The sequence below is a fragment of the Nocardia citri genome (assembly GCF_054065835.1).
In genome coordinates, this window is record NZ_JBSUQM010000003.1 from 1 (window position 1) to 115,343 (window position 115,343).

General features: G+C 65.8%; 108 protein-coding genes, 4 tRNA genes and 2 pseudogenes (1 of these 114 running past the window's edge). 81 read left to right on the top strand and 33 right to left on the bottom strand.

From position 1 onward, the window contains the following. The 3 genes from ACW2Q0_RS05875 to hemQ all read left to right on the top strand — a co-directional run. Positions 1-470, top strand: a 470-nt coding sequence (locus ACW2Q0_RS05875) for an RrF2 family transcriptional regulator (RefSeq protein WP_457186961.1), incomplete at its 5' end; no start/stop codon positions are given. Then, complete coding sequence (locus ACW2Q0_RS05880) at positions 467-1,705, top strand: globin domain-containing protein (protein WP_457186963.1); 1,239 nt, start codon at positions 467-469, stop codon at positions 1,703-1,705. The genes ACW2Q0_RS05875 and ACW2Q0_RS05880, both read left to right, overlap by 4 nt. A 97-nt stretch (positions 1,706-1,802) precedes the next feature. Next, on the top strand, positions 1,803-2,498 hold the full coding sequence (gene hemQ, locus ACW2Q0_RS05885; protein WP_457186965.1) for a hydrogen peroxide-dependent heme synthase: 696 nt from the start codon (positions 1,803-1,805) through the stop codon (positions 2,496-2,498). Between the two features lie 80 nt (positions 2,499-2,578). Here the strand turns inward: hemQ and msrB are convergent, their stop codons facing one another. The 4 genes from msrB to ACW2Q0_RS05905 all read right to left on the bottom strand — a co-directional run bounded on the left by msrB (position 2,579) and on the right by ACW2Q0_RS05905 (position 6,958). Then, positions 2,579-3,022: a peptide-methionine (R)-S-oxide reductase MsrB gene (gene msrB, locus ACW2Q0_RS05890; RefSeq protein ID WP_457186967.1), complete on the bottom strand. Its 444-nt coding sequence runs from the start codon at positions 3,020-3,022 to the stop codon at positions 2,579-2,581. A gap of 47 nt (positions 3,023-3,069) precedes the next feature. Continuing rightward, on the bottom strand, positions 3,070-4,416 hold the full coding sequence (locus ACW2Q0_RS05895) for a glycosyltransferase family 87 protein (protein ID WP_457186969.1): 1,347 nt from the start codon (positions 4,414-4,416) through the stop codon (positions 3,070-3,072). A 191-nt stretch (positions 4,417-4,607) separates the two neighbouring features. Next, entirely contained in the window at positions 4,608-6,164 is a 1,557-nt protein-coding gene (locus tag ACW2Q0_RS05900) for an alpha/beta hydrolase (RefSeq protein WP_457186971.1), read from the bottom strand. Positions 6,165-6,196: 32 nt separating this feature from the next. Then, positions 6,197-6,958, bottom strand: a complete 762-nt coding sequence (locus ACW2Q0_RS05905) for a pyrimidine reductase family protein (RefSeq protein WP_457186972.1) — start codon at positions 6,956-6,958, stop codon at positions 6,197-6,199. A gap of 35 nt (positions 6,959-6,993) precedes the next feature. On the opposite strand from ACW2Q0_RS05905, the gene zapE reads away from it, so the two are divergent. Continuing rightward, complete coding sequence (gene zapE / locus ACW2Q0_RS05910; protein WP_457186974.1) at positions 6,994-8,010, top strand: cell division protein ZapE; 1,017 nt, start codon at positions 6,994-6,996, stop codon at positions 8,008-8,010. Positions 8,011-8,076: 66 nt separating this feature from the next. Here zapE and ACW2Q0_RS05915 read toward each other — a convergent pair whose 3' ends face one another. Both ACW2Q0_RS05915 and ACW2Q0_RS05920 read right to left on the bottom strand, forming a co-directional pair. Further along, on the bottom strand, positions 8,077-8,616 hold the full coding sequence (locus ACW2Q0_RS05915; protein WP_457186976.1) for a GNAT family N-acetyltransferase: 540 nt from the start codon (positions 8,614-8,616) through the stop codon (positions 8,077-8,079). Then, complete coding sequence (locus ACW2Q0_RS05920; RefSeq protein ID WP_457186978.1) at positions 8,613-9,839, bottom strand: MFS transporter; 1,227 nt, start codon at positions 9,837-9,839, stop codon at positions 8,613-8,615. The genes ACW2Q0_RS05915 and ACW2Q0_RS05920 overlap by 4 nt, the downstream gene beginning before the upstream one ends. 198 nt (positions 9,840-10,037) lie before the next feature. On the opposite strand from ACW2Q0_RS05920, the gene ACW2Q0_RS05925 reads away from it, so the two are divergent. The 3 genes from ACW2Q0_RS05925 (at position 10,038) to ACW2Q0_RS05935 (ending at position 14,238) form a co-directional block, all read left to right on the top strand. Then, positions 10,038-11,267 (top strand): cytochrome P450 family protein, encoded by a 1,230-nt coding sequence (locus tag ACW2Q0_RS05925; protein WP_457186980.1) that lies wholly within the window; start codon positions 10,038-10,040, stop codon positions 11,265-11,267. 418 nt (positions 11,268-11,685) lie between these two features. Then, positions 11,686-13,215: a flavin-containing monooxygenase gene (locus ACW2Q0_RS05930; protein WP_457186982.1), complete on the top strand. Its 1,530-nt coding sequence runs from the start codon at positions 11,686-11,688 to the stop codon at positions 13,213-13,215. A 78-nt stretch (positions 13,216-13,293) separates the two neighbouring features. Beyond that, on the top strand, positions 13,294-14,238 hold the full coding sequence (locus tag ACW2Q0_RS05935; RefSeq protein ID WP_457186984.1) for a LysR family transcriptional regulator: 945 nt from the start codon (positions 13,294-13,296) through the stop codon (positions 14,236-14,238). 5 nt (positions 14,239-14,243) lie between these two features. Here ACW2Q0_RS05935 and ACW2Q0_RS05940 read toward each other — a convergent pair whose 3' ends face one another. Then, the gene (locus ACW2Q0_RS05940; protein WP_457186986.1) at positions 14,244-15,416 is read right to left on the bottom strand and encodes a hypothetical protein; all 1,173 of its coding nucleotides are present in this window, start codon (positions 15,414-15,416) and stop codon (positions 14,244-14,246) included. A gap of 414 nt (positions 15,417-15,830) precedes the next feature. On the opposite strand from ACW2Q0_RS05940, the gene ACW2Q0_RS05945 reads away from it, so the two are divergent. Continuing rightward, positions 15,831-16,814, top strand: a complete 984-nt coding sequence (locus tag ACW2Q0_RS05945) for a hypothetical protein (RefSeq protein ID WP_457186988.1) — start codon at positions 15,831-15,833, stop codon at positions 16,812-16,814. Positions 16,815-16,821: 7 nt separating this feature from the next. Here ACW2Q0_RS05945 and ACW2Q0_RS05950 read toward each other — a convergent pair whose 3' ends face one another. Beyond that, entirely contained in the window at positions 16,822-18,063 is a 1,242-nt protein-coding gene (locus ACW2Q0_RS05950; protein ID WP_457186990.1) for a sigma factor-like helix-turn-helix DNA-binding protein, read from the bottom strand. 468 nt (positions 18,064-18,531) lie between these two features. On the opposite strand from ACW2Q0_RS05950, the gene ACW2Q0_RS05955 reads away from it, so the two are divergent. Next, positions 18,532-19,221 (top strand): hypothetical protein, encoded by a 690-nt coding sequence (locus ACW2Q0_RS05955; protein WP_457186992.1) that lies wholly within the window; start codon positions 18,532-18,534, stop codon positions 19,219-19,221. A gap of 222 nt (positions 19,222-19,443) precedes the next feature. Then, positions 19,444-19,785, top strand: coding sequence for a hypothetical protein (locus tag ACW2Q0_RS05960; RefSeq protein ID WP_457186994.1), 342 nt, complete (start codon positions 19,444-19,446; stop codon positions 19,783-19,785). A 70-nt stretch (positions 19,786-19,855) separates the two neighbouring features. On the opposite strand, the gene ACW2Q0_RS05965 is transcribed toward ACW2Q0_RS05960, so the two are convergent. From ACW2Q0_RS05965 to ACW2Q0_RS05980, 4 genes are all read right to left on the bottom strand, one after another. Beyond that, positions 19,856-20,161, bottom strand: coding sequence for a hypothetical protein (locus ACW2Q0_RS05965; RefSeq protein WP_457186995.1), 306 nt, complete (start codon positions 20,159-20,161; stop codon positions 19,856-19,858). A gap of 138 nt (positions 20,162-20,299) precedes the next feature. Beyond that, positions 20,300-20,374, bottom strand: a tRNA-Val gene (locus ACW2Q0_RS05970). A 1-nt stretch (position 20,375) separates the two neighbouring features. Continuing rightward, positions 20,376-20,446: transfer RNA gene (locus tag ACW2Q0_RS05975), tRNA-Cys, on the bottom strand. A gap of 44 nt (positions 20,447-20,490) precedes the next feature. Further along, positions 20,491-20,563: transfer RNA gene (locus tag ACW2Q0_RS05980), tRNA-Gly, on the bottom strand. Positions 20,564-21,076: 513 nt separating this feature from the next. Between ACW2Q0_RS05980 and ACW2Q0_RS05985 the strand changes: the two genes are divergently transcribed. Together ACW2Q0_RS05985 and ACW2Q0_RS05990 are read left to right on the top strand one after the other, a co-directional pair. Then, a tRNA-Val gene (locus ACW2Q0_RS05985) sits at positions 21,077-21,148 on the top strand. A 493-nt stretch (positions 21,149-21,641) separates the two neighbouring features. Next, entirely contained in the window at positions 21,642-22,448 is an 807-nt protein-coding gene (locus ACW2Q0_RS05990) for a hypothetical protein (protein WP_457186997.1), read from the top strand. 656 nt (positions 22,449-23,104) lie between these two features. On the opposite strand, the gene ACW2Q0_RS05995 is transcribed toward ACW2Q0_RS05990, so the two are convergent. The 3 genes and pseudogenes from ACW2Q0_RS05995 to ACW2Q0_RS06005 form a co-directional block, all read right to left on the bottom strand. Further along, complete coding sequence (locus ACW2Q0_RS05995) at positions 23,105-23,875, bottom strand: glycosyltransferase family 2 protein (protein ID WP_457186999.1); 771 nt, start codon at positions 23,873-23,875, stop codon at positions 23,105-23,107. Beyond that, the gene (locus ACW2Q0_RS06000) at positions 23,872-24,312 is read right to left on the bottom strand and encodes a UTRA domain-containing protein (RefSeq protein ID WP_457187722.1); all 441 of its coding nucleotides are present in this window, start codon (positions 24,310-24,312) and stop codon (positions 23,872-23,874) included. Before ACW2Q0_RS06000 ends, ACW2Q0_RS05995 begins: the two co-directional genes overlap by 4 nt. A gap of 168 nt (positions 24,313-24,480) precedes the next feature. Continuing rightward, positions 24,481-24,702: pseudogene (locus ACW2Q0_RS06005) on the bottom strand (GntR family transcriptional regulator); the annotation flags it as partial. 130 nt (positions 24,703-24,832) lie between these two features. Here ACW2Q0_RS06005 and ACW2Q0_RS06010 point away from each other — a divergent pair. From ACW2Q0_RS06010 to ACW2Q0_RS06130, 25 genes are all read left to right on the top strand, one after another. Continuing rightward, entirely contained in the window at positions 24,833-25,291 is a 459-nt protein-coding gene (locus tag ACW2Q0_RS06010) for a hypothetical protein (protein WP_457187001.1), read from the top strand. A gap of 2 nt (positions 25,292-25,293) precedes the next feature. Next, positions 25,294-25,530, top strand: a complete 237-nt coding sequence (locus ACW2Q0_RS06015) for a hypothetical protein (RefSeq protein ID WP_457187003.1) — start codon at positions 25,294-25,296, stop codon at positions 25,528-25,530. 2 nt (positions 25,531-25,532) lie between these two features. Further along, positions 25,533-26,174 (top strand): DUF2637 domain-containing protein, encoded by a 642-nt coding sequence (locus tag ACW2Q0_RS06020; RefSeq protein WP_457187005.1) that lies wholly within the window; start codon positions 25,533-25,535, stop codon positions 26,172-26,174. Position 26,175: 1 nt separating this feature from the next. Next, positions 26,176-26,490, top strand: coding sequence for a hypothetical protein (locus tag ACW2Q0_RS06025; protein WP_457187006.1), 315 nt, complete (start codon positions 26,176-26,178; stop codon positions 26,488-26,490). Then, the gene (locus tag ACW2Q0_RS06030; protein ID WP_457187008.1) at positions 26,487-27,809 is read left to right on the top strand and encodes an FtsK/SpoIIIE domain-containing protein; all 1,323 of its coding nucleotides are present in this window, start codon (positions 26,487-26,489) and stop codon (positions 27,807-27,809) included. The genes ACW2Q0_RS06025 and ACW2Q0_RS06030 overlap by 4 nt, the downstream gene beginning before the upstream one ends. An 11-nt stretch (positions 27,810-27,820) precedes the next feature. Further along, on the top strand, positions 27,821-28,063 hold the full coding sequence (locus ACW2Q0_RS06035; RefSeq protein ID WP_457187010.1) for a hypothetical protein: 243 nt from the start codon (positions 27,821-27,823) through the stop codon (positions 28,061-28,063). A gap of 3 nt (positions 28,064-28,066) precedes the next feature. Continuing rightward, positions 28,067-28,264, top strand: a complete 198-nt coding sequence (locus tag ACW2Q0_RS06040; protein WP_457187012.1) for a hypothetical protein — start codon at positions 28,067-28,069, stop codon at positions 28,262-28,264. Continuing rightward, positions 28,261-28,434: a hypothetical protein gene (locus ACW2Q0_RS06045; RefSeq protein ID WP_457187014.1), complete on the top strand. Its 174-nt coding sequence runs from the start codon at positions 28,261-28,263 to the stop codon at positions 28,432-28,434. Before ACW2Q0_RS06040 ends, ACW2Q0_RS06045 begins: the two co-directional genes overlap by 4 nt. Then, the gene (locus tag ACW2Q0_RS06050) at positions 28,431-29,072 is read left to right on the top strand and encodes a hypothetical protein (RefSeq protein ID WP_457187016.1); all 642 of its coding nucleotides are present in this window, start codon (positions 28,431-28,433) and stop codon (positions 29,070-29,072) included. The genes ACW2Q0_RS06045 and ACW2Q0_RS06050 overlap by 4 nt, the downstream gene beginning before the upstream one ends. Positions 29,073-29,074: 2 nt before the next feature. Continuing rightward, positions 29,075-30,715, top strand: coding sequence for a replication initiator (locus ACW2Q0_RS06055; RefSeq protein ID WP_457187018.1), 1,641 nt, complete (start codon positions 29,075-29,077; stop codon positions 30,713-30,715). A gap of 14 nt (positions 30,716-30,729) precedes the next feature. Beyond that, positions 30,730-30,948 (top strand): excisionase family DNA-binding protein, encoded by a 219-nt coding sequence (locus tag ACW2Q0_RS06060; protein WP_457187020.1) that lies wholly within the window; start codon positions 30,730-30,732, stop codon positions 30,946-30,948. Then, positions 30,948-32,069: a site-specific integrase gene (locus ACW2Q0_RS06065; protein ID WP_457187022.1), complete on the top strand. Its 1,122-nt coding sequence runs from the start codon at positions 30,948-30,950 to the stop codon at positions 32,067-32,069. The genes ACW2Q0_RS06060 and ACW2Q0_RS06065 overlap by 1 nt, the downstream gene beginning before the upstream one ends. Positions 32,070-32,536: 467 nt before the next feature. Next, entirely contained in the window at positions 32,537-34,801 is a 2,265-nt protein-coding gene (locus ACW2Q0_RS06070; RefSeq protein WP_457187024.1) for a SulP family inorganic anion transporter, read from the top strand. 279 nt (positions 34,802-35,080) lie between these two features. Then, positions 35,081-37,336 carry a solute carrier family 23 protein gene (locus ACW2Q0_RS06075; RefSeq protein ID WP_457187026.1) on the top strand — a complete coding sequence of 752 codons (2,256 nt, stop codon included), beginning with the start codon at positions 35,081-35,083 and terminating at the stop codon, positions 37,334-37,336. 71 nt (positions 37,337-37,407) lie between these two features. Next, entirely contained in the window at positions 37,408-37,830 is a 423-nt protein-coding gene (locus ACW2Q0_RS06080) for a TIGR02611 family protein (protein ID WP_457187028.1), read from the top strand. Next, the gene (locus ACW2Q0_RS06085; RefSeq protein WP_457187030.1) at positions 37,800-38,486 is read left to right on the top strand and encodes a (2Fe-2S)-binding protein; all 687 of its coding nucleotides are present in this window, start codon (positions 37,800-37,802) and stop codon (positions 38,484-38,486) included. Before ACW2Q0_RS06080 ends, ACW2Q0_RS06085 begins: the two co-directional genes overlap by 31 nt. Positions 38,487-38,831: 345 nt before the next feature. Beyond that, complete coding sequence (gene thrS / locus ACW2Q0_RS06090; RefSeq protein WP_457187032.1) at positions 38,832-40,883, top strand: threonine--tRNA ligase; 2,052 nt, start codon at positions 38,832-38,834, stop codon at positions 40,881-40,883. Continuing rightward, entirely contained in the window at positions 40,880-41,476 is a 597-nt protein-coding gene (locus ACW2Q0_RS06095; RefSeq protein ID WP_457187034.1) for an HIT family protein, read from the top strand. Before thrS ends, ACW2Q0_RS06095 begins: the two co-directional genes overlap by 4 nt. Before the next feature lies 1 nt (position 41,477). Continuing rightward, positions 41,478-42,161 (top strand): phosphatidylinositol phosphate synthase, encoded by a 684-nt coding sequence (gene pgsA / locus ACW2Q0_RS06100; RefSeq protein WP_457187036.1) that lies wholly within the window; start codon positions 41,478-41,480, stop codon positions 42,159-42,161. Further along, complete coding sequence (locus tag ACW2Q0_RS06105; protein WP_457187038.1) at positions 42,158-43,156, top strand: phosphatidylinositol mannoside acyltransferase; 999 nt, start codon at positions 42,158-42,160, stop codon at positions 43,154-43,156. Before pgsA ends, ACW2Q0_RS06105 begins: the two co-directional genes overlap by 4 nt. Beyond that, positions 43,153-44,277: a glycosyltransferase family 4 protein gene (locus tag ACW2Q0_RS06110; RefSeq protein ID WP_457187040.1), complete on the top strand. Its 1,125-nt coding sequence runs from the start codon at positions 43,153-43,155 to the stop codon at positions 44,275-44,277. The genes ACW2Q0_RS06105 and ACW2Q0_RS06110 overlap by 4 nt, the downstream gene beginning before the upstream one ends. Positions 44,278-44,332: 55 nt before the next feature. Beyond that, positions 44,333-45,376 (top strand): NUDIX hydrolase, encoded by a 1,044-nt coding sequence (locus ACW2Q0_RS06115; RefSeq protein ID WP_457187724.1) that lies wholly within the window; start codon positions 44,333-44,335, stop codon positions 45,374-45,376. A 210-nt stretch (positions 45,377-45,586) separates the two neighbouring features. Continuing rightward, positions 45,587-45,715: a hypothetical protein gene (locus ACW2Q0_RS06120; protein ID WP_457187042.1), complete on the top strand. Its 129-nt coding sequence runs from the start codon at positions 45,587-45,589 to the stop codon at positions 45,713-45,715. 253 nt (positions 45,716-45,968) lie between these two features. Continuing rightward, positions 45,969-46,871: a pyridoxal 5'-phosphate synthase lyase subunit PdxS gene (gene pdxS / locus ACW2Q0_RS06125; RefSeq protein ID WP_457187044.1), complete on the top strand. Its 903-nt coding sequence runs from the start codon at positions 45,969-45,971 to the stop codon at positions 46,869-46,871. A 236-nt stretch (positions 46,872-47,107) separates the two neighbouring features. After that, positions 47,108-47,602 carry a hypothetical protein gene (locus tag ACW2Q0_RS06130; protein WP_457187046.1) on the top strand — a complete coding sequence of 165 codons (495 nt, stop codon included), beginning with the start codon at positions 47,108-47,110 and terminating at the stop codon, positions 47,600-47,602. 306 nt (positions 47,603-47,908) lie between these two features. On the opposite strand, the gene ACW2Q0_RS06135 is transcribed toward ACW2Q0_RS06130, so the two are convergent. Next, on the bottom strand, positions 47,909-48,535 hold the full coding sequence (locus ACW2Q0_RS06135) for a hypothetical protein (protein ID WP_457187047.1): 627 nt from the start codon (positions 48,533-48,535) through the stop codon (positions 47,909-47,911). A gap of 110 nt (positions 48,536-48,645) precedes the next feature. Here ACW2Q0_RS06135 and ACW2Q0_RS06140 point away from each other — a divergent pair, with 110 nt between their 5' ends. Then, positions 48,646-49,467: an acyl-CoA thioesterase gene (locus tag ACW2Q0_RS06140; protein ID WP_457187049.1), complete on the top strand. Its 822-nt coding sequence runs from the start codon at positions 48,646-48,648 to the stop codon at positions 49,465-49,467. Between the two features lie 94 nt (positions 49,468-49,561). Here the strand turns inward: ACW2Q0_RS06140 and ACW2Q0_RS06145 are convergent, their stop codons facing one another. Then, positions 49,562-51,295 carry an APC family permease gene (locus tag ACW2Q0_RS06145; protein ID WP_457187051.1) on the bottom strand — a complete coding sequence of 578 codons (1,734 nt, stop codon included), beginning with the start codon at positions 51,293-51,295 and terminating at the stop codon, positions 49,562-49,564. Positions 51,296-51,471: 176 nt separating this feature from the next. Between ACW2Q0_RS06145 and pdxT the strand changes: the two genes are divergently transcribed. Together pdxT and ACW2Q0_RS06155 are read left to right on the top strand one after the other, a co-directional pair. After that, entirely contained in the window at positions 51,472-52,122 is a 651-nt protein-coding gene (gene pdxT / locus ACW2Q0_RS06150) for a pyridoxal 5'-phosphate synthase glutaminase subunit PdxT (RefSeq protein ID WP_457187053.1), read from the top strand. A 113-nt stretch (positions 52,123-52,235) separates the two neighbouring features. Then, entirely contained in the window at positions 52,236-52,991 is a 756-nt protein-coding gene (locus ACW2Q0_RS06155; protein WP_457187055.1) for a YebC/PmpR family DNA-binding transcriptional regulator, read from the top strand. Between the two features lie 391 nt (positions 52,992-53,382). Here ACW2Q0_RS06155 and ACW2Q0_RS06160 read toward each other — a convergent pair whose 3' ends face one another. Then, positions 53,383-53,589 (bottom strand): DUF5988 family protein, encoded by a 207-nt coding sequence (locus tag ACW2Q0_RS06160; protein ID WP_354950689.1) that lies wholly within the window; start codon positions 53,587-53,589, stop codon positions 53,383-53,385. Positions 53,590-53,895: 306 nt separating this feature from the next. Here ACW2Q0_RS06160 and ACW2Q0_RS06165 point away from each other — a divergent pair, with 306 nt between their 5' ends. Beyond that, entirely contained in the window at positions 53,896-54,147 is a 252-nt protein-coding gene (locus ACW2Q0_RS06165) for a hypothetical protein (protein WP_457187058.1), read from the top strand. A 334-nt stretch (positions 54,148-54,481) separates the two neighbouring features. Here the strand turns inward: ACW2Q0_RS06165 and ACW2Q0_RS06170 are convergent, their stop codons facing one another. Then, on the bottom strand, positions 54,482-55,954 hold the full coding sequence (locus ACW2Q0_RS06170) for an alpha/beta hydrolase (protein ID WP_457187060.1): 1,473 nt from the start codon (positions 55,952-55,954) through the stop codon (positions 54,482-54,484). Between the two features lie 222 nt (positions 55,955-56,176). Here ACW2Q0_RS06170 and ruvC point away from each other — a divergent pair, with 222 nt between their 5' ends. Genes ruvC through ruvB form a run of 3 tightly spaced genes read left to right on the top strand, consistent with a single transcriptional unit; the run spans position 56,177 to position 58,440 of the window. Continuing rightward, positions 56,177-56,746: a crossover junction endodeoxyribonuclease RuvC gene (gene ruvC, locus ACW2Q0_RS06175; RefSeq protein WP_457187062.1), complete on the top strand. Its 570-nt coding sequence runs from the start codon at positions 56,177-56,179 to the stop codon at positions 56,744-56,746. Continuing rightward, entirely contained in the window at positions 56,743-57,348 is a 606-nt protein-coding gene (gene ruvA / locus ACW2Q0_RS06180) for a Holliday junction branch migration protein RuvA (RefSeq protein WP_457187064.1), read from the top strand. Before ruvC ends, ruvA begins: the two co-directional genes overlap by 4 nt. A gap of 6 nt (positions 57,349-57,354) precedes the next feature. Beyond that, the gene (ruvB, locus tag ACW2Q0_RS06185; RefSeq protein ID WP_457187066.1) at positions 57,355-58,440 is read left to right on the top strand and encodes a Holliday junction branch migration DNA helicase RuvB; all 1,086 of its coding nucleotides are present in this window, start codon (positions 57,355-57,357) and stop codon (positions 58,438-58,440) included. Positions 58,441-58,547: 107 nt separating this feature from the next. On the opposite strand, the gene ACW2Q0_RS06190 is transcribed toward ruvB, so the two are convergent. After that, on the bottom strand, positions 58,548-59,120 hold the full coding sequence (locus tag ACW2Q0_RS06190; RefSeq protein ID WP_457187068.1) for a DivIVA domain-containing protein: 573 nt from the start codon (positions 59,118-59,120) through the stop codon (positions 58,548-58,550). A gap of 312 nt (positions 59,121-59,432) precedes the next feature. Here ACW2Q0_RS06190 and yajC point away from each other — a divergent pair, with 312 nt between their 5' ends. From yajC to ACW2Q0_RS06235, 9 genes are all read left to right on the top strand, one after another. Then, positions 59,433-59,780 carry a preprotein translocase subunit YajC gene (gene yajC, locus ACW2Q0_RS06195; protein WP_457187070.1) on the top strand — a complete coding sequence of 116 codons (348 nt, stop codon included), beginning with the start codon at positions 59,433-59,435 and terminating at the stop codon, positions 59,778-59,780. Between the two features lie 150 nt (positions 59,781-59,930). After that, the gene (gene secD, locus ACW2Q0_RS06200) at positions 59,931-61,682 is read left to right on the top strand and encodes a protein translocase subunit SecD (protein WP_457187072.1); all 1,752 of its coding nucleotides are present in this window, start codon (positions 59,931-59,933) and stop codon (positions 61,680-61,682) included. Continuing rightward, positions 61,679-62,929, top strand: a complete 1,251-nt coding sequence (gene secF, locus ACW2Q0_RS06205) for a protein translocase subunit SecF (protein WP_457187074.1) — start codon at positions 61,679-61,681, stop codon at positions 62,927-62,929. Before secD ends, secF begins: the two co-directional genes overlap by 4 nt. Positions 62,930-62,954: 25 nt before the next feature. After that, positions 62,955-64,658: an ABC transporter substrate-binding protein gene (locus tag ACW2Q0_RS06210; protein ID WP_457187076.1), complete on the top strand. Its 1,704-nt coding sequence runs from the start codon at positions 62,955-62,957 to the stop codon at positions 64,656-64,658. A gap of 37 nt (positions 64,659-64,695) precedes the next feature. Further along, on the top strand, positions 64,696-65,268 hold the full coding sequence (locus tag ACW2Q0_RS06215) for an adenine phosphoribosyltransferase (RefSeq protein WP_457187078.1): 573 nt from the start codon (positions 64,696-64,698) through the stop codon (positions 65,266-65,268). Positions 65,269-65,671: 403 nt separating this feature from the next. Next, a complete protein-coding gene (locus tag ACW2Q0_RS06220; protein WP_457187080.1) occupies positions 65,672-67,255 on the top strand; it encodes an ABC-F family ATP-binding cassette domain-containing protein in 1,584 nt (527 codons plus the stop codon). 83 nt (positions 67,256-67,338) lie between these two features. Next, positions 67,339-68,814, top strand: coding sequence for a hypothetical protein (locus ACW2Q0_RS06225; protein WP_457187082.1), 1,476 nt, complete (start codon positions 67,339-67,341; stop codon positions 68,812-68,814). Between the two features lie 151 nt (positions 68,815-68,965). Next, complete coding sequence (locus ACW2Q0_RS06230) at positions 68,966-70,240, top strand: hypothetical protein (protein WP_457187084.1); 1,275 nt, start codon at positions 68,966-68,968, stop codon at positions 70,238-70,240. A gap of 71 nt (positions 70,241-70,311) precedes the next feature. Next, complete coding sequence (locus tag ACW2Q0_RS06235) at positions 70,312-70,677, top strand: DUF4345 domain-containing protein (RefSeq protein ID WP_457187086.1); 366 nt, start codon at positions 70,312-70,314, stop codon at positions 70,675-70,677. A 276-nt stretch (positions 70,678-70,953) separates the two neighbouring features. On the opposite strand, the gene ACW2Q0_RS06240 is transcribed toward ACW2Q0_RS06235, so the two are convergent. Then, positions 70,954-71,286 (bottom strand): YnfA family protein, encoded by a 333-nt coding sequence (locus ACW2Q0_RS06240; protein WP_457187088.1) that lies wholly within the window; start codon positions 71,284-71,286, stop codon positions 70,954-70,956. 227 nt (positions 71,287-71,513) lie between these two features. Between ACW2Q0_RS06240 and ACW2Q0_RS06245 the strand changes: the two genes are divergently transcribed. The 19 genes from ACW2Q0_RS06245 (at position 71,514) to ACW2Q0_RS06335 (ending at position 92,864) form a co-directional block, all read left to right on the top strand. Then, positions 71,514-72,347, top strand: a complete 834-nt coding sequence (locus ACW2Q0_RS06245; RefSeq protein ID WP_457187726.1) for an alkaline phosphatase family protein — start codon at positions 71,514-71,516, stop codon at positions 72,345-72,347. Between the two features lie 194 nt (positions 72,348-72,541). After that, positions 72,542-74,947: a RelA/SpoT family protein gene (locus tag ACW2Q0_RS06250; RefSeq protein WP_457187090.1), complete on the top strand. Its 2,406-nt coding sequence runs from the start codon at positions 72,542-72,544 to the stop codon at positions 74,945-74,947. Between the two features lie 424 nt (positions 74,948-75,371). Further along, positions 75,372-76,925, top strand: a complete 1,554-nt coding sequence (locus tag ACW2Q0_RS06255; protein WP_457187092.1) for a cutinase family protein — start codon at positions 75,372-75,374, stop codon at positions 76,923-76,925. A 51-nt stretch (positions 76,926-76,976) separates the two neighbouring features. Next, positions 76,977-77,909 carry a hypothetical protein gene (locus ACW2Q0_RS06260; RefSeq protein ID WP_457187094.1) on the top strand — a complete coding sequence of 311 codons (933 nt, stop codon included), beginning with the start codon at positions 76,977-76,979 and terminating at the stop codon, positions 77,907-77,909. A 19-nt stretch (positions 77,910-77,928) separates the two neighbouring features. Next, positions 77,929-78,804: a MinD/ParA family ATP-binding protein gene (locus ACW2Q0_RS06265; RefSeq protein ID WP_457187096.1), complete on the top strand. Its 876-nt coding sequence runs from the start codon at positions 77,929-77,931 to the stop codon at positions 78,802-78,804. Further along, positions 78,801-79,442 (top strand): DUF6668 family protein, encoded by a 642-nt coding sequence (locus ACW2Q0_RS06270; RefSeq protein ID WP_457187098.1) that lies wholly within the window; start codon positions 78,801-78,803, stop codon positions 79,440-79,442. Before ACW2Q0_RS06265 ends, ACW2Q0_RS06270 begins: the two co-directional genes overlap by 4 nt. Before the next feature lie 25 nt (positions 79,443-79,467). Then, on the top strand, positions 79,468-79,764 hold the full coding sequence (locus ACW2Q0_RS06275) for a hypothetical protein (protein ID WP_040692318.1): 297 nt from the start codon (positions 79,468-79,470) through the stop codon (positions 79,762-79,764). Positions 79,765-79,772: 8 nt separating this feature from the next. Next, positions 79,773-80,048: a hypothetical protein gene (locus tag ACW2Q0_RS06280; RefSeq protein WP_245567243.1), complete on the top strand. Its 276-nt coding sequence runs from the start codon at positions 79,773-79,775 to the stop codon at positions 80,046-80,048. A gap of 92 nt (positions 80,049-80,140) precedes the next feature. After that, positions 80,141-80,758 (top strand): hypothetical protein, encoded by a 618-nt coding sequence (locus ACW2Q0_RS06285; protein WP_457187101.1) that lies wholly within the window; start codon positions 80,141-80,143, stop codon positions 80,756-80,758. Next, positions 80,755-81,570, top strand: a complete 816-nt coding sequence (locus tag ACW2Q0_RS06290) for a hypothetical protein (RefSeq protein WP_457187103.1) — start codon at positions 80,755-80,757, stop codon at positions 81,568-81,570. The genes ACW2Q0_RS06285 and ACW2Q0_RS06290 overlap by 4 nt, the downstream gene beginning before the upstream one ends. Further along, positions 81,564-82,424 (top strand): hypothetical protein, encoded by an 861-nt coding sequence (locus tag ACW2Q0_RS06295; protein WP_457187105.1) that lies wholly within the window; start codon positions 81,564-81,566, stop codon positions 82,422-82,424. Before ACW2Q0_RS06290 ends, ACW2Q0_RS06295 begins: the two co-directional genes overlap by 7 nt. Further along, entirely contained in the window at positions 82,418-83,899 is a 1,482-nt protein-coding gene (locus ACW2Q0_RS06300; protein ID WP_457187107.1) for a hypothetical protein, read from the top strand. The genes ACW2Q0_RS06295 and ACW2Q0_RS06300 overlap by 7 nt, the downstream gene beginning before the upstream one ends. A 2-nt stretch (positions 83,900-83,901) precedes the next feature. Beyond that, positions 83,902-85,392, top strand: a complete 1,491-nt coding sequence (locus tag ACW2Q0_RS06305) for an SCO6880 family protein (RefSeq protein ID WP_457187728.1) — start codon at positions 83,902-83,904, stop codon at positions 85,390-85,392. 7 nt (positions 85,393-85,399) lie between these two features. Continuing rightward, entirely contained in the window at positions 85,400-87,703 is a 2,304-nt protein-coding gene (locus ACW2Q0_RS06310; protein WP_457187109.1) for a hypothetical protein, read from the top strand. A gap of 88 nt (positions 87,704-87,791) precedes the next feature. Then, positions 87,792-88,100, top strand: a complete 309-nt coding sequence (locus tag ACW2Q0_RS06315) for a transposase (RefSeq protein WP_457187111.1) — start codon at positions 87,792-87,794, stop codon at positions 88,098-88,100. Positions 88,101-88,211: 111 nt separating this feature from the next. Further along, positions 88,212-89,894, top strand: a complete 1,683-nt coding sequence (locus ACW2Q0_RS06320; RefSeq protein WP_457187113.1) for a peptidoglycan DD-metalloendopeptidase family protein — start codon at positions 88,212-88,214, stop codon at positions 89,892-89,894. Next, positions 89,891-90,535: a hypothetical protein gene (locus ACW2Q0_RS06325; protein WP_457187115.1), complete on the top strand. Its 645-nt coding sequence runs from the start codon at positions 89,891-89,893 to the stop codon at positions 90,533-90,535. The genes ACW2Q0_RS06320 and ACW2Q0_RS06325 overlap by 4 nt, the downstream gene beginning before the upstream one ends. Positions 90,536-90,583: 48 nt before the next feature. Beyond that, entirely contained in the window at positions 90,584-92,407 is a 1,824-nt protein-coding gene (locus ACW2Q0_RS06330) for a type IV secretory system conjugative DNA transfer family protein (RefSeq protein WP_457187117.1), read from the top strand. Between the two features lie 73 nt (positions 92,408-92,480). Next, a complete protein-coding gene (locus tag ACW2Q0_RS06335; protein ID WP_457187119.1) occupies positions 92,481-92,864 on the top strand; it encodes a DUF4913 domain-containing protein in 384 nt (127 codons plus the stop codon). Between the two features lie 68 nt (positions 92,865-92,932). Here the strand turns inward: ACW2Q0_RS06335 and ACW2Q0_RS06340 are convergent, their stop codons facing one another. After that, positions 92,933-93,487, bottom strand: a complete 555-nt coding sequence (locus ACW2Q0_RS06340) for a hypothetical protein (RefSeq protein ID WP_457187121.1) — start codon at positions 93,485-93,487, stop codon at positions 92,933-92,935. A gap of 463 nt (positions 93,488-93,950) precedes the next feature. Further along, a complete protein-coding gene (locus ACW2Q0_RS06345) occupies positions 93,951-94,766 on the bottom strand; it encodes a peptidylprolyl isomerase (RefSeq protein ID WP_457187123.1) in 816 nt (271 codons plus the stop codon). 194 nt (positions 94,767-94,960) lie between these two features. Between ACW2Q0_RS06345 and hisS the strand changes: the two genes are divergently transcribed. The 3 genes from hisS to ACW2Q0_RS06360 are packed head-to-tail and all read left to right on the top strand — an operon-like array spanning position 94,961 to position 97,134. Beyond that, positions 94,961-96,238 carry a histidine--tRNA ligase gene (gene hisS, locus ACW2Q0_RS06350; protein WP_457187125.1) on the top strand — a complete coding sequence of 426 codons (1,278 nt, stop codon included), beginning with the start codon at positions 94,961-94,963 and terminating at the stop codon, positions 96,236-96,238. 42 nt (positions 96,239-96,280) lie between these two features. Then, positions 96,281-96,937 carry a hypothetical protein gene (locus ACW2Q0_RS06355; protein WP_457187127.1) on the top strand — a complete coding sequence of 219 codons (657 nt, stop codon included), beginning with the start codon at positions 96,281-96,283 and terminating at the stop codon, positions 96,935-96,937. Further along, positions 96,931-97,134 (top strand): hypothetical protein, encoded by a 204-nt coding sequence (locus ACW2Q0_RS06360; protein WP_457187757.1) that lies wholly within the window; start codon positions 96,931-96,933, stop codon positions 97,132-97,134. Before ACW2Q0_RS06355 ends, ACW2Q0_RS06360 begins: the two co-directional genes overlap by 7 nt. 19 nt (positions 97,135-97,153) lie before the next feature. Here ACW2Q0_RS06360 and ACW2Q0_RS06365 read toward each other — a convergent pair whose 3' ends face one another. From ACW2Q0_RS06365 to ACW2Q0_RS06385, 5 genes and pseudogenes are all read right to left on the bottom strand, one after another. Beyond that, entirely contained in the window at positions 97,154-97,399 is a 246-nt protein-coding gene (locus ACW2Q0_RS06365) for a hypothetical protein (protein WP_457187129.1), read from the bottom strand. Between the two features lie 194 nt (positions 97,400-97,593). Then, entirely contained in the window at positions 97,594-98,673 is a 1,080-nt protein-coding gene (locus ACW2Q0_RS06370) for a 2-oxoacid:ferredoxin oxidoreductase subunit beta (RefSeq protein WP_457187131.1), read from the bottom strand. After that, on the bottom strand, positions 98,673-100,598 hold the full coding sequence (locus ACW2Q0_RS06375) for a 2-oxoacid:acceptor oxidoreductase subunit alpha (protein WP_457187133.1): 1,926 nt from the start codon (positions 100,596-100,598) through the stop codon (positions 98,673-98,675). Before ACW2Q0_RS06375 ends, ACW2Q0_RS06370 begins: the two co-directional genes overlap by 1 nt. A gap of 83 nt (positions 100,599-100,681) precedes the next feature. Then, positions 100,682-101,698 (bottom strand): Rv2578c family radical SAM protein, encoded by a 1,017-nt coding sequence (locus ACW2Q0_RS06380; RefSeq protein ID WP_457187135.1) that lies wholly within the window; start codon positions 101,696-101,698, stop codon positions 100,682-100,684. A gap of 43 nt (positions 101,699-101,741) precedes the next feature. Then, positions 101,742-101,843, bottom strand: a pseudogene (locus tag ACW2Q0_RS06385) (NAD-dependent epimerase/dehydratase family protein); the annotation flags it as partial. A gap of 229 nt (positions 101,844-102,072) precedes the next feature. On the opposite strand from ACW2Q0_RS06385, the gene ACW2Q0_RS06390 reads away from it, so the two are divergent. Together ACW2Q0_RS06390 and ACW2Q0_RS06395 are read left to right on the top strand one after the other, a co-directional pair. Then, on the top strand, positions 102,073-102,402 hold the full coding sequence (locus ACW2Q0_RS06390; protein WP_457187137.1) for a type VII secretion target: 330 nt from the start codon (positions 102,073-102,075) through the stop codon (positions 102,400-102,402). Beyond that, positions 102,399-103,997, top strand: a complete 1,599-nt coding sequence (locus tag ACW2Q0_RS06395) for a hypothetical protein (protein WP_457187139.1) — start codon at positions 102,399-102,401, stop codon at positions 103,995-103,997. Before ACW2Q0_RS06390 ends, ACW2Q0_RS06395 begins: the two co-directional genes overlap by 4 nt. Positions 103,998-104,193: 196 nt before the next feature. On the opposite strand, the gene ACW2Q0_RS06400 is transcribed toward ACW2Q0_RS06395, so the two are convergent. Next, a complete protein-coding gene (locus ACW2Q0_RS06400; RefSeq protein ID WP_457187141.1) occupies positions 104,194-104,712 on the bottom strand; it encodes a hypothetical protein in 519 nt (172 codons plus the stop codon). 144 nt (positions 104,713-104,856) lie between these two features. Beyond that, entirely contained in the window at positions 104,857-105,780 is a 924-nt protein-coding gene (ypfJ, locus tag ACW2Q0_RS06405; RefSeq protein WP_457187143.1) for a KPN_02809 family neutral zinc metallopeptidase, read from the bottom strand. Positions 105,781-105,941: 161 nt separating this feature from the next. On the opposite strand from ypfJ, the gene aspS reads away from it, so the two are divergent. Further along, positions 105,942-107,744 (top strand): aspartate--tRNA ligase, encoded by a 1,803-nt coding sequence (gene aspS / locus ACW2Q0_RS06410; protein WP_457187145.1) that lies wholly within the window; start codon positions 105,942-105,944, stop codon positions 107,742-107,744. A 106-nt stretch (positions 107,745-107,850) separates the two neighbouring features. Here aspS and ACW2Q0_RS06415 read toward each other — a convergent pair whose 3' ends face one another. Beyond that, complete coding sequence (locus ACW2Q0_RS06415; protein WP_457187147.1) at positions 107,851-109,011, bottom strand: hypothetical protein; 1,161 nt, start codon at positions 109,009-109,011, stop codon at positions 107,851-107,853. A 193-nt stretch (positions 109,012-109,204) separates the two neighbouring features. Here ACW2Q0_RS06415 and ACW2Q0_RS06420 point away from each other — a divergent pair, with 193 nt between their 5' ends. After that, complete coding sequence (locus tag ACW2Q0_RS06420) at positions 109,205-110,374, top strand: phosphotransferase family protein (protein WP_457187149.1); 1,170 nt, start codon at positions 109,205-109,207, stop codon at positions 110,372-110,374. A 47-nt stretch (positions 110,375-110,421) separates the two neighbouring features. Here the strand turns inward: ACW2Q0_RS06420 and ACW2Q0_RS06425 are convergent, their stop codons facing one another. Next, entirely contained in the window at positions 110,422-111,675 is a 1,254-nt protein-coding gene (locus ACW2Q0_RS06425; protein ID WP_457187151.1) for an RNA polymerase sigma factor, read from the bottom strand. A gap of 4 nt (positions 111,676-111,679) precedes the next feature. Continuing rightward, the gene (locus ACW2Q0_RS06430) at positions 111,680-112,027 is read right to left on the bottom strand and encodes a YciI family protein (RefSeq protein ID WP_457187153.1); all 348 of its coding nucleotides are present in this window, start codon (positions 112,025-112,027) and stop codon (positions 111,680-111,682) included. Positions 112,028-112,207: 180 nt separating this feature from the next. On the opposite strand from ACW2Q0_RS06430, the gene ACW2Q0_RS06435 reads away from it, so the two are divergent. Both ACW2Q0_RS06435 and alaS read left to right on the top strand, forming a co-directional pair. Beyond that, a complete protein-coding gene (locus tag ACW2Q0_RS06435) occupies positions 112,208-113,554 on the top strand; it encodes a replication-associated recombination protein A (protein ID WP_457187155.1) in 1,347 nt (448 codons plus the stop codon). A 346-nt stretch (positions 113,555-113,900) separates the two neighbouring features. Then, positions 113,901-115,343 carry the 5' portion of an alanine--tRNA ligase gene (alaS, locus tag ACW2Q0_RS06440; RefSeq protein WP_457187157.1) on the top strand. 1,224 nt of this gene lie beyond the right edge of the window, so 1,443 of the gene's 2,667 nt are visible here — the first part of the coding sequence; it begins with the start codon at positions 113,901-113,903; the stop codon falls past the right edge of the window.

Genomic DNA, 115,343 nt, shown 5'->3' on the forward strand with positions numbered 1-115,343 from the left:
TGCAGCTCTCACGGTTCACCGATATCGGCTTGCGGGCCATCATGCGGTTGGCGGTGAGTGAGGAGGCCGACGGCCGGGTGACGACACGGCTCATCGCGCGACAAGTGAATGCTTCCGAACACCATGTGGCCAAGGCGGTTTCTCGACTGATCGAACTCGGCCTGGTGCAGGCACAGCGCGGTCGCTCGGGAGGACTGTTTCTCACCGAGGCCGGGCGCTCGGTCTCGATCGGGTGGTTGATCCGCGAACTGGAGGGTGATCGGGAGGTGGTCGTCTGCGAAGGCGACCATCCGTGTCCGCTGGTGGGCGGTTGCCGGTTACGTCGGGCGCTGGCTGAGGCTAAGGAGGCGTTCTACCGGGAATTGGATCGGTACACCCTCGACGAACTCGTCGACGCGCCGACGGCCGGATTGCTGCGTCTGCTCGCCACATCTGCGGCGGGCGGTTCTATGAATAAGGAGTTGTCATGAACAGCACGGTCCGTAGCGAACCGGAACTCGAAGCACATCACGCCGAAATCATCCGCGCCACATTGCCTTTGGTCGGCGCACAGGTGGATGCGATCACCACGGTGTTCTATCGAACGCTGTTCGGCAACCATCCGGAACTGATCCGCGACCTGTTCAATCGCGGCAACCAGGCGCAAGGCGCCCAGCCTCGGGCCTTGGCCGCGTCCATCGCGACCTTCGCGACGTACCTGGTCGAACCACAACTCCCACATCCGGCCGCTATGCTCGCGCGTATCGGCCATAAGCACGCCTCGCTGGGCGTCACCGCCGAGCAGTACCACATCGTGCACGACAACCTGTTCGCCGCGATCGTGGAGGTGCTCGGCGCGGATGTCGTCACCGCACCGGTAGCGGCGGCCTGGGATCGCGTCTATTGGCTGATGGCCGACACATTGATCGACCTGGAGAAGCAGCTGTACGTGGCGGCCGGGGTCGGGCCGGGCGATGTGTTCCGGGAGGTCACCGTTGTCGATCGCGCAGATGAATCGTCGTCCGGTGTCGCGGTCTTCACTGTCGAATCCGCTGATCCGTCTGCTCTGTTGCCGAGTTTTCTCCCGGGCCAATACATTTCGGTCGGCGTGCGGCTACCTGACGGCGCCAGGCAGTTGCGTCAGTACAGCTTGGTGAATGCGCCGGGCGAGGGCATGCTGTCATTCGCAGTGAAACGGATCGATGCCGGGGATGGCTGCCCGGCGGGCGAGGTCTCGTCATGGTTGCATCAGACCGTGCGGCCCGGCGACGCACTGGAGGTGGGTCTCCCGTTCGGCGATATCGTCGTCGACACTGCGGCTACCACCCCGCTGGTGCTGATCTCGGGCGGTATCGGCGCGACACCGATGATCGGAATTCTCGAACACCTCGCCGTCAACAGCCCGGACCGACGCACCGTTGTGCTGCACGCCGACCGTTCCCCGCAGACGCATCCGTTGCGGGCGCGCCTGCGCGAGCTCGGCACCCGGCTGCGCGACACCACGGTGGAGCTGTGGTATGAGCAGGACGCCGAGGGCGCCCATCACGGGCTGCTCGACCTGTCACTGGTGGACCTGCCGACTGACGCCGATATCTACATTTGCGGCGGCCCCGGATTCCTGGAGTCGGTGCGCACCCAGGTGCTCGACGTCGGTGTGCCCGAGGAACGCATCCACATCGAGCAGTTCACCCCGACCGACTGGCGGCTCGACCTCTGCCCGATGTAACACGCAATCGGCTCGCGCCGGAAACCGCGGCGCGAGCACCCGCGTCGGGACGGCCCGCGCGGAGCTCCCGATCAACCGCAGTGGCAGGATAGGAATCATGGCGCGACTCGACTATCAAGCACTCAATTCCACCATCCGCTACCTGATGTTCTCGGTGTTCCAGGTGCAGCCGGGGGTGCTGGGGGACGACCGCGAGGCCGCCATCAAGGAGGCGCGGGCGTTCTTCGATGGGCTCGGCGAGCGTGATGTCGTGGTACGCGGCATCTACGACGTCGCGGGGATGCGCGCCGATGCCGACTTCATGATCTGGTCGCATGCCGAGCGGGTCGAGGATCTGCAGTCGGCGTACGCGGATTTCCGGCGCACCACCGAATTGGGCCGGGCCAGCGCGCCGGTCTGGAGCAATGTGGCCCTGCATCGGCCCGCCGAATTCAACAAGAGCCACATTCCGGCGTTTCTGGCCGGTGAGGATCCGGGCAACTACATCTGCGTCTACCCGTTCGTGCGCTCCTACGAGTGGTATCTGCTCCCCGACGACGAGCGCCGCAAGATGCTCGCCGACCACGGCAAGGCCGCGCGCGGCTACCCGGATGTGCGCGCCAACACCGTCAGCGCCTTCGCTCTCGGCGACTACGAATGGATCCTCGCCTTCGAGGCCCCGGAACTGCATCGGATCGTTGATCTCATGCGCGACCTACGCGCCACCGAGGCCCGACTGCACGTCCGCGAAGAGGTCCCCTTCTTCACCGGCCCCCGCGTCGAGATCGAGAAACTCATCGCCACGCTGCCCTGATCACGGACCGCCGGCGCATGCCCCGGTTTTTCGGGGCATGCGCAACAAGTCCGTATCTTTCCTTCGGTGGCGCTGTTGTTCTACTCCGGTGCGCTGCCCAAGGGGTGCAGTTGCAGGGCGATCGAGTTGATGCAGTAGCGCTTATCGGTGGGCGTGTTGTATCCCTCGCCCTCGAAGACGTGGCCTAGGTGGCTGTGGCAGTTCGCGCACAGCACTTCGACCCGATGCATGCCGAGGGTGTCGTCGGAGCGCAGAATGACCGCCTCCGACTTCGCCGGGTCGAAGAAAGACGGCCAACCGCAATGCGAATCGAATTTCTCGGTGCTGCGGAACAATTCGGCCCCACACGCCCGGCAGACGTAGACACCTTCGGTCTTGGTGTCGGTGTATTCGCCGGTGAACGGACGTTCGGTCGCGGCCTGTCGTAGCACCGCGTATTCCTCCGGATTCAGCTTGGCCTTCCACTCCTGTGGGGTCAGCTGAATCCGGGGCGCGGGTAGAGACGTGTCGGCGTCAGAACTCATTGCTCCACGCTAATAGGTTTTCGACGTCCGCGTCGAATGTGCCGTCGCTACTTGATCGCACTCGCCGTCGGTTCGTCCCGCAATTCGTTGCCGTTCGTCGCGTCGTCGTGAATGCTTTCGTAGGCCGTCTTCGGCTCGACCACCCGCGGTGCGTCCGCTGCGGCATCGCGCGGATCCGGCGCCGAGCGCATCCACTCCGGATCGATACCGAGCTGCAGCCGGCCTTCCCGTCGCGCCGCCAGATACCGATCGCCGAGCACGCAGGCGATAACGATCAGCAGCAGACCCCAACCGAAGGTGATCCGCAGATACTCCAGATTGCGCCCGAGGCCCTGCCACCGGTCCGAGAGCCACTTATCGTAGGACATGAATCCGAAGACTGCCAGCCACGCGGGCCAGTTCCGCATCACCGAATTGCGCAGCACCACCGTCATCAGCAGCGGGAACAGCATCATCGAGTAGTACATCTGCCCGAGCGAGTTGAGCAGAAACTCCGCGGTCATCAGCACACCGGAGGCGGTGGCCACGAAGAACAGCTCATCGTCGCGGTAGAAGCGGTACAGCAGCCACAGCGAGATCAGCACCACAACACCCATCAGAATGCGGATGCCCCAGGTCAGCCACAGCGGCAACCCGTAGTACGCGGCATTGCCGACGATCGCGCTGTTGAAGTAGTCGCGTGGGTCGGCGAGGTAGCGTGCGGTCCTGGTGAAGAATTTGTCCGGATCGGCCGATAGCGGCCAGGCGATCGCGGTCAGCGCTAGTGGCACGCCGATGGCGGTGTAGAAGACCTTCCACTGCCCACGGGCCGCGGCGATCAAGACCAGGGGTGCGAGCGTCGGTTTCACCGCGATGCTCAAGCCCAATATCGCACCGGCCCACAGATCCCGCCGCGCGAGCAGCAGCATTATGAAGACCACCTCGGCCAGCAGCACGCAGCCGTTCACATTGGTGAAAACCAGTGTGTTGATGACGGTTTCGGAGCTGAACATGGCCAGCAGCAGGATCGGCGCCGCCATCGAGGACAGGGTGAACTTGAACAGCTTGAGCAGCAGATACCAGGCCAAGATGATGGCGCCGGCGTTCAACAGGATGAAGCACCAGCGCGATTTCTCCGGGTCGATCAACGCCAGCGGCGCGATCAGCAGGGTGCCACTCGGCGGATACAGGTAGTGCGGATCCACCAGATCGTAGTTCGCGGTGTAGACCGGCCGGTGGTTGAGGAAGGCCAGCGAGGCGTTGTAGACAGGTTTGAAGTCATCGGTGATGAACCCGTTGACTGCCTTGATGAAGACCCGATTGAGCACAGTCATGACCGCGAGGGGCCACAGTGCGAACTTGATCACCTCGGCGGTGGTGCGAGCGGTGCGAGGCTCGAGCTGTCGAAGTAACACTGGGGCACGGTACACCGGATCCGCATGCGACGTTTGCCGGGACCTCCTCGGCACGCCGAAGTCGGGGGAATGACTGCGCCCGAAGGGGCGGTGCCTTGTGATGCGCGCGCTTCGCTCGCCCACGTGACTGCGTCCCGCCAGCGCTCGGCTCCGTCACTCCCCTGAAGGGGCTACACGTTCGATCCGCTCGCTCATGCCGGGCACGCCGTCCCATCAGCAGGCAGCTTGGCGTCCTTCAGGTAGTCGGTGAGAGCCCGTTGCGCACAACCGGAATGAGCGAAAACCGGGTGCCCCCAACCCTGCCAGGCGATAGCTGCCTTGCGCGCGCCGGCGGCGCCGAGCGCACCCGTCACCGAGGCTTGACCGCCATCGCCGACCAGCGGATCCGCGACCCCACCGAGGACGAGAACCGGCAGGTCCAGCTTCTCCGGCAGCGGCGGTGCGGCACTGACCGGCCAGGCGACACACGCCATCATCCCGATCGCGGCCGACCTGCCGAAGACCGGATATTTGGTGCCCCAGGTGTCGGTGAGCTCCTTGGCCTTGCCGGGGCTCGGCGGCAGCTGGTTATCGGTGCAGCGGTTGACGAACTGTCCGTCGGTCGCGGTGGCGGCGGATTCCCGCTGGATCAGCGCCCCGAGCGGGCCGCGATCGCCGCGTCCGGCGGCGGAGAGCGCGTCGGCGAGTTCGGCGATATGCCCGGATTGATCTCGCGGACCGGCGAGGAAGCCCGACAACCCGGTCAACAGCGCATTCGCGGAGATATCACCGAGTCCGCCGCTACTCGCCTTGCGCACCAGATCGATGATCGCAGCACGCGGATCGGCACCGAGTGAGCAGCCGATTCCCGTACAGCGCTGGGCGAACGCGGTGACCGCCGCCTCCGCGCCCTGGACGCGCTGTTCGGTGCGGGTGACGGCATCGGCGCCGACGGCCTCCGGTGAGTCCAGCACCAGTCGCGCGAGGTGGTCGCCGAACTTTCGCGCATAGCTGAGCGCGACCTTCGCACCATTGCCCGAACCGAGTAGATCGATCCGATCGACCTGCCACTGCCTGCGCAACTGTTCGATGTCATCGGCGGCGTGCGGTGCGTCGAAGGTGCCCTCATACGGCTGCAGGAAGTCGCGGCAGGCGATGGTGGCGTCCTGACTGTATCCGGTCACCGCTTCGACGGGATTGCTTGCGCTCGGCCCGAATTGCCCGTTATCGGCCAGGCCGCGGCGGGCCTCGACTGTCATGCAGTCGATCGGTTGCGAGGTACCGAGGCCGCGCCGGTCCACGGCGACGATCGGGCGGCCGGTCAGCAGCCCATTGCCCGCGCCGACGGCGAGTCCGGCCAGTGTCGCGGTCGAGGAGCGGTCCGAGCCGGAGGTGATGACCAGCGGCGCGACATTGGTCGGGGTCTGCGGCATCCGTGCTCGCATGGCGCCGGTACGGAAGTTGCCGAGCACACCGCCGGTCGAATCGATCGGTGTGGTGTACTCGGCGCAGTCCAGGACCAGGCCCGACGGCGTGGGGCCGAGGCCGAGCGAATCCAGCGTCGATGCGGTGCAATCGCGCCAGGCCAGATCGGTTTTGGGGACATCGGCATCCGGCGGCGGCGCGACGACTGTGGTCGGGTGCGGAGCCGCCCCGCCCTGCGGCGCGCGCTCGACGGCGACGCCGGGGCGATCGGAAGGTCCCGCACCGCATCCGGCGATCATGATCGAGAGTGTCGATGCCAGCACGACGGCCCGAGTCCAGCGCATGCGCTACAGCCTGCCAGGTTCGCGCGGTGTGTTCATGAACGGGTCCAACGGGTCAGTACGGTTCCGTCCTCGTCGAGCAGGATATGCCTGCGCACCATCGGCACCCGGAACTCGTGTGCGGACAGCGAGATTCGGCGGGCGGTACCGCCGATCAGGAACGGCGCCGTGGTGAGGCACAGTTCGTCGACCGCATTCGCCTCGAGCAGTTCACCGAACAGATGCGGACCGCCCTCGCACAAGACGCGCCGCAGTCCGAGTTCGGTGAGTGTGTTGAGCAGGCCCTGCGGGGTGATCGCGATCCCGCCCGCCTCGATCACGTGCGCCCCGGCGTCGGCGAGTTGCCGTTTGCGATCCTCCGGCGCGGTGCTGGTCGTGATGATCAGCGTCGGCACCTTGGTTTCGGTGAACAGCCGCGCGCCCGGCTCCAGCGCAGCGCTCGCGGTGACCACGGCGATCGGTGGCGGTGCGCCGTCGCGATGTCCACCGATGCCGCGGTCGTACAGGGCGCGTCGGAAGACCGGGTCCGTCCCGGCGCCACCGTAGTTCTCTGCTCGCGCGGTGCCCGCGCCGACCACGATCACATCGGCCAATTCGCGCAACAGCATGAAGACGGTTTTATCGGCCGGGGTGCCGAGGCCTTCGGAGGCAGTGCCGCTGGTGGCGGAGCCGTCGATACTGGAGACGAAATTGGCGCGGATCCAAGGACGCTGGAGTTCGACGGGGTAGGCGTACAGGTCGGCGAGCTCGTCTCGGCTCAGCCCTGTGAGCTGGATCGCATTGTGGATACGCTGCATGAAGAAAGATCACACCACGTCATTAGGCTTCCAGCATGCACGAACGCCTTGTCGATCGCCATCCGGACGTTCCGGCGGACCAGTTGGTCGCCCAGATGGTGCCACCGCCCATGTTCGACGAGGTCAGTTTCGCCTCCTACATTCCCGACCCCAAGGAGCCGACCCAATCGGCCGCGGTCCACAACACCGAGGATTTCGCCGGTCAGGTCGCCAAGATCCGTCAGGCGGTGAACAAGAAGAGCCTGTTCGGTAAGAAGAAACCGGTCAGTGGCGCCGGGCTCTACCTCGACGGCGGCTTCGGTGTCGGCAAGACCCACCTGCTGGCCTCCATCTTCCACAGCGCGCCCACGCCGAAATCCTTCGGCACCTTCGGTGAACTCACCAATCTCGTTGGCGCACTCGGCTTCAACAAGGCCCTCGACCGGCTCGCGGCGAACAGCGTGCTGTGCATCGACGAGTTCGAACTCGACGATCCCGGCGACACCATGCTGGTCTCGCGGCTGCTGACCGAGCTGTCGGCGCGCGGCGTCTGCATCGCCGCGACCTCCAACACCCTGCCCGGCCAGCTGGGCGAGGGGCGCTTCGCCGCCCAGGACTTCCTGCGCGAGATCAAGAAGCTCGGTTCGATCTTCGATGCCGTGCGGGTCGACGGCCCGGACTACCGCCATCGTGATCTGCCGCCCGCGCCGGAACCCACCTCGCCGGAGCTGCTCGCCGAACGGGCCGCTGCCACACCGGGTTCCACGCTCGACGAATTCGACGCGCTGCTGATGCATCTGAGCACACTGCACCCGTCGAAGTACGGCGCGCTGATCTCCGGGGTGTCGGCGGTATTCGTTTCGAATGTGCATCCGGTCACCGATCAGGCGGTCGCGCTGCGGATCGTCGTACTGGCCGACCGGCTGTACGACGCGAGTGTTCCGGTGACGGTTTCGGGTGCGAAGCTGGACGAGATCTTCACCAAGGAAATGCTCGACGGTGGGTACCGCAAGAAGTACCTGCGCGCGATTTCGCGTCTGCTGGCGCTGTCGCGTTTCGAGGTGGCGGCGTAGTGGATCGCCGTCGCTGAGTTCGGATCAATCGCTCACGTCGATGATCAAAGCAGTGGCCTGATCCGGTCACAGCAACCGCCGCATCACGAAATCGTGATGCAACTGGCTGCCGACGGTGAAGGTCTTCGTGCCGACCCGCTCGAACCCATGCTTGAGATAGAACCGCTGGGCGCGCTCATTCTCCTGGTTGACCCCGAGCCACAGCCCGGCAACGGCCTCCTCGCGGGCCTGTTCCAGTGACGCGTTCATCAGCGCCTTCGATACGCCTGCGCCATGGTGGCCGGGCAGCACGTACATCTTGCTGATCTCGACGGTCGGCCGCAGGTCGACGGCCTGGGCGACCTCGGGATCGGCGGGATCCCCGAAGTGCAACATCGCGTAGCCGACGATATCGCCGTTCGTCACCGCCTTGAGCACGATTCGGGCGGGGTCGGTCAGATACTCGCCGAAGCGTTCACCGGAGAGCACCTCGGCAAGGAAGATCTCGATATCGTCGGCAGTGGCGTGCGGCGGACACGCGAGCGGAAAGGTCACGGCCGCAACGGCACTGAGGGCCTCGGCGTCCCATAATCCGGCTCGGCCGACGGTGACTGGGATGTCGCTCATGTGTCCAGTACAGCATGGCCTTCGATCGAACCGGAAAGTTCATCCGGTTCGGATCGGGAATGGAATGCACGTGCGAGTCCGATAACGACTGCCATGAACAGGACCGGGATCACGAAGCCGATTCGATGACCGAAGCCGGCGGCGATCGCGCCGACCAGCCCGCCGCCGACGAGGGTGCCCGCGTAGTTGAACAGATTCAGGCGCGCGATGAGTGCGTCGAGTTGTCGTGCGCTGGTCAGCTGTCCGGCCTCGCTGAAGCACAGCGGTGCGACAACGCCGGTGCCGAAACCGCCGATCAGGAAGCCGACGATCGCGACCGCAGGTCCGGGCGCGATCACTGCGACGGCCAGTCCGAGCACACCGATCGCTCCCGCGATGCGCACCACCCGCCGTCCGCCGAGCCGGCGCACCCATAGATCGCCGCTCAGCCGCGCGGCCAGCGACGCGCACTGATAGACCGCCAACGCCAATGCCGCGGTGGACGAACTGGCGAGCAGATCCTCCTTCAGATACAGCGCCGACCAGTTGCTCACGGCGAGATCGATGGCGAAAACGAGTGAGGCCGCGATACCGAAGGCGAGGTACATGCGCAGCGGAACCATTCCGGATACTCCGGAATCGCTGTCGGGCACCTCCGCAGGGCCGGATTCGGCCGCCGCGGTGCCGAGCAGGCGTGGGCCGAGCACCAACCCGACGACGAGAACCGTCCCCGCCGCCGTCAACAGCGATTCGCGCAGTGTGATATCGACTGCCTCGCAGGCGGATACGAACACTGCACCGAGGATTGATCCGGCACTCCACGCCGCGTAGAACGAGGACAGGATGAATGTTCGGTACCCGCGCTGAATGAATACGCCCTGCATATTCGTGCTCGCATCGACGATGCCGACCGCTACTCCGTAGCACCCGACGGCGATCAACAGCACCGGGATATCGGGGGCCAGCGCGATGGCGCATCCGGTGATCGTGATGCCCAGTAGCCCGATCCGTACCGTGACCCGGCTCGACCGGCGCGTGGCCACCCACTCGGCAGCCACGCTGCCGACGCTGGCGAGGATCGAAACCAGCACCACCGAACCCGCGATCAGGCCGTCGGACAAGCCGAAGCGATCCTTCTGCTGGGGCAGTTGGGTGAGCACCGCCGCGAAGAAAAAGCCCTGCAACCCGAAGGCGAACGAATTCGCGATCCGAGCTCCGCGCAGGACGGGAGAAATCGGTCCCATCTGGGGAGAGTATCGCCGCGGTCGGTGCCGTGCCCGGCGAAACGGCCGCGGTCATCCTTTCGTCGGACGCGGTGCGCACGACCGTCGTCTGTTGCTCGGATTCGAGTCCGACGGTCGGCGCGCGGGTGGTCGACGCGAGTGATGCGTGCCACTATCGAAGGGGCGCAAAACAACTCGCGAACGGGGAAGGGTCGTCGAATGAGAAAGCTGCCGCAGGACTTCTTTCACGCACCGTATGCCTTCTACGAACAGCTACGCGCCGACGGCCCGGTCCACCCGGTCGAGTTGAGTACCGGCGTCCGTGCCTGGCTGGTCGTGGACCTGGATGTCGCGCGCGAGGTGCTGCGCCATCCGGCCATCCGCAAGGACCCGCGCACCGACGCCAGCCGCAAGGCCCGTGGCCTGGTCACCGATGACACCGGCGTCGGCGCGGTGAATACCCGCATCAGCTACCACCTGTTGAATACCGATCCGCCCGGGCACGCTCGCTTGCGTCGTCTGGTGACGCCCGCTTTCGCGCCCGCTCGGATCGAGGCGCTGGCCCCACGTGTGCTGGCGATCGCGGACGAACTCCTCGACCGGATCGCCGCGGCGGGTGCGGATCGCGTGGATCTGTTGTCGGAGTACGCATTTCCGCTGCCCATCACCGTTATCTGTGAACTGCTCGGGGTGCCGGTGTCCGATCGCGCGGATTTCCGTGAGTGGTCGCGCATCGTCGTCGAGCTGTCGACCTCGACGGTCGAGGAGATCCGGCACGCGACCGATGCCATCGCCGACTACTTCGAGCAGTTGATCAACCGACGGCGGGCCGAGGGGCTGGGGGCGGATCTCGTCTCGGACTTGATCGCCGCCAATGCCGACGGCGATCGGCTCACCGATGACGAGCTGATCTCGATGGTGTTCCTCATCCTCGTCGCCGGTCACGAGACCACGGTCAATCTGATCGGCAATACCGTGCTCACACTGCTCTCGGATCCGGCGCGCTACCGTGCGCTGCACGGCAAAACGGAGGATGTGCCCGCCCTGATCGAGGAGATGCTGCGCTACGACGGCCCGGTGAACGTCGCGACCCTGCGCTACACCGCCGAACCGATCGCCCTCGGCGGCGTCGAGATTCCCGCGGGTGAACTGGTGCTCGTCGCACTGGGTTCGGCCAACCACGACGAACGGCACTTCGGTGACGCGGCGGAATTCGACCCGCAGCGCTGCACCGCCGGCCACTTGGCCTTCGGTCACGGCATCCACTACTGCCTCGGCGCGGGACTGGCCCGGCTGGAGGCGCGCATCGCGATCACGAGGTTGGTCGCGCAGTATCCGGATCTGCGCTTGGCGGTCGACGGTGGGGAATTGCGTTGGCGGGAGAGCATGCTCATCCGGGGGTTGCACGATCTGCCGGTCGAATTGGCCGGGGCGCCCGCGCTGCGTTGAGTTCCCGCGTGCGCCGCGCTTGGGCCGGGCCCCTGATCAGGCGTTGTGTCGCATGGCCTGCCGCCGCGCCGGGAACCCATGCAACAGTGTAGAGAACCAGGCGTAACGCTGAACCTTCCGTCCGTCGCGCTGGCTCGACGGCGAGGTCGAACCGAATACGGGGCTGTCCTTCGACGGCAGGGTTGACGCCGGTATCGGCGCCGGATTCTCGCTGATGGAGGTCACGGCCGTGCTGCGCGAGATCGTGTCCCGCTAAACCCTCGCCCCGCCTGAGGGCAGGAAACTCGAACGTGGACGAGTGCGCAATATCACCATGGTGCCGCAGGACAAGGCCAGGATTGTAGTCTTCCCCCGGTCAACCTCGTGAAGTCGCACCGAGGCTTTGCCGCATCCGTGCGAGCGACGTAATCTCCGTGCCATGACGAGCGGGAACCGCGTCGCGATCGTAGGTGCGGGCATCGCAGGCCTCGCCTGCGCGAAGGTGTTGCGTCAAGAGGGATTTCCGGTCGAGGTATTCGATCGGACCCCGGACGTCGGCGGAGTGTGGAGTGCGACGCGCCGGTATCCTGGCCTGCGCGCACAAAACAGCAAGTACACGTATCACTTTTCCGACTTCCCGATGCCCGACGACTACCCGCGCGTGCCCGACGGACAGCAGATACAGCAGTACCTCGACGGATACGTGCGGCACTTCGGCTTCGGCGAGAGCCTGCGCCTCGACACCGAGGTGGTCGCGGCCGATCCGGTGGACAGCGGCTGGTTGCTGGAGATCCGCGACCACGCCGGCATCCATCGCACCTCCTGCGACCATCTCGTCATCGCCAACGGAATATTCAATGAGCCCGCGGTGCCCGACTTTCGCGGCGTCGACCGGTACCGGCAGTCGGGGGGGCAGATCGGGCACGCCTCGGAGTTCCTGGATGTCGAATGGGCGCGCGGTAAATCGGTCGTGGTGGTCGGCTACGGCAGGTCGGCCTGCGATATCGCCGAGGCGGTCAGTCATGTCGCGGCCTCGACCAGTGTGGTTGCCCGCAGATTGCTGTGGAAGATGCCGCGCAAGTTGGCACGCGGGCTGGTCGACTACGAGCGGCTGATGCTGACCAGGCTGGGGGAGTCGCACTTCCGCTATCAGGAGCTCGGGCGGATCGAGCGGTTCCTGCATGGTTCCGGACGCAGCTTCCGTGACAGCAACCTCGATGTAATCCAAGAACTCGCCATCAAGAAGTCGTATCTGCGCGAGCTGGGTCTCGTGCCGCAGGGGCGCTTCGAGGACATCGCGCAGAGCACGGTCAGCCTGGTCACCGAGGATTTCTTCGAGCGCGTGGGGATGGGACTGATCGCGGTGCATCGCGACAGCACCATCACCGAGCTGGCCGAGAACCAGGTGCGATTGTCCAACGGTACGGTCCTGCAGGCCGACATAATCATCTGCGCTACCGGATTCCATCAGCGGGTCCCGTTCCTGACCCCGTATGTACAGCGTCAGCTCACCGACGACGACGGTAACTTCCGCCTGTACCGGCAGATCCTGCCGATCGGCGTGCCGAATCTGAGCTTCGCCGGGTACAACTCCTCGGTCATCAGCACGCTCAGCGCGGAGATCGGCGCGCATTGGACAGCCGCACTGCTGCGCGGCCATCTCGCTCTGCCTACGGAGGAGGAGATGACTACGCACGTCGATGAGCGGCTGCGCTGGATGGCCGAACGTACGGGCGGCCATCACGCGCACGGCGGGGCCATCACCCCGTTCTCGATCCACAATATCGATGAGATGCTGGCCGACCTGAAATTCCGGCTGCCGCGCAGAACCCGTGCGGCGCAATGGTTCCGGACGGTCAAGCCGTCTTCGTATCGTGGGCTCGCGGAGCGGTCGAACGGGCCGGTGGTGACGGCGCCGCCGAAGACAGTAGCGCCCCCGCCGGTCTCCGCCGAACAGCGCACGCCGTAGGTCGATTGCCCGCAATGCACCCCGGGTTGGCTGGGGGCGTTGCGGAAGCTCGCGCGGATTATCGCCAATGCAATGTTGGTGACCAGTTATTTCATTCTGGATAATCCAGATGTGGATGCACTGGATATGAATCTGCTGGTTGCTCTGGATGCGCTGCTGGAGACCAACAGCGTCACCCAGGCCGCCGACCGGCTGCACACCTCGGCACCCGCGATGAGCCGGACACTGGCCCGGCTGCGTCTGCTGCTCGGCGATCCATTACTGGTGCGCGCAGGCCGCAATCTGGTGCCGACGCCGCGCGCGCTCGAATTGCGTTACGAGGTACGCGTTCTGGTGGAGCGCGGCCGGGCACTGCTCACCCCGCACGGCGCACTCGACCCGACCACACTGAAGCGCGATTTCGCGGTGCAGGTCGGCGATACGGTCCTCGGCGAATTGGCGACGCCGCTGCTGGCCGCCGTCCGCGTGCAGGCGCCCGGTGTGACATTGCACCTGCTTGCGGACCGCGACGAGAGCACCGCAGCGCTGCGCGACGGCCGCGTCGATATCGAGGTCGGCATCATCGAGCACACCGATCCCGAGACCACTGTGCAACGTGTACTGCGCGACCGCGTAATCGGCGCTGCCGCACCCGGACATCCGCTGCTCACCGATCGTGTGACGGTGGCGCGGTTCGCCGCGGCCGCCCACCTCGGCATCTCCCGCCGCGGCCGCGCGCGCGGCCCCATTGATGACCGCCTTGCCCTGCACGGCCGCACTCGCCGCGTTGTGGCCACCGTCCCCGACCTCACCAGCGCCCTGCTGGCTGTCCGCCACGGTGACCTGATCTGCCCTGTCCCCGCCGCGCTCACCGCGACAACTCGCACCGCACTCGGCTTGTGCGCCTTCGAAATCCCCCTGCCCCTTCCCGAAGTCGCCATCGCCATGGCCTGGCACCCCCGCAACACCGCCGACAACGGCCACCGATGGCTTCGTGGATTGATCCGCGACACCCTGACCGGGCTGGACTCGCCGGTCCGGTGAGTTGCTCAGCCCTCGGTGCGGATCGCGAAGGTCGGGTCTACGCCGGGCAGTTCATTGGCCGAGGAACTCGGTTCGGGGCGGCCGAAAGGGCCGTTGGGGTTGCGCTTGAGTTCGTCGAGCATGGCCTGCAGCTTGTCGACGTGGGAGGTGTCCTCGCCGGTGCCCGCACGGTGCGCGCCAGGAGTCGATGCACTGTTGTCCTCGGCGCGCGGCGCGGTCATACCGGTGTCGGGACGGGTTGTCGGCGTCGCGGATTCGGAGCCATTGCGAGGTGAGGAGGTGATTGGCTCCAGGCGGCCGTTGCCGGCGCCGATCGAGCCATATTCGAGCCGGTCGCCGGTTGTCGCGGATTGTGAGTTGGTATAGGTCGGCGTGGCAGATTCGGTGGGGGTGGCCGAGTCGAGCCGTTCGGGGCGTGTGGCGGGCGTCGCGAGCGGATCGCGGTAGGTCGGTGGAACCACAGCCTGCGGCGTCCGTGAGGGGAGGGGCGGGGCGTCGTTGGGTGTTGCGGGGCCGAAGGGTTCGAGGTGTTCGGTGCGGATGATCGGCGTGCTGAATTCGGTCCGTGCCGGGCGGGGCGCGGTGTCTTCGGGCGTTTCGAGCCGCTCGTTGTGCCCGGTCGGGGAGTCCGGACGTCCCGACGTGGTCGCTAGGTGCCCGTTGGTGCTGGTCGTCGGAGTGACGCGCTCGTTGCTACCGATCGTCGGTTCGAGGCGGTTGTTGGTTGCGGTGGTGTCGGGGCGGTTGTTGCGAGCGATCGGCGTTTCGCTCCGCGGAGTCGTGATATCCGGGAGACCGTTGCGCGCCGTCGCGGTGTGCGCGCCTGTGATGTAGGCCCGCCCGTTGACGGCATCGAGGCGGTCCCGACGCGATGGAATCGGTTCGCGCCGTTCCCTGGTCGCGGGAGCGGGTGCTGAACGGATCCGCGGCGCGAGTTCGGCTGGTTCGTCACCCGGCTCGACGGTGACGACCTGTTCCAGCCGCGACCCGATCTTGGAAACATCCTCCCCGGTACGGAAAGCCCACGCCTCCAACTTGGCCAAGCGGTCGGCGAGATTACGGTCGTCGTCCACATGCGCGGCGACCGCGTCGAGCTTATCGCTGACCTCGCGCAGAGTCGTCGCGAGACTCGACAAGATTGCGCCGATCGATTCGCCACTCCGCTCGTTGTGGTCCATCAAATACCTTCTTCCCCGTATTGCCCGAAACTCCGCTCGTGGCCGGCCGATTCTAGCTGTCGATCGGTGTCAACGCGGTTTCGAGTACCTGCCGCGTCCACGCTGCGCATGTTTCGTCTGGTTGCCCGGCGGCCTTCGTCCCCCTGGCTCGCCGGCATCGGTCCGGGTCCGGCCGTGTCCCCGGAATGGCGGCAACTATCAATCATCGGAATAACTGTGGCAATGCTCTCGCGTGTCGCAATGAAATCGCTTGTGAGACACCACACATCGGCTGGTCGAGGTGTGTTTGTGGGGTGTGGGCGCACCCGAGCGCGGGGTAAAGGGGGCTGGCGGGCGGGCGAAAGCTGACGCACTCTTGATTCATGGCGTAGGTCGTACCTGACCTGCGGTGGTTTTGGGCAGGGGTGAGGTCGTGTGAGAACGAAGCAGCGCGTCGAGCGGGCGTGCGGGCGTCGGGCGATGCTCGCCGAATTGGGGTTGTCGGACGGTCGCATCGCGGACACCCGACTGCCGGATGGCCGCACACCCGTCGGCGGCACGCTGGAGGCCGGGGGATACGGCTGCACATGTCCGGAATGTGCCGCCGCACAATGGGATATCCAGCGGCTGAAATATTGGCTGTGTGGTCGGCTCGCGTCCTATGGTGCGGACGTAGCCGAGGTGGACCGACGGGTGGGCGACGTCCCGGTGGACGTGCTCTGGGTCAGCGGCGAGCGGCGCTACGCCATCGAGGTCCGCACCGGCCCGCTGGATCGGGAATCGGCACAGCACCACACGATGCGGCTGCGTACCTCCGGATGTGACGGCGTGCTGTGGCTGTGCCCGCCGGGCTATTGGGTCGGACATCTGCCCGCGCTCGGCATCGCCGACTTCGCGCCGCCCGCCTGCGATTACCGGGCCGAGGACGGCATGTTGGACGCCTCGGCCAGCGCGGTCGTGGTGCCGCGCCGGGAACCCTATGAACTGCGCGAGTTCCTGTGCGGCTGGGTGCGTGGCGAAATCGCGTGGGGCTACCGCGATGTAACGACAGGAGGATGGGCCACCGTGACCGACTGGGAACACCACACGAGGACGCAGGCCGGCGTCATCGCTCGGCAGCGCCAGGAGTTGGTCAACCAACGCACCACCCTGGCCCTGTCCCGAAAATCCCTGCGGGACAAGCAGAAACAGATCCTGAAGCTCACCACCCGGCTGGAACGCGCCGAGGAGTCCGCAGAGGAACGCGCGGACTCGCTGGCCGAGGTCAGGCGCAGGCTCGACGATCAGCACCGTGTCGACGCCAGCCTGCGCGCCACCATCGTCAGCATGCAGAAGACGATCGGTCACTGGCAGCTGATCACCTACTGCGTGATGATGCTGATCGTGACATTCATCGCAGGGGCGATGTTCGTCCGCTGAGGCGCGTTCAGTTCCCGGTCAAGCGGAACGGCGCACGGTCCCAACGCCATTCGTTGCGCAGTACCAGCGCGATCAGGTCGAGCAGATCCAGCTCGACCTCCGTGCGCAGTTGCCGTAGCGCCGACCAATACACCGGTCCGCGCTCGAGCAACTCGTCGATTCGACTCCCGGTGTCCGCAGCTACCTTACGCCGCAACAGATCTGGGATACCGATCTTGCTGCCGGTCCACACCAGCCAGCCCCAGCCGTTGGCATGCGCATGGGCGCGAGCGGCCGCCGACTTGATCCTGTTGATGTGGAAGCCGACATGTCCCAGCGGTTCGACATCGATCAGTACCACGCGGCCATCGGCCAACCGCGCGGCGATGGTTGGGTAGCAGATCCGCTCCGTACCGTCTATTGCGAAGGTGACCGCACACGGTTGCTCCTGGAACGTCTCGACCAGATCGCTCGCATTCACCGCCTGCAGCAGTCGAGCCTCCAGACCGGAATCGAATCCGATATCGCGTCCGACCTTGTCGAGATAGAAGCGCCCGCGGCCTTCGTCATCGCTGTCGACTGTGCGCGCCGAGGCGATCGGCAGGGGAGCGGGGCCGGGCGCGGCGGGCCAATCGACCTGATCCAGCCAGGAATTCAGCTCACGAGTCGCCACCGGCTCGTGCAGTTTCGCCAACCGCCGGTTCGTCTTTTTCTGCCACGCCATGATCCGCTGCATGACATATCCGGCGACTCGCTTCGCATCCGCACCCGCGTGTCCCGCGATCCGCAGCTTCAGATAAGCCAATTCATTGGCGGCCAGGTCGGTATCCGTCGCATAGGTCTCCACCAGCAGCGCCCGTACCAACTGCCGATCCCGTGCCCCTACCGGATACCGCGCGCCGAACACCTCGGCCGCTCGATGGCCGGTCAATTGCGCTTCCCGGAGAATCTGGGCTACCGCCCGGGTGTGCAACTGTCGAACCCGATCCCGCGACAGATCGAATCGAGCGCCGATCCGCGCCAACGTCTCAGGCGCCTCCCCGCTGACTCCGAGCCGAAACCCCACAATTTCGGCATCGCGCCGCTGACGATCCCCCCGCATCTCGATCAATTCCCCCAGCAGTTCGTTGATCTCCTCCAGATCGAACGACACATCCCCGGCGATATCGTCCACCACCTCGGGATCGGCGTCGGCAGCGACCCGATCCCGCCCATCGGCCTCGCTTGCCGTCACCTGCACCCCTGACCACGACTCGGCTCCACTCGACATGTGCGCCAAAGCCTAATGCCGACCACCGACAACCCGTCTCGCACCGCCGAATCGTGCCCACCCGCCCCGCCGGACTCGACGTCGCTGTGGCTCGAACGCCGAACGCATCGCGGAATGCGTTTTATCCACCGAGCCAGCGCGATCGTGGACGGGTGCCATCGCGACGGGCCGACCTTGCTCACGCCGAACGCATCGCGCCTTAATCGTCGACCGACTCGCCGAAGCACCGCACCGAGCGATATCGCGCGACACTGGCACACCGGCGCCTCGACCCGCAGGCCGCGGTCGGACTGATCGGCAGCTCGATGCGGCACATGGATTCCGGCGGATTCGCAGATTTCGCCATTGTGTATATGACTGTTCGACGATTCGAGATTACCGACGCTCCTCGCAATTCCGCGTCGGATCCCGTTGGTCGTAGGTGCTGAAATGCCGGGCATCGGCATCTGATTCTGACACGATGATGTCATGTCGATGTCGCCGCAGCACAAAAAGCCTGCGCCAGCTCTGCGTCAGTTGTCTACGCCGCGAGCCGCCGCACTTGCTGGAGTGGTCTTCGCGGTGCTGTTCGCCACCGTGCTGATTCTGATTCGCATCCGAATGCCGGAGGGCGGTCAAGATTCGGCCGATTGGGTGGCGGGCCAACGGAGCGCGATCACCACGGCGACAGTGCTGATGCCCTTTGTCGGTATCACCTTCCTGTGGTTTGTCGGAGTCGTGCGCGACGGATTCGGCCGTTATGAAGACCGGTTCTTCTTATCGGTATTCCTGGGCAGCGCGCTGCTGTTCCTGGCGATGATGTTCGTCGCGACCGCCGTGGCCGCCGGTCTGGCGGCAACCAATCCCGGTGCCACCGATCCGGCCGCTCACGCCGAACTGATGAACTTCGGCAAGCGGGTCGTGCTCTCGGCGACCAAGACCTATGCGCTGCGCATGGCCGCAGTATTCATGATCTCGCTTGCGACGATCTGGCTGAAGACCAGGCTGATGCCCCGCTGGCTCGCTGTCATGAGCTACCTGCTGGCTGTGGCGCTCCTGATCGCGGGCGATACGAGCATGTGGCTGGCCCTGGTGTTTCCGGCCTGGGTGCTCGTCGTCAGCGGCCTCATCCTGGCCCGCTCCGGACTGTTCGATCAATCGCAGACTCAGCGCGATTGATCGCGCGTATAGCCGACAGGAACATTCGGAAGTGAAATACTCCACCGAGTCCGCACGGCTGTGCCACAGTACGTTCTTGTGGACGAGCCATCTTCCCGGCGGTCGCCCGAACTGAGGTTGCTCTACCAGAGTGTGGCCGACCGACATCTGCAATACGAAAATCTGCTCTGGCAGGTGCCGGCTATCAGTCTGACCGCCCAGGCCTTCTTGTTCAGTATCTCCATGGCGGCCGCCAACGACGCCGTCGCGCGGATCGCATCGTCGCTTCTTGCGCTGATCGTCTCGCTCATCTCGATCATGCTGATGGCGAGTCACCGCCTCTCCGGCCGCAAAGATGCGCTGTGGCTGGAGCGTTTCGAGCAGCAGGAACTCGGTGCGGGCGCCTGGGGCGCCCACGGCACGGCATTCGAGGCACAACAGGACATCGCGGACCTGGACGCCGGTTGGATCGGCAACCTGATCCCGCTGCGGCAGATGTTCACGGTATGGGTCGTCGGACTGGCCTGCTTCGGCATAGCCGCCATCTTCATGATCATCCGTACCCTGCTCGACGTCGCGGGCTGAGCCCATTCGTCGGGACTGCGGCGGCGCGGATGAGTTCACCGAGATCCGCGTACTCGCGCGGGCGCCGCGCCTACACGCTGACCGCGCTCATGTCCGGGTCGACGCGGCGTAGTGCGGATGCCAGCCATTCGGTTCGGCGGTGCTCTACAGGCATCTCCGCCAGGCCGTCCGTGGCTTCCTCGATCGCACGGACCGTGTCCCCCAATAGGGACAGAACACCACCGCGTTGCACGGAACCGAATCCGGGAGTCCACCAGTACATTGCTTCCGGCGGTGCGACGCCGTGCGTCGCTTCGGTCGCAGAGTCCGCGTCGGCCAGGGCTCGCCGGGCTGCCTGCGTCTCGCCGCGCGCGGCCAGCAGCTCGGCCCGCCGCATCTGTACATAGGCTCGGAGTTGTTCCCGGCGGCCCGGAATTACCCAACCGTGCGTGTGCTGAGTGTGTGTTCGGCGGCTGAAAGCAGAAGAGGCACCTTCCGAGTTTCCTCGAAAAGTGCCTCTGACCTGGCGTTACGATGGTGCGCGATACTGGGATTGAACCAGTGACCTCTTCCGTGTCAGGGAAGCGCTCTCCCGCTGAGCTAATCGCGCGAGGTGGAGACGGGAATCGAACCCGTGTGCACGGCTTTGCAGGCCGTTGCCTCACCACTCGGCCACTCCACCGTGCGAAGGGGGAAGGCTTTACTATTGCCTGGCCCTACTCCTCGAGCGGATGACGGGATTCGAACCCGCGACCCTCACCTTGGCAAGGTGATGCGCTACCAGCTGCGCTACATCCGCATTTGCATCTCCGGGGGCTTGCTGCCCTCCGTGGTGCGAGACAGAACATTAGCCGACGTTCGGCGCAACCTACAAATCCGCTGGTAGAACGGCCTGAAGTTGAATTACGTGGGTGTTGTTCACGAGGTTCGGTCGGTGTATCCCGGGCCGAAGTTCCCGGGATCGGCCGGAGTGCGCCACATCCGAACCTGGCCATCGGATCGGAATGTTTGCGAGCGGTACGGGTCGGGGTAACCGGCCAGGCGGAATCGAAGTCGATCCCGGTGCGCGCACGGCAAACCCCGCGTGGTCCGTACCGCCCTCGAAGGGGTGGTCCCGCGGACGGGCATTCGATGTAGATGGCCCGCCTCGAGAGCTACTGCACCACTTCGCAATTCACGAGCCGCCACCAACGATGGTCGCGACGCTCGACGGCCGATCATCGCTGTCGGGGTGGCGATTTGGTGAGACGCCGGTAGTGCGTGCTATGGTTCCATCTCGTTCGAATGGCGCCGCTGCTCGAACGCCAAGTAAGGTCCCATAGCTCAGCGGGAGAGCGTCCGCCTCACACGCGGAAGGTCGCTGGTTCGAAACCAGCTGGGACCACCGAATCCCCTCGACATATCGCCTGGTCGGGGGTATTTTTCATGTCATACCCCAGGGGGGCATGTGACCGTGATTGACCGCCTTTGCTCGTCGGAATCCGGAGGTAGGGGCACGCGGGGGGCACGGCGAGAACTGCGTGTCTTTTGGCTCTTGGATCGCGCATAGATCGCCGATCTGCCTGTCCGGCACCTACTTTCCCCGCTTCCTCATACTGGCCGTCCTGTGCTGAGGGAGGGTTAGTCAAGGGGGCCGTAGGCATCGCGTAGCGACGCGATAGCGCCCTTTACTCACCCGGTGCGAAGTCAGATCATGGGGCCATGAGGAGGCGGGAACCCAAGCCGGGATGTGGTTCTCTAGGCGTGAGATTCGTCGCCTGCCGTTGCACTGCCGTGAGTTGCCGTGCTGCTTGTGGGACTCGAACTCACACGTCCTTTCGGACAACGTGTCGGCGATTCCTTGTATCGGAACAGACTGGTTCGCCGATCTACAGCCTGTGCCGGTCAAAAAGCTAACTGTCGCAGCTGTTGTTATGATCATTCTGGGGTTGGGGTTCAGCCTCGCGGCCCTGAACCGCCAGCTGCAATGGGGGATCCAGTGGGGGCCAGCCGGGACATGGGCAAGCGCCATGCTGTCGACTATCGCGGTGAGTATCGCTGCCTGGGTAGCCGTTGACAATGTGAAGCAGCGGACCCGTGAGGAGCTGGAGGAAAGCAGAAAGGCGGAAGCACGCGCCCTCCGGCGGGCCAAGCGAGTCCGAGTGAGGGTTACGTGGGATGCATCGCTACCCGGTGGCGGCGGAGGCTGGATGGTGAATGTGGACAACGGCGACGACAGGGCCGTGTACGACCTCCAGTGGCTGGGCGGGTTGGCGGTCGCGCACGATTTGGAGTCGTACCGGTCAGAGTTTGCGGTGACCTTTCCCCATCCGACGGGGCTACTTCAGCCGGGAGAGTCGTACGCGACGATGATCCGTGCTAGCAGGATGGGAAGCACGGACGCAGTGGATATCAGAGAAGGAGCTTTCGCACTTCTGCCAGCCGTCACCTTTGAAGACGACGACGGTTATGTCTTCTGCTGGGTGAACGACCCACCTGCGCAGATCGTCCGAATCGGCGGTCGAGCTACTGGTAAGTGGCAGCTGATGGACGACAGCCGTAAGAACTACCCAGTTGATGATTCGGAAATGGCTGGGTTGTACGAGTTTTCGAAGCTGCCGGCAATCGAGCAGGCGGCCATAGCGAAGAAGGCGCGCGAACGCCAACTTGTGGAGGCTGGCGAGCGCGAGACCACTGCGGAATGAGGCTATGGCCTCTGGCAAAGGTGACACGAGCCGGTTGACCGGTCACGATGGGTGCGGATTGAGCGGTTCAGGAACTGGGCGTGTGCGCTCGGGGTGCCGCCGACGCACCGACGCGCCCGCCTGACCGCAGCCTGTCGGAGGTCCGGCGGCTGCGCGGCGACGTGCGGCGGCGGCGCGCCGTGCGCGCCGCCCTTGATCCTGTATGGCGAAATTCGGCAACAACTCGCACAACGCGAGGCGCGCTCGATAGTGATACGCGGATCGTGCGGATGCCTGTGCGACCGTCATACGCTCCGGCTCACATCCTGGACTGACCGGCGAAGTGTCGGAACATGTTGAGGTTCAACGGTTCTGGTCGCTTCGGTCGCGTAGGGTGGGTGCACCTCCTACCGAGGGGCGGTGGACTTGGTCCACACACCGCGCCCAGGAAGGAGGTGGTGGGGATGGCGAAACATCGCCGGAGAAAGAGCAAGGCCCCGGTCGATTACGGCATCGTGCTTGCAACAGCTGCCGTGATCGCCGGGGCGCTCATCCTGGTCCGCCGAGTATGGCGGGCTAGCTAATCCCACCCGCTGGGGGCGGCGTTGCCTCGTCGCCCCCAGCTTCGGCATCACTCGCGTGATGGCGCAAGTGTAGTTGACTATTCATACCGGCCGTCAAGCTTGGTCGGTCAACTCGGCCGCGAGGTCGAACGATGTCGTGCGGTGCATAGAGTCCGCTCGTTCCTCGATGAGGCGCATTCGCGCTGTGCGTTCGGTCGGGTCGATGTGGGTCGGATGGGCGGTCATCTGGCCGTCCCATTTGCGGTAGAGCAAGCCTGGCTCGGCTGTGAACCATCCATCGGTGAGGGCGTCCGCGGCGAGCAGGAGTCCGATGTCCTCGGACGCTGGTAGTGCCATCCATCCGCCTGCGGCGAGCAGCAAGTCTCGGCGAATGCACAGTGACGCCGGATGGACGGGTGCCCGGAAGTCGTTCCGGCGCCAGTGCTCGAGGACGGCCCCGCTCGGAACCCGGCCGTTGTCGGGGTCCTGGTCGAACCCGACCGTCGACCCGTCCGGCAACAGGTCGAGTACCCGCGACGTGGTCCACCCGACTCCGGGCTGACCGAGTGCGTCGATGTCCCGTGCGAGAGTTCCTGGTGTGAGCTGGTCATCGGAATCGAGCACTTTGACGTACGTGCCGATCGATCGAGCGAGGGCCAAAGACCGGCACACCCCGGGTCCGCCGTGCCGCCCCATCCCCGGCCGGATACGTGAATCGTCAGGAAGCATGGGAATAGCGGCGCCTGTCGTTCCGTCCTCCTGGACGATCCATTCCCAAGCCCAGCCGTCTGGGAGTTCTTGCGCCACAAGTGACTTGAACGCGGCATCCAGGTACTCGGCGATCGGCCGGTAGGTCGCCGTAATGATGGAAATCGTGTGGTTCATGATGCTTCCCAGCGGGCGAGTTCGGTTGAAAAGATCAGTTCCGTCCGGTCGCCGGGAAGGATGACGTCGGAGAATTCCACGACGCGACCGGTGGTGTCGATGGTCCGCTTCTGTACGACGAATACGGACACCCCGGTCGAGAGGTCGAGTTCTGTGGTCTCGTCGGTGGTCGGGGGTCGGGTGCTGATCGTTTCGTCTACTCGATCGACCTCGATGCCGACGGTGAACAGCTGGTGCTGTGTGCCGCCCGGCCACGGCTCGTTGCCGTCTTCGAGCAGGCGGGGGTTTGCTGCAGCGAGATCGTAGGCGATGTAGGAGGTGCTGAGGTTGAGCGGTACACCCTCGTGGTCGAGCATCGTTCGGTAGTCGCGCCGAAGCACCCGATCGCCTACCGATATGCCGAGCACTTCGGCGATGCGTTCGTCCGCGTCGATCACCGCATAGTGTGCTGAGAACCGAAGGTCGTCGACCGTGACGCCGGTGTCCCGCTCCGTTGCGCCAGTTTCTCGGCGCTGAGACTCCGACAGGTGGACCCGGTCCTTCTCCCACTGATAGCGAGCTGCGTCCCGGCGAACCTTCTGCCGAGGCGCCCGGACGAACGTCCCGATCCCGTGCCGCGCGTCCAACAGCCCTTCGGATCGCAAGACCAGTAGTGCCTGCCGGAGGGTGGGCGGACTGACCTTGTATCGCTCGACTAGCGCGGATTCACCTGGGATTCGTTCGCCGGGGATTAGCTCCCCAGCGTCGATCTGCCGACGAATATCGTCCGCGATTAGCTCGTACTTCGCTGGCACGGCGCTACCTCTCAGTGTCGAAGACGGCTTCATCTTATGTCCTCTTTAGGTCTTGACTTCTTTGGGTGTCCCATGGTCCTCTATAGGAGGTACTTCTATAGAAGACCATAGAAGTTGCCACCATATTCGAGTATCCACACAGCTCTGACAAGGAGATTGAGCAATGGCTTTGAAGGATGTTTGGTTCACGGTCGCGTTCGAAGAAGCGTTCCCGATGGGTCTCGTGTTGATGGGTGAGATCGAGCCGATGACGGAGTTCAGTTCGGATCGCAATGCGGTGAAGCGGCAGCGAGTGGATCTGGACAAGGACGGCAACGGCACGGGTAAGCGGTTGTGGAGGGGCACGGTCACCGATCCGGCGGGTTCGGGCGCGAAGGGTACGTCGTTCGATCTGACGTTCGTGGCGGATGTGCAGCCTGTTCCTTCGGCTGCTGCGCTGATTCCGGGGATGACTCCGATCGTGTTGGAGGGGTTGCAGATCAAGCCGAAGGTGCAGGGTTCGGGGGAGTTCAAGTCGATCGGCTGGAACATCCGCGCGACCGGCATCAAGGGCGATAACTCGGGTGCGCGGCAGGCCCCGGCTGATCCGGGTGCGGCTCGTCCGGCCGGTAAGGCGGCGTGATCATGTCGTTTTTCAATGCCACTGTTTCCGGTTACGACGGGATCGCCGTCGAGTACAAGGCCGGGGGCCGGGATGAGTACCGGTCGCGTCCCGCGTGGGTGTACGTGACGTTGTCCGGGTCGGATGCGTATCTGTGCCTGAGCATCGCTGATGCCCGCACGCTGGCCGAAGCCCTGCCGGGGATTCTGGCTGAGCACGACGCTGGCGTGGGGTCCGTTTCGTCGGATAAGGCGGCCTGAGGATGGGTGCGGCGGATCAGTCGGCGGGGATGCGTCTTGCGCGCTGGTCCGCCGTGGTCATCATCATCGCGGTCGGGGCGGCAGCGTTCCGGTTGTCGTTCGCCACGCTCAAGGACCTTGCGGTCCTGGCACACATCCCGGCGCGTGATGCGTGGCTGTTCCCGTTGATCGTGGACGGCACGATCCTGCTGGCCACCTTCGGGGTGCTGGTACTCGCGCACGCTCCAGAACGCCGGTTCTTCGTCACGGTCCTGATCGTCGGCTCGGTGGTGTCGGTGGCGGGGAACTCGCTGCACGCGGTCGCGGCCGGTCGGGAACTGCCGTGGTGGGCCTCAGCGCTGGTGGCTGCAATCGCCCCGATTTCCCTGCTGGCCGACACGCACGGGTTGGCGCTTCTGATCCGTGCGGCACAACGTGATTCGGCATCCGAACCGGCACCGGTCATCGAGCCTGCCGCAGAGCAGGCCACATCTGAGCCTGAGCCGGAAGCGGTGTCGGTCTCTGAGCTCGAGCCTGACCCGCTGCCGGAGCCGGTGCGGGTGGCTGGGCTTCGTCCGGTGCCTGCTGCGCCGGTGCACATTCCTGTTCGTTCTTCGCGACCGCAGCAAACCATGCTGCCGATCGCTGTCCCTGTTGGGGGTTGAGATGACTGCTTCTGTTCCTGCTGTGGCGATGGGTGTTTCGTCGCTGGTGACCCTGTTGGCCGGTGTGGGAGTGCTGGGCACCTCCTCGGTGACTCCGGCCGCGACTGTCCCGGCCGCTGCGTCGTCCTCGGCGGTGGCCACTACAACCGATGGCCCGGCTCCGGCGCCGCGTGGGTGCGTGATGTTCTGCGAGGACGCCGGTCTCGGTCGGCCGGATGTCGACAAGGCTCCCGTTCCACCCCCCGCCCAGAGCGGGTGCCGCCTGTTCTGCGAGTTGGAGCGCGGACCGGCACGAATGGAGGGGGATTGGGAATGAGTATCGCTGGGACGGTCATGCTCGCCGGTGGCCTGTGCACGGGGGCGTCGGCGGTGTGGTGGCTGCGGTCACTCGCCGCGCGCGGTGCGGATACAGCACCGGCTGGCGATGCCCGTGAGATGGTCGCGGCTGCTCCGGTCGAGCTGCGCACGGCGGTGTTCGTGGTGACCGACTCGGCGCAACTGGCCCTGATGTGGCCAGCGTTGGGGTTAGGTTCGATGCAGTCGGGGTTCCCAAACGTCGTTGCTGCGGCCTACACCGATTTCGGGATGTCGGTGGATGTGCAGATGCTCGGCGGGCAGTCGCTCAAGGACTGGAACAACGACAACACCCGCGCGGCGCTGGCTGCCTACTTCGGTGTCCCGGCCGTGACGGTCACCTCCACCGATCCCGGCTTCGTCCGCCTGGATCTGCGGGTCTACGACACCTTGGCCGACACCGCATCCCTGCCGGGCTTGACCGCCGGGGTGGGTGTGGACCTGGAAGCGGTCCCGGTCGGGGTGACCGAGGACTTCGACACCTGGCGGGTGCGGGTGCTCTACGGGCACATCCTGCTCGCGGGCGCCACCGGGTCGGGTAAGGGCTCGGTGCTGTGGTCGATCATCGCCGCACTCGGCCCGGCCATCCGCGACGGCCTGATGGATGTGTGGATGGCCGACCCGAAGGGCGGTGCGGAGTTCGGTAAGGGCGAGGACCGGTTGTTCGTGCGTTTCGCTACCGACAACGAAACCATCCTCACGATGCTGCGCGAAGCCGAGCAGATCATGCGCGAACGGCTGATCCGGATGCGTCGCGCCGGTCTACGCAAGCTCGTTCCGACCACCGATGAGCCGCTGATTCTGATCATCATCGATGAGGCCGCGTCGCTGTCGTCCTATGCCAGCCGCGAGGAACAGAACGAATTCCGCAGGCTCACAGGGCTCTTGCTGTCGCAGGGGCGTGCGGCGGCGGTGTCGGTGATCGCGGCGTTGCAGGACCCGTCGAAGGAGACGATGCCCAACCGGCAACTGTTCCCGATCCGCATCGGGCTGCGCCTGGACGAGCCGACCCAGAACGCGATGGTCCACGGCCAGGGTGCGCGGGACCGTGGCGCACGCTGCGACGAGATTTCCGATCTGACACCGGGTGTCGGCTACGTCGGTGAGGACGGCACGAGCGAGTTCGTGCGGGTGCGCGCGTTCTACGTCTCCGACGCCGATATCGACGCGATCGTGGATGCCTACTCCCCGGCACCGCCGATCACCGGTCCCGCTGAGGACTACAGCGACTTCGATCCGGATGACCTCGGCGACGGCGAGAACGGGCCGGTGGCGGCATGAAACGAGGACTCGTGACCGAAACCCATATCCGCATCTACTGCGACTGCTGTGGCGAGGTCTACGCCGAAGAAGGCTCCCACGGGCACGTCGCCAACGGCATCTGCTTCACCTCGCGCGCCCAGGCCGTGGACTGTCTCAATTCCCACACCACCGAGTGGGACTGGTTCTACGACGGTGACCGCGTCCTGTGCCCCGACTGCCGCGTCATCGAACGCGCTGACGCCGAGATCGACGAACTCTACTCGAAGGACTGAATCATGAAGCGCACCAACACCACCCACGGTTTCTACGCCGAGAACGTGATCGACTTCGCTGCCCGTCGCCGGGGCCTGCTCGAGCGCCGTGGCGCCGATCCGGTCGCGGTTGCGTTCGGCCTGGCCGCCGAGACCGGCATCGTCCCTGCGTGGGACATCGACGGTGACAGCGACTCCGATGATGGTGGGTGGGCGGCATGACCGAGGCGAAACCGGCTGCGGCACCGGTCAATCCGATCGTGGCAACGGCCGCCGACGGCATCCGCAAACGGCGCACCCGGACCGTTCCGGTTCCGGCGAAGCTCTACGACCCGACACCGGGACAGCTCGATCTGTTCCACCTGTCCGAGCAGCAGGAGACCCAGCCGTGAAGACCGTCACCTCGACCACGACCACCATCACCGACCCCGCCGAGTTGGTCTTGACCGGTGTCGGTCACGTCCTGATCGCCGCTGTCACCGGGGCCGCTGTCGCGGTGAAATGGGCGCTGTTGTTCCCGATGCTGTCGGCACCGGCCGCGGCTGCGGTCACGGCTGGGTTCGTGGTGGGCTGGCCGGTCGGGGTCGCTGCCGCTGCCGTGTCCGTCGCGCCGCTGGTGGTGTGGCGGTGGCTGCGCCCGGATTCGTTCCGGCGGTGGATCACCCACCGTGCCCGTACCCGTGCACAAGCCTGGTGGCGTTACCGCCGCCGCTGGGTCCGGCTCACGACCGCGTGCGGGCTGGCGGTGCGTGAGGGTGAGGTGACGCGCTACCCGCGGATTCTGTCGGTGACGATCGGGGAGGCCGTGGACCGGGTGCGGGTGCGGATGCTGCCTGGTCAGTGCCCGGACACCTACACCGGTGCCGCGGTCGCGCTCGGCCATGCGTTCGGGGTGTTGGAGTGCCGCGCCGCGATCGTCGCTGCCTCGACCGTCGAACTCGGCTTCCGCCGCCGTGATGCCCTCGCCGAACCCGTTGTCTTACCCACCACGACCGTCGAATGGCTGTGGGACGAGAAGGAGGCCGCGTAACCATGGTGGACACCCCCGCCACCGATGTCCGGCGGACTGCGGCGCAGCGTCGTAACCTGCCGGATTTCCGGTCTGTCGCCGCGTCGTTGGCCGATGAGCACAAGGTGTGCCGTCGCCCGATCCCGATGCGCGCCGAGGACCGCACCACCCTGGCCGTGTCCTATGTCGGGTCGCCGTGCAAGGCCACCATCGCGTCCACCTGCCCGGCCTGTGCGGAGAAGAACCGGCACCTGCGCCAGACCCAGTGCCGGGAGGGCTGGCACCTCGACCACGAACCCGTCAGAACCCCCAACGAGCCCACCGAGGAACAGAAGGGCCTGCTGCGGGCACGCTCGGACCTGTTCGCCCAGTACCAGAACGCCCGAGCCGACGACGACACCGAACTCGCCCTCGCTATCCGGGAGATCGCGACGAGTTTGGATGTTCAGTTGCGCGAGTCCGGGTTCCGGGGACGGCTCCCGGCCTTCGACGCGAAACCCAAAACACGGCGCACTCGTTCGACGAAGCGGCGTGACGATGTGCCGGATCTGCCGCGCCGCAAGGTCGCCAAGACCACGATCGGTCAGCAGTATGCCGGCCGGTTCCGGCCCTCGATGTTCGTCACCCTCACTCTCGACAGCTACGGCCGTGTCCGCGCCGACGGCGCACCCGCCGATCCGGACACCTACGACTACACCCGCGCGGCCCGTGACATCGTGCACTTCGCGGCCCTGTTCGACCGCTGGGTGCAGAACCTGCGCCGGGCGGTGGGCTGGAACGTGCAGTACTGGGGCACCGTGGAACCCCAACGCCGCGGCGCCCCTCACATCCACCTCGCGATCCGCGGCGCGGTGTCGCACGAGATGATCCGCGCGGTCACCGCCGCCACCTACAAACAGATCTGGTGGCCCCACCACGACCGGGAGGTTTACAGCGGGGACCGGATGCCGGTCTGGAACCCGCAAGTGGGCGCGTTCACCGACCCCGACACCGGGCAGCCGTTGACCACCTGGACGCAAGCCCTCGACGTCATGGACACCGTCGACGAACTCGAACCCGCCCACGTCGTGCGGTTCGGCGCCCAGGTCGACTCGAAAGGCATCCTCGGCGGCAGCGAGGAAGCCCACCGCCACATCGGCTACCTGACCAAATACCTCACCAAATCCATCGGTGAGGTGATCGAGCCGAAGACCACCGCCGCTGCGGTCCACTACGACCGGTTGCACACCGAGCTGCAGCACACTCCGTGCTCGAAAAGCTGCCCGGTCTGGTTCCGCTACGGCATCGTCCCCCACGGCGCGACCGAGAAGACCGTGCCCGGCCGCTGCAAGGGCAAAGCCCACCGCCGAGACACCCTCGGCCTACCCGGGCGCCGGGTGCTGGACTCCCGGAAATGGTCGAACAAGGACCTGCCCGACCACAAACACGAACGCGCCGAATTCGTCCGCCAAACCCTCGCCGAGGTCGGCATCGTCAAACCCGACCGCTCCCGCTGGATCATCACCCCCGTCGAGAACGGCGACAAGAACGTGCCACCCCGCGACCACCTGATCATGACCGCGATCTCGCAGCGCATCACCTGGCACGCGGAATACACGCGGGCGCTACTCGCAGCCAAACCACCGGGCACACAAGAAAATTCGGCAATTCTGCAAGCGGCATAGGGGAGGGCGAAGCAGTGGATATCAGACCTGGATACGTGGACGTGGATGGCGCGGCGGTCTACCTCGGCACCGGCGTTCGGTTCATTCGTCGGCTGGTCGCGGAACGGCGAGTGGTGTTCTACAAGGTCGGCGGGCACGTGCGGTTCAAGGTGTCGGACCTGGAGGCGTACGCCCAAGCGGGCAAGGTCGAACCGATCGAGGTCCGCTGGAGCGGCGGCAGGGCGGTGGCCTGATGGGTCGTCGGCGGTTCGGCAAAGTTCGCAAGCTGCCTTCGGGCAAGTATCAAGCGTCGTTCATCGGCCCGAATGGCAAGCGACAGAACGCGCCACAGACGTTCCGCACGAAGACTGACGCTGACCGGTGGTTGGTCAACGTGGAGTCCGACATAAGCCGTGGCGCATGGCTCGATGAACGGATCGGGCGGGAGCAGTTCGGGGACTACGCCTCGGCCTACCTGCGCGACAACCCCGACGTTGGCCCGCGGTGGGAGGAGACGTGCAGACGGAACATGCGCCTGCACATGACGGAGCTCCTTGATAAGCCACTCATCGCGATCACGCCTCCAGTGGTGCGCAGCTGGCACGCCAAGGCGCTTGCGGGTACCGGTGGTAGGACCTCTATTGCTCAGTCCTACCGGTTCCTGCGGACGGTGATGAACCAGGCCAAGCGGGACGGTGCGATTTCTGCAAACCCCTGCGCGATCAAGGGCGCTGGTTCGGACCGGGCGAAGGAACGTACCGTCGCGACTCCGGCTGAGGTCGCCGAACTGGTGGAGAAGATCACTCCGCGGTACCGGGCGGCGGTCCTGCTGGCGGCATGGTGCGGCTTGCGGCGCGGCGAGATTATCGGCCTGGCGGTCGTAGACCTGGACCTGGTGGCCGATGAGGTCTGGGTCCGGCGCAATCGGGTCGAGCTCCTGGAATCCGGCGAGGCGTTCGACAAGGACCCGAAGACCGACGCAGGTAAGCGGCCGGTATCCATCCCGCCGCACCTGCGGCCTTTCCTCGTAGAACACCTGGAGAGCTGGTCGGGGAAAACATGGCTGTTCGTCGGCCAGGACGGCCAGCGCATGCGGGGCAACGCGATCTATCAGGCGTTCGTCCGGGCTCGGAATCGGGTCGGAGTAAAGGTCAGCTTCCATGACCTGAGGCACACCGGTCAGACCTTGGCTGCGGCAACCGGGGCCACGCTCGCTGATCTCAAAAAGCGGCTCGGGCATGCCTCGACGGCCGCTGCGCTGCGGTACCTGCACGCTGTCGACGGGCGCGACAAGGAGGTCGCAGCTCAGCTGAGCAAGCTAGCGGCCAGGGGGAATGCAGTCGAGCTGCCGCGAACGATCATCGTGAAGCACTGAAGGATTCAGGGGCACGTGTGGGACACGTCGGCTCGTGCTCGTGTCCTCACCTGCAACGATGCGCCTGACTCACACGCGGAAGGTCGCTGGTTCGAAACCAGCTGGGACCACCCATTCGAACAAGGTCGGTGCACCACGAGTGCCCGGCCTTATTTGTTCTGGGCGCAGAGTCCGCCGAATCTCCGTCCCACTCCCGCTGGAATCCGCTGTGTCGAGCTGTGGCTTGGGTCACATTTTGATAGCAGTTGGCCACAATCGCACCATAAAACTTTCCATGCACTTTGCTTACTCTTTACTATTGCGTCCGACTTCCACGCCATGGGAGTCGGGCTCCACGAAGCCGCTTCACGCGGGGCACGGTTAGCACCGCGTTCTCCGCAGAGCTTCGCCCGCCGCTCGCTTTCGATGCCAGTACTTGTTCGACCGATGAACCGATCGGCTCCCCGCCGTTTCGGCGAAGGAGAATAATGTCCAACGACACCGATCTCGCACCACGGACGTCGCCGCTTCGCACCAGTCTGCCAGCAAGCCTCGCCGCCGTCGGCCGCCACGACCTACCCGCCTCCGTCGTGGTTTTCCTTGTCGCACTACCACTTTCGCTCGGCATCGCGGTCGCCTCCGGCGCCCCGGTGGCCGCCGGCCTCATCGCCGCTGTCGTCGGCGGTGTCGTAGCCGGGCTACTGGGTGGCTCGGCCGTGCAGGTCAGTGGGCCGACGGCCAGTCTCACCGTCGTCGTCGCCGAGAGCGTGCACCAATTTGGTTGGGCTGCTACCTGTTTCATCACCGTCGGGGCAGGTGCATTGCAAATTCTGTTCGGGCTCAGTCGCGTTGCGCGCGGCGCGCTCGCCATCGCACCGGTGGTGGTCCATGCCATGCTCGCCGGTATCGGCGTCATCATCGCGCTACAGCAGGTCCATATTCTGCTCGGCGGCAACTCGCTGAGTTCATCGTTCGCCAGCCTTACCCAGCTGCCGCATCAGTTGATGTCGGTGCATCGCGGCGATCTATTCGTGGGACTGGTGGTGATCGTCATCCTGACCGGCTGGAAGTCCTTGCCGCGCTCGATCCGCGTCGTCCCGGGACCACTGGTCGCGGTGGTGGTCGCCACGATGCTGTCGCTGGTACTGCCGACCCACGTCGAGCGGGTCGTGTTGAACGGGTCGCTGCTCGATTCCATCGGTTTGCCCGCGATCCCGTCCGGCAGCTGGTTCGCCGTCGCGCTGGCGATGGTGACGATCGCGTTGATCGCCAGTGTGGAGAGCCTGCTCTCGGCTGTCGCGGTGGACAAGTCGCGGCCCGGCAATCGAACCAATTTCGATCGCGAGCTGATCGGGCAGGGTTCGGCCAATGTGGTGTCGGGTCTGCTCGGTGGATTGCCGATCGCGGCGGTGATCGTCCGCAGCATCACCAACGCTCATGCGGGGGCGCGGACCAGGGCCGCGACGGTACTGCACGGTGTGTGGATCCTGCTGTTCGCGGTCGCGCTGGCCGGGCTGGTGCAACAGATTCCCAAGGCGGCCCTCGCGGGGCTGCTGATCCTCATCGGCGTGCAATTGGTGAAGCTGGCCCATATCCGGTTGGCCCGGCGTAACGGCGACCTGTTCGTCTACGTGGCCACGGTGTTGGGCGTGGTGTTCCTGAACCTGTTGCAAGGCATGGTGATCGGGCTCGGACTCGCCTTCGGCCTGCTGCTGTGGCGGGTGGTCCGGGTGACGATCCACGCCGAACCGGTGGTCGGCGCCCGCCGCTGGCTGGTCACCATCGACGGCAGCTGCACCTTCCTTGCGCTGCCCAGGCTGACCGCGGAACTGGCGAAGGTTCCCGCCGATGTAGATGTGACCATAGAGATGACGGTCGACTTCCTCGACCACGCCTCTTGCGAGCTGATCACCGACTGGGCAGCTCTGCGTGCGGCCGCGGGCGGCACGGTTGATTTCGTCGAGATCGGCAGCGTGCGGATTGCTACCGCGGTGGCCGGCCCGCCGGAGCGTGGGCGCTCGCGTCAAATCATCGATGAGGCCATCGGGCCGTGGCGGCGCACGGGGAATCGAGCGGATCCGATCGCGGCGGGTATCGCGGCCTATCACCGCGGCCACGCCCATCTGATGCGTCCGCATCTGCATGGCTTGCGTAACCGGCCCGATGCCGACACGTTCTTCCTTACTTGTGCCGATGCTCGCATCGTGCCGAATGTCATCACCAACAGCGGGCCGGGGGATCTGTTCACCGTTCGCAATGTGGGCAATCTGGTTCCGGTCGGCGGTAGCGACGTCTCGGTGGAGGCCGCGCTGGTCTACGCGCTGGAGAAGCTGGATGTCCGGGCGGTCGTGGTTTGCGGGCATTCCGGTTGCGGGGCGATGGAGGAACTGCATCGGGAAGTGCGCACAGGACCCGGGCTCGGCGACTGGCTCGCCTACGCGCGGCCCAGCCTGGACCGATTCCGGCTCGGGCATCCGGTGGCCGATGCCGCGGCATTCGCCGGCTTCGGCCCGGTCGACCAGCTCGGCATGGTCAATGTGGCACTGCAACTGGAACGGCTGCATGCCCATCCTGCGGTCCGGCGCGGGATGCGGGAGCGCGCAGTGGCGGTGTCGGGACTGTTCTTCGATCTCGCGACCGCCCGGGTCATCGAGGTGACCATGGACGGCATTGCCGAGTTCGACGACGAGCTGACGGTCGAAGCATTCGACGAGTTGGCCGACGTGCGCGGCGTGGCTGCCGAGCCCGTTTGATCATGGCCTATCGAGCCGAATGATTCAGCCCGACAGGCGAACTCGGCATGGATGTGCCGCATTTCACATCGACTCGGAGGTACGGATTCGGGCACTCCTCGGCAACTTCTCAGGCTTTGCTAAGTCTTTACTAATAGCATCGAAACGATTTACATCTCGACCCATCGCCGTGTCGGGAGCTGCTCCACCGCGAGATGCCGGTCGCGGTCTATGCCCAGCTGGACATTTCGATCGTCAACCGACCTCGGCGTTCGCGTCGAGTCGGCGAAGGAGAGGTCAATGGCTATTGATAGCGCTGTAGTCGCACCACCGTTACCGCCCGCTGAACAGGGCAAGGGCCATCGCCGTTCCGAACCTCTGTTGGATCGTCTGACATCGGTCCTGCGCCACGATCTGCCGTCCTCTATCGTGGTTTTCCTGGTCGCGTTGCCGCTGTCCCTCGGCATCGCCGTCGCCTCCGGCGCACCCGTCGCCGCCGGACTGATCGCCGCTGTCATCGGCGGTCTCGTCGTGGGCACGCTCGGCGGTTCGCCCCTGCAGGTCAGCGGGCCCGCGGCGGGCCTGACCGTGGTCGTCGCCGAATCCATCAATCAATTCGGTTGGCGGACAACCACGTTCATTGTCGTCGCGGCCGGTGTGCTGCAAATTCTATTCGGACTCAGTCGGATCGCGCGGGCGGCGTTGGCCGTGGCACCGGTGGTGGTGCACGCGATGCTCGCCGGTATCGGCATAACCATCGCGCTACAACAGATTCACGTCCTACTAGGTGGGGCATCGCGCAGTTCCGCCTGGAACAACCTCACCCAGTTGCCGTCGCAGCTGTTGTCGCTGCACGGCGATGACGCGATCGTCGGCGTAGTTGTCATCGCGATCATGCTCGGCTGGCGCCGGATGCCCGCCAAGGTGCGGGTCGTGCCGGGACCGCTGGTCGCGGTTTTGGTGGGCACTGTATTGTCGCTTGCGCTGCCGTTCGAGGCCGAGCGAATCGTGTTGAACGGCTCGCTGTTCGACGCGATCGGATTGCCGCAGATCCCCAGCGGTAACTGGTCCGCCGTGGCGCTGATGATCCTCACCATCGCGCTCATCGCCAGCGTCGAGAGCCTGCTGTCGGCGGTGGCCGTGGACAAGATGCACACCGGTAAGCGCACCAATTTCGACCGTGAGCTGATCGGTCAGGGTTCGGCCAATGTGCTCTCCGGTCTACTGGGCGGTCTGCCGGTCACCGGTGTGATCGTGCGCAGTGCCACCAATGTGCAGGCGGGCGCGCGCAGCCGCGCCTCGGCGATTCTGCACGGCTGCTGGATTCTGGTGTTCTCGGTCGCGCTGGTCGCGGTGGTGCAGCAGATTCCGAAGTCCGCGCTGGCGGGTCTGCTGATCGTCATCGGTATCCAGTTGGTCAAGCTGGCCCACATCAAAATGGCCAGACGCACCGGTGACCTGATCATCTACGCCGTCACCGTAGTCGGCGTGGTCTTCCTGAATCTGCTGGAAGGCGTAATCATCGGCCTGGCACTGGCTTTCGGGCTGCTGCTGTGGCGCGTTGTGCGAGTTGCCGTGGCGGCCGAGCCGATTCCCGGTTCGCAGCGCTGGCTGCTGACCATCGACGGCTCGTGCACCTTTCTCGCGCTGCCGAAGCTATCCACCGAATTCGCGAAAGTGCCGGCGGGCGTGGACGTTACTGTCGAGATGACCGTCGACTTCCTCGACCACGCCGCCTTCGAAGCCATCGAGGACTGGGTCCGCCAGCAGGAAAGTGGCGGCAGTGCAGTAGATTTCGTGGAAATCGGCAGCGCCCGGATGGCGCACGCGACCGCGGGTCCGCCCGCCCGTGGGTTCGGGCGCGCGGTGCTCGACGAAATTCTCGGCCCGTGGCGCGGCGACGACGCGAATGCCGACCGGGTGACCTCGGGTGTCGCCGCCTACCACCGCAGCCACGCCCACGTCGTGCGGCCGCATCTGGACGAACTGCGTGACCGTCAGGATCCCGATACCTTCTTCCTGACCTGCGCGGACTCCCGGGTGGTTCCGAACGTCATCACCAACAGCGGTCCCGGTGACATGTTCACGGTGCGCAATGTGGGCAATCTGGTGCCCGACAGCGGTGACCCGTCGGTGGAGGCCGCGCTGGTCTTCGCGCTCAACGAGTTGAATGTGCGCTCCATCGTGGTGTGCGGGCACTCGTCCTGCGGCGCGATGAAGGCACTGCACTCCGGCACCGATGGTGGACCCGGAATCGGGCCGTGGCTCGCGCATGCGCATCCGAGCCTGGAGCGGTTCCGGCTCGGGCATCCGGTGGCGCAGGCGGCCGCGGCCGCCGGATTCGGTGCGGTCGACCAGTTGAGCATGGTCAATGTGGCCGTGCAGTTGGAGACGCTGCATCGGCATCCCGCGGTGCGTGCGGCGGTGGCCGAGCGCGGGGCGACGGTATCGGGCTTGTTCTTCGATATCGCCAGCGCGCGCGTGATCGAGGTGACCGTGGACGGGCTCGCCCATATCGACGACACCGGCGCGCGCATTGCGCCGGAACTCGTCTGAGTCGAATGACAGCCGGACCCGCTCGACCTCGCTCGGGCGGGTCCGTTCCGGTCGCTCGTAGGCTGGTGGAGATGAGTGTCGAGTTGGAATCCGAACCCACACCCACGGGTTGGCGAGCCTTCCGTGCCCGCCTGGCCGTCCGGCCTACGCTGAATCTCGCCTACCGGATCGGGGTCATGGTCGTCGGCATCGCGGTGCTGGTCATCGGAATCCTGGCGATTCCCTATCCCGGACCCGGCTGGGCGATCGTATTCGCCGGACTTGGCATTCTCGCCACCGAATTCGCCTGGGCGCGCCGTGCACTGGGCTGGCTGCGTGACAGGTACCGGCAGGGTATGGCGTGGTATTCCGCACGCGGCCCGGCGATGCGGGTATTCGGGGCGGTGGCTACCTTCGCGGTGGTCCTCGCGACACTGTGGGTATTGGGAACATACGAGTTGGTCGGCGGCTGGATCGGAGTCGAATGGCAGTGGTTACACAGTCCCCGCAAATAGTGAATACCGTCCCGGGCCGCACCCTGACCGAGCCGGACTGGCTGTCGGCGCGCATCGCCGAGATGGGCCGCTCCTGGGGCACCACCGAACCGCGCGTCTGCGGCACGCTGTGGTGGTGCATGGTCGCATCGGCACTGGTCGAACAGTTGGCGTGCGCCTACGCGAACGAGGAGCCGGCGCCGGAACCTTATTTGGACCGCATCGACTGTGAGGTCCGTCCGGATGGCGGCATAGCACGAGTCCGCATCAACGCCGTCGCAGGTGCCGCGCCCGGCGATAAAGGTGCACCTGAATGTGACGCCGCGCTCGGCCATGCCTGCGCTCGGGTGCTGCGGGAGACCTTGGCCACCGTGATCGGCCCGGTAGCGGCGGTCTCCGGTGCCGGAGTGCCGTCACTCTGGGCGATTGCTGCCGATGCCATCGGCAACCGAGCCCTCGATGCGGGGAATCCCGAGGCCGGGGCACGGCTCGCGCGGGAGGTCGGAGGAAAGCTGCCGGTACCGCGGTTCGTCGACGTCGACGGGCGGACCTTTGTCCGCCGGATCTCGTGCTGCCTGGTCTTCGAGGTGCCCGGTTGCGAAATGTGCACTAGTTGCCCGAAGCGGCCGGCCGCCGAACGCCAGACCCTGCTGGCTCGGCTCGCCGCCGAAAGCTGATCGTCCGCAAGGTTTTCGGCATCCACACCGCGTGCTTCGCGGTTCGCGCCGCACGATCATCGGTCTCGGATCCGAACCAGGCCGGGCGGGTCGAGTCGTCTGGGGCACCCTCCGCACGGGCGGCGGTCGCGTGACCGAACCGATTGCCGGATGTCACGTTCGGGTCTCGCCCGTCGGCACCGGCCGATCCGCGACGCGGCGATCCGAGTCCATCGACGCGGGGCCGCCACGGTGCCGATAGCATGGTCGCGCCGGAGCAAATTCGCCTCCGACGATGAGCCGTGGGCAACCGCCCGCACCCTCGCGGGAACACGCCCGCCAGCGAACGCCAAGGAGTCTCTCGCCGTGACCACCTCAGCACCTATCAGCCCTGTCGCCCTCGTCCGGGTGCCGGCCGGGACGACGGCGGGTGCCGCGGTGCGTGAGGCGGGGCTGCCGACGAAGGGGCCGGACACCATCGTTGTCGTCCGCGATGCGGAGGGCCTCAAGGATCTGTCCTGGACCCCGGAAACCGATGTCGAGGTCGAGGCGGTCGCCGCCGATACCGAGGACGGACGCAGCGTGATCCGGCATTCGGCCGCACATGTGCTGGCCCAGGCCGTGCAGCAGGAGTTCCCCGAGGCCAAGCTCGGCATCGGCCCGCCCATCAAGGACGGCTTCTACTACGATTTCCAGGTCGACCGGCCGTTCACCCCCGAGGATCTGGCCAAGCTGGAATCCCGGATGAAGAAGATCGTCAAAGGCGCGCAGCGGTTTTCGCGCCGGGTGGTCGAGGTCGACGACGCGCGCGTGGAACTGGCCAAGGAGCCGTTCAAACTCGAGCTGATCAGCGATAAGTCCGGTATCGACGATCCGGAGGTCATGGAGGTCGGCGGTAAAGAGCTGACCATCTACGACAATCTGGACCCGCGCACCGGCGAAAAGGTCTGGGGTGATTTGTGCCGCGGCCCGCACATCCCGACCACCAAATTCATCCCCGCCTTCAAGCTGACCCGCAGCTCGGCCGCCTATTGGCGCGGAGACCAGAACCGCGAGGATCTGCAGCGCATCTACGGGACCGCCTGGGAATCGCAGGAGGCCCTGGACGAGCACCTGCACCTGCTCGAAGAGGCCGAGCGCCGCGACCACCGCAAACTCGGTCTGGAGCTGGATCTGTTCAGCTTCCCGGACGAACTCGGCTCCGGTCTGCCGGTGTTCCACCCCAAGGGTGGCATCATCCGCAAGGAACTCGAGGAGTATTCGCGCCGCCGACACGTTGCCGCGGGCTATGAGTTCGTCAATACGCCACACATCACCAAGGGGCACCTCTTCGAGGTCTCCGGTCACCTGGACTGGTATCGGGACGGCATGTTCCCGGCCATGCACCTGGACGCCGAACTGAATGAGGACGGTTCCGTCCGCAAGCCCGGCCAGGACTACTACGTCAAGCCGATGAACTGCCCGATGCACAACCTGATCTTCCGCTCGCGCGGCCGGTCCTACCGGGAGCTGCCGCTGCGGATGTTCGAATTCGGCTCGGTCTACCGGTACGAGAAGTCCGGTGTCGTGCACGGTCTGACCCGGGTGCGCGGTATGACCCAGGACGATGCGCACATCTACTGCACCAAGGAGCAGATGCACGCCGAGCTGACCAGCACGCTGCAATTCGTGCTCGGGCTGCTCGCCGACTACGGCCTCGACGACTTCTACCTCGAGTTGTCCACCAAGGATCCGAAGAAGTTCGTCGGCTCCGAGGAGATGTGGGAGGAGGCCACCGAGACCCTGCGCAAGGTGGCCACCGACTCCGGACTGGAACTGGTCCCGGATCCGGGCGGCGCCGCCTTCTACGGCCCGAAGATCTCGGTGCAGGCCAAGGATGCGCTCGGGCGCACCTGGCAGATGTCGACCATCCAGCTCGACTTCAACCTGCCTGAGCGCTTCGACCTGGAATACACCGCCTCCGACGGCACCAAACAGCGGCCGGTAATGATCCACCGCGCCCTGTTCGGTTCCATCGAACGCTTCTTCGGCGTGCTTACCGAGCATTACGCGGGCGCCTTCCCGGCCTGGCTCTCGCCGGTTCAGGTCGTCGGCATTCCGGTCGCGGAAGCCTTTGCGCCGCATCTGGATTCGGTAATCGAGCAGCTGCGCGACGCGGGTATTCGCGCGCAGGTCGATCGCAGCGACGACCGGATGCAGAAGAAGATCTTCAATAACACCGCGCAGAAGATCCCCTTCATGCTGCTGGCCGGCGAGCGCGATGTGAACGCGGGCGCGGTCAGCTTCCGCTTCCGCGACGGCACCCAGGTCAATGGCGTGCCGGTCGCCGCCGCGGTGGCCACGGTCGTGGAATGGATCGCGACCCGGGAGAACGCCTCGCCGACCGCCGAGGGTTTTGTGGTGAAGGGCGGCGCATGAGTGAGTGGACCGCGCCCGGGTTCGCGGATGTGAACGCGGACTCGGACGAGCAGGGCAGCATCGTGGATACCGGAGCCGGTGAGCCGGATCGGTTGCAGCGGTTGTGGACTCCCTACCGGATGTCATATATCGCCGAGGCCGCCACCACCGATCCGAAAGACACCACGGGCCATCCGTTCACCGAAATTCCGAAGATGTCGGATGAGGACGGTCTGGTCATCGCCCGTGGCGAGCACGTCTACGCGGTACTGAACCTGTACCCGTACAACCCGGGGCACATGATGGTTGTGCCCTACCGCAAGGTGGCCAACCTCGAGGATCTGACGCTGGAGGAAAGCGCCGAACTGATGGCGTTCACCCAGCAGGCGATCCGGGTGATGAAGCGGGTCTCGCGGCCGCACGGATTCAATGTCGGGCTGAATCTCGGTGGCGTGGCCGGTGGTTCACTCGCCGACCATCTGCATCAGCACATCGTGCCGCGCTGGGGTGGCGACGCCAACTTCATCACCGTAGTCGGCGGTGTGAAGGTCATGCCGCAATTGCTACGGGAAACTCGGGCGCTGCTGTCGGCGGCGTGGAAGGAAGTCGAGTAGCGTGCTCAGCTTCTTCGGCCGCGAGACGTTCTCCAAAGCGACTGCGCCGCTGGGCAGAGCCCTTGTCAGTACCGGACTCACTCCCGACGCGATGACGGTGATCGGCACCGTCGCCTCGATCACGGCCGCGGCCACCCTGTTCCCGACCGGACATCTGTTCTGGGGAGCCATGGTGATCTGGCTGTTCGTCACGTTCGACATGCTCGACGGCGCCATGGCGAGAGCGCGCGGCGGCGGCACCAAATACGGTGCGGTACTGGATGCCACCTGTGACCGCGTCGCCGACGGCGCCATTTTCGCCGGGCTGGCCTGGTGGGCGGTGTATCACGAGAACAGTAAGGCGCTGTTCCTCGCGACGCTGGTGGTTCTGGTCACCTCCCAGGTGATTTCGTACGCGAAGGCGCGCGCCGAGGCGAGTGGCCTTTCCGCGGACGGTGGACTCATCGAACGGCCGGATCGGCTGATCATTGTGTTGGTCGGCGCCGGATTCACCGGTATCGGCGGGTACTGGGGGGTCGAATGGCTGACCTGGGCCGTACACGTGGCGATGTGGATTCTGGCGGTGTTGAGCATTATCACGGTGTTCCAGCGGGTATTGGCGGTCCGGAATTCGCCGGGCGCGCGGGACGTGATTCCGCCCGCGCCGCCGCAGAATCCGGCAGGCGCGACGGAGTTGCCCTCGTGAGTTCCCAGTCCGAAGGCGTCGGCTCGCGGATCAAGTCCGGACTAACGGATTGGGCCTATGCGATGGGCTGGCGGGTAGTGCGCGCGGTGCCCGAGTCGACGGCGCGGCGAGTATTCGATTGGGGCGGTAATCGGGTCGCGGACCAGGCGAATCGCGCCTTCCGCGCCGGTGGTGCACCGAATCAGTTGCGGCGCAATCTCGCTCGCGTACTCGGTGTGACTGCGGCCGAGGTGCCCGATGAGCTGATCCGCGCGAGCATGCGATCCTACGCCCGCTACTGGCGCGAGGCGTTCCGGCTGCCGACGATGGATCATTCGGCACTGACCGGTTCGCTCGTCGAGGGTGTGGAGAATCTGGATGCCGCACTGGCGCGTGGGCGCGGTGTGGTGCTGGCGCTGCCACACTCCGGGAACTGGGACGCGGCCGGGGTCTGGTTGGTCAGCCACAGCGGCACCCTGGCGACCGTCACCGAACGGCTGAAGCCGGAATCGCTGTTCGAGCGGTTCGTCGCCTATCGGGAGAGCCTGGGGTTCGAGGTATTCCCGCTGACCGGTGGTAAGCAGCCGCCGTTCACCGCTCTCGCCGCCCGCCTGCGCGCGAACAATGTCGTATGCCTGATGGGCGAGCGGGACCTGACCGGTAAAGGTGTCCCGGTGACGATGTACGGCGAGCGCACCTGGCTGCCCGCGGGCGCGGCGAAGCTGGCCATCGAGACCGGCGCCGCGCTGATCCCGGTGCACGTCTGGTTCACCGTAGATGCCGATGGACGCGAGGGTTGGGGGATGAAGACCGAAGCGCCGCTGGATGTTGCGGGCGGTGTCGCGGCGACCACCCAGGCCCTGGCCGACCGATTCGCGGCCAATATCGCCGAGCATCCGGCGGATTGGCACATGTTGCAGCCACAATGGGAGCAGGACCTTTCGGCGCAGCGGCGAGCCAGGATCGCCGCTGCGCAGGCCGGAATGGAAAGCGCCAAAGGGGAGAAGACACCATGAAAATCGGCATGGTCTGCCCCTATTCGTTCGACGTTCACGGTGGCGTGCAGGCTCATGTCGTGGAATTGGCGCGGGTATTCATCGAACGCGGCCACAAGGTGAGCGTGCTCGCACCCGCATCGGAGGACACGCCGCTGCCGGACTTCGTGATGTCGGCCGGTCGGGCGGTGGCGATTCCGTACAACGGTTCGGTCGCCCGGTTGTCCTTCGGGCCCATGGCCTACACCAGAATCCGGCGCTGGATCGACGGCAACGACTTCGATGTGCTGCACATCCACGAACCGAACGCACCGAGTCTGTCCATGCTCGCGTTGAAGATCGCCGAGGGGCCGATCGTGGCCACCTTTCACACCTCGACCACGAAATCATTGGTTCTGAGCACCTTTCAGGGTGTGCTGCGGCCCTATCACGAGAAGATCAGCGGCCGGATCGCGGTCTCCGAACTGGCGCGACGCTGGCAGGTGGAGGCGCTCGGCTCGGATGCGGTGGAGATCCCCAACGGTGTCGATGTGGCCGCCTTCGCGCGTGCCCCGATGCTGCCCGGCTATCCGCGCGCGGGTGGGACGGTGCTGTTCCTCGGCCGCTACGAGGAACCGCGTAAAGGGATGGAGGTCCTGCTCGGCGCGCTGCCCGAATTGGTGCGCCGACACATGGATGTCGAGATCCTCATTGTCGGGCGTGGTGACGAGGATCGACTGCGCCGTGAGGCCGGGCCGCTCGCACGGCACCTACGCTTTCTCGGCCAGGTATCGGACGAGGAGAAGGCCTCGGCGATGCGCAGCGCGGATGTGTATGTCGCACCGAATCTCGGTGGTGAAAGCTTCGGCATCATTCTGATCGAGGCGATGGCGGCCGGAACGGCTGTGGTGGCAAGCGAATTGGACGCCTTCCGTCGGGTACTGCGTGATGGCACGGCGGGAATGCTCGTCCCGGTGGGGGATTCGGTTCGACTCGCCGCCGCGCTGGACACCCTGCTGACCGATGCTGTGCGCCGCGAGGCCCAGATCCACGTCGCCAATCAGGTGGTCGGCGAGTACGACTGGCCGGTGGTCGCCGAACAGATCCTGCGGGTGTACGAAACCGTGACGGTGGGCGATACGCGCGTGCGGGCCGCCGGATGATCGAGCGGTGGGTGCCGCGTGGATCGCGTCATAGCACTATGAGGGCTGCTTGATGATTACCTTCTCCGCCACAACGGTTCTCGTACTCGCGCTCATCGCGGCGGTGGTCCTCGCGATCGGTCTGTGGGCGGCCTCGACGGCGAACCGGCTCGACCGGCTGCATGTGCGGTCGGATCAGTCCTGGCAGGCCCTCGACGGTGCGTTGGCGCGAAGGGCGGTGGTGGCCAGGTCGATCGCCGTGGCCATCGCCGGCCCGACCGCCGATTCCGCGCTGTTCGAGCAGGCCAAACAACTGACTGCACTCGCTGATCGGGCCGAGCGGGCGGGCCGCGCCGACCGCGAAACCATCGAAAATCAGCTTTCCGCGGCGCTTTCCGCGATCGATATCGCCCAGCTGCGTCCGCAGCAGGTCGCCGAACTCGCCGATGCCGAGGCCCGAGTGTTGATCGCGCGCCGCTTCCACAACGACGCGGTACGCGACACGCTCGCCCTCCGTACGCGTCGCCCGGTCCGCGTCCTGCACCTGGGCGGTACCGCGCCGCTGCCGACCTATTTCGAGATCAGCGAACGCGTCACCCCCGCCGCATCGACCGGACTGTCTGTCGACACGGTCCGCACCTCGGCGCGCGTGGTGCTGCTCGATCAACAGGACCGTGTGCTACTCATGCGCGGCAACGATCCGAAGACCCCTGAGGTCTCCTTCTGGTTCACCGTCGGCGGTGGCGTCGAACCGGGAGAGGCCCTGCGCACCGCCGCGGTGCGGGAGCTGTGGGAGGAGACGGGATACACCGCGGATCCGGCCGGCCTGCGCGGTCCCATTTGGCGACGGGTCGCGGTCTTTCCATTCGACGGTGAACTCATCCGCGCCGAGGAGCTGTTTTTCGCCTTGCGCGTCTCGGCCTTCGATCCCGAGCCTGGCAATCCGACCGCAGTCGAGCGGCGCAGCATCACCGACCACAAGTGGTGCACCGGCTCGGATATCGTCGCCTTGGACCACACGGGCGAGACCGTATACCCCTACCACCTGGATCAGTTGCTCCCCGAAGCCGCGGCGGCCGCCTCGGGTGATTCGGATCCCGAGGTGCGGTCTATCCGGTGAGCGGATTGCCCTGACTGCCCCTCTTTCCTTGATTGCGCGGGGTACCCGCGGAATCGGCGTTCCGGCAGATCGCCCCCGATCAGCGCGCGTACCTGGGCCTTCTGGCTGTGATGTGTTTCACGACCGTGATAGCGTCGCGACTGGATTGCCGCCGCCTGGGTAGTGCTGCTGGGGGAGTGCTACCGGGAGTTCTGGTGGTACCGCCACTGCATGAAATGGTCCGTTGGTGTGGAAGGTAAGCAGTACATGTCCTACCTGTTGTTCGATTTCCTGTTGCCGTTGCTGGGTCCGGGAGCTGCCGAGTACTGGTCACAGCTACTGGTGATCGGCCCACTCTAGAACGAAACCCGGTATTCGCCGGGTCGGCGAAATGACTCGTCGACCCCGCGGATCCGGATCCGGGTTCGCACCGTGGATATCGGGTCCCGAGCACGACCCGATCGGTCCAGTCGCCGGCACCCCGCGCAGACCCGCTGGTCGGGGCAAGGCCAGTGGAGTTCAACTGGCTATCAAGTGGCCTGATCGGCCCGCCTAGAATCGGTGGCGTCAATTCCAAGCGACCCGATTGGCGCACATGACTCAGGAGTTTGCCGTGACCACGCCCGAGACCACCAACACCATCGGCACCGCCCGCGTGAAGCGCGGGATGGCCGAGATGCTCAAGGGCGGGGTGATCATGGATGTCGTCACCCCCGAGCAGGCCAAGATCGCCGAGGACGCCGGCGCGGTTGCGGTGATGGCACTGGAGCGGGTTCCGGCCGATATCCGCGCGCAGGGCGGCGTTTCCCGGATGAGCGACCCGGACATGATCGACGGCATCATCTCCGCCGTCTCGATCCCGGTCATGGCCAAGGCGCGTATCGGCCACTTCGTCGAGGCGCAGATTCTGCAGAGCCTCGGCGTCGACTACATCGACGAATCCGAGGTGCTGACCCCCGCCGACTACGCCAACCACATCGACAAGTGGAACTTCACCGTGCCGTTCGTTTGCGGCGCGACCAATCTCGGTGAGGCGCTGCGCCGGATCACCGAGGGCGCGGCCATGATCCGCTCGAAGGGTGAGGCCGGCACCGGTGACGTCTCCAATGCCACCACCCACATGCGCAAGATCCGCGCCGAGATCCGCAAGCTGTCCGCACTGCCCGAGGACGAGCTGTTCGTCGCGGCCAAGGAACTGCAGGCGCCATACGAGCTGGTGAAAGAGGTTGCGCAGACCGGAAAGCTGCCGGTCGTGCTGTTCACCGCCGGCGGTATCGCCACTCCCGCCGACGCCGCGATGATGATGCAGCTCGGCGCCGAAGGCGTCTTCGTCGGCTCGGGCATCTTCAAGTCGGGCAACCCGGCCGAGCGCGCCGCCGCCATTGTCAAGGCAACCACCTTCTACGACGATCCGGATGTCCTTGCCAAGGTTTCGCGCGGTCTGGGTGAGGCGATGGTCGGCATCAATGTCGAGGAACTGCCGGTCGATCACCGGCTGGCCGAGCGTGGTTGGTGATTCGGCTCCACTGCTGAACTGATTCGACGCCCGCGGCACAGAGAGATGCTGCCGCGGGCGCTGCTCGTCCTCGGCGATGGCGTACGGGAGAAGCTGTAGCGTCCCTCACAGTTGTCTTATGCCCGCCACAGAGTTGGTGGCTAGCTTCGGGATGCGGTGCACGTCGGCGACCGTGCGGGCAGTCAGCGCGGCACAGTCGGGGTCACGGACCTGTCCGAACGGCAAAGGAGGATCAGTTGAAGCTTCGTAAGAGCGGACGTATCGCGATCGCGGGTCTGGCCGCCGTGGCCGCGCTCAGCCTGTCGGCATGTGGCAGCGATGACTCGAAGACCGCGACCACGCCGACCAAGACCTCGACCAGCGTCACGAAGTCGAATGCGAACCTCCCGCCGACCCCGAGCGTAGCCGACCTCAACGCCCAGTTGCTCCGTGCGTTGGATCCGTCGGTGCCGAGTTCGGCGAAGTTGGATCTGGTTCAGGGGGCGCAGGCGGATCCGGAACTGCCGAACCGTTTAGCGCAGGCCTTCCAGCAGGCGGGTGCCAAGGCCGAGGTCACCGAGGTGAATGCCTTCGGTGACGCGCTCAATGCCAAGGCGAAGCTCACCGTCAACGGTCAGGAGAACATCGTCGATGTGCCCTTCGTCGCCGAGGATGGCAAGTGGAAGGTCGAGAAGAGTTGGGCCTGCACCATGTTGGCCAACCTCGGTCAACAGTCGACGGCCTGCGGCTGACCTCTGATCCCGGCCGCAGCGGGTTCGCTTGGGGGAGTGGATGATTCGAGGCGGCGAGGGTCTTGCTGGCCACCTCTACGCGTCTCCCATCGCGAATACCCGTTCTCTTCCTAGAGATTCGCGTCCGACGCGGACTCCCATCGAGGAGGTAGAGAAGGGGCCGATGATCGAAAAAATATACATATTGATACGACGATATGCGCATCTAACTATAAAAGCTGGCCTGCGTTCGAGTGCGGAAACGACTGTCTCGCACAAAAATCGCAGAAGAGGGCAGGGGCGGTCAGAGGCTTCGGATGGGTACGGCTACCTGCGAGCGGTGTCGTCTATTCGGAGTGCCGGGCGATCGGGATGGTCCCAGCGAATGAAAAAGGCTGGGGCGCTGGGGTTGTCGCGGTCGTGGCCGAAGAGCGCGGGGATAGTCCACCGGTCCTCGGGTGGGGTGCGGCGGTGGAGCGCGGGTTCGGACATGTCGAGGCGAACGGTCAGATCGAAGTCGAGACCGCGGCCCAGCAGCATGGGGCCCGCGACGAGCAAGACAGTGCCGGGGGCGGCGGTACGGATGGGGGAGCGGGCCGAGCGGTCGCGGTCCTCGTCCCAGAGCGCGGGGAGCCAGCGCGCTTCGTGTCGCAGCGCCTGGATGACTTCCCGATCGAGTGCCGCATAGTCGAACCAGGCGGTGCGATAGGACATTTCGTCGGTGCGGCCGAATTCCATGCGAAGCGACGCGGGGCGGATGTAGTCGTGCAGCGAGATGACCTCGGCCGCGCGGCCGGTGTCACGCAGTGTGGTGGCCACGCGATCCGCGACCGTGACGGGTTCGGCCGCGTCGGCTCCGTCGATGGCGATCAGCACCTGCCCGCCGAGCTCGAGAGTGCGGTCGGCGATGAGTTCGACGAGGCCGTCCCTGGTGATCGGATTGAAGTGCGGCACCGATCCATTCCACCAAACGATGCTGTCGAACCCCGTTCTGGGCGGCGGATGCGGTCTTTGCCGAGAGGTCACCGACAGACCGTGTGGGTGCTCGGGATAATCTCGGCCTCATGGCGACAGTCGAAGAGGCGCTGGAGATCGAGCGGCTCGAGCGGGATATCTTCCGTGGAGCATCCACCAAGACTCAGTTCGAGCGCACATTCGGCGGACAGGTTGCCGGCCAGGCGCTGGTATCGGCGGTGCGGACAGTGGAACCGCGATTCCAGGTGCACTCGCTGCACGGCTACTTCCTGCGGCCCGGAAATCCGAAAGAGCGAACCGTCTACCTCGTCGAGCGGATCCGCGACGGCCGGTCCTTTTGCACCCGCCGGGTCACCGGCGTACAGGACGGTGCCGCGATCTTCACGATGTCGGCCTCGTTCCATGTCGGTGACGTGGGGCCGGAGCATCAGGACGAGATGCCGTCGGTGCAGAGTCCGGATGAGCTGCCCGATGCCAGCACGACGATGAGTCCCGAGCGACTGTGGGTGATGCGCGAATGGGAGCACTGGGATATCCGCACCGTGCCACAGGATGTGGTGACTCGCCGCGACGGCGTGGTGTCCCCGCAGCAGGTGTGGTTCCGCTACCGGCATCCGCTACCCGACGCGCCGGTGGTGCACGTCTGCACTCTCGCCTACATGAGCGATATGACCCTGCTGGGTTCCTCGAAGGTGACCCACCCCGACGAACCGACCCAAAACGCCTCGCTCGATCACGCCATGTGGTTTCTGCGCCCGTTCCGTGCCGACGATTGGCTGCTCTACGACCAGTCCTCTCCGTCCGCGGGCTTCGGTCGCGCACTGACCGGTGGCAAGATTTTCAACCGCGGGGGTGAGTTGGTGGCGGCGGTTGTGCAAGAAGGCTTGATTCGTACCATGCGCGAGGAGTGACCAGAGCCGCAAATTCACCAGCTGACCTGGCTCGACCACGGTGGCATGCGTGTGGCCGACGCACACCACCGCGGCCGAATGAGCCTCGCCGGGCTCAATCCACCTGCACTCGCAGATGGCAGACCACGGTGTCGGTCATCCGACGGAGTTCGCGCTCGAGTTCATCACTGCGGTGGCTGGGTAGCACCCGGTCCCAGCCGGTCGGCGGATAGATCTCGGCGATGACGACGACCTTGCGCCGTCCGGGGAAGTGCTCGCGGACATAGCGGGCGACGGGTCCGCCGACGGTGGCATCGCTGTCCTCGAGCAGCACCAGCCGTACCTCGGGATGCCACGCCTCCCAGGCCTTGGTGAACGCCTTCGCCGATTCGCCGGGCAGGCAAACATGTACGGCGACAATGTCTTTGCCGATGGACATGGCCGCCGATAGCGCCTCGCGGCTGAGTTCGGAGACCTCCGAGATCGGCACTACTATCGCGGTGCCGGTCGCCCGCGGCTGCTCGGGGATCGCGCCATTGCCGCGGCGGCCGCCAATTCTGGTGTAGGCGCCACGAATTCGCTCCATGCCGAGCACTAATGCGGGCAGCAGCAGCACGATCAGCCATGCGCCGTCGGTGAACTTCATTGCGGTGGTGACGATCGCGGCGACACAGCTGAGCAGCGCACCGAATCCGTTGAGTGCGAGCCGCCAGCGCCAGCCCGCGGTCCTGGTCTGCCACCAGTGCCGGACCATTCCGGTCTGGGCGATGGTGAATCCGACGAAGACACCGATCGCGAACAACGGTACGAGCGCGTTCATATTGGCGCGCGCTCCGATCAACAGCACCCCCGCCGTCACGCCGAGGGTGAGTACGCCGTAGCGGTACACCTGACGTGGCGAGGTCACCGAGAACCGGTGCGGTAGGCAGTTGTCGTCGGCCAAGATCCGGGTGAGCGTCGGGAGCCCGCCGTAGGAAGTGTTGGCGGCCAGCGCCAGCAGCACTACCGTCGCGAATTGCACAATGTAGTAGCCGATTCCGTGCCCGAGTGCCGCCTCGGTGAGCTGGGATAGCACCGTCGTACCGTCCATCGGGTGCACCGAGAATTTCTGGATGAGCACCGCGAGTCCGATCAACATGATGCCGAGTAGCGCGCCGAGTGCCACCTCCGCCCGCTGCGCGCGTTTTACCTTCGGCGTCGCGAAGCTTGGCACCGCGTTGGCGATCGCCTCGACACCGGTCAGCGCCGCGCAGCCGCTGGAGAATGCCTTGAGCAGCAACAACACTCCGACGGTGCGGATATCGCCCACGGCCGCGGCCCCGGTGGTGACGTCGGCAGGTTCGGAGCGCATCAGACCGCCGACGATGACGGCGAAGATCCCTGCGACGAAGACGATCGTCGGAAGCATGAAGGCGCGCGCGCTTTCTCGGATGCCGAGCAGGTTGAGTGCGGTGACCCCGACCAGTATCGCGACACAGGTCGACACCGTGTACCCGTGCAACGCCGGAAAGGCAGAGGTCAGGGCCGCGACACCGGCCGCGATCGAGACCGCGACATTGAGGATGTAGTCGACGATCAACGAGGCCGCGGCGACCAGGCTGGTGCGGTGGCCGAGATGCCGCTTGGCGACCGCGTACGCGCCACCCCCGTCGGGGAAGGCCGCGATCACCTGCCGGTAGGAGGCGACCAGGACGGCGAGCAGGGCGGCGATCGCGAGGGTCACCGGCAGTGTCATGGCGAGTCCGGCGCCACCGGCGGTGGCGAGCACCAGCACGATCGCTTCCGGACCGTAGGAGACCGATGCCATGGCATCGAGGGACAGTCCCGCCAAACCGGTCGAAACGGTCAACCCGCGGCGCTTCGAGACAGCATTCGCTTCCGCACGTGGCTCCGGTGCGTTGCGCGGCAACAGGGTAATCACATTTGCGAGTGTCGACCGGTTTCGGGCGAATGAACCTGGTCTTGACGTAACGTTGACGGCCACCGTGAGCGGTGCCACAGCGTCGCCCCTCGTAAGCTCATGGCGTGAACGCATCGGTCGCCGCACCCGCAACGGGCGCGCAGCAGAGTCCTGACCGGCCGACCATCGGCGTACTGGCCCTGCAGGGTGATGTGCGCGAACATGTCGCGGCGCTTGCGGAATGTGGTGCGCAACCGGTGCTGGTGCGGCGCGCGTCCGAGCTCGCCGCGATCGATGCGTTGGTGCTGCCGGGCGGTGAGTCGACTGCGATCAGCAAGCTGCTTGAGGTCTTCGAACTTCTCGAGCCGGTGCGCGGGCGGCTGCGGGAAGGTATGCCCGCCTTCGGATCCTGCGCCGGGATGATCCTGCTCGCCTCCGAGGTACTCGATACTCGCCCCGATGCCAAACATCTGTCCGGCATCGACATGACGGTGCGGCGCAACGCTTTCGGTCGTCAGGTCGACTCGTTCGAGACAGATCTGGAGTTCGCTGGCCTGACCGACGGGCCGGTGCGCGCGGTGTTCATCCGGGCACCATGGGTGGAGCGGGTCGGCGCGGGTGTCGAGGTGCTGGCGACGGTCCCCAACGGTCCGGCGGCCGGGCGTATCGTCGCGGTGCGGCAGGGCAGGGTGGTCGCGACGTCATTCCATCCGGAGGTCACCGGCGATCTGCGGGTGCATCGGATGTTCGTCGATTTGGTTCGCGACGCTCAGTAGTCGCCCTGGGAACGTCGCCGTAACCGGACGAGTAGGCTGGCAGAGTTGTCTGCCCGGCCGGTGCGGGTACCGTGCGCACGATCAGACGTGCTGTCGACTGGAGGAAGTAGGGAATGAGCGGCCACTCCAAATGGGCCACCACCAAGCACAAGAAGGCGGGGATCGACGCGAAGCGCGGCAAACTCTTCGCCAAGTTGATCAAGAACATCGAGGTGGCGGCCCGCACTGGTGGCAGTGACCCGGCGGGCAATCCGACGCTGTACGACGCGATCCAGAAGGCGAAGAAGTCATCGGTTCCGAACGACAACATCGAGCGCGCGCGCAAGCGTGGCGGTGGTGAAGAGGCCGGCGGCGCCGACTGGCAGACCATCATGTACGAGGGTTACGGCCCCAACGGTGTCGCGGTGCTGATCGAATGCCTCACCGACAATCGCAACCGCGCCGCCGGCGAGGTGCGCGTGGCGATGACCCGTAACGGCGGCAATATGGCCGACCCGGGTTCGGTCTCCTACCTGTTCCACCGCAAGGGCGTCGTGACGCTGGAGAAGAACGGGCTGTCGGAGGACGATGTACTGATGGCCGTGCTCGACGCGGGCGCGGAGGAGGTCAACGACCTCGGTGAGTCGTTCGAGATCATCAGCGAGCCGTCGGATCTGATCCCGGTGCGCAAGGCGCTGCAGGACGCCGGAATCGATTACGACTCCGCCGAATCCGGCTTCCAGCCCTCGGTATCGGTGGCCGTCGACGTCGACGGTGCGCGCAAGGTGTTCAAGTTGGTCGACGCACTCGAGGACAGCGACGACGTGCAGAACGTCTACACCAACGTGGACATCTCCGACGAGGTCGGCGCCCAGTTGGAGCAGGACTGACGCGGGATCGTCGGTGTATCGCACTCGATGATGTACTGAACGTCACTGCATCCGATGGTGGACATCTCCGACGAGGTCGGCGCCGGGTTGGGGCAGGACTGACGCGGGATCGTCGGTGTATCGCACTCGATGATGTACTGAACGTCACTGCATCCGATGGTGGACATCTCCGACGAGGTCGGCGCCGGGTTGGGGCAGGACTGACGCGGGATCGTCGGTGTATCGCACTCGATGATGTACTGAACGTCACTGCATCCGATGGTGGACATCTCCGATGAGGTTGGCGCCGGGTTGGGGCAGGACTGACGCGGCACATCATGGACTGCCGTCTCGGGGCGGTTCGCTGCGACGCGGACCGCCCCGAGTGCGTTTCGCACCTGGATCGGGCTGGTTATTCCGCGATTCGTGTCCGATCGGACCACTCGTAGACCGGCAGCCGCCCCTCGGGCGTATCGGCCTCCCGGTTGGTGACCTTGAAGTGCTCGTATCCGCCGCGGAATTCGACTTTGAGCTCGACGCCGGGCGGCGTGATCGGAACGATGCGAGCAGGCAAGTCTTTCGGCCCGCCTTCCAGGACAGCCTTCACAACATTGCTCATGCTTCGGATCGTAGGTCTCGTATGTGATGTACGCCACAAACATCGCCGAAATCCGGTGGTGCCCTCCGGGGAATTCCGATGCCGCGGCGTGAGGCGATGGCCGAGATGCCTGATGCCACCAGTCGCAGATTGCTGTAAATTAGCTAATCGTATTTCCTGGGCCGAAGCGACTGATCGCAGCTGCCGATCTCGGCGGTGTAACGATTGCGACTCGATTACTGATACAGAATCGAGAACAGCGACAGATCGCCGCCCGATCAGGCTCCAGTGCATCGAGAACTTGTCCGAACCGGAAAGAGACCAGCCATGAGTCGATCCCTAGCTGACGAGCGTCCCGGCGATTCGATCGAACTGAACCTCACGCTCGCCCCGCTCGCCGTCGCGACCGGACTGATCCTGCTCATCGCGGCATTCGCGACGGTGACCCTGATGCCGGGTTGGGCTGCCGACTACGGCGCGAGCCTGGTGTACCTCGCGATTTTCCTGTACGTGACGATCGCCGGACGCCTGACCTGGTGGGGCGTCGACATTCTGATCAGCAACGGCAAGAAACGCTGACTCGCGTTCACGGCGCCGTGAGTGCCCACGGCGCGGCCGGTTTCGCGCGGGCGTGCGCCTTCGTCTGGCTTCCATGACGAGATCGGTATGAGCCCGGGGCGCTGGCTCATCCAACAGCGTGCTCGCGCGCCCGCCGACTCCTCGAGTCGACCGATATCACCGTGTACCGCATCGCGGTCGGCTTCGCCACCTGCAGCTCACTGCGCCGGCACCTGCACGATTCCAGCGACATATCACCGCTGGCGTATCGCCGAACCATCCGCGCCGGCGTCGGTCGAACCGGCCGAAGTGTCGGGTCGAGCCGAAGCTCGACTCATCGACCGCGCAATCGGTTTCAGGTCGCGTCGGGCACCGGAAGACCGACACGGGCGACGATCCAGGGCAACGACGAGGTGAATGCCGCCGAGGCGAATTGCCAGGTGTGGCCGCCCTGGGTGGTGTGGATGGTGCAATCGATGCCGACCTCGCGGCCCGCATCGCACAGCTTTTCGGCGGCACCGACCTCGCCGGTATCGAAAACTCCGTCGTGGCCGCCCATACCGACGTTGTCGTCGTCCGCAGCGGCCGCGGACGGCTGATGTGCGCCACGGGATCCCGGACCGGATTTGGGCGGGGTGAGATCGTCGAACAGACCCGCCATGTCCGTGTACGGGCCGTGTTTGGCCATGACGGTGAGCGGATCGAAGGCGGCCCAGTGGTCGGCGTCACCGCCGAAAAGCCTTCGGATCGTTTGTTCTTTATTACCCGAGGCGGGGCCGAGGTCGCCCGCGATATCGACGAAGGTGCGCATCAACTCGGGGTGCATTACCGCCAGATCGACCGCACAGGTACCGCCCATGGACCAGCCGACCACCGCCCAGTTCGCCGGATCGGCCGAAGCGCCGAACCGAGATTCGAGGTAGGCGGGCACATCCCGGGTCAGATGGTCGGCGGCATCGCCGCGCGGACCATTCACGCATTCGGTGTCATTATTGAAGCTGCCGCTGGAGTCGACGAAGACGAGGATCGGCGCGCGGCCGCTATTGGCGGCGGTGAACTTGTCCACCTCGGGCATGATCTGGCCGCTGCGAATCCAGTCGGCGGGTGTGTTGAATTCACCGGCGATCATCATGACGACCGGCAATGTCGGCGGTTTCGGACCGGCGAACCAGGCCGGTGGCAGGTACACGTATTCGGTTCGATGCGGAAAACCGCTGCCCGCGTCCGGAATTTGCACCGGCACGATCTTGCCGGTGCTGACATCGGTGTTGCGTAGTCCGGGCAGCGCATCGATATCGGTCTGATTCGGCAACGGACCCGCGGTGAGCGCATTCCACGCGGACTGCACGGTGGGGTAGTAGCCCACCCATTGATTGAGCACGATACCGGTGCTCAACAGAGCCAGCGGTATGGCGAGTACCGAGACACCGCGTCGCCACCACCGGGCACTGCGCCAGCCGAGTGCGGCGACCGCGATCGCGGCCACCGCAATCCCAACGCAGGCCCACAACTCGACCGGCGCCGGATCCGAGGCCAGCCCCTGATCGTTCACGTACGCCCACGCGGCAACCGCGCCAGCCGCGCCGAGTGCCGCGCAGACCGGCAGCAGCACCAGCCGCCAGCGTCGCGTCCGCCAGCCGATCGCCAGAACGAATGCGGCCACCGCGACCAATTCGACGGTCACCGGCAGCCAGCCGTGCAGCAGGGATATGCCGTGATGAAAGCCGTTTTGATAGTTCGGATTCAGATTCGCCGAAGGCAGCTTCGGCGGAGGCGGCGGTGTCACGGGGGTCGCTGGCGCGGCGAGCGGGGCACGGACTACGGGCACCTACGGCATTGTCGACACCTTTCCTCGAGAAAGCCTGTGAATTCGCTCCAGCAAACCTGGGTTCCCAGAAACGCCGGTTGGGCGGGGGTCGATAACCGCACGGGTGAACGTGAGCTGCTGCGACCAGCCGAATCCCGGACGGGCACCGTGTCGTTGGTGCCGGGTGCCTGCCGCGTCCACTAGACTCTCGAACAATTGTTCGTGCCTTCGAGAGGGAATCGCGTGCGGGTGATGGGTGTCGACCCGGGACTCACCCGGTGCGGTCTCAGCATCGTCGAGGGCGGGCTGGGACGGAAGGTGACGGCGCTCGACGTCGATGTGGTGCGCACCCCCGCGGATATGGACCTGGCACACCGGCTGATGGGCGTCGCCGACGTCGCCGAACGCTGGATGGATACACATGCACCCGATGCGGTCGCGATCGAGCGGGTGTTCGCCCAGCACAATGTGCGCACCGCGATGGGTACCGCCCAGGCGGGCGGAGTGATCGCACTGGCGGCCGCACGACGTGGGATACCCGTGGCCTTCCACACCCCGAGTGAAGTGAAGGCCGCCGTCACCGGCAACGGCACCGCGAACAAGGCTCAGGTGACCACGATGGTGACGCGTATCCTCGGCCTCCAGGTCGCGCCGAAACCGGCGGATGCGGCCGATGCGCTGGCCCTGGCGATCTGTCATTGTTGGCGAGCGCCGCTGATGGCGCGGATGGCCGACGCACAGGCGCGTGCCGCCGAGGTCCAGCGGCGGTATACACAGCGGCTTGCCGAACAACGGAAGGTGGTGCGCGGGTGATCGCGTCGGTACGCGGTGAGGTGCTCGAGATCGCGCTCGATCATGTGGTGATCGAGGCGGCGGGCGTGGGCTACCGGCTCAATGTCACCCCGGCGACGCTGTCCACGCTGACCCGCGGCGAGGAATCCCGGCTGTTCACGGCGATGATCGTGCGCGAGGATTCGATGACGCTGTTCGGGTTCGCCGATACCGAATCCCGTGACCTGTTCGGCCTGCTGCAGACCGTCTCCGGAGTCGGCCCCCGGCTGGCGATGGCGGTGCTCGCGGTACTCGAGCCCGAGGCATTGCGCAAGGCGCTGGCGGAGAGCAATGTCACGGCGCTGACTCGGGTGCCGGGAGTCGGTAAGCGCGGTGCCGAGCGCATGGTCGTCGAATTGCGTGACAAGGTGAATCTCGTTCCGGTGCAGGCGGGTCCGCCCGGCGGTACCCCGGCGCCGGTGCTCACGCCGGTGCGCGAGCAGGTGGTCGAGGCGCTGGTCGGACTCGGATTCCCGGTCAAACAAGCCGAACCCGCGGTCGATGCGGTACTCGCCGAGAATCCCGGCGCCGATACCTCGGTCGCGCTGCGGGCCGCGCTCGGTTCGCTGGGGAAGAATCGATAAGACGCTATGGAGCACGATCCCGAACCGGACGTCGAATCCCAGGTCAGCGCAAGCTATCTCGAGTCCGATGGTGATGTCGAGGCCAATCTGCGCCCGAAGTCCTTGGACGATTTCATCGGCCAGCCACGTGTCCGCGAACAACTCGCGCTGGTACTGCGCGGCGCAAAACAGCGTGGCGGCACTCCCGACCATGTGCTGCTATCGGGTCCACCCGGTCTCGGCAAGACCAGTATGGCGATGATCATTGCCGCCGAACTCGGTACGGCACTGCGTATTACGTCCGGTCCGGCGCTGGAGCGCGCGGGCGATCTCGCCGCGATGCTGAGCAATCTGGTCGCTGGAGATGTGCTGTTCATCGATGAGATCCACCGGATCGCCCGGCCCGCCGAGGAGATGCTCTACCTCGCCATGGAGGATTTCCGCGTCGACATCGTCGTCGGAAAAGGCCCCGGGGCAACATCGATTCCGCTGGATATCGCGCCGTTCACCCTCGTCGGCGCGACCACCCGCTCCGGTGCGCTCACCGGACCGCTGCGCGACCGCTTCGGCTTCACCGGCCATATGGATTTCTACGAACCCGAAGAGCTCCAGCGCATCCTGCGGCGCTCGGCCCATATCCTCGGCGTCGCCATCGACCACGATGCCGCCGCGGAGATCGCGGGCCGCTCGCGCGGTACCCCCCGCATCGCGAACCGGCTGCTGCGCCGCGTCCGCGACTATGCCGAGGTGCGTGCCGACGGCCTGATCAGCCGTCCCATCGCCCAGGCCGCACTCGAGGTCTACGACGTGGATGTCCTCGGCTTGGACCGCCTCGACCGGGCCGTCCTCGGTGCGCTGGTCCGCAGCTTCGGCGGTGGGCCCGTTGGTGTTTCGACCCTCGCGGTGGCCGTGGGGGAGGAGGCCGCGACCGTCGAGGAGGTGTGCGAGCCGTTTCTGGTTCGCGCGGGCATGGTCGCCCGTACCCCGCGCGGCCGCGTCGCAACCGCCGCCGCCTGGGAACACCTCGGCCTCGTGCCGCCTCCCGACCTCGTCTTCGGGTCGATCGAAGTCCGCGGCCGCGAACCCCACCCCACCCTCGACCTCTTCGACTGACCCGGCGCTGATCCAGGCGCCGGTTCTCATTGCCGTGGCTATTCGGGCGATGCCGCCGTGGATTCCACCTGATCTCGAGCCCCGTCACGCTGCCAGAGGCGCGGACGCTAGCGGTGGTTGTTGTGGAGGGCGGTGACGACCAGATCGAGGAAGGCGTCGACCTCGTCGCGGGCGTAGCCGCGGGTGCCGAGGCGGGCCTCGGTGAAACGGATGGCGCGGAGGTCGGTAATGGTCAGGCTGCCGGGGCCGCCGTGCGCGAGGGTCGCGGCGACCAGGTCCAGGAAGGCGTCCACTTCTTCGGTGTCGTAGCCCCGGCGGCCGACCGCGGCCTGGGTGAACCGCATGCGGTGCACATCGTCGGGGGTGAGCAGCGCGGCAAGCCCGGAACCGTTACCAGCGGCGGGGACCGGGCGGGAATCGCGCTGCCGGTACTCGAGTTCTATGCGGACCCGGTCCAGGAATTCGTCGACCTGATCGGCCTGATAGCCCCGGCCGCCGAAGCGCGGGGCGTCGAAGGCGACATGGCGGATATCGTCGGCGGTCAGTACGCCGTGGCCGACCAATGTCGCCGAGACCAGTTCCAGGAAAGCATCGACCTCATCGGCGTGATATCCGCGGTGCCCCATGGGTGGCATGGCGAAGTGGATTCGGCTCACGTCGTCGGGGGTCACCTGCGACATTGTTCCAGGTCGCTGCCCTGCTCGCACCGAATGCGGTTTTTTTTCCGAACTAAGCGGTCGCTGCCGAATAAGTGTTGCCGGGCTTTTGCTGAAGTACCGTGGCCGATGCCCACACCTACGGCAAGATCGCCTGGGCGCCGATGCGCGGCCCCGTGACGATCGCATGGTCGCGGGGTTCGTGCTGTCCCGGATCGCTGGGGATCCGCATTCCGGTACGTCAAGGGTGTGCCGGTGCGGTGGTGCCGACATGAGCTGGCAGACTGTTGGGGTAATAGCCCACGACCACCCACAGACTAGGGACTGACTTCGACGATGGAACTTCTGTTTCCGCTCCTACTGGTAGCCCTGCTCGTGCCCATGTTCCTCGGTGTGCGTCGCCAGAAGCGCGAGGCCGAGAAGGTCACGACCATGCAGGAAAGCCTGAAGGTCGGCGACCAGGTCACCACCACGTCGGGTCTGTACGGCACCGTGGTCGATCTCGACGACACCACGGTCGATCTCGAGATCGCCGAGGACGTCATCACCACCTGGTTGCGTCAGGCCATCCGCGATGTGCGCGCCGAGGACGAGACCACGGATGAGACCGTGACCGACGAGGCCGAGGACGGTCCCGTCGAGGAGTCCGCGGAGCAGACCGAAATCCGGCTGACCAAGGACTGACCGGTTTCCCTGGCCTGCGTAGCCACTGCATGCAGGTCGCCCGAACGAGGCAGCCCGCATGCCCGGATCGCCGCGTGCCGTCCGACCAGCTGCCCAGCCGGGCCCGCCCGCCTGTTCCACCCTCGACTTCCGCCTAGGAGATGACGAACTGTGCCACCTTCCCAGGGATCGGCGCATCCGCTCCGGTTGCTCGGCGTCTACGCCGTGCTGCTGGCCGTGGTCTATGCGCTGGTGTTCTTCGCCGGTGACCATTCCCCGACCGCCAAGCTCGGCATCGACCTGCAGGGTGGTACCCGCGTCACGTTGACCGCCCGCACCCCCGACGGCAGCAAGCCCAGCCAGGACAGCTTGCGCCGGGCGCAGACGATCATCGAGAACCGCGTCAACGGCCTCGGTGTCTCGGGTTCCGAGGTTGTCATCGATGGCGACAACCTGGTGATCACGGTTCCGGGTGATGACGGTGGCCAGGCCAAGGCACTGGCGACGACCGCCAAGCTCTATATCCGTCCCGTGCTGTCCGCGGTGCCCGCGGTCGGCGGTAAGGCCTCATCGCAAACGGCGGGTGCGGCGGGGACGGCGACGCCGGGCACGGTTCCGGACACCACCCAGCTCAACCCCGACGGCACCGTGCCGACCCAGCCCGCGCCCACCCAGCCCGCGCCGAGCACCGAGGCGACGCCGGCCACCGAGTCCGCACCCGCCGCGGAGTCGACCCCCCAGCCGCGCGTCTTCCCCGCGCAGGCGCCTACCTCGCCGCCGGCCCCACCCGGCGGTCTGACGCCCCAGGAGCAGGCGAAGAAGGAGATCGCGGACGCCAAGGCGACCAGGCAGAGCACCGATCAGACGGTGCAGCAGGCCGCGATGGCCGCGATGGACTGCAATAAGTCCGACCCGCTCGCCGGTAATGACGATCCGAATCTGCCGCTGGTCACCTGCTCCACCGACGGCAAGGAAATCTTCTTGCTGGACAAAAGCCGCATCGACGGCCAGGAGATCCAGAACGCCACCTCCGGACTGAACCAGCAGCAGGCACGCCACGAGGTGAACCTGGAATTCAAATCCGGTGGTAGCGATGCGTGGGCCTCGCTGACCGGTGAGTACATCAATAAGCGGGTCGCATTCGTGCTCGACTCGAAGGTGGTCAGCGCGCCGGTCGTGCAGTCGGGTCCGCAACAGGGCGGTCGTACCACCATCTCGGGTAGCTTTACCGCGGCCAGCGCCAAGGAACTCGCGAACACCCTGAAGTACGGTTCGCTGCCGCTGTCGTTCCAGACCTCCGAGGCCGAGACGGTTTCGGCGACGCTGGGTCTGTCCTCGCTGCGCGCAGGTCTGCTAGCGGGGGCGATCGGTCTGGCGGTGGTGCTGCTGTACTGCCTGCTCTACTACCGGATGCTCGGGTTCCTCGCCGGATTCTCGCTGATCGCCTCAGGTGTCGCGGTATACGGCATCATCGTGCTGCTCGGCCGGTGGATCGGATTCACGCTGGATCTGGCCGGTATCGCTGGTCTGATCATCGGTATCGGTCTGACCGCCGACTCCTTCGTGGTGTTCTTCGAACGCATCAAGGATGAAATGCGCGAGGGTCGCAGCTTCCGTTCGGCGGTGCCGCGCGGTTGGCAGCGGGCCCAGCGCACCAACCTCTCCGGTAAGACCGTCAGCCTCATCGCCTCGGTGGTGCTCTACATCCTGGCCGCGGGTCAGGTGAAGGGCTTCGCGTTCACCCTCGGTATCACCACCGTGCTCGACGTGATCGTGCTCTACCTGGTGACCGCGCCGCTGATGATGCTGGCCTCGCACTCGTCGTTCTGGGCGAAGCCGTCGGTCAACGGCCTCGGTGCGATTCAGGAAGTGGCCAGGGAGCGTAGGGCCGGCGAGGCGCTGGTTAAGGAGACGGCACGATGAGTACAGCATCGCGTAGCGATTCCATGCGGGGTGGCGGTCCGGTGACGGGTGGGCCCAACGCGACCCTGGAGCCGTTCGCCGACGAGGTGAACGATTTCGACACACCCAAGCACAGCGTCTTCGAGCGTCTCTACACCGGAACCGGCGGATTCAAGATCGTCAGTCGGCGGCGTTTCTACTACGCGCTGACCGCGGCGTTCCTACTGATCTCGTTGCTGAGCATCGGAATTCGCGGATTCACCCTCGGTATCGACTTCGCGGGCGGATCGCGTGTCCAGATGCCCGCGACGGGCTCGGCCACCACGCAGAAGGTCGAGGCCATCTATTCCCAGACCATCGGCCATGCCCCGGTAACGGTGCAGAAGGTCGGGTCCGGCTCGGCGGAGACCATCCAGGTCCGCTCGGATACCTTGAGCGCCGCCCAGACCGATGCGCTGCAGACCGCGCTGTTCAACGCCTTCCAGCCGAAGGACAAGGACGGCAACGTCTCCCGCAATGCGATCAGCATCGCCGAGATCAGCGAGACCTGGGGCAGCCAGATCACCAAGAAGGCGCTGATCGCGCTGGTCGTGTTCATCGCGCTCACCATGATCTATATCGCGATCCGCTTCGAACGGGATATGTCGATCGCGGCGATCGCGTCGTTGTTGTTCAACATGATCGTCACGGCGGGCATCTACTCGTTGGTCGGCTTCGAGGTGACACCCGCCGCGGTGATCGGTCTGTTGACCATCCTCGGTTACGTGCTCTACGACAATGTCGTCGTCTTCGACAAGGTCGAGGAGAACACCCGCGGTGTGGTCAATACGAGCAGGCGAACCTATGCCGAACAGGCGAATCTCGCGGCGAACCAGACGTTGATGCGGTCGATCAACACCACAGTCATCGGAATTCTGCCGATTGTCGGCATGCTGGTGATCGCGGTGTGGCTGCTCGGCGTCGGCACGTTGAAGGATCTCGCGCTGGTGCAGCTGGTGGGCATGATCGTCGGCGCGTATTCGTCGATCTTCTTCGCGGTGCCGCTGCTGGTGTCGATCAAGGAGCGGTGGGGTCCGGTCGCTGCGCACACCAAAAAGGTGCTCAACAAGCGTGCCGGACTGGCTTCGGCGCGTGCGGGCGCCGAAGCGGAGCGGCGTGCGTACGCGGCGACCGGTCGGGAGCTGGGTGCGCGTCCCGTGCGAGAACCCGGACAGGCTCCGCGTCCGGGCGCCCGACCGAGCGGAAAGCGGAACAAGCGCAGGCACTGACAGCCGACGGCAGGGGTTTGCATATATGAAGCAGTCGCTAGTGGCACGTCTGATCGGAGCGGTGGCTGCGGGCACCGTGGCGGCCACGGTGGTGGTCGGGTGCGCCAGCCAGAACCAGGTGCCATCGATCGGCTATGCCGTCGACGCGGTGATCGCCAGCTACAACGGCGGCACTGCGCTCGGTGCGAGCAGCGGCTCGGCCGCGGTGTTCGCGCGGGTGCTGACCGGATTCTTCTACACCGGACCGGACGGTCAGCAGGTCGCGGACACTGATGTCGGCACCGCGAAAGAGGTACCGGGCGAGGCGCAGACGGTGCAGTATCGGCTCAATGCGGACGGGGTGTACTCCGACGGGGTGCCGACGACATGTGACGATCTGGTGCTCGCCTGGGCCGCCCGCAGTGGCCGCTACACCAAACCCGGCGACCGCGGCCAGATTCCGCTGTTCGATGCCGCGAGCACGGCCGGATACGCTGATATCGAGCGGGTGGACTGTCAGCCCGGATCCAAGGACGCCACGGTCGTCTTTCGCGCCGACCACCACTATCTGCCGTGGCGCAACCTGTTCACTGCGGGTGAGTTGATGCCCGCGCATGTGGCGGCGCGGGTGGCGAATGTGGCGAATGTGGTGACGGCTGTGCAGTCCGGTGACCAGGCATCGTTGCAGCGGATCGCCGACTTCTGGAATAACGGGTGGACGATCGGCGCGGACAAGATCGACCTTTCGCGGTTCCCGTCGTCTGGGCCGTATCGGATCGATTCCTACTCCGCCAAGGACGGTCTGGTACTGGTCGCCAACGAACGCTGGTGGGGTAATAAGCCCGAGACGGCGCGGATCGTGGTGTATCCGAAGACCGCGGATCTGAAGGCGAAGGTCGGGGACAATGCGGTCGGGGTCGTCGATATCGGGGCCGGATCGGTGAAAGACATCAATCTGAGCGGGTTTTCGGTGCGAACCGTGCCGGGGCGCGGTGTCGAGCAGTTGGTCCTCGGTACCACGGGAGTCTTCGCTTCGGCCGACGCGCGGCGGGGTTTCGCGTTCTGTGTGCCGCGACAGGATCTGTTCGACAAGCTCGGCAAGGCCAAGGACGCGCCGAAGACCGGTCTCGGCACCGGAGTCCTGAATTCTCGCATCACACAGCAGGATTCGCTGTACTACCCGAATGTTATCGGCGCGGCCGACAAGTACCGCGGCGGTGATGCGACCGCGGCGGCGGCCACCGGTGCGGCGAAGCCGACCATTCGGATCGGATATGTGAAGCCGGACGATCGGCGCACGCAGACCGTGCAGATGATCGCGGATGCATGCAAACCAGCCGGTATCAATGTGGTGGATGCCGGATCCGCCGATTTCACGCCGTCCCAGCTCACCGAGGGCAAAGTCGACGCCGTCCTCGGCAGCACCGCGTCGGCGCCAGGGCCGGCCGGATCCCAGAGCGGTGTGGCCGCTACCAGTGCGTTGCGCACTGGTAGCGGGCTCAATTTCGGTCGCTTCGGTAACGGCCGCTACGATTCGATCACCGATCAGCTTGCGGGCGACGACAATTCGACCACAACGCTGAATCTGCGCACCGAGGCCGAGAACCTGCTGTGGGCGGAGATGCCGAGCATTCCGTTGTTCGTCACGCCCCGCACCATCGCGTTCGGCGATGGTCTGCAGAACGGCATGGCCGGACCCACCCAGACGGGCACCGGTTGGAATATGGACCGTTGGGTGTTGCGGCGGTGACAGGTGTTGGTGGGTGAGGAACCATGGAGAGGTGTCGATGAGCAAGCATGCGGCCGTGGAATCGGACGACGTCCTAGCCGAGCGGACAGGTAAGGCGGCCGAACTGGTCGAACGCCTGACCCGCTGGCGTGACGATTTCCCCTCTCCCGGCGTTCGCTTCGCCGATCTCACACCGGTTTTTGCCGATCCGGAGGGCTTCCGGGCCGTTATCGACTGCCTCGCGGCGTGCGCGCCCGATGCCGATCTGGTCGCGGGTGTCGACGCGCGCGGATTCATCATCGCGGCCGGCGTCGCCGCGACGCTGGGCACCGGCGTCATGGCGGTGCGCAAGGCCGGGAAGTTGCCGCCGCCGGTCTTCTCGCGTGAGTACAGTCTCGAGTACGGCACCGCATCGCTCGAGATTCCGGCCGACGGCGTCGACCTGAGCGGCCGGCGCATTCTGCTGCTCGACGATGTGCTGGCCACAGGTGGCACCCTGGCTGCCGCGGCGGATCTGTTCCAGACCGCTGGGGCCGAAATCGTAGCAGCCGCGGTCGTTTTGGAATTGGGCTTTCTCAACGGACGTGACCGCCAAGGCGATTACCCGCTGACCTCGGTGGTGCGGGTCTAGGTCGCTCATCGAGCATATTCGCCACAGATCGAACCCGGCCTTATCGCAGGGACTTTCGTGATCTCGTGCAAGCGGGAGTGACCCGCAGTCGGCCGGAGTTCGGCGTTCATTCGGTCGAGGTGGATGAGTGTGGCGCATCGGGTAGTCGACGTGGGGTACTCGGTCGCCTTGGACTACCCGGGGGTTTCCCGGAAGAGGGAATTCCATGATGTCTGCCGCAGCCGCCGCGGCATTGCGTACGTAGCGTGTGATCGGAATATCAGTGGCGCAACATCGGCGGGTGTGTTTAATCTAGACAGGTCTTATCCCCGTTGATCGGAGTCGTGTCGTTGCTCTCATGAGGTAGCCATTCGGGCGGCCCGCATCTTGTGCGCCGCATTTCCGCGCAACCTCTGGGGTTCACATGACCAATCTGTCTCTTTCCGATCTCACTTTCTCCTGGCCCGATGGCACACCCGTTTTCGACGGTCTGGACGCGGTACTCGGACCGGGCCACCTCGGCCTGGTCGGCGGCAACGGCGCGGGTAAATCCACCCTGCTGCGGCTGATCGCGGGTGAGCTGACACCGGCACGCGGTTCGATCACGGTCACCGGACGGCTGGGACATCTGCGTCAGGACCTCGGCCTCGGCGACGGTCAGCGCGTCGACGCCGTACTGGGCATCGCAGAAACGCGAAAGGCATTGCACCGCATCGAATCCGGTAACGGCGACGAATCCGACTTCGATATCGTCGGCGCGCGGTGGGATGTCGAGGAGAGTGCGATCGCGCTGCTCGGTCGACTCGGCCTGCACTACCTTGCCGACTCGACCGGACAGCTGGACCGTCGCCTCGAAACCCTGTCCGGCGGTGAGACGGTGCTGCTCGGCCTGGTCGCCGAATTGTTGCGCGATCCGGATGTGCTGCTGCTCGACGAGCCGACCAACAACCTGGATCAGGTTGCCCGCCAACGCCTGTACGAGGTCCTCGCGCAATTCTCCGGCACCGTGCTCACGGTCAGCCACGACCGCGAGCTGCTGGAGCGCATGTCCACCATCGCCGAACTGCGTCAGGGTGAATTGCGCTTGTTCGGTGGCAATTTCAGCGAATATGAGCGGATCGTCGACGCGGAGCAGGAGGTGGCGCGCGCCGCGATCCGCGACGCGCGCAGCGACGTTCGCAAACAAGCACGCGAACTGGTCGAGACTCGGATCAGACTCGATCGCCGAGCGCGCTACGGGCAAAAGATGTTCGAGAACAAGCGCGAACCGAAAATCGTCATGGGCGAGCGCAAGCGGGCGGCGCAGGTGTCGGCCGGAAAACTGCGCAATAACCACATCGAAAAGCTGGACACCGCGAAGGAACAGCTGCAGCAGGCCGAGGAGCTATTGCGCGACGACCGGCAGATCCGGATCGACCTGCCGGATACCCGGCTCTACCCGGGCCAGGACGTCATCGATATCGAGGAGATCGAATTGGCTTGCGGTCCGACGGTGACACTGCGGATCGCGGGGCCGGAGCGGATCGCACTGACCGGTCGCAACGGTGCCGGCAAAACCACACTGCTGCAACGCATTGCCGCCGAACCACCGCAGGTGCCGTGGCGGATGCTGCCGCAGCGCCTCGATATCTTCGACGAGCAGCGCACGGTCTTCGAGAATGTCGCGGCGAGCGCGCCGCACGCCGCGGCCGAACAGATCCGAGCCCAACTGGCCCGCTTCCTGTTCCGCGGCGCCGACGCCGATGTCGCGGCGTCGGCTCTCTCCGGCGGTGAACGCCTTCGCGCGGCCCTCGCCATGCTGTTGCTCGCTGACCCGGCACCGAAGCTGTTGCTGCTCGACGAGCCGACCAATAACCTCGATCTGCCCAGCCTCGACCACCTCACCCAGGCCCTGGCGAACTTCGAGGGTGCACTGATCGTTGTCAGCCACGACCCTCGCTTCCTCGACGACATCGGGGTGACGAGGCGTCTCGAACTAGCCGGCGATGGACTGGTCGAAGCGCAATAGCGCGCGCCGCATGGCACCCGGATGACGAAGTACGAACGGCCCGAACAGCACGGCGAGCAGGGGCGACGGAGCCAGGGCCGCAGATGTGGTTCGATTCGGCGAATGCGGCCGTCGGCGGCCAATTCGAGGATCATGGCCTCGGTCAGTGTACCGGCGGCACGGTCCAGGTGCGTGGCGTGGACCGGGACCATGCTGATCGGCGATCACCTGGAATCGGCGCCGTATTCCGCCGGGGTAGCACAAGTGTTTCGCTCGAGTTGATCGTCTTGCTCGGCTACAGCATGATCAATCCGATGGATCCGGTGTTACGGGCGATAGCCGATGTCGATTGGGCCGAACTGGAACATGCTTACGGCCCGGCGGCGGATGCCCCGGCGCACCTGCGGGCGTTGATCGACGGCGATGCCGACGCCTGTGTCGACGCGGTGGGCTATCTCGACGCCGCACTACTACATCAGGGCAGTGTGTACTCGGCGACCGCGCCGTTCGTCGCGATCATGGCCGAACTGCTGGCGCGTCCGCATACCGAGATGAAGGTAGCGGACATCCTGCCGTGGGATCCGGGACCGCGACCGTTGCGCGTGGCGCTCCTGGACTACCTGGAGGTCTTCGCGCAGGCGTGTTGTTCCGGAATCTCCGATGAGCAGCTGTATGCCGAGGCTCACCCACCCGGCCGCACCGAGGAGGATTTGCAGCGCGTCAAAGCGAATCGGCGCGCCGGACTGCTGGAATTGGGGCCCGATCCGGCGAACGCCCTTCTGGTGGAACATGTTCCGACACCACCGGGCTTGCTGGCGGCCATCGATGACCACGTCTTCCGCGCGGCGATGCGGGCCAGGGACGAGATCGCCTGTCGCGCGGTCGTTCCCGGCGTGATCGAGGCGGTCGAGCCGCTGGTCGACGATCCGCAAGTGACGGTGCGCATGGCCGCACTGCGGGCGTTGATCGAACTCACCGCACATCCGGGCTATGCCGACAAGCGGATCGCGTTGCTGCGACGGCTGGACGAGATCGCGCCGACCATCGCGGATCCGGTCGAACGAGCCACTGCCGCACGGATTTCCGGCCTCAACGGCGGCTGCCCGGAGCACCTGCTCGCCGATGCCCACCCGGGCGTGCGCACCTGCGCCGCGCTTGCGCCCGCATTTGCCGCCGAGCAGCGCGCCACCGATGAATTGCTGGCCGCGCTGCAGCATCCGGAGGTCATCGATCGGTGGTTCGATCGGCATTTGCCCGGCCAGGATGGCTGGCTGCGCCACGATGTCATCCGCGAACTCGTCAGCCGGGTCGATGATTTCGAGACGCTGCTCCCCGCCGCGATCGAAGCGGCCTGGGCCGCGAATCCGAGCACCGTACGCTATGACTGTATTTCCTTCCTGCACAGAGCCTTTCCTGATCGAATCGGTGTCGGGTCGCAGCTGTCCGCCGCCCAGCTGTCGTTCCTCGCGGTCTTGGTGGAGATCGATGATCTCTGGCAGCTCGGCCAGCTCGAACGCTGGCTCGATATCGCGGGTCTGCCCGGCGGCCGGGACGGCTGCCGTCGGCTCGTCGAGCAGTAACTGTCCAGTCCAGCTGGGTCACCAGCCGCGAAGCGGTGACCGAGCGGTTTGCCGCTCTCGGGCAGTGCCAAGCAGATCGCCCGGATGCGCGTCAGGTAGGTGTAGGGTCCTGACTTTCGCCGCCGGGACGCGGAAACAAGGAAGTGTATCCATGGGAATCGAGTTGCACGCGGCGGGAGTATGCCGCGCGCCCGCCGCGGACTTCCTCGATCAAGTGGGGGAGTGGCTGCGGACCGGCCCCGCCGGTGCGCGGGTCGGCTGGACCGCCACGTCCGCGCCTTTGCGGAAATCGGTGGAGGTCTCCGGAGATCGCCTGCTGGCCGTACTGCATCCGGCGGCCGAACCGGTCGATCTGCGTGCGGCACATGGTCAAGTGGTGGTGAGCGCGGGTTGTGCGTCGGCTGGGCCGGGCTATCACCGGCATGTCGCGGCGGTGCTGCACGAAATGGGTCGGCGATTCGACATCGTATGGGACGAGGGGACCGAGGATCCGCTCGGATTGGGTGATGACCGCGCCGAGGTCGAACACGACTATCTGGTGTGGATCCGCGGTCTCGCGGCGACGGTGCTGACCGAGGTGCCGGCGGAGGGCGCATCGGTTTCGATCGGATTGTCGCTCGGCAGTGACCGTTTCGACTACGACGGGCTGGCCGCGAGTTGGTTGGGGCCGCGCGATCGCGACTGGTTCGAGTCGGTCCGCGATGGCGACCAGGCGGCCGCGCGCGCGTTCTTCCCGTGGTGGGAGGACGGCTGGACCGCGCCGACGATGCGCAATACCGCGATCGGCATCATGTGGAACGACGTGCGGTGGCGGACACCGTCGGACGCCGACGACATGCCCGCACTGCATCAGGCCGACGCACTGCTGGCCGAGGCGCACCGGCTCGATACCGCACTGGAGCTGCCATGGGCGGCTTGGCATGAATTACGGCTGCTGCTGGCGGGTTCCGCGGCCGCCACCGTTGCGGATGCGCCCGCCGATCTGCCCACGCGGGCCGCTGCGGCGGCTGCGGCGCGGCTGGGCTACCGCCGACGCCCGGTGCACACCACACCGGTGTCCGGGTGGAGCCTGCAGATTCCCGGCGATTTCACCTACGGCTGGGACGGTGACCGGTGGTGGGCCTGGGATGGCACTCGCCAGATCGAGATCACCATCCTTGACGTCGGTGACTCGAAAACCGGGCCGCCACCGGCCGCGATGCTGCAATACGGTGCCAATGCGACCGCGGGTCATCGCGGCGAACCGGTTAGCGGCGGGCCCGGTGACGGATGGTGGTTGCCCTCCGAGGACGGTGCAGAGGTCGGTGTGCAGGGGATCGCCAGTCGCCGCAATGGCGAATTGCTGCTGGTCACGATCAGTGTGCCCGGGAGGCAATTGGATTGGGCGATCGAGGCCTGGCGTTCGCTGCATTACAACGGGGAGTGACCGCACGTTTGTGGAAGCCGGTGCACTCTGGTCGAGCAAGCTGGCCTTACGAATCGAACAGGAGGTTTCCCTTGGCAATCGCGGTCGATATTGTCGTCGGCGTGTTCTTCTGCGCGATGGGTGTGTATGCCCTCGCGGCCCCCGCAGCGCTGACCCGTCCCTTCGGTATTCGCCTCCAGCGGGCCGCGGCACGTTACGAGGTCCGCGCCGTGTATGGCGGATTCGGTCTCGCAATGGCGGCGATGCTGGCGGTCGCGGCGACCCACGATGGCGCCTTGCGCACCGGAATCATGGTCACCATCGGTGTCGCACTGGGTGGTATGGCATTGGGCCGCCTCGTATCCGCAGTGCTCGATGACCGAATCGCCTTCTACCCCAATTGGTTCTACTGCATTGTCGAGACGGTCGCCGCGGTGGCTCTGGTGGCGGCCTCCTGAGTTATCCGGTCGGCGTCACTTTCCGTCGCTCTCCTGTGGCTGGGCCGGCGGAAACAAGAGAGGAGGTCATCACACCGGTGCTGCGCAAGTGGAATGTCTTCGAGCGCAACGACTTCGGTGACCGAGGCGATCCGGTGAATCCGAACCGCACCCTGGCCGCCATCTCCGGCCTGGCGCGCACCACCGAACGCCGTCACGTCAGAGTTACCAGCGACCCACCGCCATCTGGGCCTTCCGTCGCGACGAATAGCGCAGCGCGTCAATGCTTTGCGCTGTTCAGTCGCGCGGGGCGTACATGATGACGGCGACACCGAGAAGGCAGAGGGTAGCGCCGAGGTAGTCCCAGCGATCGGGGCGGAATTTGTCGACGATCATGCCCCAGGCGAGTGAGCCCGCCACGAAGACGCCACCGTAGGCGGCCAGGATGCGGCCGAAGTTCGGGTCCGGCTGAAAGGTGGCGACGAAGCCGTAGGCACCGAGTGCGAGCACGCCCGCCGCGATCCAGAGCAGCCCGCGATGTTCACGCCAGCCCTGCCAGACCAGCCAGGCCCCGCCGATCTCGGCGAGTGCGGCGAGGGCGAACAGCAGCAGTGACCGGGCGATCGTCATGCTCAGACCGTACCGTGAGGTCCGTAGTGTCTATTCACCTCGCCGGTACACATCCGTGAACAGTATGAATAGCTATTAGCTATCGAAAGTTCGGTGGTTGTTCAGCAAGGCGGCCGGCGGTTGCGAGACCCATGAAGCGTCTGTGAACACTCACTCCGTGCGCCACCGAAGGGCACTGCCGTGCTGGATCGTTCGGGTCCGCCACCCAAGCCGACAAGGTCGTCCTCATCGGACTCGACGGCACGATGTACGGCAAGATCGAAGAGGTTCGGGCGCCGAACCTGTTGCGGCTCAGTGCCGAAGGCACCCTCGGTCGCACCTCCATCGCCCCGCACATCTCGATCTCCGGTCCGTCCTGGGCCACCGTGCTCACCGGGGTCTGGGGCAACAAACACGGCATCACCGACAACAACTTCGACGCCACCCCGTTCGCGAGATATCCGACGGTCTTCACCCGACTCGAACGCCACGATCCGACCCTCAAAACCCAGTCCATCGCGACTTGGGATCAGATCGCCACCATGACGGCCAGCGGCGATCCGCGCGCCGACGTCGTAATCTCCACTCCGCTCGTGCCTGACGACGACAACGAAAGCGCCACCGACGCCGCTACCACCGACAGTGTCGCCACCGCCATCACCAAGTACGCCCCTGACTTCCTTTTCACCCATCTCGACCAGGTCGATCGCGCCGGCCACCAGCATGGCGGCGCGTCCAGCGAATACCGCGAGGCCGTCACCCGCGTCGACGCCCTGGTCGGCCGCATAGTCGCCGCTGTGGATGCCCGCGCCCGCGCCAATCCCGCCGAACGCTGGACCATCCTGGTCACCACCGATCACGGCCACCGCCCAAAGGGCGGCCACGGCGGTCAAACCCCCGACGAGACAAGCAGTTTCGTCATCGCCCGCGGCCCGAACTTCCTCCCGGGCGCGACCAGTTCCAGCTTCTCCCTGGTCGATATCACCCCGACCGTGCTGGATATGTTCCACGCCCCGCTCGACCCGGACTTCGACGGTCAATCCCGCATCCGTCAGCCTGTCGAACCCTTCAGCAGCCGATAGGGCACCTTCCACACGCCCCGTTCGTTATCGTCGCGGACAATCCGGGCGTCGCAATTCACCCGCGCACAATCGGGGTATTTCCGACTCGGCGACCTCGGGTCGGGCAGGTGCCCTGCGCTCGGACTAAAGTTGTGGTCTGGGCGGTTGCAGCGGTCGGATACCGTGGTCCGATCGTGGCGCGGAGAGGTGGTGGCATGACTCAGCATCTTGGCGAGGCGAATGTCGAGCAATCGGCAGGCGCCCCGCAGTCGAATGGTGCGGCCATCCCGGCTGTGACGACGCCGAAACCACAGGTGACTTCCAATTCCGCAGCGGTGCGCCAGCCGGGGACCGCGGCAGCGGTCCCGACCTCCGCCTCGCGGCGGGTACGCGCCCGCCTGGCTCGACGCATGACCGGCCAGCGCGGTATCGCGGCGGTAAAACCGGTGCTCGAGCCCCTGGCCAGTGTGCACCGCGAGCTGTATCCGAAGGCGAATCTGACGCTGCTGCAGCGTGCCTTCGACGTGGCCGACGAGCGCCACGCCCACCAGTTCCGCAAGTCCGGTGACCCCTACATCACCCACCCGCTCGCCGTGGCCAATATCCTCGCCGAACTCGGTATGGACACCACTACACTGGTCGCGGCGCTGCTGCACGACACCGTGGAGGACACCGGCTATTCACTCGAGCAGCTGACCCAGGACTTCGGCGCCGAGGTCGCGCATCTGGTCGACGGTGTCACCAAACTCGACAAGGTCAACCTGGGTGCCGCCGCCGAGGCGGAGACCATCCGCAAGATGATCATCGCCATGGCCCGTGACCCGCGCGTGCTGGTGATCAAGGTGGCCGACCGCTTGCACAACATGCGCACCATGCGCTTTCTGCCGCCGGAGAAGCAGGCGAAGAAGGCCAAGGAAACCCTCGAGGTGATCGCGCCGCTGGCGCACCGCCTCGGTATGGCCACGGTCAAATGGGAGCTCGAGGACCTCGCGTTCGCGATCCTGCACCCGAAGAAGTACGACGAGATCGTGCGCCTGGTCGCCGACCGCGCGCCATCGCGCGATACCTACCTGGCACGGGTGCGCGCGGAAATCGTGAACACCCTTGCGGCGTCGCGGATCAACGCGATCGTCGAGGGCCGCCCGAAGCACTACTGGTCGATCTACCAGAAGATGATCGTCAAGGGTAAGGACTTCGACGATATCCACGACCTGGTCGGCATCCGCATCCTGTGCGACGAGGTCCGCGACTGCTACGCGGCGGTCGGCGTGGTGCATTCGCTGTGGCAGCCGATGGCGGGCCGGTTCAAGGACTACATAGCCCAGCCGCGCTACGGCGTCTACCAGTCGCTGCACACCACGGTCGTCGGCCCCGACGGCAAGCCGCTGGAGGTGCAGATCCGCACCCAGGACATGCATCGCACCGCCGAATTCGGCATCGCCGCGCACTGGCGCTACAAGGAGAACCGCGGCAAGCATTCCAACGACTCCACCGAAGTCGACGATATGGCGTGGATGCGGCAGCTGTTGGACTGGCAGCGCGAGGCTGCCGACCCGGCTGAATTCCTGGAGTCGTTGCGCTTCGACTTGAAGTCACCGGAGATCTTCGTCTTCACCCCGAAGGGTGATGTGATCACGTTGCCGCAGAAATCGACTCCGGTGGACTTCGCGTACGCGGTGCACACCGAGGTCGGGCACCGTTGCATCGGCGCGCGGGTCAACGGCCGCCTGGTCGCACTGGAACGTCAACTCGAAAACGGTGAGGTCGTCGAGGTGTTCACCTCGAAGGCACAGAACGCCGGACCCAGCCGCGACTGGCAGAACTTCGTGGTCTCGCCACGCGCCAAGGCCAAGATCCGGCAGTGGTTCGCCAAGGAACGCCGCGAAGAGGCCCTGGAAAGCGGTAAGGAGCAGATCTCCAAGGAGGTCCGCCGCGTCGGGCTGCCGCTGCAGCGGCTGATGAGTGTGGACGCGATGACCGCTGTTGCGCACGAACTGCACTACACCGATATCTCGACGCTGTATACCGCCGTCGGCGAACATCAGGTGTCCGCGCATCACGTCGTGCAGCGGCTGATGGCGCAGCTCGGTGGCATCGGTGATGTAGAGAACGAGCTTGCCGAGCGCTCTACCCCGTCGACGACGCCGAGCCGGCAGCGCGTGACCGGTGACGCGGGGGTGCTGATCCCCGGCGCGTCGGGCACGGTGGCCAAGCTCGCCAAGTGCTGCACCCCGGTCCCCGGTGACGAGATCATGGGCTTCGTGACCCGCGGCGGCGCGGTCAGCGTGCACCGCACCGACTGCACCAACGCCGGTTCGCTACGTGACCAGGCCGAGCGCATCATCGAGGTGGAGTGGGCGCCGTCGCCGTCCTCGGTCTTCCTGGTCGCTATTCAGATCGAGGCACTCGACCGCACCCGACTGCTTTCGGATGTGACCAAGGTGCTGGCCGACGAGAAGGTGAATATCCTGTCCGCCTCCGTCGCCACGCACGGTGACCGGGTCGCGATCAGCAAGTTCACCTTCGAGATGGGCGATCCGAAACACCTGGGCCACTTGCTGAATGTGGTGCGCAATGTGGAGGGCGTATACGACGTCTACCGGGTGACTTCGGCCACCTAGATCGCGGCGTCGAACTCGCTGGACGTAGTCGGCGTCCGAGAAATCCAGGCATGCTGGTAGGGCGGCTGACGTTGCGGTTACGTGTCTGCGTGGCTCGGCATTCGACGGAATGCGAAGTCCAGGTTGATGATTCGTATCCCCGAAGGGTCGCCCGCGGGTTGCGGGCCGATTTTCATCGCCGGAAAATTGTCGAATAGTCCACGGTGGCACGCCGTGAACTGTCACGTGCCAGCCGGCGGTTCGCCCAGACTTTTCGTCGAAGCCGCAGTAGGGGCCGGAATCTGTTACGGTCTATTGGGTTTCATGGCGTTGAGGTTATGTGCGGCAACACGAATTGATTGCGGATCGCTATGATGAGCTACACGGCACGGATCTCGGGAATGCTGATCGCATTCGCGTCGCTGTGGCGACCGCAGGGACCGCCGTGGCGGAACCGTCCGATTCCGCGGGCCCGACGATGAATGTCGCCATCGGAACCCGTCCGGCATTGTACGCCTTGGGAATTCAGGGCACCGGCGAATCGTCACCGGATGCCGCGCCGACCACCGATACCGGCATGCTCTCCACAGTCTTCATGCCGATGCTGGCCAAGGCCGATCCCGGTCTGGTCGACCGCGCCTATGTTCCCTACGATTCCGGCTTCGGCGGCGCGACCGCTGGCGGCATGGCGACATATGCCGAGTCGGTGATCGGCGGACTGATTCGGCTGCGCTCGATGTCCCAGGATGTCGCGGCCCGCTGCGCCGAGACCCGCGTCGCGATCGTGGGCTATTCGCAAGGCGCGCATGTGGCCTCGATGTTCGCCCTGGAGATCGGACAGGGGCATGGCGTGATACCGCCCGAGAAGGTCGCCGCCGTCGCCTTGTTCGCCGATCCGACCCGCAATCCCGGTGCGCCGCTGTTTCCCGGCTCGCCGGGCAAGGCGACCCTGGATCCCGCACCGGGTACCTCGGGGGATCGGATCGCATCCGTCGCGGCACTGCCGCAGGAGCCCGCGAGCGGTGGCGATATCGCGCCGGAACGCGATAAGGCCCCCGATTTCGCCGCGCTGACCGGGCGTGTCGCAAGTTTCTGTGCCGCAGGCGATCTCGCGTGCGATGCACCCGAGGGCGCGCCGATCCTGAAGGCGGTGGCGTCCATCGCCGGCCAGTCCCAGTTGAGTGGTGGCGACCCGATCGCGTCATTGGCGTCGATTTCCCAGGCGCTGGCATATACGTCGATCAAGACCGCGACCAAAGTCGTCAATGAAGATGTTCAGGGTAACTCTCTCGCGAATTTATCGATTTCACCGCAGAAGTCGATTTCGCAGCGCCTTGCCGAAGCCGCCGATCCGCGCACACCGCTGAATATGCCCGCGGCACTACAGGCGCTGTTGAAGGTCGGCATGATCGGACTGAACGCGGTCGTGACGGTGCTCAAGTCGGTCATCAATTCGGCCGATATCAGCCAACTCGCCACCGCGGGGCTGACCGATCCGGTCTCCGGAATCCTGCTGTTCGGCACGAAATTGCTGGGCGCGATTCCACAACTGGTGCGGCCGACGACCGGCGCCCGGCTGGTCACCCAGGCGTTCGACGCGGTCGTACTGAACATCACGGATAACAGCGAACTGCTCGATGTGATGACCTGGGTGCGGTATTGGGATACAGTGCGGCGTCACGGCGCTTACAGCACGGCCGCGGTCACCGCCACCGGCGATACGCCCACCCGATTCGTCGCCGATTGGTTCGCCGCGGTGGCACACGATCTGGCCGATAAATTCGGCAGTGGAACTGTGCCTATCGGTGGCAGCACAAAATCGACCACCGGATTCTTCGGAGACAGTTCCGGCGCGTCGACTACGCCGAATTCGTCCGGTACGGGACAATTTCCGTTCGGGACAGGAGCCGATGGCACCTCATCCGGCGGCGCGACGTCGACTCCGCCCACCGTAGTACCCGGCACCCTGAACAACACCTACCCGTTCTCCACGAACTGATCGCAGAGAGGGTCCGACGATGCACGTGCCTCGCGCTGCGGGAATGGGGGAATGTTGAAGTCGTACAAACAGCTGTCGCGGTGGTACGGCGCGCTGGAGCCGGAGACAGGGGTGGCGACGCCACAGCCGGACGAGCCGGGATTGCGGGAACCCGGTGACGAGGACGGCGCGCCGCGGTATCCGCACTACATTCGTGAAGAGGATCCCGACGAGGTGCGTGCGCGCGACGAGGTGCCCGCCGATCTGGCCTCCAATCGCAGCGAATTCACCGGTGGGTGGTCGGATTGGGTGGCCGGACGTGCACCCGGCCCCGACGACGACTACGACGGACCACGTAATGGTGAACTTGTACAGTTCCCGTGGCCGGAGGATGACTACGACGGCGGCCCGCGCGAGCGGTCGGCACGCGCGACGCGCGCACTGCGTCAGGAGGCCCGCGGTCATCCGGCCGCGCGCCGGGCGCGGGTTGTCGCGGTGCTCGTCGTGGCCGTACTGCTGCTGGCCGCGGCCGCCGCGGGCGCGCTGTTCCTGCTGCGCTCGTCCGCTGATCACGCCACCGCTTCGGTCGTGCCCTCGATGCAATTCACCGCGGGCAGTGTCCAATCCCGTGGCATCGCCGATTGCCCGACCGAACGCGGCGACCGCCTCGTGCGCAGTGCCGAACCCGGCGGCACCGACTCCGGGCCGGACGCGATCCTGGCGTTCCAATACGCCTACTACGTGGAACGTTCCGGCGAGCGGGTCCGGGCGGTGGTCGCACCGGATTCGAATATCTCCTCGGCCACGGTGATTCAGCACGGCATCGACACCATTCCGCTGGGCACCACGCATTGCGTGCGGATCCAGACGATCACCGACAATCGGTATTCGGTCGAGGTCACCGAGTACCGCCCCGGCGGCGCGCCCGCCACGTACAACATGCAGACCGTGACCACGGCGATGGTCGACGGCCGCACGCTCGTCACGAGCGTCGCGGCCGGATGAATAGAGAGAGCTGATAGCGATGGGAGACGACTGGAGCCGCTGGCTCGACGAGGCGCCCGATGAGGGGGACCCGTCGGACCGGCACGCGCCTTCGAAGGCTCCGGTGGTGCGTCTGCGGCGCAAGCGCGGTGACATCGATTCGGCGGAACCGGCGCAGCGTTCGATTCTGGTGGTCGGTGGCTGTGGTGGTGCGGGAACCACGACCACGGCATTGGGTTTGGCCGGTGAACTCGGCTCGACGGGCGTTTCGACGGTGGCGGTGGACGCCACGGTGGCGGGCAGCGATCTGGCGCTGCGCGGCGCCGATGAACACCTGCATCCGGTCAGCCTACAATCGTGGTTGTACGGGCGCGGCAACGATGAACCGGCGCCGTTGAAGGAGTGTCTGTCGCAGGCGAGTTCGGGCATCGGACTGCTGTGGCGCGACGCCGCGCCGCTACGTCGGCGTGCCACATTTCTCACAGTCGCGCGTGCGATCTATGACGCCGGGTATACCGCCGTCTACGACGGCGGCAACCCGATTGCCGGACGGCAGCTGCGGCCCCTGCTGGATGACGCGGATGTCGCTGTGGTACTTGCCATTCCGGCGCGGGCCGACGCCGCGAATCGGCTGCGGGTGACCCTGGAATGGCTCGACGACCAGTTCGGCGACTCGGCCGAGGGGCAAGGCGGCGGCATCGTCGGCGATACTACAATCGTTGTCTCACATCAGCTTCCCGGTGCCGACTCGCATGTTGCCGATCATTTGCGCGAACACCTTTCCGGCTGGGTCCGCGACATCATGGAGATTCCCTACGATCCTCATCTGGCGCGCGGTGAAATCGTTCGCCACGCGTCGCTGGCTTCGCAGACGCGCCGGGCTTATGGGCGGCTGCTCGCCGGAGTGGCATCATGACGGCCGCCATGAAACTTCGCCGTCAGTCCGAAGCCGCCCAGGCCGGTGTGGTCGCCCCACCGGAGTCCCGGCGCGCACCCATTTGGGATCGTCCCGTACCCGGCGTCGGCCGGGCGCCGCTGTGGTGGCTGCTAGGTGTGCACGGCGGTGCCGGGGCCAGTACCCTCGCGCGGGTGCTGGCGCCCGCGGCAGATGCGGGCCGCCGCTGGCCCGGCGTCTTCGACCGTGAATCGCCCTTCGTCGTCCTGGTGGCCAGGGAGACCATCGCCGGGCTTACCCGCGCGCATGACCTACTGCGCCAACATCATTCGGGTTTCGCCGGCTCCAGTGAAGTCCTGGGAATGATCACCGTCGCGGCCCGGCCCGGCCGGATGCCCGCCGAAATCCGCCGCTATCGCGACGTGGTCGGCTCCCTGGCCGGTCAGGTCTGGCAGGTCCCGTGGTACGAGGAGTGGACCCTCGTCGAGCCGGAGAGCCTGCCGATCTGGACCCCGGGCGACGAGATACCGCAGAAGAAGAAGCGGATCGACCCGCTCGAGGAAGTTCCGCTGGAGGTCCGCGAGCTCGGGGCCGATATTGTTGCGGTCGTGCGCGAAAACCTCGACAGCAGCGCATCTTTCGAGGAGGGCCACCGTTGACGACTACTACCAAGAAAGGCAGCCGATGAGCATGATTCTCCTTGCCGTGCAGGACACGTACGGCACTGTGCTGGCTCAGGTCGGTAACCCGACCCCAGAGGCGCCTCCCGGCTCGGAGAAGATCCTGCAGCTGGTCCGTTACCTCACCTGGTTCGTGTTGCTTTCCGGCATCTGCGGAATCACCTACGCGGGTGGCAAATTCGCGTGGGAGAAGTGGACCGGTGGTGGGCTCGAATCGCCGAAGATGGTGGCCGGAGCCATGATCGGCGGCGTCGTCGCGACGAGCGCGGGCACCATCATGAACGCCGTCATCGGAACCTGATGTACGCCATGGCTACCGTGCGAATGTCGGCGGCGGAACTGCTTGCCTACAAGCAGATGCCTGCCGAGGTGCTGCAACCGCTGATGCAGCTGCTGAACTGGTTGCTCTGGTTCGTACTGCTGGTGTGCCTGGCGTGGATGATCGTGTCCGCCGGCCGCCTGTGGATCGCGTTCCGGAGCGATCTCGCGATGAACGACGCCTCGCACGGCGTATTGATGAGTCTGCTCGGGGCCGCGGTAGCGAGCACGGCCTCGGGGATCGCGTTGGCGTTCCTGCCGACGTGAACCGGGATGGGAACGGCCCTGGGATGATTTCCACACCGCTGGCGACTGCTTGCAGGTCGCGCGAAACGGTAGCGCCGTGGGACCAGCCCGGCGTGTGGCGGCGCAGCATCGGTAAACCCGCGGCCGGTGCGTTCGGTGCTGCCCTGTTGCTGGCTGCAGTCGGCTGCGGCGGTCACGGTGACTCCGGCCCGAACCTGACGGCCGCGCCGACGCATCTGCGGTGGCAGCCGTTCCAGGGCGTGGCACTCCCGGCCGCCGGCCAGGGGCCGAAGCGGATATCCGACGGCGCCGCAACGGGTTTCGAGCATTCACCGATCGGTGCGGCCCTGGCGGCGGTCGTGCACACGGTGCGCTTGTCGGTGGCCGCCGACAGTCAATGGGCGGATATCGTGCGCCAAGAGGTGGTGCCGAACAAGGCCAGAGACGAGTGGGCGGTCAACCGGGTGCAGCTCTCGATCATCGGTCCGGCCGCGCCGGAATACGCGCCGAGAGTGCTCGGGTACAAGATCACCGGCTACACCGATGCGACCTCCGCGGTCGATGTCTATACCGAATATTCGGACGACTCGAAGGCGGTGAACCACACCACTGTCGAATGGTTCGGCAACGACTGGAGATTACGACTGCCCGATCCCGACTCGACCGCTCGGCCCATCGAGGCGGTCGATGAATTACCCACGGACATAGTGAAATTGGAGGCACCGAAGTGAGCGAGAAGGAGTCGTACGCGCGCGATCGCGTCTCCTTCGGTGTCATCGCGTCCGCTGCCCTGCTGATACTCATCGTGGTCGTCGGCATCTTCGTCTACGTCAGCCGCGACGACTCGGGTTCGACTGGCGACAAGGCCGCCGCCGCAGCGAATTCCGGTGGTGAGGGCTTCGCGACCCCCGAGGTGGATATTCTCGGCAGGCGTGTCGATATTCCGAACAACCCTGCCGGACAACCACTTCCGCAGGATCCGACGCGGCAGCGCAGGACGTCGGACGCGGATTGGCTGACCGCGGCCCCCGAGGGCACCACCGCACCGCACGGCTGGCAGCGGGTCTACGGCGCCTCGGTCCCGTTCTCCACCTCCGACGGACCGACCCACATCGAAGACGGTCTGGCCGTCGGATATTCGCACACCCCGCAGGGCGCGGTACTCGCGGCGGCCCAGATTACTTACCGCCTCAACGCCCGCCCCGCCGACCGCGATCTCTACGTCCGTCAGGTCCGCGTCTCGGCCCAACAGATCGCCGCCTACGACAAGGCCCTGTCCCAGGACAAACTCCCGCGACAGCAGCCAGAGAAGGTGACCAAGTATTTCGTGGCCTCGGATGCGTTCAAGGTCGAGAACTATGCGGATGATCTGGCGATCATCCAGTTGGCCACCCGAGGCCCCGTGGTCGATGGCAAGCAGTTGTGGGCTGCCCTGCGATTGGTGATGATCTGGGATGCGGGGGACTGGCGGCTCAAACCGGCCACTTCCAACAACCCGCAGACCGAATATGTCGAATCGCTGAACGGGTGGACCAAATGGTGACTATCGACCCCGGATCCGGTCCGGCACACCGCCGATCGCCGATCGTCATGCTAGGTATCGGCGCGGTGCTCGCGGTGGTTGTCGCGGTGGCCTTAACCGTTGTCGCGATGCGCGACAATGCAGCCGGGGGCGACCAGGTGTCGAAGACTGGAACGAGATCGGACAGTATGCCGGTCAGTGGCTCGCCGACCCCGGGAGCGGCCGGATTCAGTGGCTCCGATGTGGATTCCTTCGGTCATCGGGTCGATATTCCGAACAACGCGGCCGGACAACCGATTTCGGAGTCGATTACGCCACGTAAACCTGCCGATGCCGATTGGCAGTCGGGCGCTCCCGGCGGCACGGACCAGCAGGGCGGTTGGCAGCGGGTGTACGGCGGTCCGGTGATCCCGTTCTCGACCACGGACGGTCCTATCCGGATCGAGAGCGATATTCCACTCGGATTCGCCCAGACTCCCCAGGGCGCGGCACTCGCGGCCGAGCAGATCTATTGGCGCACTGTCGCGCGGCCGACCGATCGGGCCCTGTGGCAGCAGTTGGTGATCCTCTCCGCGCAGGAGCAAGTCGACCGCGATCGGAAGATCGCCGACGGCAAGATCCCCGATGCGCTACCCGACAACATCAAACCGTTGTTGTTCGCCTCCGACGCATTCCGAATCGAAAGCTATGGTGACGATTTCGCTGTCGTACGTATCGCCCGTAAAACCCGTGACTTCCTGCACGGCGGGCGCAGTTGGGTCGCCATGAGACTGAATGTGCTCTGGCGTGATGGTGGTTGGAAACTCAAGTCGTCCACGAGTGATGCGCAGCCACTCGAGACGATCGACTCGATCGATGGGTGGACGAAATGGTGAGGCGAGTTGTCACGATTCTCGCGGTCATCTTCACTGTCATGATCGCGACACCGACGGTGGCGTACGGTCAGACCTACGGATTCGACGATACGTGCAACGAATTGCACGACACGCTCGACAACGTTGGTCTGCCCGGCTTCTCCCTCGGTGATGCCGCGTCGGCCGCGTGCAAGGCGGGCAATGTCGCCTCGCACCCGGGCAGCGCCGCGAACGCGGTCAAGGACAAGGCCTGGGATTCGACCTTCGGCAAGGTTGTCGATTCGCTGATGAACGGTCTCGGCGAGGCCATCATCCTCGCGCTGACGTTCTGGATGAAGATCCCCAACGAGGTGGCCAGCGATTCGGGTTCGTTGTTCGTCAAGATCAACGATTACACCTATCAGGCGCAGATATTGCTGCTCATAGCGTCGGTGATACTGTCCGGCGCCAGATTGGCCGAGGCCAGACGCGGCGCCGCCATGAACGAGGCGGCCGAATCGTTCCGCATGTTCACGCGGGTGGTTTTCAGCTCCTGGATGCTCGGCGCGGTCATCGTCGCGGGCACCCAGGCCTCGGATCGATTCTCCGAGTGGATCATCAACGACTCGACCAATGGCAATGCCAAGGACCTGGCCGAGCTGATGGTGAAAACCAGTAAGCTGCAGGCATTTTCGCCGGGGCTGGTCCTGATCATCGCAATTGTCGGACTGCTCGGCGCGCTGGCGCAGATCGTGCTCGCCATCGTGCGTCAGGGACTGCTGATCATCGCGGCCGGTGTGCTGCCGTTGGCGGCGGCCGCGTCCGGAATGAATATCGGCAAGCAGTCGTATCAGAAGCTGATCGGCTGGATCATCGCGTTCATGCTCTGGAAGCCGGTGGCCGCCATCGTCTACATGATTGCGTTCACCACTGCGGGCCATGTGGATTCGGTCACCGATACGGGTGGACTGCCCGAAGGTGAACAGGCGCAACGGATGCTGGTCGCCGTCGTGCTGCTGTGCAGTGTCGCGTTCGTGCTGCCCGCGCTGATGCGGCTGGTCACGCCCGCGGTCGCGATTGTGGGTAGCGGTGGTTCCGGTCTCACCGCGACCGGTGGAACCTTGCTCGCGGTGGGCGCTTTGGGCGCGATGGGCACCAAGGCCGTCTCGGTCAGGGGCGCCGCGCCGGGTTCGGCGGGTTACGTCGGCGGCACCTCCACCGGTCCGCGCCCGCCCGGCGGTGCGGGCGGTCCGCGCGGTGGCGGCGGCGCACCGCGCCCGGCCCCGCCACGCGGTGGCGGTGGCGGCGGAGCACCGGCGGGCGCACCTGCGCGCGCCTCCGTCCCACAGGGCGGGTCCGGAGTACCGTCCGGTGCGTCCAGGGCGGCGGGTGCGATCGGCGTGGCCCGCGCGGCGACCGCGCCGCTGAGCCGAGCCGATGAAGCCATGGGCGATGTGGCGGGCGACCGCTGGGCGAACCGTTCGCCCGACCTCGGGAGGAGCACCATTCCGCGATGACGATGACGACGAGCGATACGTACGAGCGCCGCGCGTACGGTCTGTGGCAGAAGCCGCGCAGCGCAGGCCTTTTCGGTCTGCGCTGGGAAGAGACCGTCATCGGCTTCGTCGTCGTGATCACGGCCTTGATCTGCGCCATGGTCGGCGGTTTCAAATGGGGCCTGATCGTGGGTGGCACCGGCGTTGTCGTGATGGTTCCACTGGTGTGGCGGACGGGGGGCCGCTCCGGATACGAGAACGGATTGATGATGTTCAACTGGATGCGCTCCCGCAACCGCGGTGAGCATGTGTATCGCGGTGGCCGGTTCTCGCGGATTCCAGGTGGTGTCACGCGCCTACCCGGTCTGCTCGCGCCCTCGAAGCTCTACGAGGGCATCGATGCGGGCGGCTACAGCTTCGGCATGATCCACTTACCGCAATTCGCACAGTACACAGTGGTTTTGCGGGCGTGGCCACAGGGCCACGAGGCCGTGGACCAGCCGGTCATCGATCGCTGGGTTTCGGCTTGGGGCACCTTCCTCGCATCAGTCGGCCAGACCAGTGACATCGTCGCCGTGGTCCCGGTGATCGATACCGTGCCCGAGACCGGTAACCGGCTGCTCACCGAGGTCTCCACCATCACCCGCCCGGAGGCGCCGGAGCTGGCCCAGCAGGTGATGTACGAACTCGCCACCGAGCTGCCACAGGAACGCGTGCAGCTGCTGCCGCGCGTCGCGATCACCTTCAAGGCGACCACCGCGGAACGTCGCAAGAATCCGGCCGAGGAGGCTGTCGAGATCGGGCGCAGGCTCCCCGGCATCTGTGCCGCGCTGGCCGAGGCGGGCGTGCGTGCCCAGCCGATGTCGGCCGATGAGGTCATCTCGTTCATCCGGCGCAGCTATGACCCTGCCTCGCAGGCCGATCTCGAGGTGGCCGCCGGTGAACCCGAAGGGCACGGGCTGGATTGGGCCGATGCCGGACCGGTTTCGCACGACGAGAAGTGGGATCATCTGGTGCACGACGGTGGCCGCTCGGTCACCTGGGAGATGGATGCCGCACCCGAGGGGGCGGTGGACGAGCGGGTGCTGCAGCGGCTGCTCGCGCCGAATCCCGAAGTGCCGCGCAAGCGCATCGCCATCGTGTACCGTCCGCATTCGGCCGCCGACGCCGCCGAAATCGTCGACGACGATTTCAAGAACGCGTTGGTGGCCCAGCAGAGCGAACGCGGTGTCGTCTCGGCGGCTGCGACCCTGCGGGTGGGCGCTACCCAGCAGGCCCGTGAGGAACAAGCTCGGGGTCACGGTGTGACCCGCTTCGGGGCGCTGGTGACCATCACCGAGCCTCTGCGCGGTGACCTGCCGCGCATCGAAGCCATTACCCGTGACCTGTCCACGCAGGCGCGGTTGAAGATCCGGCGGTGCTACCGGTACCAGGCGGCGGCCTTCGCGGCCTCGCTCGGTTGCGGGGTGATCCTGCCCGAACACGCGACAATTCCGAAAGCCTTGGCGGGGTGAGCAATACATGGCACGTGAGTACGAGCCACCCGTGCGCGAGCGGGACGAGGCGCCGGTGCGCCGCAAGCGGCGGCCCGAAGACGCGGCATGGGAGCAGCCTGCGGACGAACGCGCTCATCGGTCCACCGGGGGCCGGGTCGAGCGCTCGGGCATCGAGGAGATGCCCGACCGGGATCGACGGTCCGGGCGGGGTTCGGCGCGGGTGAGCGGCGGCGAGCGGACCGGAATCGGCGACACGTCCGACCGGGAGCGGCGACCGTCGCGCGATGCGGCCGAGCGACGGGCGCGCCCCGGCGCCGCAGCCGGGGACGGCGGCCGTGCCGATCGGCCGCATCCGGATCGTGGCCGCGCCAGGGCCGAAAACGGCCGCGGTGAACGGACTTCGGCCGAGCGTGGACGTCCAGACAGGGCCAGGACCGCACGACCGCCTGAGGGCGCACCGCAACGATCGGTACGAGGGAAACGCGTGGCACGACCGGAACGCGACGGCTCGCGGACGAGTCGTGCGGCACAGCGCGCGGCCAAGATCGACTACACCGCCGACCGCGCCATGGGCACCCCGCAGATGGATAAGGCCGCCCGTCGCGCCAAGGCCAGGTCGGACAAGCGCAAGCAGTCCGGTCCGCCGCTGCTCGACGATGCGACCAGGGCCAGACTCGAACAGATCAGCCGGGAGGGCACCGGCCTGCGGGCGGCCTTCGCGACCTTCCGGATCCGCACCGACGATATCCGCCGCCGCAACTACGCGGCCCGCGCCGAACAGGTCTTCGAGGACGGATTCGACCGCAGCACAGCACAACTCACCGATCGCGGCTATATGGGTCCCGGTGGCGGCCGGATGAATGTCGTCGGCCGCCCGGTCGAATACCGGGCCACCACCGCCCAGGTGGCCGGTCTGTGGCCGTGGTCGGTCGGTGCTGGCGCGCCGTTGATCGGCACTCCGCTCGGTTCGCATCTGCATACCGGCGCCCCCGTCTGCTTCGACCCGATGAACTGGTTCCTACGTGGCAGCTTCATTACCGCGCCGAGTCTTTTCGTCCTGGGGCTCAATGGTTTCGGTAAGTCCTCGCTGGTGCGCCGGATCGTGCTCGGCGGAATCGCGCAGGGCATCACGCCGCTGATCCTGGCCGACGTGAAACCGGATTACCGCAAGTTGGTCGAACTGGTCGGTGGCCAGGTGATCGACCTCGGTTACGGTCACGGCAAACTCAACCCGCTCGCCGCCGGTGTCCTCGGTTCGGTCGTGCCGATGTTGGACGAATTTCCCGCGCTGCAACTTCAAGTATTGCAGGATCTGCGCGCCCGCCAGGTCACGCTCATCGCCGGTCTGGTCGAACTCGTACGCGGCGCGCGGGTGCGCGACTACGAGGAGACGCTGATCGCCACCGCGCTGCGCATCCTCTACCGGCCGGGTAGCGGCTACACGCCCGACCAACCGCCCATCATGGAGAACCTGCTCGAGGTGATCGTCGCCGGCGGTGACGAATTGCAGCTCGACGCCGGTGCCGACGATCCCAACGAATACCAAGTGGCCATCAAGGGGCTGCGCCGCTCGCTGCGCGCCTTGACCCAGGGCCCGTTCGGCGCGATCTTCAACGGGCAGACCAGCGTTCCGATCGATACCAGCGCGGTCGCGGTCTGCATCGACGTATCCCATATCCCCACCGGCGACAAGAAGCTCAAGGCCGCCGTGATGCTGGCCTGCTGGGCCGACGGTTTCGCGTCGGTCGAGGCCGCGCATGTGCTCGCCGATGCGAAACTGGGCCAGCAGCGCTATTTCCAGGTGGTGATGGACGAACTGTGGCAGGTGCTCGGCCTCGGCGACTTCATGGTCGACCGGGTCGATGAGCTGACCCGTCTGCAGCGCACTATCGCCACCGCGCTGATCATGATCAGCCACACCATCAAGGACCTGCAAGCGCTGGGATCCGAAGCCGCCATCGCGAAGGCGCTCGGCTTTCTCGAACGCGCGCGCGCCAAGATATTCGGTGCGCTGCCCGGCGAGGAGATCAAGCGCCTGGACAGCGTGGTTCCGTTCACATCCGCCGAGGAGGAGATGGTGACCGGATGGTCCGCACCGCAAGCTCTGACGGGCGAGGCGCTCAAACCTGGTCAGCTTCGTCCATCGCCGCCGGGGACCGGCAAATTCCTGCTGAAGATCGGTGAGGATCGCCGTCCCGGCATTCCGTTCCATATGGAATTCACCTTGTCCGAGAAGGAGAGTGGGATCCACGAAACCAACCAGCGCTTCTCCGAGTTCACCGAGTCGACGTCGCGTGGTGGCGATTCTCCCAGCGGGAGTGCCGCATGAGGGGGCGCGCGCCGCTGGCGACTGCTTGCAGGTCGCTCGAGACAACACAGCTATCGAGACCGGCGGATGGCTGCGGGAGGTGGGGTGCATGATGCCGCACCGGTCCTATCGGAGAGTGTCACCGGAAGTGCGCAAGGCCGCGGTCGAGCAAGTCATCGCACTGACCGGCAAACTGCGCAGCGAATCGGAGGCGTGCCGGGTCGTCGCCGAGCAGATCGGCGTGCATACCAACTCCGTGCGGAACTGGGTACGCGCCGCCGAGGGACCGAGTCTGGAGCGCCTGGATGCGACGGCGCTGCGTCGCAAAGTCGCACTGCTACAACAACAATTGGCTGCCGCCGCGGAAATGAACCGCACGCTGGCCGACACCCTCAACGAGTCTCGGCGGCACAGATGAGCGAGCGTCGGCGAGCGAGTACGGAGGGCACGACCGAGCCGAGCACCAGCGAGGCGGAGTCATGAACCTCGTGGGTTCGGCCAGCGGTCGTTCGGTGCTGCCGGGGATGCGGTGACCGGCCGGTCCGTCCTGTACTTGGCGCTGGCGAGCGTACTGGGGTTGATGACCTTGGTGGTCGTCATTGTGATGCCCGCTGTGGACGACGGCTGTGAGGGCACCTCGGTGCTCGTATCGTCGAGTGTGCTTGCGCCGCTCGGTGGCTTTGCGCCGGGTGATTCCCGGGTGGCTGGTACGCCGACCCCGGCTCGTACTTCCGGCAATCCGACTGCCACCCAGGCGCATTCGACCGCCACCGGTGCGCCGTCACTGGCCGCTGGCGTCGGCCCGATCCGCCGGACGCTGCCGCTGGCGGCGGGAACCTTCACCGTGTCGGACGTATTCGGCGCCCGCGGTGGCACCCACAAGGGCGTCGACCTCGCCGCGACCGATGGCACCACCATCTACTCGGTCTCCGATGGACGGGTCGTAGCGGCCGGTCCCGCTTCGGGTTTCGGCAACTGGATCGTCGTCGATTCTGTCGATACCAACGGCCGCGCCTATTCCGCCGTGTACGGCCATATGTGGGACAGCGGCCTGCATGTGCGCGTCGGCGATACCGTCGTCGCGGGGCAGCCCATCGCGCAGGTCGGCTCGGCGGGCGAATCCAGCGGCCCGCATCTGCATTTCGAGATCGTGCCGGGTGGACGCTTCACCGGCGGTCGGCAGATCGACCCGCTGCCCTGGCTCGACGGCGCACCGACTCCGGATGTCGGTGGTGCGCAGGCCTTCTCGTCGGATCCGCGCTGTAATCGCGGTTTCGGCACCGCGGGTGGTGCGCTGGCTGCGGGCAAGGTGCCGCAGGAGCTCGAAATCTGGTATCGCCGTGCGGGTTCCATCTGCCCGCAGATCACCCCGTCGCTGCTGGCCGCACAAGGCAGACAGGAGTCCGGATTCCGGCGCGGCGCCGCATCCCCCGCGGGCGCCCAGGGTCTGGCCCAGTTCCTGCCCGGCACGGCGGCCAGTATCGACCCCGACGATGGCAAGCCCTATGTGATCGATGCCGACGGCAATGGCGTCGCGAGTGTATGGGACGACGGCGACGCGATTATCGGTCAGGGCCGATATATGTGCGCGCTCGCGCACAAGATCATGGCGTGGGAGTCCGAGGGCCGGGTGCAGGGCGATGTCGTCGCACTGACCCTGGCCGCCTACAACGCCGGTGAGGGTGCGGTACTGGCCTCCGGCGGTATGCCGAACCAGGTAGCCGCGCACTATGCGGAAACGCGGCCGTACGTCGCGAATATCCTTGCGATGGAACCGCAATACCGGGCGCAGGGTTCCAGCGGCCGGTTCACCCCGCAGCAGGGTGCGGGCGGCGTTCAGGTCGTCCAGGCGGCGCAGCAGTGGCTGGGCACCCCGTATGTCTGGGGTGGCGGGGGTCCGCAGGGTCCGAGCGGCGGCGGTATGGACGGTCCCGGCCTGACTTCGGCTGCGGTGTTCGCGGCGTCGTCGGGGGCCGTGACACTGCCGCGGACCGCCGAACAGCAGTGGGAAGCCGGCGTCGAAGTCCCGCTCGGCAAGTTGCAGCCCGGTGATCTGGTGTTCAGCTCATTCGGCCCGCGTGGCCCCGCCGAGGTCGGGATCTATTCCGGAAACAGCCGAATGATCCAATCCGTGCCCGCCGCATACGGGCATTCCAGTGGCGTGACCGAGGTCGCGGTGCCCGGTGACGGTCGCGGCAGGAGGGTGCTGTGACGACAACCGATACCGCGGCGGGCGTACACGCCGAAGCACGTGCGGCGATTGGACCACACAAGTGTCGGCACCGGCGGCTAGCCTTGAATAACAATGCACGCGCGAAACTGGTGGTGATGCTGGTGGTGAGCGTCGCGATGTTGGGTCCGGGGTGCGCCGAATCGGGTCGGGAGTCGGGTTCTGGTGCGCCGCAGCCGCCCACGTCCACGACCCGATTGCTGGAGGGGGTTCCCGCCCCCGATCCGGTCACGCCCGAGGGCGTCGCGGTGGCCGCGCTGAAGGAGATCTACTCCTGGCAGCCCGCCACCGAGGCCCAGGGCGCATCGTTATCGCGTGCGCGAAAATGGTTGGGCCCCAGCCTGATCCGCATGCTGGACAATACGCCGACCGGGATCGAGACACCGAAGGCGACGTTGCAGTGGGCGGACTGGGCCAAGGCACAGGCACATATCGAGGCCTTTGCCTTCGCGTCGGGGGAGCGCCCGCCCGCGAGTGCCGATCCGAACGTCCAACAGTTCAAGATCGGGATCGAGCAAACGGTCGTCTACCCGAACGGGCGCAGGGAATCCCTGCCGCCCGCGACGGTCATCGCGACCGTGGTGCGCACCTCGGAAGGTTGGCGGCTCGACGCCTTCCGCTGAACCCGCACCAGTGACAACCACATAGCTAGGTCCTAACAGGAGGCAGACATGGCGAAAAAGAAGAAGGTGCGGGATCCGGCCGTGGTCGGACCCGACATCACCCTCTACATGATCTACGCCGGTTTCGCGACGCTCGGAACCCTGTGGATCGCCTTGCATCTCGGCAACGCGATGGCTGTCACCCCGCAGGACATTCCGATCAATCCGATCGCGATCGTCGCCGATCTGGCCCGCGGAAAATTGCACTGGCCGCGCGCTTCCACGGTGATCGTGCTGCTCGTGATCGCGGCGATCGTCGCCTATCTGCTGGTGCGCAGCCGAATCGCCGCACGCCGGTCGGTCGGGCGGCTCGCCGTGGACGACAAGGCCGATGTGATGGGCACGGGCGGCGCCATCAAGTCACTCACCGAGAGTGGGGTCCGGGCGAAAGCCGATATGCTCGGTGTGCGGCTCGGCTACAACGACAGTCCGGGCGTGCCGATCGGCATCGGCATCGCCGACAGGGTGATGCTCTACGGCTCCTATGAGGATCTGCATCTGGACATCTGGGGTCCACGACAGGGCAAATCGACCTCCCGGGTGATCCCGGCCATCCTGACCGCGATCGGTCCGGTGCTGTCCACCTCGAACAAGCGCGATGTGGTCGACGCGACCCGAGATGTGCGAGAGGCCAAGGGAAGTCGCACCTTCGTCTTCGATCCGCAGGGTGTCGCGGGGGAGGAGCCCACCTGGTTCTGGGATCCACTGGCGTGGGTGGACGCCTACCATGACGGTGCGGAGATGCGGGCCGCGCGGCTGGCCGGACATTTCGCCGACGCCGACAACGGTTCCGATGCCAAGAGCGATCTGTTCTTCGATCCCGAAGCCGAGGACCTGCTCGCCGGGCTGTTCCTGGCCGCGGCGCTCGGTGGTCGCCCGATCGTCCAGGTCTGGGACTGGGTGACCAACCCCAACGACTCCGAGCCGATCGAGCTGCTGCGCAATGCGAGCAAGCACTACACCGCCTCGGGTCTCGCGATGCAGTACAACGCCGATCCGCGCACCAAGAGCGGCATTTTCGGCACCGCCAAGAAAATGATCCGCTGCCTGCAGCTGTCCAATGTGCACCCGTGGATCCTGCCGGGCGACAACCGTATGCAATTCGACGAACTCGAATTCATCGAGAACAACGGCACTCTCTACAGTCTCTCGCTAGAGGGTCGCGGTTCGGCGGCGCCGCTGGTCAGTGCGCTCACCGAGGCCGTGGTCGATGTGGCCATGCGCAAGGCCACGCATTCACCCGGCGGACGGCTGCCGATCCCGATGCTCGCGGTTCTGGACGAGGCGGCGAATGTGGTGCGCTGGAAGGATTTGCCCAAGCAGTACAGTCACTTCGGCTCGCGCGGCATCGTGGTGATGACGGTGCTGCAGTCCTGGGCGCAGGGCGCGCGCTGCTGGGGTGAGGACGGCATGCTCGCGCTGTGGTCGGCGGCCAATATCAAGGTGCTCGGTCCGGGCGTCGATGATATGAACTTCTTGCGCGACCGCTCCGAGGCGATCGGCGAATACGACGCGATCTCGTCTTCGGTTTCGGAATCCAAAGGCGGCAAGAGTTATTCGCGCTCACTCAGCTCGTCCAAGACGTTCACCGTGAACGCGCTGGCAACCCTGCCGCAGGGCCGCGCGATCGTGTTCACCTCCGGTCAGCCCCCGGTGCTCGTGCGCACCGTGCCCTGGTGGGAGGGCGACTACGCTGACGATGTGAAGAAGTCGATCTCGCACCATCTTCCGGGGCGTAAGACCGAGATCGCCGACCTGTTCGGCTCGCCCAACTTGACCAAGGCGGCTCCGCCGCCCGAATACGGTCAAATCGAGGAGGTTCGGCCACTGTGACCGAGCGAAGCGAGGCAACCATGGACACCGCACGGCCAGTCACAGCGAAGCCGAGCGCTAGCGAGGTGGAGCTGTGACTGAACAGCAGCAGCCAATGATCTACACCAATGTGGTGGAGTTCGTCGAGAACTACCTCAGCCTGGTGTATCGGCGTCAGGTCACCGACATCAGTGAAACGGTATGGTGCCCGGAGTGGTGGAAGCACGCCGAGGCGGTAGCGCGACTAGATGCGCTCTGGCGCGCCTGGGAACACTACCGACTCGAACCGAGCACCGGATTGAGCATCTGGTTTCTCGACCACGCTGATCCGCATATGACCAAACTCTTCGATCCGCGAGGACCGTTCAAGTACTGCAGTGTCCGCAACGGGCACAAGGACATGCTGAGCCCACTGCCGTTGAAGTCCCCCGCTCAGGGGCTCTTCGGCGATCCGACGATCGGCGACTTCCGCGTCTGAGGAGCCGAAAACGTCGAAACGCCCGCTGATTTCAGCGGGCGTATTCGGTTTCCGTTGTCGGGATGGCGCTACTGTCGGACGCGTTCCAAGCCGCGTGCATCCTGTTCCCGACCTCGTGCGGCGGCCGCGCGAGCGGCTTCGTCGCGAAGGCGTACCGCTTCCTCGGGCGGTTGCCCCTGGCCTACTTCGATGAGCATCCGCACCGCCGCCAGTTCCGGTGCGATGCCGATCCGGGCGAGATGCGCCGCGATCGCCTGCCTACGCTCCTGGGAGTCGTAGCGGATGAGCGGTTTGGACTGAGTAGAGGCCGTCGCGGCCATCCGGCTGGCCTCGGCCTGTGCGGAGAAACGATCCTTCTCCAGTGAAATCCCCTTGGCCGGAACCGATTTCTCGACCATACGGGCCAGCTCGAGATTGCGTGGGTCCTTCGCCTTGGCGTCGCGGGCCTCACGGATCTGAAGTTCCCGCGCCTCCTTGACACGAGCCTCGGTGACCTTGACGCGCGCTTCGGCTTCTTTCTGGCCACGCTCCCGGGCCCGCAGTGCGACCAGGGTCGCAAGCTGCAACATAGTCTTCATCATGGCCGCGGTTTCCCGGCCGATGTCGTCCAGTTCCTCGGACATGGCTGCTCCCCGATGCTGCAGTGATCACTATGGATGTTGTGGTGCTTCGTCACGGACGCCGCCACGCCGGACTGTAATCCGCCGCGCCGGTGCCCCGCCTGCAAACGTGGACACCCAGAAAACTCGCTGCGTCACATTCCCGGTTCGGGGATGCGTCCGGTCTGGGATGGCTACGCCGCGCGTTCTCCTTTATTCGAGGTTACCCGAGAAAGCTCGGCACCAACCGTGCGGGCGTGCCGCTCAACAGCATATAACGCACAATTCCGGCGGACAGCGGAATGCTTCGGAGGATCTCCGGTCTTAGCGCAACCTTACCGAATGATTAGGGTCGCCTACCCTGGGTTGTGTACGGATGGGTTTCGGGCCCGCTGCCCATTGTGCGCAGCGCGACCGAACGAAGCCAGTATCCGGATCGGGCGTGTCGCTCGCGGAACTGCTTGCAGGTCGCTCGAAAGGGTCGGCATCAGTCGATGCGGACCGATTGGATGGTCACCGGGAGATTGGGCTTGCCGTCGCCCTGGCTGTTGGAGTTGTCCTGACCGCCCGCGGCGATCTTGTCCAGCGTGCCCATGCTGTTCTGGTCGACGGTGCCGAAGATGGTGTAGTTCGGCGGCAGTTGCGAATCGCCGTAGACGATGAAGAACTGACTGCCGTTGGTGCCGCCGCCGGTCTTGGGATCCGGGCCCGCATTGGCCATGGCGAGTGTGCCGCGCTGGTAATTCATGGGCTTCTGCAACGCGGGGTCGGTGGGGTTGTAGCGGTTGGTCGGGTACTCGTTGTCGAACTGATATCCGGGACCGCCGGTACCGGTGCCGGTCGGGTCACCGCACTGCAGTACCTTCAGGCCCTCGTCCGCGGTCATGCGGTGGCAGGTGGTGTTATCGAAGTAGCCCTGACCGGCGAGGCTGGCGAAGCTGTTCACGGTGCACGGCGCCTTGGCATTGTCCAGGGTCAGGCCGATGGGGCCCTGGGTGGTCTCCATGCTGACGCTGAGGCTCGCATTGTCGCCGGTGTTCTGGATGCCGCTGGTGCGCGGCTTGTTCACCTGCTTATCGGCGGGCTTCTGACTGTCGCGGTAGTCGCAGCTGATGGCGGCGGGCTTTTCGTCGCTTTTGGTCAGGAAGTAGACGCCGACGGCCGCTGCCGCCACGACCACCACGCCGAGCGCCGATCCGGCGATCATGAGTCGCTTGCGCTTGCGCGCCCGGTCGGCCCGGTTGGCCAGCTGGCGTTCCAGCTTGCGTTTCGCTGCTGCCCGTCGCTGTTCGTTGCTCGGCACTACCACGTTCCTCCCGTATCCGTTACGTACGGCACAGGATTGTGCCATCTATTCCTGAGACTGCTCAGCAGGCCGTTTCGACCGGTCGTGACGCTGTACAAACCCGCCGATCCTTTCGAGCGACCCGCAGTCAGCCGCCGGCGGCGGCAAACCGGTTGGACTTGACGGGCTGTGGTGGTGGAAACTGGACCATCGTGACCAAGACCAGCAGCTTCTCCGCCCCGAAGGGGGTTCCGGATTACGTGCCACCCGGTTCGGCCGAGTTCGTCGCGGTGCGTGACGGCTTGATCCGCGCCGCCCGACTCGCCGGGTACGGGCATGTGGAGCTGCCGATCTTCGAGGACACCGCTTTGTTCGCGCGCGGCGTCGGTGAATCCACCGATGTGGTGACCAAGGAGATGTACACCTTCGCCGACCGCGGCGATCGCAGTGTCACGCTGCGGCCGGAGGGCACCGCGGGCGTCATGCGCGCGGTCATCGAACACGGGCTCGACCGAGGGCAATTGCCGGTGAAGCTGGTGTACTCGGGTCCGTTCTTCCGCTACGAGCGTCCACAGGCCGGTCGGTACCGACAGCTGCAGCAGGTCGGCGTCGAGGCGATCGGTGTCGATGATCCGGCACTGGATGCCGAGGTGATCGCGATCGCCGACGCCGGATATCGCGGACTCGGGCTCGATGGCTTCCGACTGGAGATCACCTCGCTCGGTGACGAGACCTGCCGCCCGCAGTACCGGGAGCTGCTGCAGGATTTCCTGTTCGGACTGCCGCTGGATGAGGAGACCAAGCGGCGGGCGCAGCTGAATCCGCTGCGGGTGCTCGACGACAAGCGGCCCGAGGTGCGCGAGCTGACCGCGAACGCGCCGCTGATGATAGATCACCTGTCGGAGTCGGCGAAAACGCACTTCGAGCAGGTGCTCGGGTACCTCGACGCGCTGGGCGTGCCCTATGTGGTGAATCCGCGGATGGTGCGCGGCCTGGACTACTACACGAAGACGACCTTCGAATTCGTGCACGACGGGCTCGGGGCGCAGTCGGGTATCGGCGGCGGCGGGCGTTACGACGGGCTGATGGCCGAACTGGGCGGACAACCGTTGTCCGGCATCGGATTCGGTCTCGGTGTGGACCGCACCATGCTGGCGTTGGAGGCCGAAGGCAAGTCGGCAGGGGATCCGGCGCGGTGTGAGGTCTACGGCGTATCGCTCGGTGATGCGGCCAAGCAGCGGTTGGTCGTCCTCGCGGCACAGCTGCGGGCGGCGGGTATCCGGGTCGACCTGGCCTACGGCGGTCGCGGCGTCAAAGGGTCGCTGAAGGCCGCGGACAAGTCCGGTGCCGCATTCACTCTGGTCCTCGGTGACCGTGATCTGGCCGAGAACACCATCGGCCTCAAGGAGATGGCCACCGGTGAACAGCGCCAGATCCCATTGGACGAGACGGTGGCCGCCGTCGCCGCCGCGTTGCGCTCGGGTGAGTAGTACGGTGCCGGGGTATACCCGCACCACGACGAATGGGCGGCCGTGCCTGTAGAACCCACGAATCCCGGTGCAGCCCAACCGGTTCCGACGGTCGGACTCGATCTCGTAGCGCCCGAAACCTATGCCCCCATGCTGCGGCGACTCGCCCTCGCCGCGGTAGGAGTTGGCATCGGCGCGGCATTGCTCGTAGCGCTGCTGGTGCCGTGGTCGGTCGCTATCGCGATCGGTTTCGTCGTCGGTGCACCGACCCTCGCCTACGCCATCGCGTTGCGTCGACGACGTATGTGGTTGGCCGGGACCACGATTCACGCGCGGCGAGTGATCGGTGAGCGTCAGGTGGATATCGCCGCCGCTAACGGTGTCGAAATCCTGGTCTTTCCGGCCCGTTTGAGCCGTATCGTGCTGCGGGTGACCACGGGTGCCGATTCCCAGGTCGTCCCGCTCGCGATGTACACCGACGCGGGCAGCGGTCGCGAACTCCACCTCCTCGGTCTTCGCACACTGGCCGATGCCCTGGCCGCGAGTGAACTCGCTGCGGCCGTTGCGGTTTCGGCCATGCTCGTCCAGCAACTGCGCGCCGAGGCACGAGACGCGGGCCTGGAGGAGCGACCGCTGTATCGCGCCGTGCGACTGGCGAGAGCGAAGGATTACGTTTCGCCGATCGTCCTGACCGATCAGGAAGTCGCGGGGTTGTGCTGATACGCGATATTGCGTCGCGGAGTGGTTGCCCCAAATGGCGACGCGGGCGATATCGGCGGCGGGCGCGCCAGTCTTCCGCCCCGCTTGCGACCCTGGAGATCGACGAATTCTCCCGCGCCCGTATCGACGCCAGCGTCGCCGAACTCGAACAGGAACGTGACGCCGTCGTCGACCTCGGATTCGCCAAGCGGATCTGACGCATCCCGCAGTCGCGGCTCAGGTAGCGGCTGTCGCGGCGCGACTCCGGCGCAGCATCAACCGACCCGCGGTGGCGAGATGAATGAGCGCGAGCGCGCTGGCGCCGACCATCACGCCCGGAATACCCTGGGTGGCGCCGATTGCGACGTCACCGAGCTTGTACCGCGGGAAAGTCGGCAGCGGTAGAAGCGCTCGCTTGCGGTGGCTGGTCAGGCTGAACAGCAGCGCGGCGGCACCTGAGGAAACGGCGCGGGCGGGAGCCATCGAACGACTGCGGGATCCGCGGGATCGCCGCCGTCGAAATCCGCGACTGACCTCCGAAGGCCGCGAGTGCTTGCGCAAATGCCTCGCCGCTGCCCAGGCAATCGATGCCCGGACTACCGCGGAGCTCACCACCACCGCCAAGCGTGCCGACCTACATCGCACCCTCGACACGCTCGCAGATCGGCTGGGTCTGCCTAGGTGATGGTCCAGGTTTCCGATCCGTTGAGCAGGGATTGCAGCGAATCCTCGTGTACCGGTTTGCGTTCCCGCGCCATGGCGGTCTGGCCGCGGACCGCGTCGTCGTAGGTGGGCCGGCTGACATCGCGGAAGACGCCGGTGACAACGTGGCCGAGGTCCTGATCGGACAGACGCGAGAGCGCGTAGGCGTATTCCGGGTTGTCGGTGTAGGCGTCGTGCACGATGATCTCGGACTCGTCGACTTCGTCGGCACGCACTACCGCGAGCCCGAAACCGGCACGCACCACGGCGAATTCACCATCGGCGCCGAAACGGATCGGCTGACCGTGGTGCAGCGGGATGAGGCGGGATTCGGCATCGCCCTTGCGCAGCACATCGAAAGAACCATCGTTGAAGATCGGGCAGTCCTGCAGGATCTCGACGAACGAGGTTCCGCGATGTTCGGCGGCGGCGCGCAGCACCTCGATGAGGCCGGCGCGATCGGAATCCAATGCGCGCGCGGCGAAGCCGGCTTCCGCGCCGAGCGCGACCGAGAGCGTATTGAAGGGGTGGTCGACCGAGCCCATCGGCGTCGACTTGGTGATCTTGCCCGCCTCCGAGGTGGGGGAGTACTGCCCCTTGGTGAGTCCGTAGATCCGGTTGTTGAACAGCAGGATCGTCATATTCACATTGCGGCGCAAAGCATGGATCAGGTGGTTGCCGCCGATCGACAGTGCATCACCGTCACCGGTCACCACCCACACCGACAGATCCGGCCGGGTGACCGCGAGCCCGGTCGCGATGGCGGGCGCGCGACCGTGGATGGAGTGGATGCCGTAGGCCTCCAGGTAGTACGGGAACCGGCTCGAGCAGCCGATCCCGGAGACGAACATCAGGTTCTCCCTGCGCAATCCGAGGTCGGCGAGGAAGCCGCGCACGGTCGCCAGGATCACGTAGTCACCGCAGCCGGGGCACCAGCGCACCTCCTGATCGGAAGTGAAGTCCTTGACCTTCTGCGGCTCGTCCGCGGACGGCACGCCGGAGAGTCCGGTGAGACCCAGATCGGTTCCGACGAGCGAGGTTTCGACGATGGTCATCAGTTACCCCCAACCGCGTACGTGGCCCGCGCCCGTGCCGCGAAGGCCTTGTCGTTTTCCATGTCCTCGATCGACCCGTCGAGTGCCGCGTCGATCACCCCGACGAGTTCTTGTGCGGAGAATGCCGTGCCCGCGATCTTCGTCCACGGCTGCACATCCACCAGATACTTCGCCCGCAACAGCATGGCCAGCTGACCGCCGTTCATTTCGGGCGCGACCACCGTTCGATAACTCCGCAGCACGGTACCGAGGTTGGCGGGCAAGGGATTCAGATATCGCAGATGTGCCTGCGCGACCGGGACGCCGCGACGGCGGGCGCGGCGACAGGCCTCACCGATCGGCCCGAAGGAACTGCCCCACCCGATCAGCAGCAGTTCGGCCTGTCCCTCCGGATCGTCGACTTCGAGATCGGGGACGGTGATGCCATCGATCTTGGCCTGTCGTAGGCGCACCATCAGTTCGTGATTGCCGGGCTCATAGGAGATGTTGCCGCTGCCGTCGGCCTTCTCCAATCCACCGATCCGATGTGCGCGACCGGCAGTGCCGGGCACCGCGAGCGGCCTGGCGAGGGTGTCGGGGTCACGGGAGTAGGGCTGGAACAGTGTGCCCTCCTCCGCCTCCGGTTCGAAGCGCGGATCGATCGGCTCCAATTCGGCGACTCGCGGAATCGACCATGGCTCGGAGCCATTGGCGATCGAGCCGTCGGAGAGTAGCAGCACCGGCGTGCGGTAGGTGAGGGCGATGCGGGCCGCTTCTACCGCGGTGGCGAAGCAGTCGGCGGGGGAGCGCGGCGCGAGTACGGCGACGGGCGATTCCCCGTTGCGGCCGTAAAGCGCCTGCAGCAGATCGGCCTGTTCGGTTTTGGTGGGCAGTCCGGTGGACGGACCGCCGCGTTGCACGTCGACGATCACCAACGGCAGTTCCGTCATCACCGCGAGTCCGATGGTTTCGCTCTTGAGCGCCAGCCCGGGCCCGGAGGTACTCGTGACGCCGAGTGCGCCGCCGAGCGAAGCGCCGAGGGCCGCGCCGATGCCCGCGATCTCGTCCTCGGCCTGGAAAGTGGTGACGCCGAAGTTCTTGTGTTTGCTCAGTTCGTGCAGGATGTCGGAGGCGGGCGTGATCGGGTACGTGCCGAGAAATACCGGCAAACCGGACAATTGCCCCGCGGTGACGAGGCCGTAGGCGAGCGCGGTGTTGCCGGTGATCTGACGGTAGGTGCCCGGCGGCAGCTTGGCCGGGGCCACCTCGAAGGTGGTTGCGAAGCTTTCGGTGGTCTCGCCGTAGTTCCAGCCCGCGCGGAAGGCCAGCAGATTCGCCTCGGCGATATCGGGTTTCGCGGCGAACTTCTCGCGCAGGAAGCGTTCGGTGCCGCCGATCGGACGGCCGTACATCCAGGACAGCAGGCCGAGCGCGAACATATTCTTCGCGCGCTGACCATCCTTCTTGCCGACACCGGAGGGTTCGGTCGCGCCGAGGGTGAGTGAGGTCATCGGCACGCGATGGACCACGAAATCGCTCAGTGTGTCGTCGTCGAGCGGATCGGTGGTGTAGCCGACCTTGCCGAGATTGCGTGTGGTGAACTCGTCGGTGTTCACGATGAGGGTGGCGCCGCGCGGCAAATCCTGCAGATTGGACTTGAGTGCCGCCGGGTTCATCGCGACCAGGACATCGGGTTGGTCGCCGGCGGTCAGGATGTCGTAGTCGGCGATCTGGATCTGGAAGGATGAGACACCGGGAAGTGTGCCCTGCGGCGCCCGGATTTCGGCCGGGAAGTTGGGTTGGGTGGCGAGGTCGTTGCCGAATGCGGCCGCTTCGTGCGTGAAGCGATCACCGGTGAGCTGCATTCCGTCACCGGAGTCCCCGGCGAACCGAATTACGACCTTTTCCAATTTCGCTGTGCCGACATCACTTCGGTCGGAAACCATACGCCTGCTTCACTTCCTCGTCCGATGGGAGGTGCCATTGGCCAACCTACTCCGCCATGTGCGGGAATCGCTTATGAAATGCTCTACGCGAACAGCGCCAGCTGCGTGTCGTTCGGCAGCGGTGCCGAGGGTGCTGTCGCCGGCTCGAGAGTGTGCTCGCGGGTCAGGCCGTGTCGCTGGAGCAGTGGCTGCACCCGCTCGCGTAGCCAGGATGCATATTCCGGTGTCACATAGGCGCCTCGGCCATAGAGTTGGCGGTAGCGGCGGACCAGCGCCGGATGCGCCTCGGCCAGCCAACTCAGGAACCAGCCGCGGGTGGCCCCGCGCAGATGCATCGGGAATGCGACCGCTGATACCGCTCCGGCCGCGGCGATCGCGGCGAACAGTGCGGCGAGCTGGGCGCGACTATCGGTGAGATATGGAATTACCGGCGCGACCATCACATTCACCTCGAACCCGGCATCGGCCAGCGCCCGCACCATCTCCAACCGTGCCTTGGGTGACGGAGTACCTGATTCCAGGCTGCTGTGCAGATCCATGTCCAGGATCGCGATGGAAACAGCGATACTCACCCGGACCTGGCGGGCCGCCGCCGTCAGCAGCGGCAGATCCCGGCGCAGCAGGGTGCCCTTGGTGAGAATGGAGAACGGCGTGCCGGAATCGGTCAGGGCCCGAATGATGCCGGGCATCAACCGGTATCGTCCCTCGGCCCGCTGATACGGATCGGTATTGGTACCCAGCGCGACGGGTTCGTGATGCCAGGACCGCCGGTCGAGTTCTTTGCGCAGTACGGCGGCGATATTGGTCTTCACCACGATCTGCGAATCGAAATCCCGACCCGCGTCCAGATCCAGATACTCGTGGGTGGGGCGCGCGAAACAGTAGCGGCAGGCGTGCGAACAGCCGCGCATCGGATTGATCGTCCAATGGAACGGGAGGTTCGACGACTCCGGCATCTTGTTCAGTGCGCTCTTGCACAGCACCTCGTGGAACGTGATGCCCTCGAATTCGGGGGTTTGCACGGTGCGCACGAAACCTGCCCGGTCGAGACCGGGCAGGGCGCCGTCGTCGGCATCCAGGGTTTGGCTTTGCCACCGCACCCCATCAGTCGAACATCTGTTCTAAGTAGTGTCAAGCAATCTGTCGGGCCGCGTCCTCGAGGGTGCGGTTGATCCTGGACGGTGGGGTGTCGTAGTCGAGCGGGCCGAAGATGCCGGTGGGATTGCAGATCACCGCGCCCAGGCCCTTGTTCTAATTCGCACCACGTTCCAGTTCGTTTGCCGTCGTCGCGTCGGGCTCGAAACCAGTCGGTGGGGTCGGCTATATTGGGCGCAGCCGCAGCGGCGCCGGTACCAACTCGCCGTTGCGCAGGGGTCCGATCGCAGCCGAGCTGCTGGTCCGGGCAGGGAGTAGATGTTGATCGACGCTACGAACACTGAACTGCAGTTCAAGACGATTTGGGGGGTGTAACTCGATGGCTGATCTCTCGGTGGAGACCGATGCGGTTCGAGCATTCGCGACAACAAATGCCGGGGTCGCCGGCGAGATCGCGGGGGCGGGGAATTTCGATGCCGTGCAGAACGTGGCCGCGCTCACGCCGGTGTTCGGCTTGATCGGCGCCGACTATCTGTTGGCCTTCGCGGCGGCACAAGTGTTGCAGGCCAAGGACATCAACGATCTGTCGGCGAAGTACGACAAGCTCGCGAAGTCCGCCTTCACCGCGGCCGCCGCGTTCGACACCACCGACTCCGGCAATGCCAGCGCGCTGCGCGCGATCACCAACCAGGTCGGAGGCGGGGCATGAAGCCGATCGATACCGGCGCTACCGGTGTGATCGCACCCGACGAGCAGAACGTGGCGATCGAAGAGGCAGTGATCGCGACGCACAACACCGCGGTCGGCGCACTGCAGAATGCGGCGCAAGGTTTGAGCGATCTGTCGCTGCCGCAGTTGCCTGCGGATCTGCCGCCGATCGAGGCTCCCGAATTCGTGCTCGCGCGCAAGATCACCGAGGATTCGCCGCAGCTGGGGGCTATGCCCGCGGGCATACCGGGGCTCAACGGCAATTCGACGCCGGACGCGAGCGCGATTCTCTCCGGCGCGGTCCCGCCGGATGTTTCGCAGGCACTGACTGATGCCCAGACCGCGATCAGCCATGCGGCGGCGCCGGTGGTGCAGGCGGCGCAGAACGTTGCGCACCAGGCGCAGAGTGCCGTGAGCGGTGCGCTCGGCGGGGCGGGCAGCCAGGGTGCGGCCGCGGCGGCGACGAATATCCCGTCCGATCCGGTCGCGGCGCTGATGCAGGGGCTATCGATTCCCGGGATTCCTGGCATCGACACGCTGTTTCAGCCGATCCTCGAGCTGCTCAACAGCTTCGGCACCGGTGTCATCGGTGCCTTCGACCCGACCGCGATCCTCAGTCAGTCATCCAAGATCATCGAGTCCGCGGTATCGGTTGGTAAGGGCGGTCTGCAGACCGTCGAGCAGCTCTGGCAGGGCCAGTCGTCTCGTGAGGCGCAGGCCGCCAGCAAGACCGCGCAGACCCAGGGGCAGGACACGAGTCAGCGCGGTATCGATATCTCCGAACTCACCCGGCGGGCTGCCGCGGTGGTGCAGCAGGGCAATGCGCAGTTGCTCGGGATCGCGAGCGAATTCGCCACGCAGGCAACCGCACTCGTGCCGGTGGCGTTGACCCCGCCCGGTCAGGCCGCGCTCATCGCGTCCGCGACCGAACATCTCGGGTCGGCGGTCACAGTCGTCAATGCGACCCGCGGTGATCTGGCCGGGAAGACAGCCGAACTGACCGGTATGGTGAGCCAGTTGCTCGGAACCAGCGGTCTCCCCTCGCCGCAGGAGGTCGCGCAGGCGGCCATGCAGAACCTGGGTGAGCCGATCATGTCGCAGGCCCAGGAGGTCGCGCAGAACGCGTCGACCAATGCGGCCAGTCTGCTGGACGGTTCCAGCACCTCCGGTTCGCCGAGTACGTCCACCATGGCGGCATCGACCACGGGGCACACCACGACGGGAACCCCGGGCATCACCGGCATCGGTAGCCATTCCGGTTCGCCGAGTTCTTCGGGCTCGCCGTCGACGCAGAAGGTGACCGGCACGCCGAGCAGCAGCATTTCGCCGATCAGCCGGGTCGCGGGCCTGCCAGGCGCATCCTTGGGCACGGGTTCGTCGACCAGCTCGGGGAGCTCGTTCATGGGCGGCAGCCCGGGTGCTTCTGGCCAACGGGGCGCAAACGACGGCGAGCACTCACGCAATGTGGAGCCGTACCAGAGCCGCACCGGCAACGACGACCTCACCGGGCCGCTGGGTGAGTCCACACCCGACGTCATCGGTGCGACCCATCCGGATGAATTGGTCAGTTCGGACTACGAACAGGATCAATTCTAGTTCGAGGCTGTTCTCCGGTGCCCTCGCTCGATGTCGAGTGGGGGCACCGGTGTTCTCGGGTTCTGGTGGATGGCTGCGCGACCATTGGTTGGTCTCGCTGAGTTGGTCGTGGTACCGCAGTTGTCGGGCTTCTGCGATGTGAGGCGGCGGATCGAATGGCAGCACCCACCGCCGCGGCCTCGGAAGGCCGCCCGGTTCAATGGTCTTTGGTGAACGCGTCGAGGAGTTTCCGGTACAGATCGGTGAAGCGTTTGCGGTTGGCTTGTTGGTCGGAGGTCAGATTCTCGGTCGCGTCGGGGGCGTACATGAGCACATGGACGTCTTGGTCGGGCGGGCTCGGCATGAGATCGATGATTTGGGTGCCCTGGTCGGTGGCGCTGGGCATGCCGAGGTCGAGAGCGGCGAGTGATTTGGTTTCCGCCAGTGCGGCATTCAGGACGTCGACGGGGATGGCGCCGGTGAATCGCTGCGGTGGGACATCGGCGGCACGAGCAGTGGATGCCGCGTCGGGCTGTTGGACCGCGCGGCCGTCGGCGTAGATCTGGAGCAGCGGACGCAGGTCGACCCGCTCGGACCAACCACTCGGGATGGTGGTGAGTGTCAGCAGTGCGGAGGCGGGCGATGGCGTGTCGGCGGCCGGTTGGGCGGAGGCGACACCCCAGCTACCCGCGAATATCACGACGAGAACCAACAGTGCCGACTTCGTTATTCGCATGAAATCCCTATCTACGCTGTGCCACAGTCCAATTGGCCTCGATTATCGAGGCCTCGATCATCTCAGCGCCCAGTCCGGGACCCGCACCGCGGGCCATCGTGTTGCTCGAATTCCTATCGAGAGCGGTTGATCATCCATTGGTGATCAGCGCAAAGCCGACGGGGTGTTCAGGTCGGCGGCCGAGTAGGTGTCGCACGCCTGAACCTGACCGGTCTTGTAACCGGTGAGGAACCATTTCTGGCGTTGGTCCGAGGAACCGTGGGTCCAGGCCTCCGGATTGACGCGGCCCTGGGCGGCACGCTGGATGCGGTCGTCACCGACAGCAGAGGCGGCAGAGAGAGCGTCGCGGATATCGTTGTCGGAAAGGGGTTTCAGAAAGGGCTGGTCGGTGCCGGGGGCGGGCTGCTTGTCGGCGAAGTGGGCCCAGATGCCCGCGTAACAGTCGGCCTGGAGTTCGGTGCGCACCGCGCCGGATTCCGGCCCGCGCGGATCCTGTTGCGCCCGGCCGATATCACCGAGCAGATTCTGGATGTGGTGGCCGACCTCATGTGCCACCACGTACTCCTGGGCGAGTGGGCCGCCGCTGGAACCGAAGCGGTCGACCAGCTCCTGGAAGAAGGCGGTGTCGAAGTATGCGGTCCGGTCGGCGGGGCAGTAGAACGGGCCCACTGCGCTGGTCGCATTGCCGCAGCCGGTCGAGACGGCGCCGGAGAACAGCACCAGCTTCGGTTTCGAATACTTCTTGCCGGTCTGCTGGGGCAGCTGTGCTGCCCAGACCGCGTCGAGACTCTGTGCGGTGAGCACCACCCGGCAATCGACGTACTTATTGGCGTCCGCGCCGGTCTTGCAATGGGCGGGCGTACCCGCCGTGCCCGGCTGCACGGTGCTGGTCTGGCTGCCGTTCAACTGTCCGAGCAGCGATCCGGGATCCCCACCGAGCAACAGGCCGAGAACCAGCAGAATGAGACCGCCGGCACCGCCGCCGAGAGCGAGCTTGCCGCCCAGCCCGGGTCCACCGCCGGAAGAAGCCCGATCCGGGTCGATCTGGAGGCCTTCGTTGAAGGTCATCTGCTTCGCTTTCTCGTGTGCCGAACGTCTCGGTCATCCCCTGCCGATACAGCTTCGCACGCGGGGCGGCGATAGCGGTTTCCTCTCGGGATATGTGTCTCACTACGATGGCAACCGCACCGGATCGCCCTGCCGGTGTCACATTCGTCGAAAGGAATCCCGTGCTGCGCACCCACTTGGCCGGTTCGCTGCGAAGCGAGCACGCCGGTCAGACTGTCACCCTCACCGGCTGGGTGGCCCGGCGTCGTGACCACGGTGGCGTGATCTTCATCGATCTGCGCGATGCGTCGGGTGTGGCGCAGGCGGTGTTCCGCGAGGGCGAGCCCGCGGCGCAGGCGCACAAGTTACGCGCCGAATTCTGCGTGCAGGTCACCGGTGTGGTCGAGCAGCGGCCCGACGGCAACGAGAACCCGGAGCTGCCGACCGGTTCCATCGAGGTCAATGTCACCGAACTCGAGGTGCTCAACGAGAGCGCGCCGCTGCCGTTCCAGCTAGACGAGCAGCCCGGTGACGAGGCCCGCCTCAAGTACCGCTACCTCGACCTGCGCCGCGAGGCGCCGGGTAAGGCCATCCGGCTGCGCTCGAAGGTCAACGCGGCCGCCCGCGCGGTGCTGGCTCGTCATGAATTCGTCGAGGTCGAGACCCCGACGATGACCCGCTCGACGCCCGAGGGCGCCCGCGACTTCCTGGTGCCCGCGCGTCTGCAGCCAGGGAGTTTCTACGCATTGCCGCAGAGCCCGCAACTGTTCAAGCAGCTGCTGATGGTCGCCGGTATCGAGCGGTACTACCAGATCGCGCGCTGCTACCGCGACGAGGACTTCCGTGCTGACCGCCAGCCCGAGTTCACCCAGCTCGACCTCGAGATGAGCTTCGTGCGCCAGGAGGACGTGATCCTGGTCGCCGAGGAGATCCTGGAGGCGCTGTGGAAGCTGGTCGGCTACGACATCCCGTTCCCGATTCCGCACATGACCTATGCCGAGGCGATGCGCCGCTTCGGTAGCGATAAGCCGGACCTGCGCTTCGGTGTCGAGATCACCGAATGCACCAATTATTTCACGGAGACTCCGTTCCGGGTTTTCCAGGCGGAGTACGTGGGTGCGGTCGTGATGCCCGGTGGCGCGAGTCAGCCACGGCGTCAGCTCGATACTTGGCAGGAGTGGGCCAAGCAGCGCGGCGCCAAGGGGCTGGCGTACGTACTGGTGCAGGAGGACGGCACGCTCGGTGGTCCGGTCGCCAAGAACCTCAGCGAATCCGAGCGCGAGGGCCTGGCCAAGCATGTCGGCGCGGTACCGGGTGACTGCGTATTCTTCGCCGCGGGACCGGCCAAGGCGCAGCGCGCGCTGCTCGGCGCGGCGCGCGGCGAGATCGCGCGCAAATGCGGTCTGATAGATGAGAACGCGTGGGCGTTCGTATGGATCGTGGACGCGCCGATGTTCGAACCCGCCGCCGAGGCGACCGCGAGTGGCGATGTGGCACTTGGCCATTCGGCGTGGACCGCGGTGCACCACGCGTTCACCTCGCCCAAGCCGGAGTCCCTGGAGACCTTCGACACCGATCCGGGCTCGGCCCTCGCCTATGCCTACGACATCGTCTGCAACGGCAACGAGATCGGCGGCGGCAGCATCCGTATCCATCGCCGCGATGTGCAGGAGCGCGTCTTCAATGTGATGGGCATCGGACACGACGAGGCGCAGGAAAAGTTCGGCTTCCTGCTGGATGCGTTCTCCTACGGCGCTCCGCCGCACGGCGGCATCGCCTTCGGCTGGGACCGGATCACCGCGCTGCTGGCCGGATTGGATTCGATCCGTGAGGTCATCGCCTTCCCGAAGACGGGTGGCGGTGTGGATCCGCTGACCGATGCGCCGGCGCCGATCACCGCGCAGCAGCGCAAGGAGGCGGGACTGGACTTCAAGCCGGAGAAGAAAAAGGACCACGGCGCCGACGCCGGTCCTGTTTCGGAATAGCGGAGGCTGCCAGTGATGCGGTCACCGCTGTCGAAGTGGCCGCCAATGCTGTTGCGGGGCCGGGATTCCGGTGCGCTGGGAGCGGATGCGCCCAGCGCACCGGAGGCTAGGACACGGACACGGTGCCGCCGGTGAGTGCCCGGTACGCGTAGGTCACCGCGATCGTGCACACCGGTCCGGCGACCAGCAGTCCGAAGCCGCACAGCAGGGTGGCGACGAAGGTGATGACCAGCACGGCGAGGGCGAGTAGCAGCGCCTGCCCGATATTGGTGATGACCAGCGTCGCGCTGGATTTGATCGCGTCGAACGGGCCCTGTTCCTGATCGACCACGAAGTGCAGCGAGAACATGCACAGGAATCCGGCGATCAGACCAGGTACGAAGCACAGCGCCGCGCCGATCCAGGTGAGCGCGAAGGCAAGCAGAGCTGTCAACAGGACATTGCCCGCATTCACGAAATGGAAATAGGACGCGAAAGTCGGTTTGTTGCCGTCGGTTTCGTAGAGGGCGCCACGGATCATAGCGGCCTGCAGCAGCCAGATCGCGACCATCACCACGAGGAAGATCAGCAACAGGCTGAACAGCGAATGCGGTTGCACGACCTGGACGATGAGCACGAAGGCGAGATAGATGATCACGCCGACCGCGGTCACGGCCAGCCAGGGGCCGACATTCGCGCGGAACTTCTCCCAGCCGTAGCTGAGGGCATTGCCGACGTCGAGGGTCGTCGGTGTGTCGGGGGCGGACTGGTAGCCGTAGGTCGCTGCGTCGGGCTGGAAGCCCGGGGGCATGGCACCGGTGGGTGGCATCGTAGTGGGCTTCGACAGGCTGGGCGCTGCCGCGTCGGCCGGTTCGAAGCCGGGTTGCGGCGCGGCCGGCGGGACCGCGCCGATAGGCATCGCGGCAGCTCCAGAAGGCATAGTGCCAGGAGGGGGTATCGTGCCGGGATATGCCGAACCGGGACCGGTGCCCGGTGGACCGTAGGTCGGCTGTCCCGGTTGTCCAGGCGTGCCGACCGGCGGTGGCGGCTCCACCGGTTCATTGCCGTACTGCGCCGCGCCGGGACCCTCGAACTGTGGGTAGCCCGCGGGCCCGGCCATCTCGTGCCTGCTGTGTCCGGAGCTCGGATCCGTCGGTTGCGGATCGGCACTTTCGTGCTGACCCGGACGCGCGGCGAACTGTTCGCCGCCACCTTTATCGGTCGCGCCACCGCTCGATTCGGGCGAGCCAGTTGGTTCGTTCGGCGTGGGCGACGGTGAGTCGGACATTGTCTGCAGACCTTTCGACGCAACTGGTTTGCGGTGTGGCGCACGGCAGTTGACGATGAGAAAACCGGACAGCCGCAATGGTGTCAAGCAAGCGGCGCCGGTCCCGCAACCTTGACGCAGACACGCCGAACGACGCGGAAAGGTTGTGCAACCGCTCGCTAGAAGTGACGCGGTGCGAGTAGCTTGGTTAGCGATGACCGCACTATTGGCCGAACGCGCCGCCGAAGTCGTGTCCGCAGCACAGCAGTTGCTCACAAAGCGAATGGGTGCTCCGGTAAAGCTGAGCGATCCGATGGAACTCAGCGGTAGTGGTAGGACGACGGTCCTTCGCGTGCGTGTTTCAGAAAACGCTTTCTCCCTGCCCCGGACGCTCATCGTCAAGCAGGTTCGCGGATCCGCCGCGGACCGCAGGACGGGGGGTCTCGCGCCGGGCGTCGCCAGCATCGACTCCGCGTTTCTACGCGAGGCTGTGTCGTATCAGTTCACCACCGCGCTCAGCCGCGAACAGCGGCCGGGCGCCTATCTGATCGCGCACAGCCTCCCGGACCGGTTGCTCGTCTTGAGCGATCTCGGGGAGAACGCCCGGCTGACGCAGGTGCTGCAAGCCCGTGCAGAGTCGGCGACGCGCAATGCGCTCATGGCCTTCGCGCAGGCACTCGGCCGGATGCATGCGGCAACCGTCGGGCGCGAGGCGGATTTTGTCGCACTGCTGCGCCGGGTCGATGTGGTGCACCGGGTCGACGGCATCGCGCAACAGGCCGAGGCCGCCATCTCCGAGGTGCCCGGTATGCTGCAGCGCGAACTCGGCATCGAGGTGCCCGGTGAGATCGCCGAGCGGATCGTGCGAGGCAATCGCCTGTTCTCCGCGGGGCGCTTCCGCGCATTCAGCCCCTCGGACCTGTGCCCGGACAATGTGATCCTCAATGACGAGGGCGCCCGCTTCCTGGACTACGAATGGGGCGGCTACCGCGACGCCACCCTGGACATCGCCTACGCGCTGGTGTCGTTCCCGGGCTGCCTCTGTGACTTCGAGCTGTCCCGCGAACGCGCCAAGCATATGGTCGAGGCGTGGCGCGCCGAGGTGGTCGGTGTCTGGCCGGCCTTGGCCGACGACACCGTACTGGACGAGCGCATCCTGGAAGCCCGCCTCATCTGGGTCTGGCTCACCACCTACTGGTTCCTGCCCGCCGATCACACCCGCATCGCCTCCGCCCGCGAACACGGCCTCTCCGTGCCGCGCTCGGAAGCCCTCATCAACCGCTGGGCTGCCCTGGCGGAGGATGCGCGCTGCACCGGGGACGACGCGGTCGGTGATTTCGCCGAGGACGTGTCGGCAATGCTCGAAGAGCGCTGGGCGGAATAGGTTTCGAGCTCTGCTGTCGGGGGCGTTCGCGTGCCCTGTCGGCTGGGTCAAGGCGTGAGGGCGGATAGGCGGGATTCGAGGTGGGCCCGTTCTACGGTGTTTTCGGTGAGGAGTAGGGCGGATTCGTAGGCGCGGGCGGCTTCGGTGGTGCGGCCGAGCTGGGTGAGGAAGACCGCACGGGAGGCTTCGAGGTAGCCGTAGCTGGCGAGGGAGGGCTCGCCGGCGAGGGCGTCGAGTAGGGCCAGGGCTCGGGTCGGATTGCCGGACAGACCAACTGCTACCGCGTGATTGAGGCGCACTACCGGTGACGGCCAGATTCGGAGCAGCAGTACGTAGAGGCCGGTGATCTCACGCCAGTCGGTTTCCGCCCAGGAGGCAGCCTCGTCGTGGACGGCGGCGATGGCGGCTTGCAGGGTGTATCGATCCGTATGTGGCAGAGCGGTTTTCACCAAGGCGATACCCTCGGCGATGGCCGCGCGATCCCAGCGGGCGCGGTTCTGGTGTTCGAGCGTGCACAGGCGGCCTTCGGCATCCACGCGGGCGGCGCGCCGCGCGTCGGTGAGCAGGATCAGGGCCAGCAGGCCGGTGACCGCGGGGTCGTCCGGGACGAGCGCATGCATCATTCGCGCGAGTTGCAGCGCCCGGTCGGCCAGATCGGCACGCACCAGCGCGTCACCCGACGGCGCGGTGTGACCGGTGGTGAACAGCAGATGGATGACCGCGAGGATGGCGTCGAGGCGGTCCGGGAGCTCGCGCACCGACGGCACCCGATACGGGATGCGCGCCACCGCGATCTTCTTCTTGGCGCGCGTGATTCGGGCCGCCATGGTCGCTTCGCTGGTGAGAAACGCGCGGGCGACCTCGGCGGTGGTGACACCGCAGACCAGACGCAGGGTCAGCGCGACCTGGGCCTCGCAGGCCAGAGCCGGGTGGCAGCAGGTGCTGATCAGGCGCAACCGGTCGTCGGGAATGGCCGAGGCCGAATCCAATTCCGCGAGTGCGAGATCAGCGGCGTCCTCGGCGTGATCGGTGATCAGCATGGGCAGCGCACGCTGCATGGTCGAGTCGCGGCGCAGCAGGTCGAGGCCGCGTCGGCGGGCGACGGTGGTCAGCCAGGCGCCGGGTTTGGCGGGAACGCCGTGCGCGGCCCATTCGGTGAGGGCGCGCGTGTAGGCGTCCTGGACGCATTCCTCGGCGAGATCGAAGTCGCGGACGAGCCGCACCGTCGCGGCGAGCACGAAGGCCCATTCGCGACGGTGCGCCTGGTCGACGGCCGTGGCCGCTTCGGTATCGATCGGCACAGGGCTAGTCGAAGGTCATGATCGGGCGCACTTCGACGCCGCCGAACCGAGCGGGCACCTGCTTGGCGACGGCGATCGCGGCGTCCAGATCGGCGGCCTCGATCAGGTAGTAGCCCCCGAGTGCCTCCTTGGCCTCGGCGAACGGGGCATCGGTGACGGTGAAATCGCCGTTGTCGCGCTGTCGGATGGCGGTGGCGGTGGCGGTTGGCTGCAGGGCGTTACCGCCCTTCACCGCATCGCCCGCGATCTCCTGGAAGGTCAGGTGCGCCTGGTAGATCTCGCCCATGACCTGCTCCGATGCGGTCGCGTACGCGTTCTCGTCCTCGTAGATCAGCACCAGGTACTGGCTCATGATTTCGCTCCTTCGGGTTGCGCCGGCCCGCCGATCGGGCCGTCGTATTCGTTCCGACGAGCGAGCTCGACGGAAATCGACAACCTGTCGCGAGAAAAATTCTGCTCCTGGGATCGTGTGGAGTCTCGCGAGTCGACACACATCCCGGCGCTGTCGGTCCGCCTCGGTAACGTGCTCGGTGTGAGCGAAGGCTTATTCGACGTGCCCGGTGACGACCCGCCGACCGGACACTCCATCGACAGCGTGGTGCGCCGCGATGCCGGTGCGCCGTTGGCGGTGCGGATGCGCCCCGCGACATTGGACGAGGTGGTAGGCCAACAGCATCTGCTCGGCCCCGGCTCACCGCTGCGGCGGTTGATCGAGGGTTCGGGCGCGGCGTCGGTGCTGTTGTACGGGCCGCCGGGCACCGGTAAGACGACGCTGGCCTCGCTGATTTCACAGGCCACCGGTCGTCGATTCGAGGCGCTGTCGGCCTTGTCGGCCGGTGTGAAAGAGGTGCGCGCGGTCATCGATGTGGCTCGTCGCCGTCTCACCGCGGGCGAACAGACCGTGCTGTTCATCGACGAGGTGCACCGCTTCTCCAAGACCCAGCAGGACGCGTTGCTGGCCGCGGTGGAGAACCGGATCGTGCTGCTGGTCGGCGCGACGACCGAGAATCCGTCGTTCTCGGTGGTCTCACCGCTGCTGTCACGTTCGCTGGTGCTGCAATTGCGGTCGCTCACCGCGGCCGACATCCGGCTGGTGCTCGATCGTGCGCTCGCGGATCCGCGCGGCTACGACGGCGCGTACACGGTGAGCGATTCCGCGCTCGAGCACATCGTGCGGATCGCGGGTGGTGACGCGCGCCGGGCGCTCACCGCGCTGGAGGCATCGGCAGAATCTTCGTTGGACGGCACCGTCGATGTGGATCTGGTCGAGGCCAGCGTGGACAAGGCCGCCGTTCGCTACGACCGTGCCGGTGACCAGCACTACGACGTGGTGAGCGCCTTCATCAAATCTATCCGCGGCTCGGATGTCGATGCGGCCCTGCACTATCTGGCCCGTATGCTCAGTGCGGGCGAGGATCCCCGCTTCATTGCCCGCCGCCTGGTGATCTCGGCGAGCGAGGACATCGGCATGGCCGATCCGATGGCGCTGCAGACCGCGGTCGCGGCGGCGCACGTCGTACAGCTGATCGGCATGCCCGAGGCCCAACTCACCCTGACCCACGCGACGATTCACCTGGCCACGGCCCCCAAATCCGGTGCCGTGCCCGCCGCGCTCGGCGCCGCCCTCGCCGATATCTCGGCGGGCAAGGCGGGTGTGGTCCCGGCGCATCTGCGTGACGGCCACTATGCGGGAGCCGCCGCTCTCGGTAACGCCCAGGGCTACAAATATCCGCACGACGATCCGGATGGCGTACTAGCCCAACAGTATCCGCCCGACGAAATCGTCGGCCGCGACTACTACACCCCGACCGACCACGGCGGAGAACGCGATATCCAACGCCGTGTCGAGATATTGCGCAGAATCGTCCGAGGACGCTGACGATGCGCGGCCGCCAGCCGATCCCCCGACGCGTGCGGCGACCGTGACTGCATCGGTGCATCAAGAGTCCGGCCGCGCAGCACGGGGACCTGATGATCGCCATGGCGGATCGGCCTCCAATGCTCTCAGCGGAATTCGAACAGCTTCCGAGGCATTCGGGGGAGACGGTGAAGCGGGAGTTTCTGTACGGGAAACTGGGGGTGACGGCTGAGCCGGATGGGGTGCACGCCGAGCGCGATGGATACCGAGCCCCCGAAGTCCTCGGTCCGCTGACGGCCGCACTCGGTGGGCGGCAGCACCCGGTCGCTGAAAAAGGGGATGCGGGACACCGGTAGGCTGGATATCTGTGCAGACCCACGAGATCCGACGGCGATTCCTGGACCATTTCGTCCGTGCCGGACACACCGAGGTGCCCAGTGCCTCGCTGATCCTGGCCGACCCGACCCTGCTGTTCGTCAACGCGGGCATGGTTCAGTTCAAGCCGTATTTCTTGGGACAGGAGGCGCCGCCGTTCCCGCGCGCGACCAGTGTGCAGAAATGTGTCCGCACCGGCGATATCGAAGAGGTCGGTGTCACCACCCGGCACAACACCTTCTTTCAGATGGCGGGCAACTTCTCCTTCGGTGACTACTTCAAGGAGGGGGCCATCACCCTCGCCTGGGAGCTGATCACCAAATCGCAGGAGGACGGCGGCTACGGCTTCGACCCCGAACGGATTTGGGTGACTGCCTATGAATCCGATCCCGAGGCCGCCGAGATCTGGCACCGGGTCGCGGGCATCCCGAAGAAGCGGATCCAGTTCCGCGACGGCAAGGACAACTACTGGGATATGGGGGTGCCCGGACCGGGTGGTCCGTGTTCGGAGATCTACTACGACCGCGGCCCCGAATACGGCAAGGACGGCGGCCCGGTCGCCGACGAGGACCGCTACCTGGAGATCTGGAATCTGGTCTTCATGCAGGACGTCCGCGGTGAGCGGAGCCCCAAGCTCGGGCACCCGCCGATCGGATCGCTGCCCAAGAAGAATATCGATACCGGTATGGGCGTCGAGCGCATCGCGCTGCTGCTGCAGGGCGTCGACAACGTCTACGAGACCGACCTGCTGCGCCCGATCATCGACAAGGCCGAGGAGTTGACCGGCCGGTCCTACGGCGTCGAACACGAAGACGACCGCCGCTTCCGGGTTATCGCCGACCATGCCCGCACCTCGGCCATGCTGATCGCCGACGGCGTCAACCCGGGTAATGAGGGCCGCGGCTATGTGCTGCGCCGCCTGCTGCGCCGCATCGTGCGATCGGCTCGGCTGCTCGGCGCGGACAAGCCGGTGGTCGGCGAATTCATGAAGGTCGTCAGCGAGTTGATGTCGCCGTCGTATCCGGAACTGGCGACCGACTTCGCGCGGATCGAGAATGTCGCGGTGGGTGAGGAGACCGCGTTCCTCAAGACTTTGAACACCGGCTCCCGGCTGTTCGCCGACGCCGTCGACGAGGTCGCGGCCAAGGGCGGCAAGACAATTCCGGGTTCGGATGCCTTCAAACTGCACGACACCTATGGCTTCCCGATCGAGCTGACTCTGGAGATGGCGGCCGAGGCCGGACTGTCGGTCGACGAGGATGGCTTCCGCTCGCTCATGGCCGAGCAGCGGAAGATGGCCAAGGAGGATGCGCAGGCGCGCAAACACGGTCATGCCGACCTGACCATCTACAAGGAGCTGGTCGACCGCGGCGCAACGGAATTCACCGGTTTCGACGAGCTGACCTCCGAGGCGCACGTGCTGGCGCTGATCGCC

Excerpts from the sequence above, each read along its gene's own strand:
- ACW2Q0_RS06330 (WP_457187117.1), top strand. The coding sequence starts at position 90,584 with ATGGCGAAAAAGAAGAAGGTGCGGGATCCGGCCGTGGTCGGACCCGAC.
- ACW2Q0_RS05900 (WP_457186971.1), bottom strand. The coding sequence starts at position 6,164 with ATGCGCTGGACTCGGGCCGTCGTGCTGGCATCGACACTCTCGATCATG.
- ACW2Q0_RS06340 (WP_457187121.1), bottom strand. The coding sequence starts at position 93,487 with ATGTCCGAGGAACTGGACGACATCGGCCGGGAAACCGCGGCCATGATG.
- ACW2Q0_RS06295 (WP_457187105.1), top strand. The coding sequence starts at position 81,564 with ATGGTGACTATCGACCCCGGATCCGGTCCGGCACACCGCCGATCGCCG.
- ACW2Q0_RS05880 (WP_457186963.1), top strand. The coding sequence starts at position 467 with ATGAACAGCACGGTCCGTAGCGAACCGGAACTCGAAGCACATCACGCC.
- ACW2Q0_RS05950 (WP_457186990.1), bottom strand. The coding sequence starts at position 18,063 with ATGTCGAGTGGAGCCGAGTCGTGGTCAGGGGTGCAGGTGACGGCAAGC.
- ACW2Q0_RS06215 (WP_457187078.1), top strand. The coding sequence starts at position 64,696 with ATGAGCAAGCATGCGGCCGTGGAATCGGACGACGTCCTAGCCGAGCGG.
- ACW2Q0_RS06045 (WP_457187014.1), top strand. The coding sequence starts at position 28,261 with ATGACCGAGGCGAAACCGGCTGCGGCACCGGTCAATCCGATCGTGGCA.
- ACW2Q0_RS06085 (WP_457187030.1), top strand. The coding sequence starts at position 37,800 with ATGGCAGTGGTTACACAGTCCCCGCAAATAGTGAATACCGTCCCGGGC.
- ACW2Q0_RS06080 (WP_457187028.1), top strand. The coding sequence starts at position 37,408 with ATGAGTGTCGAGTTGGAATCCGAACCCACACCCACGGGTTGGCGAGCC.
- ACW2Q0_RS06250 (WP_457187090.1), top strand. The coding sequence starts at position 72,542 with ATGACTCAGCATCTTGGCGAGGCGAATGTCGAGCAATCGGCAGGCGCC.
- ACW2Q0_RS06040 (WP_457187012.1), top strand. The coding sequence starts at position 28,067 with ATGAAGCGCACCAACACCACCCACGGTTTCTACGCCGAGAACGTGATC.
- ACW2Q0_RS06240 (WP_457187088.1), bottom strand. The coding sequence starts at position 71,286 with ATGACGATCGCCCGGTCACTGCTGCTGTTCGCCCTCGCCGCACTCGCC.
- ACW2Q0_RS06310 (WP_457187109.1), top strand. The coding sequence starts at position 85,400 with ATGGCACGTGAGTACGAGCCACCCGTGCGCGAGCGGGACGAGGCGCCG.
- ACW2Q0_RS06430 (WP_457187153.1), bottom strand. The coding sequence starts at position 112,027 with ATGAGCCAGTACCTGGTGCTGATCTACGAGGACGAGAACGCGTACGCG.
- ACW2Q0_RS06055 (WP_457187018.1), top strand. The coding sequence starts at position 29,075 with ATGGTGGACACCCCCGCCACCGATGTCCGGCGGACTGCGGCGCAGCGT.
- ACW2Q0_RS06160 (WP_354950689.1), bottom strand. The coding sequence starts at position 53,589 with ATGAGCAATGTTGTGAAGGCTGTCCTGGAAGGCGGGCCGAAAGACTTG.
- ACW2Q0_RS05920 (WP_457186978.1), bottom strand. The coding sequence starts at position 9,839 with ATGGGACCGATTTCTCCCGTCCTGCGCGGAGCTCGGATCGCGAATTCG.
- ACW2Q0_RS06260 (WP_457187094.1), top strand. The coding sequence starts at position 76,977 with ATGTTGAAGTCGTACAAACAGCTGTCGCGGTGGTACGGCGCGCTGGAG.
- ACW2Q0_RS05915 (WP_457186976.1), bottom strand. The coding sequence starts at position 8,616 with ATGAGCGACATCCCAGTCACCGTCGGCCGAGCCGGATTATGGGACGCC.
- yajC (WP_457187070.1), top strand. The coding sequence starts at position 59,433 with ATGGAACTTCTGTTTCCGCTCCTACTGGTAGCCCTGCTCGTGCCCATG.
- ACW2Q0_RS06280 (WP_245567243.1), top strand. The coding sequence starts at position 79,773 with ATGGCTACCGTGCGAATGTCGGCGGCGGAACTGCTTGCCTACAAGCAG.
- ACW2Q0_RS06120 (WP_457187042.1), top strand. The coding sequence starts at position 45,587 with ATGAAATGGTCCGTTGGTGTGGAAGGTAAGCAGTACATGTCCTACCTG.
- ACW2Q0_RS06220 (WP_457187080.1), top strand. The coding sequence starts at position 65,672 with ATGACCAATCTGTCTCTTTCCGATCTCACTTTCTCCTGGCCCGATGGC.
- ACW2Q0_RS06020 (WP_457187005.1), top strand. The coding sequence starts at position 25,533 with ATGGGTGCGGCGGATCAGTCGGCGGGGATGCGTCTTGCGCGCTGGTCC.
- ACW2Q0_RS05965 (WP_457186995.1), bottom strand. The coding sequence starts at position 20,161 with ATGCGGCGGGCCGAGCTGCTGGCCGCGCGCGGCGAGACGCAGGCAGCC.
- ACW2Q0_RS05995 (WP_457186999.1), bottom strand. The coding sequence starts at position 23,875 with ATGAACCACACGATTTCCATCATTACGGCGACCTACCGGCCGATCGCC.
- ACW2Q0_RS06025 (WP_457187006.1), top strand. The coding sequence starts at position 26,176 with ATGACTGCTTCTGTTCCTGCTGTGGCGATGGGTGTTTCGTCGCTGGTG.
- ACW2Q0_RS06015 (WP_457187003.1), top strand. The coding sequence starts at position 25,294 with ATGTCGTTTTTCAATGCCACTGTTTCCGGTTACGACGGGATCGCCGTC.
- ACW2Q0_RS06110 (WP_457187040.1), top strand. The coding sequence starts at position 43,153 with ATGAAAATCGGCATGGTCTGCCCCTATTCGTTCGACGTTCACGGTGGC.
- msrB (WP_457186967.1), bottom strand. The coding sequence starts at position 3,022 with ATGAGTTCTGACGCCGACACGTCTCTACCCGCGCCCCGGATTCAGCTG.
- ACW2Q0_RS06275 (WP_040692318.1), top strand. The coding sequence starts at position 79,468 with ATGAGCATGATTCTCCTTGCCGTGCAGGACACGTACGGCACTGTGCTG.
- ACW2Q0_RS06305 (WP_457187728.1), top strand. The coding sequence starts at position 83,902 with ATGACGACGAGCGATACGTACGAGCGCCGCGCGTACGGTCTGTGGCAG.
- ACW2Q0_RS06230 (WP_457187084.1), top strand. The coding sequence starts at position 68,966 with ATGGGAATCGAGTTGCACGCGGCGGGAGTATGCCGCGCGCCCGCCGCG.
- ACW2Q0_RS06400 (WP_457187141.1), bottom strand. The coding sequence starts at position 104,712 with ATGCGAATAACGAAGTCGGCACTGTTGGTTCTCGTCGTGATATTCGCG.
- ACW2Q0_RS06155 (WP_457187055.1), top strand. The coding sequence starts at position 52,236 with ATGAGCGGCCACTCCAAATGGGCCACCACCAAGCACAAGAAGGCGGGG.
- ACW2Q0_RS06010 (WP_457187001.1), top strand. The coding sequence starts at position 24,833 with ATGGCTTTGAAGGATGTTTGGTTCACGGTCGCGTTCGAAGAAGCGTTC.
- ACW2Q0_RS06365 (WP_457187129.1), bottom strand. The coding sequence starts at position 97,399 with ATGGCTCCCGCCCGCGCCGTTTCCTCAGGTGCCGCCGCGCTGCTGTTC.
- ACW2Q0_RS06370 (WP_457187131.1), bottom strand. The coding sequence starts at position 98,673 with ATGACCATCGTCGAAACCTCGCTCGTCGGAACCGATCTGGGTCTCACC.
- ACW2Q0_RS06395 (WP_457187139.1), top strand. The coding sequence starts at position 102,399 with ATGAAGCCGATCGATACCGGCGCTACCGGTGTGATCGCACCCGACGAG.
- ACW2Q0_RS05940 (WP_457186986.1), bottom strand. The coding sequence starts at position 15,416 with ATGGACCACAACGAGCGGAGTGGCGAATCGATCGGCGCAATCTTGTCG.
- ACW2Q0_RS06190 (WP_457187068.1), bottom strand. The coding sequence starts at position 59,120 with ATGTCGCAGGTGACCCCCGACGACGTGAGCCGAATCCACTTCGCCATG.
- ACW2Q0_RS06265 (WP_457187096.1), top strand. The coding sequence starts at position 77,929 with ATGGGAGACGACTGGAGCCGCTGGCTCGACGAGGCGCCCGATGAGGGG.
- ACW2Q0_RS06420 (WP_457187149.1), top strand. The coding sequence starts at position 109,205 with ATGACCGCACTATTGGCCGAACGCGCCGCCGAAGTCGTGTCCGCAGCA.
- ACW2Q0_RS05905 (WP_457186972.1), bottom strand. The coding sequence starts at position 6,958 with ATGCAGCGTATCCACAATGCGATCCAGCTCACAGGGCTGAGCCGAGAC.
- ACW2Q0_RS06095 (WP_457187034.1), top strand. The coding sequence starts at position 40,880 with ATGAGTGAGTGGACCGCGCCCGGGTTCGCGGATGTGAACGCGGACTCG.
- ACW2Q0_RS06030 (WP_457187008.1), top strand. The coding sequence starts at position 26,487 with ATGAGTATCGCTGGGACGGTCATGCTCGCCGGTGGCCTGTGCACGGGG.
- ruvB (WP_457187066.1), top strand. The coding sequence starts at position 57,355 with ATGGAGCACGATCCCGAACCGGACGTCGAATCCCAGGTCAGCGCAAGC.
- ACW2Q0_RS06140 (WP_457187049.1), top strand. The coding sequence starts at position 48,646 with ATGGCGACAGTCGAAGAGGCGCTGGAGATCGAGCGGCTCGAGCGGGAT.
- ACW2Q0_RS06065 (WP_457187022.1), top strand. The coding sequence starts at position 30,948 with ATGGGTCGTCGGCGGTTCGGCAAAGTTCGCAAGCTGCCTTCGGGCAAG.
- ACW2Q0_RS05925 (WP_457186980.1), top strand. The coding sequence starts at position 10,038 with ATGAGAAAGCTGCCGCAGGACTTCTTTCACGCACCGTATGCCTTCTAC.
- ACW2Q0_RS06075 (WP_457187026.1), top strand. The coding sequence starts at position 35,081 with ATGGCTATTGATAGCGCTGTAGTCGCACCACCGTTACCGCCCGCTGAA.
- ACW2Q0_RS06390 (WP_457187137.1), top strand. The coding sequence starts at position 102,073 with ATGGCTGATCTCTCGGTGGAGACCGATGCGGTTCGAGCATTCGCGACA.
- ACW2Q0_RS06300 (WP_457187107.1), top strand. The coding sequence starts at position 82,418 with ATGGTGAGGCGAGTTGTCACGATTCTCGCGGTCATCTTCACTGTCATG.
- zapE (WP_457186974.1), top strand. The coding sequence starts at position 6,994 with ATGCACGAACGCCTTGTCGATCGCCATCCGGACGTTCCGGCGGACCAG.
- ACW2Q0_RS06270 (WP_457187098.1), top strand. The coding sequence starts at position 78,801 with ATGACGGCCGCCATGAAACTTCGCCGTCAGTCCGAAGCCGCCCAGGCC.
- ACW2Q0_RS06415 (WP_457187147.1), bottom strand. The coding sequence starts at position 109,011 with ATGTCCGACTCACCGTCGCCCACGCCGAACGAACCAACTGGCTCGCCC.
- ACW2Q0_RS06165 (WP_457187058.1), top strand. The coding sequence starts at position 53,896 with ATGAGTCGATCCCTAGCTGACGAGCGTCCCGGCGATTCGATCGAACTG.
- ACW2Q0_RS05960 (WP_457186994.1), top strand. The coding sequence starts at position 19,444 with ATGGCGGCCGCCAACGACGCCGTCGCGCGGATCGCATCGTCGCTTCTT.
- ACW2Q0_RS06375 (WP_457187133.1), bottom strand. The coding sequence starts at position 100,598 with ATGGTTTCCGACCGAAGTGATGTCGGCACAGCGAAATTGGAAAAGGTC.
- hemQ (WP_457186965.1), top strand. The coding sequence starts at position 1,803 with ATGGCGCGACTCGACTATCAAGCACTCAATTCCACCATCCGCTACCTG.
- ACW2Q0_RS06315 (WP_457187111.1), top strand. The coding sequence starts at position 87,792 with ATGATGCCGCACCGGTCCTATCGGAGAGTGTCACCGGAAGTGCGCAAG.
- ACW2Q0_RS05930 (WP_457186982.1), top strand. The coding sequence starts at position 11,686 with ATGACGAGCGGGAACCGCGTCGCGATCGTAGGTGCGGGCATCGCAGGC.
- ACW2Q0_RS05955 (WP_457186992.1), top strand. The coding sequence starts at position 18,532 with ATGTCGATGTCGCCGCAGCACAAAAAGCCTGCGCCAGCTCTGCGTCAG.
- ACW2Q0_RS06070 (WP_457187024.1), top strand. The coding sequence starts at position 32,537 with ATGTCCAACGACACCGATCTCGCACCACGGACGTCGCCGCTTCGCACC.
- ypfJ (WP_457187143.1), bottom strand. The coding sequence starts at position 105,780 with ATGACCTTCAACGAAGGCCTCCAGATCGACCCGGATCGGGCTTCTTCC.
- ACW2Q0_RS06210 (WP_457187076.1), top strand. The coding sequence starts at position 62,955 with ATGAAGCAGTCGCTAGTGGCACGTCTGATCGGAGCGGTGGCTGCGGGC.
- secF (WP_457187074.1), top strand. The coding sequence starts at position 61,679 with ATGAGTACAGCATCGCGTAGCGATTCCATGCGGGGTGGCGGTCCGGTG.
- ACW2Q0_RS06225 (WP_457187082.1), top strand. The coding sequence starts at position 67,339 with ATGTGGTTCGATTCGGCGAATGCGGCCGTCGGCGGCCAATTCGAGGAT.